This is a genomic window from Pseudomonas sp. EYE_354 (assembly GCF_023148575.1).
Classification (GTDB): Bacteria; Pseudomonadota; Gammaproteobacteria; order Pseudomonadales; family Pseudomonadaceae; genus Aquipseudomonas.
The window spans coordinates 113,050-195,966 of sequence record NZ_JAHXNQ010000012.1 but is presented as its reverse complement, the minus strand read 5'-3'; the positions used below and the strand labels follow the sequence as shown (position 1 = coordinate 195,966).

Sequence of the window (82,917 nt, the reverse complement as noted above, 5' to 3'; positions counted from 1 at the left end):
CCAGCTTCATTGGTCACACCTCAACCTGGCTTGGCGTGAGCGCAATGGTGATGGAAAAACACCTGACTAACTTGCGCGACACACTCCAGGCCATCGAGCGTTTGCATCAGGAAAGCTATCGTCAGCACGGACACCTTAAATCGCCGCAGTTCTTTGCTGAACGACAACGGCTGCTAGCCAAACTGGATGCACACCTGCTGAACTCGACACGTTTGCGCGGCCAAACAAGCCTAGGCGACCATCCCAAGTTAAAAACGGCCCTTGGCATCTCCAGTCGTAGCCTCGTACATCACTGGCACAATGCGGGTGGACCGGGTGCCATCCCGGGGTATGCCACCCATGTGGACGCGATCAGTCGTGCGGCCAAATACATGAAAACAGGCGGTTATATTGGCATCGGTATTGGCGGTGTGTCGTCGTTGCTGTCTATTCAGCAGGTGTGTAACGGAGGTTCTGGGGAGGCCTGTGAGAAGATCAAATTTACTGAAGGGGGGAAATTCACCGGGTCTACCATTGGCAGTGGTGCAGGTGGAGCAGTAGCGAGTTATGCAAGTAGTTCGATCTGCGTGGCGCTTGGTGTCACTACAGGAATAGGAGGGGTTGTTTGCGTCGCGGCCTTAGTGGGGGCTGGCACGTGGGTGGGTACAACCTACGGTGGTAGGGGGGGTGAGTACATAGGTGGAAAAATCTACGAGGTCACACAACCTTGACCAATATCGATAGTTGGAATCCTTGGGTAGCTATTGGTTTTTTGTCCACGCCATTTCTGCTCGCCGTTACCGCTATCGCATATAGCGTGTATTTGAGCCGCTGTCAGTTGGACGCCATAAAGGAGGCGTTAAAGAACAGCCGGTATATCTACATATGGGGAAATAGCTTGGGGAAACGGGGTTTAATTTGGTCCGTCTTTGAAATATCAAAAATCGCAGGGATGGTAGTGTGGCCAAGGGCTTCTATTATTATTGGAGAGGTAAACCCTGCAGATCTTGAAAAATTCCCACCTTATCTGAAACGTTATTTAATCGTTAATATGACGCTGATGATTACTTCCCTCGCTTGGATAATCGCTCAATCCATTCTGCTGGAATTCGGATAAGGGCAACCCGGCGCTGGTGATCTGGTTTCAGGGGTTGACCAAGTATTTGAAGCCGAAGAAAAACAAGCCGGCCTGACAGAGAGCCAGGCGATGGGGCATGCCCGCTTACCACAAGCCCAGCTAGCCCCGGCAGTGTGTCAGGGTTGGGTGAACTGCGACGCCAGTTCACGCAACAGCACTTCGGCGTCGAGTACCTTGCCTACCACTTCTTCGGCCTTTTCACGGCTCAAGCCCAGGCGCTCCAGCAGTACGTCCGGAATCGCTTCATCCGGCCCGGAGCCGATACCGCGGCTGCGCAGCAGGCGCACGGCCAGGCACACCAGATTCGGGTATTCGGCGTATTGGCCGTCGTAGGTCGGGTCGTGCTGGAAGCGCAGGGCAGTGGACAGTTCGTCCGGCATGTCCCAGTAGCGCATCAGCCAGGCACCGATCTGTTCGCGGCTGATCCCCAGCAGGTGCTGTTCCACGTAGCTGTGGCACAGGTGCGGGTTGACCTCCAGGTGGCGGCAGATCAGTGAAAAGTGCGGAGGGAACACGTGGGCCAGCAGCAGGTAGCCGAAGTTGTGCAGCAGGCCGGCCAGGTAGGTCAGGCCGGCTTCCGGACGCTGGGCACGGGGCATGGCACGGGTCAGGCCTTCGATTACGGCCGCCGTGTAGATCGACTGATGCCAGTACGGCGTGGCCTGGTGCGGGTGGTCCTTGGGCAGGCTCAACGTCTTGCCCAGGGCAAGGCCCAGCGCCAGGTTGATCACCAGATCAAAGCCCAGCACACGCACGATGGCGTCTTCGACCGAGCGGATTTTGCCCGGTGACGCGTAGTACGGCGATGCCGCCCAACTCACTACTTGCGCTGCCAGGGCTGGGTCGGTTTCGACTACGCCGGTGATGTCGTCGATGGTCGCATTGGGGTCGACCCGCAGCTTGATGATCTTCTGCGCGGTGTCGGCCAGCGGTGGGATCTCGATCGTCGCTTCCAGGCGCTGCTGGATACGACGGGCGGTGAACGCCTGCATCGCCTGGGTGATTTCCTCGCGGTCATCGTTGGGGCGGTCGAGGTTGGGACGAATGTTACTCAGCGGCTCGCCAAACTGCGCGGCACTGGCCTTGGTGAGCATGGTCTTGAAGGCATCGCTGGAGATTTCCAGCAACAACCCGGCTTCGCCCGAATGTACCAGCAGACTCGGCTCGTTGAGCAGGCTGCCTTCATACAGGCATGGCGAACTGGTGAGTGCCGGCAGGCCCGGCAGCAGGCTCAGGTCGTGCTTGGCCAGCATGCGCTCGATACGGTCGGGCGATACGGAGGTGAGGCGGCGGCCGGTAAGTTCGGCGAGGCGGTTGAGGTCCAGTAACTGGTTCTGAGGGAACAGCACCATGAGTGCCCCCACCGCATCTTCCAGCAACACGGCCTGGACCTTTCGCGCAGGATTCAGGCCAGGTTGTTCGACCACTTCCGTGTAGCTGATGGCTAGCTTGGCGAGCAGGGTCCGAATGACCGGCGGTGCGGTCAGCGGGGCTGTGGCGAGGGCGACTTCTGACATGGCCTGATCCAAATTCGTACAGTCACCGAAGTATAACCAGCTTGGTACAGGTGTAGGTCGCTTAAGTGAGTTCGACGTCACACTTGGCCGTATTGCTGCCCATGGCGCAGCCAGCGATCCAGCAGCGGGCTCACGTGATCCGGCCAGCGCTCCAGCAAGGCCTGGGCCGCGTCGCGCACGGCCGGCAGCAGGTCGGCGTCGCGCATCAGGTCGGCGACCTTGAATTGCAACAGACCGGTCTGGCGGGTGCCGAGCATTTCACCGGGGCCGCGCAGTTCGAGGTCTTTTTCGGCGATGACAAAACCGTCGTTGGTCTCGCGCATGATGCCCAGGCGCTGGCGGCCGATCTGCGACAGCGGCGGGTGATAAAGCAACACGCAGTGGCTGGCGGCGCTGCCCCGACCCACGCGGCCGCGCAATTGGTGCAGTTGCGCCAGGCCCAGGCGCTCGGGGTTCTCGATGATCATCAGGCTGGCGTTGGGCACGTCCACGCCGACTTCAATCACCGTGGTGGCCACCAGCAGTTGCAGGTTGCCGGCCTTGAATTCGGCCATCACCGCGGCTTTTTCGGCGGGCTTCATGCGCCCGTGGATCAGCCCGACCTTGAGTTCGCCCAGGGCACTGGTGAGGTCCTCAAAGGTGGTTTCGGCGGCCTGGCAGGTCAGCTCTTCGGACTCTTCGATCAGGGTGCACACCCAGTAGGCCTGTCGCCCCTCGGCGCAGGCCCCGCGTACCCGCTCGATGACTTCCACGCGCCGGGTGTCGGTGACCAGCACGGTGTTGACGGGCGTACGACCGGGCGGCAGTTCGTCGAGGATCGAGGTGTCGAGGTCGGCGTAGGCGCTCATGGCCAGGGTGCGCGGGATCGGCGTGGCGGTCATGATCAACTGGTGCGGGTTCATGCGCCCGCCGACGCCTTTCTGGCGCAGCGCCAGGCGCTGTTGCACGCCGAAGCGGTGCTGTTCGTCGATGATCACCAGGGCCAGGTTCTTGAACTGCACCTCGTCCTGGAACAAGGCGTGGGTGCCCACCACCATCGGTGCGCCAGCGGCGATCTGTTCCAGCGCCGCTGCACGGGTCTTGCCCTTGAGCTTGCCGGCCAGCCACGCCACTTCCAGGCCCAGGGGCTCGAGCCAGCGTTTGAAGGTGATGAAGTGCTGTTCGGCAAGGATCTCGGTGGGCGCCATCAGCGCCACTTGGTAACCGGCTTCCAGGGCCTGCAGGGCGGCGAGGGCGGCGACTACGGTTTTGCCCGCGCCCACGTCACCCTGGATCAGTCGCAGCATCGGCTCCTGCTGGCTGAGGTCATAGGCGATTTCGTTGCCTACGCGCTGCTGGGCGCCGGTAGGGGCAAAGCCGAGGTTGGCCAGGTACTGCGCCGGCAGGCGCGTGGCTTTGGGCATCGCCGGTGCGCGCAGGGAACGCATGCTTTCGCGCAGGCGTTGCTGGGACAGTTGATGGGTCAGCAGTTCTTCGAACGCCAGGCGGTGCTGGGCCCAATGATGACCCAGGGCCAGTTCGTCGACATCGGCGTCGGCTGGCGGGTTGTGCAGGTAGCGGATCGCATCGTCCAGCGGCGCCAGTTGGTAGTCGCGGGCCAGTTCCAGCGGCAGCCAGTCGGGCAGGCTTTTTGGGCCGAGCAGGCTCAGGGTCTGCATGCACAACTGGCGCAGGCGTTGCTGGGTCAGGCCTTCGGTGAGCGGGTAGATGGGCGTGAGGGTGGTGTCCACCGGCGGCGGTTCGTCACCGGTGATTGCCCGGTATTCGGGGTGGTAGATTTCCAGGCCGGATGCACCTGGGCGTGCTTCGCCATAGCAGCGCACGCGGGTGCCGCGCTTTAGGCCATCCTTTTGCGCGTTGCTGAAGTGGTAGAAGCGCAGGCTCAGCCCGCCGGTGCCGTCCTGCAGGCGCACCACCAGGCTGCGGCGCTTGCCCATTACTACGTCGGCACCGCTGACGGTGCCTTCGACCACCGCGTCCTGCCCAGGCCGCAACTGGCCGATGGGCACCACGCGGGTGCGGTCCTGATAACGCAGGGGCAGGTGGAAGAGCACGTCCTGAAGATTTTCCAGGCCGACCTTGGCCAGTTTCTCGGCCATGGCTTCACCGACACCCTTGAGGGCCGTGACCGACACCTGCGACAGCTCGCTCATACGGTTGATCAGCTCGCGGCAGTAGCCGGCGGCTTGGCCACCGAGCACAGGCGGATCGAGTCGGCGAGGATCTCAATTGCCTTGGGCCGAGGGAAGCTGGCGCGCCAGGCGATCGCCACGGTGCGGAACGGCACTGGCGGTGTGAGGGGGCGCACTTCGATCACGCCGGGGGCGTAGTGATGGCTGTCCACTGCCGACAGCGGCAGGATCGAGATGCCCAGGCCAGAGGCGACCATATGGCGAATGGTTTCCAGGGAACTGGACTCCACGGTGGTGTGTTTGGCGCCGTCGTTGCCCTTGGTCAGCGTCGGGCAGGCTTCCAGCACCTGGTCGCGGAAGCAGTGGCCTTCGCCCAGCAGCAGCAGGCTCTTGTCATTGAGCAGGCCGGCGTCGATGGTGGTTTTTTGCGTCCACGGGTGAGAGGCCGGCATCAGCACCTGGAACGGCTCATCGTAGAGCTGCAGGGTGAGTACGTCCGCCTCGTTGAACGGCAGGGCGATGATGATCGCGTCCAGCTCGCCATTGCGCAGTTTGTCGCGCAGCACGTGGGTGAAGTTTTCTTCGATATACAGCGGCATCTGCGGCGCGACGCGGTGCAGTTGCGGGATCAGGTGCGGGAACAGGTAAGGGCCGACGGTGTAGATGGCGCCGACTTTCAGCGGGGCGGTCAGTTGGTTCTTGCCGGCCTGGGCCAGCTCGCGAATGCTCTGCGCCTGTTCCAGGACTTTTTGGGCCTGGGCCACGATGCCTTCGCCTACCGGGGTGAGGCGCACGGCGCTCTTGCTGCGCTCGAAAATCAGCACACCGAGTTCGTCTTCAAGCTTTTTCACGCCCACCGAGAGGGTCGGTTGGCTGACGTGGCAACGCTCGGCCGCATGGCCGAAGTGTTGCTCTTGGGCGAGGGTAACGATGTAGCGTAATTCTGTAAGAGTCATAGCGGGCGTCCATGAGGTTGCGGGCCAAGCATACCGGCTGCAATCGATAGACGCACGTTATCAGAACTTTGTTGGGGATTGAGCGGGGAATGTGAATTTTTGCGGGGTTGAAATCAACTGTGGGAGCGGGCTTTCCCGCTCCCCTCAGTTTAGCGGCGACGCTTCTCGATGTTGTACACGAACGGTGCAACGATCTCGATACTGCCACTTTTCACCATGTCGGCCGGTGGCTTGGGCAACGGCTGGGCACGACGGATCATGTCCAGGGTGGCACGGTCCAGGTCGGCATTGCCGGAACGTCCCACCAGCTCGTAGGAAAGCACATTGCCTTCTGCATCGACCACGAAGCGCAAGCGGTTCAGTCCCTCTTTGCCACGGGCCTGGGCGCCTGGCGGGTACTTCTTGTACTTCTGCAAGTGCGCCAGCAGGGTGCCTTCCCAGGACGCTTTGGCCGCGATCTGCTGCGGCGACGGGCCTGGAGCCGGCTGGGCGGATTTTTCAGCCGGTGCCTTGGTCGGCGGCGCATCGCTCGGTGGCTCCTCGGAGGGTTTCTCCTTGGGCGGCTCGATCTTTTTCTCCACCGGCTTTGGCGGCTGAGGTTTGGGCTTGGGCTTGACCGGCTTGGGCACCTGGATCGTTGGCTTGGGTGCCTCGGCCAGTTTTGGCAAAGGCAACTCTTCCACCGGAGCAGGCGGTTGCGGCGGCGTCACCACTTTCGGCGGTGCCGGCGGCGGTGGCGCTGGCATCGGCGCCAGGTCAATGACCATGGCGGCCGGCGGCAACTGCACCGTGCGTGGGGCTGACCAATGGAGCGCGATGGCGATCGCGACGGCATGCACGCCCAGCACGACGGCGAGGCTGGTGCCATAACGCGTCAGTTTGTGGCGCGTCGTGATCATTTCTTGGCTGCCGTCTCAAGTCCGACCAGGCCTACCTTGAGGTAGCCGGCTGCCCGCAGGGCATCCATCACGCTCATCAGGTCGCCGTAGTCCACGCCCTTGTCGGCCTGGAAGAAGATCGTCGTGTCTTTCTTGCCCTGGGTCTTGGCGTCGAGCACCTGCCCCAGAGTTTCAGCTTTGACTTCTTCTTCGCCCAGGAACAGACGTTGGTCCGCCTTGACGCTGAGGAACACCGGTTTCTCGGGTCGCGGCGCCGGTTTGGCGCTGGACGCGGGCAGGTCGACCTTGATGTCCACGGTCGCCAGCGGTGCCGCCACCATGAAGATGATCAGCAGTACCAGCATCACATCGATAAACGGGGTGACGTTGATTTCGTGGTTCTCGACGAGTTCGTCGTCGCCTTGATTCAAATGCAGGCCCATGGCCGATTACCCCACTTTCACCATGTGCGGTTGCGAGCTGCGCTCGGAAGGCAGGTGATCGAGGTCGCGGCTGACCAGCAGCAGGACTTCTGCCGACGCGTCGGATACCTGGGCTTTGTAGCCGGCAATCGAGCGGGCGAAGACGTTGTAGATCACGACCGCAGGGATCGCAGCAACCAGGCCCAGGGCGGTGGCCAGCAGGGCTTCGGCGATGCCTGGGGCAACGACGGCGAGGTTGGTGGTCTGGGTTTTGGCGATGCCGATAAAGCTGTTCATGATGCCCCACACGGTACCGAACAGACCGACAAACGGTGCGGTGGAACCGATGGTCGCCAGCACGCCGGTGCCGCTGCTCATGTTACGGCCGCAGGCCGCCACAAGGCGCTCGAGGCGGAAGCTGACACGCTCCTTGATGCCTTCTTTTTCGCGGGTGTTGGCAGACAGGCGCATTTCTTCCAGGGCGTCATGCACCAGCAGATTGGCCAGGGTGCCCTTCCTGGTTGCGGTTTCGCTCGCTTCCTTGAGGGTGGTGGCCTTTTTCAGGTGAACGATTTCAGCACGCAGACGACGCTTGGCGCCCAGCAGCTCGAAGCCCTTGGCGATCCAGATGGTCCAGGTGATGATCGAGGCGATGGCCAGGCCGATCATTACGGCTTTTACCACCACGTCAGCGTTTTGGTACATGCCCCACGGAGACAGGTCATGGGCCATGCCCAGGGTGTTGTCTTCTTCCAATACCACGCCGGTTTCATCGGCGGCGGCTGCAGCGGGGTCAGTTGCGACCGGCGCGGCGACGGGCGCGGCCGGTGTGGCTGCATTTTGCTCGGCGGCCGCTGGGGTAGCCGGGGCGGTGGCATCAGCGAATGCGGCGGTCGGCGCCAGCAGTACGCTGAACAGCATCGCAGCAATCGCACGCCAGGCGCGGGATGGGCTGTGAAGCTTGGTTGGCGAAGCGGGGGTTGTATTACGTGTCATGCTGGCCGGACCTGAGAAGAAAAAATGAGTGATCGTCCTACCAGACCTTAAACGGCCGAGGACAAATGGGCGGTCATTATTGCAAGTAATTCTTGTTAACAAAAGTAATACAGTAACTTTATTTGCCCTTTTTCTGGCCGACGGTCTGCTGTGAGGGCTAACCTAGACCTTTGAGAATGGAGTTTTGTGATGTCTGTGCCTTCTGTGGTGATTGCCGGATGCGGCGATGTGGGTAGTCGGCTGGCTAGCCAATTGCTGGCCTCGGGATGGGAGGTTCATGGCCTGCGCCGCGATATTTCGCGCCTGCCCGAAGGCGTCATTGGTATTGCCGGCGACCTGTTCAACAAGGATTGTCCCGAGACCTGGCCGATCGGCGGGGTGGATTACCTGGTGTATTGCGCCGCCGCCACCGATCACGATGAGGCAGGCTATCGCGCCGCCTACGTTCAAGGTTTGCAGCATGTGTTGGAGTGGTTGAAGGATTACGGTCAGGAGCCCAAGCACCTGCTGTTTGTATCCAGCAGCAGCGTGTTCGGGCAGCAGAACGGCGAGTGGGTCGACGAGACCTCAGAAACCCAGGCCAAGGGCTATTCCGGGCAGGTCATGTTGGAAGCCGAGCAGGTCGCACTCAACAGTGGCATCCCCGCCAGTATCGTGCGCTTGACCGGTATTTACGGCCCAGGTCGCGAATGGCTGCTTACGCAGGTGCGCAAGGGTTACCGGGTGGCGCTTGATCCACCTTTATATGGCAACCGCATCCACGCCGATGACGCGGCGGGGTTGTTGGCGTTTTTGCTGCGTCATGTGGAGCAGGGTGGGTCGCTGGACAAGGTCTATATCGGTGTCGATGATGCGCCGGCGCCGTTGGCTGAAGTGGTGGCCTGGTTACGTGACTACTTGGGCGTCACAGAGTGGTCCGAGGACGCCAGTGTGCGGCGGGCGGGTAGCAAGCAATGCAGCAATGCCAGGATCAAGGCGCTCGGGTGGACGCCCAAGTATCCGACCTATCGCGAAGGGTATGCTGCGATTCTTGAAGGAAGGTGCTAAAGCAAAAAGGAGCCTGTGAGGGCTCCTTTTTATTTACTGTTTTTCCAGCAGCCACTGACGCGGGCCAGGGGTAAACGAAGGCACTTCGTCGGTCTGCGCGGTATTGATCGCCTGGAAAATTTCCAGCTGCTTGCCTTTGCGTATGAAGATCCAGGGGTTGCCCTGGCCATTGAGTTGCAGCCAGATACTGTCGTAGCCGCCGCTCATGGAGGCGCAGTCGCCCGCCAGGCACAACGAGTACCGATCAACATTGGGCAGACCGGCGACTTTGCCGTTTGCCTGGAACTGTACGATGGCGCCGCTGCCGAAACCGTCGCTGATCTTCCAGTCGCCGCCCATATAGGCTGCGTAGAGCGCACGCTCGAAGTTGGCACCCAGCGGTGCGCCCTCCGGTGCGGGCTCTTTCGCGCGGGCAAACAGCTGTTCAGGCTCGTTATCGTTGGCCACTTGCAACAGTTGTTTGCCTTTGCGCTTGAGTTCGGTGGCCGAGCTGCCGTAGAAGTCCACGCTCCAGGCGCCGGATTTTTCACCGAGCAACTTGCCTTCCGCGACTTCAAAGCCGTTGTAATAGCGCGCCTGGGAGGCCTTGGTATTCACCTCCCACTCAAGGTTTGGACCATAGCTCTGCAGCGCTTCACGCAAAGGGCCGCCCTTGGCTGCCGCATCGATGGCGACCTGGTTGATCCAGGTGCCGCTCACATCCAGGTCGGCGGGGTTGCTGGCGCAGCCGCCGAGCATCAGGGCGAGCAACGAAGTGGCTACAAGCGCTTTGCGCATCATGAAATCCTTTTAAAACGAAGTCGGCGCAGCCTGTTGGAGGCTGCGCCGGGTTTTTACTCGATGACCAGAATCGCGTCCATCTCAACCTGTGCGCCCTTTGGCAGGGCTGCAACGCCGATGGCGGCACGGGCTGGGTAAGGCTGTTCGAAGTACTTGCCCATGATCTCGTTGACCTTGGCGAAGTGGCTCAGGTCGGTGAGGAAGATGTTCAGTTTGACGATGTCTTTGAACGAGCCGCCAGCCGCTTCGGCCACGGACTTAAGGTTCTCGAAAACCTGTACGGTCTGCGCTTCGAAGCCTTCCACCAGCTCCATGGTCTTTGGGTCCAGCGGGATCTGGCCGGACATGTAGACAGTGTTGCCTGCCTTGATCGCCTGGGAATAAGTACCGATGGCGGCGGGGGCTTTGTCGCTGGTGATAACGGTCTTGGTCATGAATGACTCCTTATAAGCGTTGGGTTAAGCACGCATACGGGTGATGCGGATGACCCCGGTCAAGGCGCGCAGTTTCTTGATCACGCGGGCCAGGTGCACGCGGTCGTGCACGCTGACCACCAGCTGGACCACGCTGATGCGACCATCGCGCTCGTCCATGCTGATTTTTTCGATATTGCCGTCGGCGGCGTTGACGCTGCTGGCCAGCAGGGCGATCAGGCCGCGCTGGTGTTCCAGCTCCACCCGCAGCTCGACGTTGAATTCGCCGGTCACATCCTTGGCCCAGGAAAGCTGGATGCATTTTTCCGGGTTGTGACGGATTTCGGTGATGTTGCGGCAGTTATCCAGGTGCACCACCATGCCTTTGCCGGCAGACAGGTGCCCTACAATCGGGTCGCCCGGAATCGGCGTGCAGCATTTGGCGTAGCTGAGCACCAGGCCTTCGGTGCCGCGAATCGCCAGCGGACCTTCCGGGCTTGGCAGCTGTTCGCCTTCGCCGAGCAGGCGGCGGGCGACCACATAGGCCATGCGGTTGCCCAGGCCGATATCTTCGAGCAGGTCTTCGATGGTCTCCTGGCGATATTCATGGAGCATCGCTTGCACGCGTTCCTGCGCAATCTTGTCCAGGGCGCTGTCGAAGCCGTTGAGCACCTTGTTCAGCAAGCGTTCGCCGAGGCTGATGGACTCGGAACGGCGTTGCAGTTTCAACGCGTGACGGATGTGCGTGCGTGCTTTGCCGGTGACCACGAAATTGAGCCACGCCGGGTTCGGGCGCGCGCCCGGTGCGCTGACGATCTCTACCGTGGAGCCGCTTTGCAGCGGTTCCGACAGCGGGGCCAGGCGCCGGTTGATGCGGCAGGCGATGCAGCTGTTGCCCACGTCTGTGTGCACGGCGTAGGCAAAGTCGACCGCGGTGGAGCCTTTTGGCAGCTCCATGATCCGACCCTTGGGCGTGAACACGTAGACCTCGTCCGGGAACAGGTCGATCTTCACGCTTTCGATGAATTCCAGGGAGTTGCCCGCACGCTGCTGCATTTCCAGCACGCCTTTTACCCACTGGCGGGCGCGGGCGTGGGTGCCTTTGGGCTGCTCGTCGCCGCTGGATTTGTACAGCCAATGGGCAGCGATGCCGTTGTTGGCCATCTCTTCCATTTCGCGAGTGCGGATCTGGATCTCAATCGGCACCCCGTGCATGCCGAACAGCGTGGTATGCAGCGATTGATAGCCGTTGGCCTTGGGAATCGCGATGTAATCCTTGAAGCGGCCCGGCAGGGGTTTGTACAAATTATGCACAGCGCCCAGCACGCGGTAGCAGGTGTCGACCTTGTCGACGATGATCCGGAACGCGTATACGTCCATGATCTCGTTGAAGGCCCGGCGCTTGCCGCGCATCTTCTTGTAGATGCCGTAGATGTGCTTCTGCCGGCCGCTGACTTCGCCTTCAATCTCGTCGATTGCCAGGCAATGGCTCAGCGACTCTTCGATCTTATTGACGATTTCCTTGCGGTTGCCCCTGGCGCGTTTGACCGCCTGGTAGATGCGCGCCGAGCGCATCGGGTGCATGGCCTTGAAACCGAGGTCTTCGAATTCGATACGAATGGCGTGCATGCCCAGCCGGTTGGCGATGGGCGCGTAGATTTCCAGGGTTTCCTTGGCAATACGCCGGCGTTTTTCGCCTGACAGCACTTCCAGCGTGCGCATGTTGTGCAGACGGTCGGCCAGCTTGACCAGAATCACCCGGATGTCACGGGCCATGGCCATGGCCATCTTTTGGAAGTTTTCCGCCTGGGCCTCGGCCTTGGTTTCGAAGTTCATCTGGGTCAGCTTGCTGACGCCATCGACCAGTTCGGCCACGGTTTCGCCAAATTGCGCACTGAGCGCTTCCTTGGCAATACCGGTGTCTTCGATCACGTCATGCAGCATCGCGGCCATCAGGCTCTGATGGTCCATGTGCATGTCGGCCAGGATATTTGCCACCGCAAGAGGATGGGTGACATACGCCTCACCGCTACGGCGGCGTTGGCCGTCGTGGGCTTGTTCGGCGTAGAAATACGCTCGGCGGACCAGGTTGACCTGGTCGGGGCCGAGGTAGGTCGATAAGCGATCGGCGAGGGCGTCTATGCTCGGCAAAGTGTGAACTCCTGCCGAAGGCTGTGACTCCGCGCCGTGCTACGTCGACCAGGCATAGGCTTAGACGGCCTCGTTGGACTCGTCCTCGAACGCTGCAAACAGCGGTTCGTCTTCAACGATCTCGGCGTTGGCGATGAACTCGTAGCTCATCAGGCCTTCAGCGATTTCACGCAGGGCTACAACGGTAGGCTTGTCGTTTTCCCACTGGACCAGGGGCTCTTTGCCGCCAGTGGCCAGTTGACGGGCACGCTTGGTAGAGAGCATGACCAGCTCAAAGCGGTTATCCACGTGTTCTAGGCAGTCTTCAACGGTTACGCGGGCCATGGTATTCCTCGGAGCGAATGCAAGATGCGCGCTGCCCGGTTGGGCGAGCGGACTGAACAGTTTAAAAAATCACCAGCGTTTAGGGAAGCGCTGATTTTTCGCAGGCCATCGCAAAACCGCTGCAAGCGCCAATGTAAAGCCCTTGCAGCGGTTTTGGGAAGAGCCAATCAACCCAGCAGTTCGGCCAGTAATTTGCCGAAACGCTGCTGTTGACGCTTTTGCTGGAGCTGATTGGTGCGAAAAATCGCCTTCAGGTCATCCAGTGCGTGGGAAAAATCGTCATTGATGATCAGGTAGTCGTAGTCGACGTAGTGGCTCATTTCGCTGACGGCTTCACGCATGCGACCTTCGATGATTTCGTCACTGTCCTGGCCACGGTTGGTCAGGCGCTGGTGCAAGGCGTGGAGCGACGGCGGCAGGATGAAGATCGAGCGCGCCTGAGGCATCAGCTTGCGCACTTGCTCGGCGCCCTGCCAATCGATTTCCAGGATCAGGTCGTGGCCTTCGTCGAGGGTCTGCTGCAAATGGCTTTGCGAGGTGCCGTAGAGATTGCCGAACACTTCGGCGCGCTCCAGAAAGTCACCGTGTTCGATCATCTTCACGAACTCGGTGCGTTCGACGAAGTGATAGTGCACGCCGTTCACCTCACCCGGGCGCATGGCGCGGGTGGTGTGGGAGACCGAAATGCGGATCTGATCGTTAGTGTCGGTCAGCGCCTTGACCAGGCTGCTCTTGCCCGCGCCCGAGGGAGCGGAAATGATGTAAAGGGTACCGGTGCTATGGGTCATGGAGGTTGCCTTACTCAATATTCTGTACTTGTTCGCGCATCTGTTCGATCAACACTTTGAGGTTGACCGCAGCCGTGGTGCTGCGCGGGTCAAAAGCCTTGGAGCCCAGTGTATTGGCTTCGCGGTTGAGTTCCTGCATCAGGAAGTCCAGGCGCCGACCGGCGGCGCCACCGGATTTGAGCACGCGGCGCACTTCAATAATGTGGGTGCTCAGGCGGTCGAGCTCTTCGGCGACGTCGCTCTTCTGTGCCAGCAGCACCATTTCCTGCTCCAGGCGCACGGGGTCGAGGTCGGCCTTCATGTCGGTGAAGCGGTCGAGGACCTTCTGGCGCTGGGTGGCGAGCATCTGCGGCACCAATTCGCGCAGGATCACCACGTCTTCTTCGATCGAGGTCAGGCGCTCGTTGATCAAGCGCGCCAGTTCGGCGCCTTCGCGCTCGCGGCCGGCCTTGAGTTCCTTCAGGCCTTGAGTGAACAGGGCGAGGGCTTCGGCGTTGAGGGCTTGCGGGTCGGAGGCGTCGGCCACCAGTACGCCAGGCCAGGCCAGCACTTCCAGCGGGTTCAACGGGGCCGGTTGCTTGATCAGGCTGGCGATGGTTTCGGCGGCGGCCACCAGTTGCGCGGCGCGGTCGCGGTCGACCTGCAGCGGCTTGCCGGTGGTTTCCTCGGTAAACCGCAGGGTGCACTCCAGCTTGCCGCGGGAAATGCCCTGGCGCAGCGCCTCGCGCACGGCGCCCTCGAGATCACGAAACGATTCCGGCAGACGCAGGTGCGGTTCCAGGTAGCGGCTGTTGACCGAGCGCAGTTCCCAGCTCAGGGTGCCTTGGACGCCGGCTTTTTCGACGCGGGCGAAGGCGGTCATGCTGTGCACCATGGAGGTACCTCGCGTTGCAGTCCCGCAAACACGGGCTGATGGGTAAATTGAAGCCGACAGGCTGCGAAGGCGCAGGATTGTAGCGCAGTGGCGCGAGCACGCCCAAACAATGGGCGATCGGCTGAGCATTCGTAAGCAAATTTTTAGAAGTGCCCCGAATCGGCTCGCGGCTCTATAATGCTCGGCAGTTTTTCGTCCTCCGTACAGGTATCCCCTATGAAACGTCCAAGTGGTCGCGCTGCCGATCAGCTCCGCTCGATCCGCATCACCCGCAACTACACCAAACACGCCGAGGGATCCGTACTGGTCGAGTTTGGCGATACCAAGGTGATCTGCACCGTCAGCGTCGAAAATGGCGTGCCGCGCTTCCTCAAGGGCCAAGGCCAGGGGTGGTTGACCGCTGAGTACGGCATGCTGCCGCGCGCCACCGGCGAACGTAACCAGCGTGAAGCCAGCCGTGGCAAGCAAGGCGGGCGCACCCTCGAAATCCAGCGCCTGATCGGTCGCTCGCTGCGCGCAGCGCTGGACATGTCGAAGCTGGGCGACGTGACCCTGTACGTCGACTGTGATGTGATCCAGGCCGACGGCGGTACGCGCACGGCGTCCATCACCGGTGCCATGGTGGCGTTGGTCGACGCACTCAAAGTGATCAAGAAACGCGGTGGCCTGAAGGGTGGTGACCCGCTCAAGCAGATGATCGCCGCTGTATCGGTTGGCATGTATCAGGGCGAGCCGGTGCTGGACCTGGATTACCTGGAAGACTCGGCCGCCGAGACCGACCTGAACGTGGTAATGACCAGCACCGGTGGCTTCATCGAAGTGCAGGGTACCGCCGAAGGCGCGCCATTCCAGCCGGCCGACCTGAATGCGATGCTCGCCCTTGCGCAGAAAGGCATGACCGAAATTTTCGAGCTGCAGAACGCTGCGTTGGCTGACTGAAACCACTTTAAGGAGAAATGCCGTGAATGACAGCCAGATGCCGGTACCTACGCCTTCCTACGAGGTGCGTCAGGGGGCAATGTTGTGCCATCTTGCGGCGTTTCTGGGGTTTGTATTCCCCTTCGGCAGCGTCGTGGGGCCGTTGATCCTGTGGCAGATGAAAAAAGAAGTGGACCCGTTTATTGATGATCAGGGCAAGGAGGCTCTGAATTTCCAGATCACCGTGGCCATCGCCTGGATCGTTTGCATCGTGCTGGCTTTTGCGGTAATCGGGTTTTTCCTGATGACGGCGTTGGTAATCGCCAGCGTGGCGCTGACGGTCATTGGTGCGATCAAGGCCAACAAAGGGATCGCCTATCGCTATCCCTTGACCTGGCGGCTGATCAAATAATGAACACCCACAAAAAAACCGACAGCGATGTCGGTTTTTTTGTGCCTGGATAATGACCTTAGATGGTCAGCGTCCAGTCGTAGTCCACGATCAGCGGCGCGTGCTGCGAGAAGCGCGGCTGGCGCGGCAAGCGTGCGCTGCGTACAAACCGGCGCAGGCCCGGGGTCAGCAGCTGGTAGTCGAAACGCCAGCCCAGGTTGAGCATCTCAGCCTGTTCGTTGTCTGGCCACCAGCTGTATTGGTCGCCTTCACGGCTGACTTCACGCAGGGCATCCACATAGCCCATGTTGCCGACAATCTCGTCCATCCAGGCCCGTTCCGGCGCCAGGAAGCCAGGTGATTGCTGGCTGTCGCGCCAGTTTTTGATATCCAGCTTCTGTTGCGCCACGTACAACGAGCCACAATAAATGTACTCACGACGTTTGCGCCGCTGTTTATCCAAGTAACGGGCGAAGTCGTCCATTAGCTTGAATTTCTGGTTCAAATCTTCATCGCCGTTCTGCCCCGAAGGAAGCAGCAAGGTCGCGATGCTGACCTTATCGAAATCGGCTTGCAGGTAGCGCCCGTAGCGGTCGGCTGTCTCGAAGCCGAGGCCGCTGATGACCGCCTTGGGTTGCAACCGCGAATACAAAGCCACGCCACCTTGGGTGGGCACTTCGGCATCGCAGGCATAAAGGAAGTAGCCATCCAGTTGGAAGGCTGGGTCGTCCAGTTCAAAGGCGGAGGCGCGGGTATCCTGCAGGCAGATGACGTCGGCATTCTGGGCTTGCAGCCAACTGAGCAAACCACGCTCGACTGCAGCCTGAATACCATTAACGTTCACACTGATGATCCGCATAAATGGCCCCAAAAATCGCGTGCGTGTATGATACACGCCGTCTACCTAATTAGCTAAATCCGTGGTATCTGAGGCTTTTTTCATGCAGGCGTATCAACGCGATTTCATTCGTTTTGCCATCGATCGCGGCGTTTTGCGCTTCGGTGAGTTCACCCTCAAGTCCGGGCGTACCAGCCCTTACTTCTTCAATGCGGGCTTGTTCAACTCGGGTTCGGCCCTGGCTCAGTTGGGTCGTTTCTATGCAGCGGCCATCGTCGAAAGCGGTATTTCTTTCGATGTGCTGTTTGGTCCGGCTTACAAAGGTATCCCGCTGGCCGCCGCTACCGCAGTGGCGCTGGCTGAACATCATGGGCGGGACCTGCCGTGGTGTTTCAACCGCAAGGAAGCCAAGGCGCATGGCGAAGGCGGTAGCTTGGTGGGCGCACCGCTCACTGGCGATGTACTGATCATTGACGATGTCATCACCGCAGGTACTGCGATCCGCGAAGTGATGCAGATCATCGCTTCCCAGGAGGGTGCCAAAGCTGCCGGCGTGCTGATCGCGCTGAACCGCCAGGAGCGCGGCAACGGCGAGTTGTCGGCGATCCAGGAAGTGGAACGCGATTTTGGTATTCCGGTGGTGAGCATCGTGTCGTTGAACCAGGTGTTACAGTTCCTGGAAGATGACCCGCAGCTCAAGCAGCATTTGCCGGCAGTACGTGCATACCGCGAGCAGTTTGGCGTCTGATTTGGGGCTGCGGCGCAGTCCCGCGGGAGCAAAAAAGCCCCCATTCAATTGAATTGAATGGGGGCTTTTTGTTTTTTAGCGGTTACGGACGCTTGCGGTTACTAATCAGCGTGCCAACACCGGTATCGGTGAAGATTTCCAGCAGGATCGCATTCGGTACACGGCCATCCAGGATCAGAGAGCTGCCAACGCCGCCCTGCACCGCTTCCAGTGCGCAGCGGATTTTCGGCAGCATGCCGCCATAGATGGTGCCGTCGGCGATCAGTTCGTCCACCTGTTGCGTGGTCAAGCCGGTCAGCACCTTGCCTTGCTTGTCCATCAGGCCGGCAATGTTGGTCAGCAGCATCAGCTTTTCAGCCTTCAGTGCCTCGGCAACCTTACCTGCCACCAGGTCGGCGTTGATGTTGTAGGACTCGCCATTGGCACCCACGCCGATTGGTGCGATGACCGGGATGAAGTCACCCTTGACCAGCAGGTTCAGCAAGTCGGTGTTGATGCCGATCACTTCGCCCACTTGGCCGATGTCGATGATTTCCGGCTGGGTCATTTCCGGGGTCTGACGGGTTACGGTCAGTTTTTTCGCGCGGATCAGCTCCGCGTCCTTGCCGGTCAGGCCGATGGCGCTGCCGCCGTGGCGGTTGATCAGGTTGACGATGTCTTTGTTCACCTGGCCGCCGAGGACCATCTCCACCACGTCCATGGTTTGGGCGTCAGTGACGCGCATGCCATCGATGAAGTGACTCTCGATCGACAAGCGCTTGAGCAGGTCGCCGATTTGCGGGCCTCCACCATGCACGACCACCGGGTTGATCCCCACGGCTTTCATCAACACGATGTCGCGGGCAAAGCCGGTTTTCAGCTCCTCGCTCTCCATGGCATTGCCGCCGTATTTGATCACCAGCGTCTTGCCGACGTAGCGTCGAATGTAAGGCAACGCTTCGGACAGGACCTTGGCGGTGTTGGCAGCGGCTTCGCGTTCGAGGGTCATTCAGGGCTCCGGTGTAAAAAATCAGAACGGTAGTTGGAGATCGGGGGCAACACGTTTCAACTGGGCGTGGAACACGTCCTTGATGCGCTGCAACTCAGCCTCGGTATCCGCCTCGAAACGCAGCACCAGCACCGGCGTGGTGTTGGAGGCGCGGACCAGGCCCCAGCCTTTGGCGTAATCGACCCGCACACCATCAATGGTGGTCAGGTGGGCACCTTCGCCCCATTGCGCATCGTGCAGTGCGTCAATGATGCTGAATTTGCTCTCCTCGGTCACATGGATATTGATCTCTGGCGTAGAAATATCGTTGGGGAAGGTCTGAAACAGCTCCTGCGCCGTGGATTTTTCCTTGCTGAGGATCTCCAGCAGGCGAGCGGCGCTGTAAATACCGTCGTCAAAACCGAACCAGCGTTCCTTGAAGAACACGTGGCCGCTCATTTCGCCGGCCAACAGGGCGCCGGTTTCCTTCATTTTCTTTTTGATCAACGAGTGACCGGTCTTCCACATTAGCGGGCGACCGCCATACTCCTTGATCAACGGGGTCAGGCGGCGGGTGCATTTCACGTCGAAAATGATTTCGGCACCTGGGTTGCGAGCCACCACATCACGGGCGAACAGCATCAAGAGGCGGTCTGCGAATACGTTTTCGCCGGTGTTTGTCACCACGCCCACGCGGTCACCGTCGCCGTCGAAAGCCAGGCCTACGTCGGCGCCGGTTTCCTTGACCTTGGCGATCAGGTCTATCAGGTTTTCAGGTTTGCCCGGGTCCGGGTGGTGGTTGGGGAAGTTGCCATCCACCTCGCAAAACAGCGGGATCACTTCGCAGTTCAGGGCTTCGAGCAGTTGTGGAGCAATCACCCCAGCCGCCCCGTTGCCGCAGTCCACCACCACTTTCAGGCGGCGCGCGAGCTTCACGTCGCCCGTGATTTCATCAGCGTAGCGCTGAAGAATGTCGACTTTTGTGACGCTGCCCTCGCCGCTGGTCAGGTCATTGTTCTTGAGGCGCTCGTGCAGGGCCTGGATCTGTTCGTTGGCCAGAGTGTCGCCAGCGATGACGATCTTGAAACCGTTGTAGTCCCGTGGGTTATGGCTGCCGGTGAGCATGACCCCGGTTTTGCCGGCCAGGACATTGGCTGCGTAGTACAGCGCAGGCGTTGGCACCAGGCCCACATCGCTGACATGGCAACCACTGTCTGCCAGGCCCTGGATCAGTTGTTCAACCAATTCCGGGCCGGACAGGCGGCCGTCACGGCCCACCGAAACGTTGGGCTCATGCTGGGCCAGGCTTTGGGCGCCGATGGCGCGACCAATCCAGTAAGCGGTTTCGGTGGTCAGGGTCTTGGGCACCACGCCACGGATGTCATAGGCGCGAAAGATACTGTCGGGGAAGGTCGGGACTACTTGTTGGGCTGCGGTACTCATCGCGGGGGCAAACTCCATCTGAAGGGGGCAAGGCTGGTCTTAATGTGGCTGACCGGCAGGCTCAAACTGAAGGGTATGACGGTGTTTTCGGCAGAGAGTTCGTGGTGTAAAAGTGCCATCGGAGCTTTTGCTCCGCGTTTTTATTTGCGTAGTGCATTGATTTAAAAGGGTAAATATCGCCGACAAGGTCTGTGCATTGTTCATTCTGAAAGCCTTGCGGTGGCGTCCGGCCGGACGAAAAGGGACCGGCCGGATTCATCTTGGTCAGTGACTGCCGGAATGCCCAAACCCGCCTGCGCCGCGTTGGGTTTCGTCAAATTCCTGCACCAGTTCGAAGTGTGCCTGCACGACCGGTACCAGCACCAGTTGCGCAATACGCTCGCCGACAGCAATGTTGAAAGCGGTCTGGCCACGGTTCCAGCACGACACCATCAGTTCGCCCTGGTAGTCGGAGTCAATCAGTCCCACGAGGTTGCCCAGCACGATGCCGTGTTTGTGGCCCAGGCCGGAGCGCGGCAGGATCAGGGCCGCCAGGCCTGGGTCGCCTACGTAGATTGACAGGCCGGTCGGGATCAGAAGGGTCTGGCCCGGTTCGAGGACGGTGTCTTCCTTGAGCATGGCGCGCAGGTCCAGACCGGCAGAGCCTGGGGTGGCGTAGGCCGGCAGTGGGAATTCGGTGCCGATGCGGGGGTCGAGGATCTTGGCTTGCAAAGCGTGCATGGAAATTAAACCTGGTTCAGCCGTTGGGCGATAAAAGAGATCAGTTGGCGGGCAATCTTGCCCTTGCTGGTCTGGGCGAAAAGGGTGGCGTGCAGATCGCGGTCAATCACGCTGCAGGCGTTTTCCTCGCTGTTGAAGCCGATGCTGGGGTTGGCGACATCATTGGCAACGATCAGGTCGAGGTTTTTGTCTTTCAATTTGCGCGCGGCGTAATCCAGCAGGTGCTCGGTCTCGGCGGCGAAGCCAACACTGAACGGGCGGTCCGGGCGGGTGGCGATAGTGGCCAGGATGTCCGGGTTGCGCACCATTTGCAGGAGCAGGCCTTCGCCGCTTGTAGGGTCTTTCTTGAGCTTTTGCGGGGCAACGACTTCCGGACGGTAATCCGCGACCGCTGCCGAAGCGATAAACACGTCGCAGGGAATGGCCGCTTCGCACGCCGCCAGCATGTCCCGTGCGCTGACTACGTCGATTCTCGTGACGCGATCGGGGGTCGGCAAGTGCACGGGACCGGTGATCAGCGTGACACGTGCGCCTGCCTCGACCGCAGCTTCGGCCAGCGCAAAGCCCATTTTTCCTGAGCTATGGTTGGTGATGTAACGCACCGGGTCGATATTTTCCTGCGTGGGGCCGGCGGTGATCAGCACATGTTTGCCGGTGAGGGCCAGGTGCTGGAAGCATTCGGCGGCACACAGTGCCAGGTCGTCGGCTTCGAGCATGCGGCCCATGCCGACGTCACCACAGGCCTGGCTGCCGGAGGCTGGGCCGAACACCTTGAGGCCGCGGCTTTGCAGGAGCTGGGTATTGGCCTGGGTGGCCGGGTCTCGCCACATGGCCTGGTTCATGGCCGGGGCGATGGCGACGGTGGCATCGGTAGCCAATACCAGGGTGGTCAGCAGGTCATCGGCGATGCCTTGGGCCAGGCGCGCGATCAAGTCGGCGGTGGCCGGTGCGATCAGCACCAGGTCGGCCCATTTGGCCAGTTCGATATGGCCCATGGCGGCTTCTGCCGCAGGGTCCAGCAGGTCAAGGTGAACCGGGTGGCCGGACAAGGCCTGCATGGTCAGCGGCGTGATGAACTCACTGCCGCCACGGGTCATGACCACGCGCACTTCGGCACCTTGGTCAAGGAGCCTGCGAACCAACTCTGCGCTCTTGTAGGCGGCAATGCCGCCGCCGACGCCGAGAACGATGCGTTTCCGATACAGACGCTGCATTGGTTTGCCTTTCCAGTTCAGTGAAGCCAGTTCAGTGACGCCTGCGATCTCCCCTCCCCAGGTGAAATCGCATGCAAAAAAGAGGGCCTACGATAACACAGCGTCCGCGCGGCAACAGCGGCGTACATGGCGCACAGGGACAAGGAGGTGGGATGAGCATTCGTGATTGGCCAGCGGCAGAGCGTCCGCGGGAAAAGCTATTGGAGTGGGGCGCCGCGAGTTTGTCGGACGCCGAGTTGTTAGCGATTTTCCTGCGCACTGGGGTCTGCGGGAAAAGCGCAGTGGACCTGGCGCGCCATCTGTTGGCGAAATTTGGCGGCTTGCGCCCACTGCTGGATGCCAGCCAGGCAGTGTTCAACCAGCAATTGGGCTTGGGGCCGGCCAAGTTTGCTCAGTTGCAGGCGGTGCTCGAAATGGCCCGGCGACACATGGCCGAACAGTTGCGCAGTGAATCGGTATTGGAAAGCCCGGAGGCCGTACGCGATTACCTCAAAGCGCTGTTGCGGCATGAGCCACACGAGATTTTTGGCTGCCTGTTTCTCGATTCAAAGCACCGGGTGTTGGGTTTTGAGGCGCTCTTCCAGGGCACCATTGATGCTGCGGTGGTTTACCCCCGGCAAGTGGTTAAACGCGCATTGGCCTACAACGCGGCAGCATTGATCCTGTGCCATAACCACCCTTCCGGGAGTGTGGAACCCAGTGCGGCTGATCGTAAATTAACCAAAATTCTGCAAAAAGCCCTGGAAGTGGTGGATGTGCGGGTGCTCGATCACATCATCGTGGGAGATGGGGATCCGTTGTCGATGGCCGAATATGGGTGGATGTGACCCCGCCCGGTGAGGGCGGGGAGGGCGCTCAGGGCTTGATGCTGACTTTCGAGAAGTCCTGGCGGCCGAATGGGCTCACCTGGTATCCCTCGACATGCTTGCGTGCCAGAGCGAACGCGGTCGGATGTGCCAGTGGCAACCATAGCGCCTGTTGCTGGATCTGCGCCTGGGCCTGTTGATACAGCTTGCTGCGCACGCCTTGCTCGCTGGTGGTCTTGCCGGCACTGATCAGCTTGTCGAGCGCAGGGTCGCAGTAACGCGCGAAATTGGTGCCAGACTTAACGGCCGCGCAGGAAAACTGCGGGGTCAGAAAATTATCCGGGTCACCGTTATCGCCGGCCCAACCCATAAACAGCAGGTCGTGTTCGCCCGCCTTGGCACGACGAATCAGCTCGCCCCATTCGATTACGCGGATCTCGGCCTGGATACCGACCTTGGCCAGGTCCGCCTGCAGCAGTTGCGCGCCCAGATTTGGATTGGGGTTCAGCAGGCTGCCGGTGGGGCGAGTCCAGATCGTGGTCTTGAAACCGTCCTTGAGTCCGGCGCGGTCCAGCAGTGCCTTGGCCTTGGCGAGGTCCTGTGGATAACCCGGCAGATCCTTGGCATAGCTCCACGTGTTGGGCGGGTAAGGGCCATTAGCGGCTTCGGCAGTACCTTCGAACACAGCCTTGAGGTAGCTGGCCTTGTCGAAGGCAAGGTTGATCGCCTGGCGCACTTCGGGCTTGTCCAGCGGAGGGTGTTGGCTGTTGATAGCCACAAAGGCAGTCATGAACGCGGCGGTTTTTTCTACTTTGAGCGCAGGGTCTTTCTCGGCTTCGCCCACATCCAGCGGCTTGGGCGACAGCGCGATCTGGCATTCATCGCGGTGCAGCTTCTGCAGGCGCACGTTGGCGTCCGGTGTGATGGCGAAGATCAAGTTATCCACAGCCGGTTTGCCGGCGAAGTAGTTCGGGTTGGCTTTGAAGCGAACCACGGCATCTTTCTGAAAGCGGCTGAAGACAAATGGCCCGGTGCCGATCGGCTGGCTGTTGAGCTTTTCGGGCGTGCCGGCCTTAAGCAGTTTGTCAGCGTATTCGGCCGGGTAGATCGACGCAAAGCCCATGCTCAGCGCTGCCAGGAAGGTGGAGTCAGCATGATCCAGGGTGAAGCGCACGGTCAGCGGATCGAGGGCGTCGATCTTTTTGACCAGCGTAGGCAATTGCAGGGACTGGGCGTGGGGGAAGCCGCTCTGGGCAATCTTGTGCCACGGGTTGGCCGGGTCGAGCATGCGTTCGAAGCTGAACCGCACGTCTTCTGCGGTCAGGCTGCGGCTTGGTGTGAAGTACTCGGTGCGATGGAACTTCACGTCCGGGTGCAGCTTGAAGGTGTAAGTCAGGCCGTCCGGCGACACTTCCCAGCTGTCCGCCAGGCTTGGCACCAGCTTGCCGCTTGTCGCGTCGTAGTCGACGAGGCGGTTCATCAGCACGTCGGCCGACGCGTTAGTGGTGGTCAGCGAGTTGTACTGCACCACATCGAACCCTTCGGGGCTGGCCTCGGTGCAAACGCTCAAGTTGGTGGCGGCAGAGGCCAGCGGCGCGATAAAGAGAGGGGCAAGCAACAGGGGTAGGGCAGCGAGGCGCATGGTCGGTTTCCTTTGCAGATCGGAGGCCCATCTGCGAGTGCAGTCTGGAAAAGTCCTACCGTAGTGGTCTGATTGATAAATGACTAGCCCATTTTTGCCTGTGCTTTTGGTCAAAATGCTGTTTTGATGGCGCCTCAGATTGTTTCGCCGTGCGCTTTGAGGCGCACGCGGGCGCTGAAAATCATTCTGTGCGACGAGCGGTCGGCTCTGGTAGCGGCCCCTCCTGGCAACGGTTCAGGCGTCAACGGCCGAGATTTACTCCGGTAAAAACACACTCGCTGTTGTTGCACCAAGGTCTTTCTGGTATAAAGCAGCGCTCTTTTCTAGGGGCCCGGTTCCTTCGCTTATAGGTGTAGCCGGTAAGACCCTAAAGAAACGCGGCGCCTGGCGCCAAATGACTGAGAGATTAAGCGGCCAACCCATGCCGGGTTGGGCATGTGGTTTTAGAGGGCTGAGGCATGTCGAGAGTCTGTCAAGTTACCGGTAAGGGTCCGGTGACTGGGAATAACATTTCCCACGCAAATAACAAAACCCGTCGTCGTTTCCTGCCGAACCTGCAGCATCACCGCTTCTGGGTTGAAGAAGAGAAACGTTTTGTTCGCCTGCGTGTATCTGCCAAAGGCATGCGCATTATCGACAAGCGTGGCATCACTGTCGTGCTGGCCGAAATCCGCGCCGCCGGCAAGATCTAAGGAGCTCTATCATGCGTGAATTGATTCGAATGATCTCTAGCGCCGGTACTGGTCACTTCTACACTACCGACAAGAACAAGCGTACTACTCCGGACAAGCTCGAAAAGAAAATGTTCGACCCGCGCGTTCGCAAGCACGTGATCTACAAAGAAGGCAAAATCAAGTAATTGATTTTCTTCCTTGTGAAAAAAACCCGTATCTCACGATGCGGGTTTTTTTTGCCTGGCGTCTGGTGATCAGGCTTTCTGTTCGAACACTACGTAAATCTTGCGGCAGGCTTCCAGCACTTCCCAGGTGCCGGTGAACCCGGCCGGGATCACGAAGCGGTCGCCCGCCCGCAAAGTCTTGGCGTTGCCGTCGGCATCGCGCAGTACCGAGACGCCCTGCACAATTTCACAGTATTCGTGCTCGGTGTAGTTGACCGTCCATTGGCCTGCTTCACCTTCCCAGACTCCGGCGTTCATCTGGCCGCAGGGACTGTTGTAGTGGTTGTAGACCGTTTGCTCGGGATCGCCCTTGAGGACTTTTTCTGCGGCGGGGCGATAGCGTTCGGGGGCGGTGTTGGCTTGGCTGAAGTCGACGATGTCCTGGATGCTCATGTGCGTGTCCCGTCTGGCCTGCGGTTGGAGAGCTCAAAGTCTATGTTTATTAAAATGAACATCGCAAGGGCGTTTACCGGCGTTATGTCAAATATATTGAAACATCCCCAGCCGCTGGTTTAGGGTGGCAGCTGCCTTGCGCCGAACAATTGGCGGGCGGGCAAGCATTCTTTGAGGCTGCCGGGGCACATCGCCTGGCCCTTATATTCAATAAGAGGAGGACACTCGCATGACCACCCTGACCCGTGCCGACTGGGAACAACGCGCCAAGGACCTGAAGATCGAAGGCCGCGCCTACATCAACGGCGAATACACCGCCGCTGTTTCCGGTGACACCTTCGAATGCATCAGCCCGGTCGACGGCCGCTTGCTGGCCACCGTTGCCAGCTGTGACGCCGACGACGCCCAGCGCGCCGTGGAAAACGCCCGTGCTGTGTTCAACTCCGGTGTCTGGTCGCGCCTGGCGCCGGCCAAACGCAAGGCCACCATGATCCGTTTCGCCGCGCTGCTCAAGGCCAATGCCGAAGAGCTGGCACTGCTCGAAACCCTGGATATGGGCAAGCCGATCAGTGACTCCCTGAATATCGACGTCCCCGGCGCGGCGAATGCGCTGAGCTGGAGCGGTGAGGCCATCGATAAAATCTACGATGAAGTCGCCGCTACACCGCATGATCAGTTGGGTCTGGTAACCCGCGAGCCGGTTGGCGTGGTAGGTGCCATCGTGCCGTGGAACTTCCCGTTGATGATGGCCTGCTGGAAGCTGGGCCCGGCGCTGTCCACCGGCAACTCGGTGATCCTCAAGCCGTCCGAAAAATCGCCGCTGACCGCCATCCGCATCGCGGCCCTGGCCGTTGAAGCGGGTATTCCAAAAGGCGTGTTCAACGTGCTGCCGGGCTACGGCCACACCGTCGGCAACGCCCTGGCGCTGCACATGGACGTCGATACGCTGGTGTTCACCGGCTCTACCAAGATTGCCAAGCAACTGTTGATCCGCTCCGGCGAGTCGAACATGAAGCGTGTGTGGCTGGAAGCGGGTGGCAAGAGCCCGAACATCGTATTCGCTGACGCCCCTGACCTGCAGGCCGCCGCTGAATCCGCCGCCGGCGCCATCGCCTTCAACCAGGGCGAAGTCTGCACCGCCGGTTCGCGTCTGCTGGTGGAGCGCTCCATCAAGGATAAATTCCTGCCGTTGGTGATTGAAGCCCTCAAAGGCTGGAAGCCTGGCAACCCGCTCGATCCCGCGACCAACGTGGGCGCACTGGTGGACACCCAGCAGATGAACACCGTGCTGTCTTACATTGAAGCCGGGCATGCCGATGGCGCCAAGCTGGTGGCTGGCGGCAAGCGCACGCTGGAAGAAACCGGCGGTACGTATGTCGAGCCAACGATTTTCGACGGTGTGACCAACGCCATGAGAATTGCCCAGGAAGAGATCTTCGGCCCGGTTCTGTCGGTTATCACCTTCGACAGCGCCGAAGAGGCGGTCAAGATCGCCAACGATACCGTTTATGGCCTGGCCGCCGCCGTGTGGACTGCCGATATCTCCAAGGCGCATCTGACCGCCAAGGCCCTGCGTGCCGGTAGCGTTTGGGTGAACCAGTACGATGGCGGTGACATGACTGCGCCGTTTGGTGGTTTCAAACAGTCGGGCAATGGTCGTGACAAGTCACTGCATGCGTTCGACAAGTACACCGAGCTGAAGTCGACCTGGATCAAGCTGTAAGCACTACAGTCGTCCACCTGTGGGAGCGCGGTTGCTCGCGAACGCGGTATGACAGTCGCAGTTGTGACTGACACGCCGTTGTTGCGAGCAACCCCGCTCCCGCATTGTTTTGTGTGATCTCAAAAGTTATCCACAGGAGCATGGCAATGCGTTGGGCGACTTACTTCGCCGTGCTGAGTTCAGTGCTCAGCGTTGGCCTGGCCTTGGGCGTGAGCATGCCGTTGGTGTCCCTGCGGCTTGAGAGCTGGGGCTACGGCAGCTTTGCCATTGGTGTAATGGCGGCCATGCCGGCGTTCGGCGTATTGCTCGGCGCCAAGGTTGCCAGCCAACTGGCCGCCTGGCTTGGCACTGCCAACCTGATGCGCCTGTGCCTTTGGGGCGGCGCCGTGTCCATCGGCTTGCTGGCTATCCTGCCCAGTTACCCGGTATGGCTGGTATTGCGCCTGATGATCGGGGTGATCCTGACCATCGTATTTATTCTCGGCGAAAGCTGGATCAACCAACTGGTAGTGGAGCAGTGGCGTGGCCGCTTGGTGGCGCTGTATGGCTGCAGTTATGCCTTGAGCCAGCTCTCGGGCCCATTGCTGCTGGGGGTGATCGGCACGGGCCACGATTACGGTTTCTGGGTCGGTGTCGGCCTGTTGGTGGTGGCCCCGTTGGCCTTGCTGGGGCGCTCGGGTGCGCCGGGCGCCGAGTCGTTCGGCGTGACCTTCGCCGACCTGTGGCGCTTTTGCCTGGGCTTGCCCGCGATTGCCTGGGCCGTGGCGCTGTTCGCCGCGTTCGAGGCGATGATCCTGACGCTGCTGCCGGTGTATTGCCTGCAGCAGGGTTTTACCGCCGAGATCGCCCTGGCGATGGTCAGCACGGTGGTGGTCGGCGATGCGCTGTTGCAACTGCCGATCGGCGCGCTGGCGGATTACCTGCCGCGCCGCACGTTGTTCCTGAGTTGTGCGCTGTTGTTGCTGGCATCGAGTCTGGCGGTTCCATGGTTGATGCACACGCTGTTGATCTGGCCGATATGGGTGCTGTTTGGCGCCAGTGCGGGTGGCTTGTTCACGTTGTCACTGATCCTGATCGGTGAACGCTACCGTGACGATGCGTTGGTGCGTGCCAATGCCCACGTCGCGCAGTTGTGGGGCATCGGTTGCCTGATCGGTCCACTGGTGGCCGGCGCCGGCAGCCAGTGGATCAGCGGGCATGCGCTGCCGTTGTTGATGGCGGCCGGCGCATTGGGTTTGGTGCTGTTGCTGCTGCGCCAAGGGGCGTTCGGCGCAGCGCCAACCGCCTAAAGCATGCGTTCCAGGCCCACGCTGGTGGCGAACCAGGCATTGAACCGGCGCCACCAACTGCCGGGCTCGCGGGTCAGGGTATGCAGTTGGCCGTTATCTTCGGTCACCCACACCACCTGGCCGTCCTGGAGCGTCGCCTCGTAGCTCAAGGCTGGCGCCATGCCTTGCAGCGCCAGGTTGCGTACGTGTTCCGCCAGCTCAGGACTGTCCACCAGTACGCCGACTTCGGTGTTCCATAGCACGGAGCGCGGGTCGAAGTTGAAAGAGCCGATAAACGATTTCTGCCGATCAAAAATCATCGCCTTGCTGTGCAGGCTTGAGTCCGAGCCGCGGTACGCGCCGCGTCGGAACAAATGCGGGCCGCTGCCGCCACCGTCGCCCGGTTGGCGGCGCAGCTCATAGAGCTTTACCCCGTGCTCCAGCAACGCTTTGCGGTACGGCGCGTAGCCGCCATGCACGGCCGGCACGTCGGTGGCTTCCAGCGAGTTGGTGAGCAGGCTCACCGACACGCCGGCGTCGGCGCGTCCCGTCAGGTACACCAACCCAGGCTGGCCCGGCACGAAATAGGCCGAGATCATCATCAGCTCATGATCGACACCCTCAAGTTCCGGTGCCAATTGAGTGGTCAACAGCAGGCGTGGGTCGGGGTCGGCTTTGGCCAGCACCTTGCTCGGTGCATCCCACAGCGCCTGGTTCCAGGCCCAGATCAACTCGCGTCGCCAGATGTCCATGCGCGGTTGGGTCTGGTAGGTACGCAAGCGGTTGTACAGTGCGTGATTTTGCTGGCGCGATTCGGCCAGCGAGGCTTCCAGGCGCGCGCGTGCGGTGGCCAGGTCGCCTTTGGAAGGGCGACTTGAGACAAAGTCATCAATGGGTTTGCTCAGGGCACTGTTCCAGTACTGATCGAAACTGTGCCCGAGTTGCTCGGCGACCGGCCCGACACTGAGCATGTCGATGTCAGTGAAGTTCAGGTTGGGCTCGGCGTCGAAATACTCATCCCCCAGATTACGCCCGCCGACGATGGCCACACTGTTGTCCGCCAGCCACAGCTTGTTGTGCATGCGCCGATGTTGCAGCGACAGGTTGAACAAGCGGCCCATGGCGCGTGTAACACCGGTGCTGCGCCCCAAGTGCAGGGGGTTGAACAGGCGAATCTCGATCTTGGGGTGCGCGGCAAGGGTCGCGATGATCTGGTCGAGGCCGTCGCTGGTGGTGTCGTCCAGTAGAATGCGCACGCGTACGCCACGGTCGGCGGCCTTGAGCAGTTCATCCACCAACATGCGCGTGCTGATGCCGTCATGGACGATGTAGTACTGCAGATCGAGGCTGGTCTGGGCGTTGCGGATCAGCTCGGCGCGAGCCATGAAGGCTTCGCTGCTGTTGGGCAGCAGGCGAAAGCCCGAGCGGCCCTGGTAAGGCGCGGCCTGGGCCTGGATCGAGCGGCCGAATGAAGACTGGGTCGCCGGCAGCGCGTCGCTGGGGATGCGCGCAGTGCTCACGGTGGTGCAGCCGCCCAGGGTCAGGGCTCCCAACAGGCAAAACGGTAAAAGCCGTCGAATCATCAAGGGAGTCGCTTCCAGATCAGGGCGGTTGTCGGCATATGACGGCGATTTCTCGCGAAAGGTCAGTCCGTCGTCTCAGCCAGCATCTTGATCGCGGCCGCCCCGACCTTGCGCACGGCCTCTTCAATCTGCGGGGTCGGCTTGGCGCTGTAGTTCATGCGCAGGCAATTGCGGTACTTGCCCGACGCAGAAAAAATACTGCCCACCGCCACCTGTACGCCCTGTTCAATCAATGTCCGGTTGAGCTTGAGGGTGTCGAAGCCGTCTGGCAGTTCGATCCACAGCATAAAGCTGCCCTGAGGACGGCTGGCGCGGGTGCCGGCCGGGAAGTAGCGGCTGACCCAATCAAGCATCAAGTCGCGATTACGCTGGTATTGGCTGCGCATCCGTCGCAAATGCGGCTCAAAATGGCCGCCCTTGAGGAATTCGGCAATCGCGACCTGCGGCTGCGTGGCGGTGGAGCCAGTGCTGATGTATTTCATGTGCAGCACCCTTTCCAAATAGCGTCCAGGTGCAACCCAACCAATGCGCAGGCCGGGCGCCAGTGTCTTGGAGAATGAACTGCACAGCAGCACACGGCCGTCTTCGTCGAAGGATTTGATGGTGCGGGGGCGCGGGTAGCTGTAGGCCAATTCGCCATACACATCGTCTTCGATGATCGCCACGTCAAAGCGCTGGGCCAGGTTCAACAGCGCACGTTTGCGCGCCTCGGGCATGATGTAGCCCAGGGGGTTGTTGCAGTTGGGGGTCAGTTGGATGACCTTGATCGGCCACTGTTCCAGGGCCAGTTCCAGGGCTTCGAGGCTGATGCCGGTGATGGGGTCGGTGGGGATTTCCAGGGCTTTCATGCCCAGGCCCTTGAGGGTCTGCATGGCGCCGTGGAAGCTGGGCGAGTCCACCGCGACGATGTCGCCAGGCTCGCAGATAGCGCGGATGCTGGCGGACAGCGCCTCATGGCAACCCGTGGTGATCACGATGTCTTCGGCGGTCAATTGGCAGCCTGAATCCAGTGACAGTCGTGCGATCTGCTCGCGCAATTCCATACAGCCAAGGATGTTGTCGTAATACAGCCCCGGCAGGTCCTGGCGCCGACTCACACGGGCCAGGCTGCGCAGCAGGGGCTTGAGGGTGGGCGACAATACATCCGGCATGCCACGACCCATCTGTATGACGTCTTTGCGCGGTACCGCGCGAATCAGTTCCAGCACCTGGTCCCACTGGGAAATTTCGACCGGACGTTGTGCCGGCCGACCGACTTCCGGAAGCGCCGGCAGTTCGCGGCCAACCGGCACGAAATAACCGGACTTTGGCTTGGGCATTGCCAGGCCATTGTCTTCCAGCAATCGATAGGCCTGCTGCACGGTGCTCAGGCTGACCCCGTGCTCCACGCTCAAGGCGCGCACCGACGGCAGTCGATCCCCTGGACGATAGAAGCCCTGTTCGATGCGCGTGCCCAATAATTCGGCGAGGTTGACGTAGAGGGTCATGGGGAGCGCTCCAAAGGGACCAGTACAGATACGGAGAAAATACAGGATTCAACCGTGAACAGGCAGTGTCTGTATGGATTTAATAAAGATAGGTTGAATCTGTAATGGTTTTGGCCGCTCGCGCATTCTAGTCACTCAAGGCAACACGCGACTGAGGGGCTGCAAAATGAATGGCATGAGCGATGTGAGGCTGGCGTTACACAGTCAGGAACTGGAAGCAGGGCAGACGCAGGCACTGTTTACGTCTTGTGGCAGCCGCTGGAGTCTGTATTGGCACCGGCGTCACACGCGCAGGGCCTTGCTGACGTTGACCTCCGAGCAATTGCGCGATGTCGGGCTGAGCGCCGAACAGGCGCGCCAGGAAGGCTTGAAACCCTTCTGGCGCGGCTGATTCACACCAGCTCTTTGAGACGATGCCAGAGCATCCCCAGCGCCAGGAGCGGCGAGCGCAGGTGCTTGCCGCCGGGGAAGGTGATGTGCGGCACCTGAGCGAACAGATCGAAACGTCCCTGTTGCTGGCCGCTGATGGCTTCGGCCAGCAGCTTGCCTGCCAGGTGCGTGGCATTGAGGCCATGACCCGCGTAGGCCTGGGCGTAGTACACGTTGGGGTGATCTGCCAGCCGCCCGATCTGAGGCAGGCGGTTGGCGCCGATACCGATCATGCCGCCCCACTGATAATCGATTTTCACGTTGGCCAATTGCGCAAAGACGTGGAGCATTTTCGGTCGCATATAGGCGCCGATGTCCTGAGGGTCGCGGCCGGAATAGTGGCAGGCACCGCCAAACAACAGACGGCGGTCGGCGGACAGGCGGAAGTAGTCCACGGTCACTCGCTGATCACACACGGCCATGTTCTGCGGCAGCAGGCTGGCTGCTTGCGCTTCACTCAACGGCTCGGTGGCGATGATGTAACTGCCGGCCGGCAGTACTTTGCCGCTCAGGTGCGGGTTGAGGCCGTTGAGGTAGGCGTTACAGGCCAGCACCAGGGTCTTGGCGTGCACCTGGCCCTGGGCGGTATGCACCTTGACCTGTGGCCCGTAGTCGATACGCGTGACCTCGGATTGCTCAAACAGCTGCACGCCCAATTGCTGCGCGGCAGCCGCTTCGCCGAGGGCCAGGTTCAGCGGGTGCAGGTGGCCGGAGCCCATGTCGATCATGCCGCCTGCGTAGCGTTCGGAGCCGATCACGCTGCTCATCTCGTCCGCTTGCAGCAGGCGCACTTCGTGGCGATATCCAAGGCTGCGCAATTCTTCGGCGTCTTCGGCCAGGCCTTGCAGGTCGCGGGGCTTGTTGGCGAGGTCGCAGTAGCCCCAGGTGAGGTCGCAAGGGATCTGGAAGCGTCCGACACGCTCACGCACGATTTCCACTGCTTCCAGGCCCATCAGCTTCATCTGACGCACGCCGTCGCTGCCGATCACGTTGGCGAATTGGTCCAGGCCGTGGCCGACGCCGCGAATCAATTGCCCGCCATTTCGACCGCTGGCGCCCCAGGCAATTTTGCGGGCTTCCAGCAACACCACGTTGAAACCGCGCTCGGCCAGCTCCAGGGCGGTGTTGAGCCCGGAGAAGCCCCCGCCGATCACGCACACGTCGGCAGTCACGGTGCCGGTCAAAGCCGGGTGATCTGGCTGCGGCTGGCTGCTGGCGGCGTAGTAGGAAGTGGTGTGCCGGGCGCTGGCGGTCATGGGGAGCATCCCTGTTTGGAAAATTTGACGCAGGATACAGCGGTCGGACGAAGCTGTCTGCGCAGGGCGTTTTGCGTCAGAATCCACGCCTATTCGCCGTTTGGTAGCTGCTTCGATGAGTTGCAACAGTCAGAAAGTCAGCGCATTGCGCCGCCAGATTCCTTCGTTCGAGTGTGTGCCCGGTTGCCACGATTGCTGTGGGCCAGTGACGACGTCGCCCGAAGAAATGTCGCGTCTGCCACGTAAGACCGCTGCCGAGCAGGACGCGGCCATGGACGAGCTTAATTGTGTCCACCTGGGGCCCAAAGGCTGCACGGTGTATGACGAGCGCCCGCTGATCTGCCGGCTGTTTGGCACCACCAAGACCTTGCCGTGCCCCAATGGGCGTCGGCCGGTGGAGCTGATTCACCCTCGGGTGGAAAAGCAGATCCACGACTATATGGCCAGCACCCGGCAGGTATTGGTTTAGTCCGGAATCGGCAGGTTCAGGCTCTCTTTCACCTCTTCCATCACGATATAGCTCTTGGATTCGCGCACGTGGGGCAGCTTGAGCAGGATATCGCCCAGCAGTTTGCGGTACGAGGCCATCTCGGAAATCCGCGCCTTCACCAGGTAGTCGAAGTCCCCTGACACCAGGTGGCACTCCAGCACATGGGGCAGTTTGAGCACGGCGCGGCGAAACTCCTCAAAGGTGTCGCCGGACTTGTAATCGAGGCTGATCTCGACAAATACCAGCAAACTGCCTTTCAAATGCTGAGGGTTTAGCCGCGCGTTGTAGCCCATGATGATCCCTTCGCGCTCCAGCCTACGGACCCGTTCTGTGCATGGCGTGGTCGACAAACCGACTTTTTCCCCCAGCTCCGTGAACGAGATGCGCCCGTCGGCTTGCAGGATGCGCAGGATGTTACGGTCGATCTTGTCCAGCTCCCGCTTGGTCTGGGTGTTGGTACGCATAGGGGATACGCCTCTGTCAAAAGGGTTTTTGCCGAGAATTGTCGCCAAATATAGGCATTTATATAGTGAAATGCACTGGTGATTGCTTTTTATACTGCGCTCATCATTGCTCGAACAACACACGTCAGCGGCCCCGCCGTGATGAGGATATAAAAATGCGCGTTCTGGTCTTGGGTAGCGGCGTCATTGGTGTGACCAGTGCCTACTATTTGGCTCGTGCCGGTTTCGAGGTGGTCGTGGTCGACCGTCAGCCCGCCGCCGCCATGGAGACCAGCTTCGCCAACGCCGGCCAAGTCTCCCCTGGCTACGCCTCGCCCTGGGCTGCACCGGGTGTTCCGCTCAAAGCCATCAAGTGGCTGCTGCAACGCCATGCGCCGCTGGCGATCAAGGCCACTGCCGATATCGACCAATACCTGTGGATGGCGCAGATGCTGCGCAACTGCACCGCCAGCCGCTATGCGGTGAACAAGGAGCGCATGGTGCGTCTGTCCGAGTACAGCCGCGACTGCCTTGACGAACTGCGCGCCGAGACCGGTATTGCCTACGAAGGGCGCAGCTTGGGGACTACCCAACTGTTCCGCACCCAGGCCCAGTTGGACGGTGCGGCCAAAGACATCGCGGTGTTGAAAGAGTCCGGCGTGCCCTTCGAGCTGCTTGACCGCGCCGGCATTGCCCGCGTTGAACCGGCCCTGGCCAGCGTCACCGACATCCTCGCGGGAGCCTTGCGCCTGCCGAACGACCAGACCGGCGACTGCCAGATGTTCACCACGCGCCTGGCCGAAATGTGCAAACAGCTCGGTGTGGAGTTCCGCTTCGAACAGGATATCCAGCACCTTGACCAGGCCGGTGATCGCATCAACGGCGTGTGGATCGACGGCAAGCTCGAAACCGCTGACCGCTACGTGCTGGCGCTCGGCAGTTACTCGCCGAAGTTGCTCAAGCCGCTGGGGATCAAAGCGCCGGTGTACCCGCTCAAGGGTTACTCGCTGACCGTGCCGATCACCAACCCGGCGATGGCGCCGACCTCGACCATCCTCGACGAGACCTACAAGGTCGCGATTACCCGTTTCGATAACCGCATTCGCGTGGGTGGCATGGCTGAAATAGCCGGTTTTGACCTGTCGCTTAACCCACGTCGGCGCGAAACCCTGGAGATGATCGTCAACGACCTTTATCCTCAGGGCGGCGATCTGGCCACCGCCGAGTTCTGGACCGGCCTGCGCCCGACCACACCCGACGGCACACCGATTGTCGGCGCCACGCCGTTCAAGAACCTGTTCCTGAACACCGGCCACGGCACCCTCGGTTGGACCATGGCGTGCGGTTCCGGTCGCTTGCTGGCCGACCTGATGGCCAGGAAAACCCCGCAGATCAGCGCCGCGGGCCTCGATATTTCCCGTTACGGCAACCACCAGGAGTCCGCAAAACATGTCAATCCAGCGCCAGCTCACCAATGAGCGCATGAGCCAGATCGTTGTCCACAGCGGTACCGTGTATCTGGCAGGGCAGGTCGGCGACGACATGAGCGCCGGGATTGAACAGCAAACCCGTGAGACCCTGGCCAACATCGAGCGTTTGCTGGATTTGGCCGGTACGGACAAGACCAAGTTGCTGTCGGTAACGATCTACCTGAAAGACATCGACGCTGATTTCGCCGGCATGAATGCGGTGTGGGACACATGGCTGCCGAAAGGCGTCGCCCCGGCCCGTGCCACGCTTGAAGCCAAATTGTGCGAACCGGACATCCTGGTAGAGCTGTCCGTCGTGGCGGCGCTGCCTTAAACACGATCCCTCTCCCGGTGCCGACGTTGTCTGTCGGCGCCGGTTTTTTCTTCACTCTGCTGCCTAGAAGCCTGCCGCCATGCGCCCAGCCCGTGCCCTGATCGACCTTCAAGCCCTGCGCCACAACTACCAATTGGCCCGTGAAGTCACCGGGGCCAAGGCCCTTGCCGTGATCAAGGCCGATGCCTACGGCCATGGCGCCGTGCGCGTGGCCCAGGCCCTGGAAGCCGAGGCCGACGGGTTCGCAGTGGCGTGCATCGAGGAAGCATTGGAGTTGCGTGCCGCCGGCATTCGCGCACCGGTGCTGCTGCTGGAAGGCTTTTTCGAAGCGGATGAGTTGGCGCTGATCATCGAGCATGACTTCTGGTGTGTGGTGCATTCGCTGTGGCAACTGGAGGCGATCGAGCAGGCCGCGCTTAGCAAGCCGCTGACCGTCTGGCTCAAGCTGGACTCGGGCATGCACCGTGTCGGCCTGCACCCCAAGGATTATCACGAGGCGTATCAGCGCCTGCTGGCCTGCGGCAAAGTGGCAAAGATCGTACTGATGAGCCATTTTGCCCGCGCCGACGAACTCGATTGCCCCAGTAGCGATCAACAAGTGGCGGTATTTGATGCGGCGCGCCAAGGCCTGGTGGCCGAGGTCAGCTTGCGTAATTCGCCATCGGTGCTGGGCTGGCCAAACGTTTCCAGCGACTGGGTGCGCCCGGGGATCATGCTCTACGGCGCCACGCCGTTCGGCGAAGACCAGGCCATCGCCGCGCGGTTGCAGCCGGTGATGACACTGGAGTCGAAAGTAATTTGCGTGCGCGAACTGCCCGCCGGCGAGCCGGTGGGCTACGGCGCCAAGTTCGTGACACCCAAACCGATGCGCATCGGCGTGGTAGCCATGGGCTATGCCGATGGCTACCCCCGTCATGCGCCGACCGGTACCCCGGTGCTGGTTGCCGGCCAGCGCAGCCAATTGCTGGGGCGTGTCTCCATGGACATGCTGTGTGTCGACCTCACGGACGTGCCTGAGGCTGGCCTTGGTTCTACGGTGGAGTTGTGGGGCAAACATATCCTTGCCAGTGAAGTCGCCGCCGCCGCAGAGACCATCCCCTACCAGATCTTCTGCAATCTGCGTCGCGTGCCAAGGCTCTATTGCGGGGCTTGATCGCCGCGTACGAACGCAGCGGTCCGGGATTTAGGTCCAAGTGTTGTAAATACTGAACGCTGTCGCCATGATAACGCTCAATTACAACAAAGCCTGAATCCTAGGAGGCTCCCGCATTGGACGTCGGCGAACGACTGCAATCCATCCGTAAGCTGAAGGGTCTTTCCCAGCGTGAGCTCGCCAAGCGCGCTGGTGTCACCAACAGCACCATTTCAATGATCGAAAAAAACAGTGTCAGCCCCTCGATCAGCTCCTTGCGCAAGGTGCTGGGCGGCATCCCCATGTCCATGGTCGAGTTCTTTTCCGAGGAGATCCTCCAGGAAATACCGACGCAGATCGTCTATAAAGCCAATGAGCTGATCGACATCTCCGACGGCGCCGTGACCATGAAGCTGGTCGGCCGTGCGCACCCGAGTCGCGCCATCGCGTTTCTCAACGAAATCTACCCACCGGGCGCCGACACCGGCGAAGAAATGCTCACCCACGAAGGTGAAGAAACCGGGATTCTGGTGGAAGGTCGTCTGGAGTTGGTGGTCGGTCTTGAAACTTTTGTGCTCGAAGCCGGCGATAGCTACTACTTTGAAAGTACCAAGCCCCATCGTTTTCGCAATCCGTTCGATGTGCCTGCGCGACTAATCAGCGCAGCCACACCCGCGAACTTTTAACAATAGAGGCGTCCTGCCAGCGTTGCAGAGGCTCCCGCAGCTGTATTCCGTGAGGTCGAATCTCCCTTTATTTAATAGGGTTGTTTCGGCCAGGCGGGCTAACCGTTATACTTTCGCCGCCTGCGAAACCGTGGCCGCAGGCGTGAATAGCCACCATTGAGGGTGAACGCGTGAACCTAATTATGAAAATGCTGGCTGCACCAGCAACCGTACTGGCCCTTTGGGCTGTCAGCGCTCAAGCTGCGACCAATGATGACATTGCCAAGCGCCTGGAGCCTGTCGGCCAGGTTTGCGTTCAGGGCCAGGAGTGCAAGGGCATGGAGGTCGCCGTTGCAGCGGGCGGTGGCGGCGGAGCAAAAACGCCGGATGAGGTCATCGCCAAACACTGCAACGCGTGCCATGGTACGGGTCTGCTGAACGCGCCGAAAATCGGTGATACCGCCGCCTGGAAAGAACGCGCCGATCACCAGGGCGGCCTCGATGGCATCCTGGCCAAAGCCATTACCGGTATCAACGCAATGCCGCCAAAGGGCACCTGTGCGGATTGCTCGGATGATGAGCTTAAAGGCGCTATTAAGAAGATGTCTGGCCTTTAATCGATCGATCTTCGCCAAAAATGCCGCTTACGAGCGGCTTTTTTGTGTCTGCAATTTGTGTTTCGTACTGTTCATTGCAGCAAAGACCCGGCAAGCTCGGTCCAACCCCTAATCATGGAATGTTCAGGAGGGTCGGATGGTGCAGTTGTGTTCAATCGAGCAAGCAGTTGACGACGTACTGGCGCGCTTGCCGGCGCATATCCACATGGGCATGCCGCTGGGGCTGGGTAAGCCCAACCTGTTCGTCAACGCGCTGTACCGGCGAATTGCCCAACTGCCGGAGCGCGCGCTTACGATTTACACCGCCCTGAGCCTTGGCCGGCCGACCTTGGGTGACGGGTTGCAGAAGCGCTTTCTCGAACCCTTCATCGAGCGGGTATTCGGTGACTATCCCGAGTTGGATTTCCTTGCCGACCTGCATAAAGACAGTCTTCCGAAAAACATCCATGTGCAGCAGTTTTTCATGCAGCCCGGCAGCCTGTTGCACAGCGAATCGGCCCAGCAGGACTACGTGAGCAGCAACTATAGCCACGCCGCCCGTGATATCAACGGCGCCGGCCTGAACCTGGTGGCGCAACTGGTCGCGAGCAGCGCGGAACACCCGGACCGCCTGAGCCTGAGCTGCAACCCCGATATCACCCTCGACCTATTGCCAATGATCGCCAAGCGCCGTGACGCCGGTGAAACCATCTTGATCGTGGGTCAGGTTCATACCGATTTACCCTACATGCCGGGAGATTCCGAGCTGGGCATGGACGCGTTCGACTACCTGATCGACGCAAAGGACAGCACCACGCTGTTCTCCACGCCGAATATGCCGGTAGGGTTCCAGGATCATTTTATTGGCCTGCATGCCAGCACCCTGGTGCGTGACGGTGGCACCCTGCAGATCGGCATTGGCTCGATGGGCGATGCGCTGACTGCCGCCTTGCTGGCGCGCCAGGCCGATAACGAAGCCTATCGACTGTTGCTCACGGACCTGGACGTCTATCAATGGGCGCCCCTGATCAGCCGTGAAGGCGGCGTTGACCCTTTTGCCCGTGGCTTGTACGGCTGCAGCGAAATGTTCGTCAACGGCCTGCTGGTACTGGCGGATGCCGGGATTATACGGCGCAAGGTGTACCCCGATGTGGCGACGCAGGAACAGGCCAACGCCGGTTTGCTGGACGATGCGGCCCAGCCCGATGGCGTATCGATCCATGGTGGCTTCTTTCTGGGGCCACGTAGTTTTTACCAGCGCTTGCAGGAAATTAGCCATGCCAAACGCCTGCAATTCAACATGACCCGCATCAGCTACATCAACGAACTGTACGGGCAGGAAGAACTCAAGCGTTTGCAGCGCCAGGATGCGCGGTTTATCAACAGCGCGATCATGGTGACGTTGCTCGGCGCGGGCGTGGCGGATCAATTGGAAGACGGCCGTGTACTCAGTGGCGTGGGCGGTCAATACAACTTCGTTGCCCAAGGCCATGCGCTGCAAGGCGCGCGTTCCATCCTGATTTTGCGCAGTTGGCGCGAGTCGGCCGGGGAGGTCAGTTCCAATATTGTCTGGGACTACGGCCACTGCACCATTCCCCGACACTTGCGCGATATCGTCATCACCGAGTATGGAATCGCCGACTTGCGCGGGCAGACGGATGCGAAGGTGATTGAGGCGCTGCTCAATATCACCGACTCGCGCTTCCAGGCCGATTTGATCGAACAGGCGCAAAAGGCCGGCAAGTTACCCAAAAACTTCCAGCTGGATCCGCGATTCGCCGACAACACGCCGGAGCGGCTCCAGGGCATTCAGGCGCGGCATAAACGGCTGTTTCCGGAATATCCTCTGGGCAGCGACTTCACCGATGAAGAGCGTGACTTGTTACGCGCGTTGAACTGGCTCAAGAGCAAATTCAAGCTGACGGAGGTTCTGGAGTTGGGCAAGGCGGCGCTGGATGCACCGGAGCCGGAGGCATTTGCGACGCATTTGGAGCGGATGCGCTTGGATAAGCCGCAGGGACTTAAGGAAGACCTGTATCAACGTCTGCTGCTCGCTGGTTTGCAGGCGACTGCCCACTGACAGCCATCACAGATCGATGTGAGAGCGGGCAGGCCCGCTCTCACATTTTTTACCGCAGTCAGGCCGCGATTATTCGATGAAGGTGACGACCCCGCCCGCCAGCGACTTCACCCGCGCCAGCGACTCAACCCGATAACCCTGGGCATCCAGCTCCGCACGGCCGCCCTGGAACGACTTCTCGATCACGATGCCCAAGCCGGCTACGGTAGCGCCGGCCTGTTTGATGATCGAGATCAGCGCCTGGGACGCCTTGCCATTGGCCAGGAAGTCATCGATCACCAGCACGCGGTCGCTGCTGGTGAGGTGGCGCGGCGAGATGGCCACGGTGCTCTCGGTTTTTTTGGTGAAGGAATACACCGTTGCCGACAGCAGGTTTTCGGTCAGGGTCAGGGACTGTTGCTTGCGCGCGAAGATCACCGGCACACCGAGATTCAGGCCGGTCATGATCGCCGGTGCAATGCCTGAAGCCTCGATGGTGACGATCTTGGTGATACCCGAGTCCTTGAACAGCGCGGCGAATTCGTCGCCGATCAGTTTCATCAGTGCCGGGTCGATCTGGTGGTTCAGAAAGGCGTCGACCTTGAGTACCTGATCGGAAAGCACGATGCCTTCTTCGCGAATTTTCTTGTGCAGTGCTTCCACGGAACGCTTCCTCTAATGGCGCGATGTGCGCCGAAAGTAGATTAAAAAGTAGTCGATTCTAGCGCTTTAACATCGCGCGTATGTCCGCCAGCGCGGTATTGCCGCGAACGGCCTTTACCTCGGTCGGTGTGTCGTCATTGCCTTCCCAGGCCAAGTCATCCGGCGGCAGTTCATCGAGGAACCGGCTGGGGGCACAATCGATGATCTCGCCGTATTGCTTGCGCTTGGCGGCAAAGGTGAAGGCCAGGGTCTGACGTGCACGGGTAATGCCCACGTAGGCCAGGCGCCGTTCTTCTTCGATGGTGTCGGCTTCGATGCTGGAGCGATGTGGGAGAATTTCCTCTTCCATGCCCATGATGAACACGTACGGAAACTCCAGGCCCTTGGAGGCATGCAAGGTCATCATCTGTACACCTTCGGCGCCGTCCTCTTCTTCCTGCTGGCGCTCGAGCATGTCGCGCAGCACCAGCTTGCCGATGGCGTCTTCGACGGTCATTTCGCCGTCTTCGTCTTTTTCCAGGGTGTTCTTCAGGGCTTCGATCAGGAACCAGACGTTGCCCATGCGGTAATCCGCGGCCTTGTCGCTGGAACTGTTGGTGCGCAGCCAGTTTTCATAGTCGATGTCCATGACCATGCTGCGCAGCGCACTGATCGGGTCTTCGCCGGCGCATTGTTCGCGCACCTTATCCATGAAGCGCTTGAAGCGCGACAGGCGATCGGTGAAGCGCGTGTCCAAGTGTTCACCCAGGCCGATTTCGTCGGTGGCGGCGTACATCGAGATCTTGCGTTCGGTGGCGTAGTTACCGAGTTTTTCCAGGGTCGTCGAACCGATTTCCCGGCGTGGCACGTTGATCACGCGCAGGAAGGCGTTGTCGTCATCGGGGTTCACGATCAAGCGGAAGTAGGCCATCAGGTCTTTTACTTCCTGGCGTCCGAAAAAGCTGTTGCCGCCTGACAGGCGATACGGCACCTGGTGGTGCTGCAGTTTCAACTCGATCAGCTTGGCCTGGTAGTTACCGCGATACAGGATCGCGAAGTCGCTGTAGGGGCGGTCGGTGCGCAGGTGCAGGCTGAGAATTTCCACGGCCACGCGCTCGGCTTCGGCGTCTTCGTTGCGGCAGCGGATCACGCGGATCTCATCGCCATGGCCCATCTCGCTCCACAGCTGTTTTTCAAACTCGTGGGGGTTGTTGGAGATCAGCACGTTGGCGCAGCGCAGGATGCGGCTGGTGGAGCGGTAGTTCTGCTCCAACATCACCACTTTCAAGGACGGGTAGTCGACCTTGAGCAGCATCAGGTTTTCCGGACGAGCGCCGCGCCAGGCGTAGATCGATTGGTCATCGTCGCCCACCACGGTGAACTGGTTGCGCGTGCCAATCAGCAGCTTCACCAGCAAATACTGGCTGGCGTTGGTGTCCTGGTACTCGTCCACCAGCAGGTAACGCACCTTGTTCTGCCATTTTTCGAGGATGTCGGCGTGTTCCTGGAACAGCTTGACCGGCTGCAGGATCAGATCATCGAAATCCACCGCGTTGAACGCCTTGAGCGTGCGCTGGTAGTGGGTATAGACGATGGCGGCGGTCTGTTCCTTGGGGTTGCGCGCAGCTTCCAAGGCTTGAGCGGGCAGCACCAGGTCGTTCTTCCAGGCGCCGATCATATTCTTGATCTCGTCGACGCCGTCGTCGCCTGCGTATTCCTTCTGCATGATGTCGGTCATCAGGGCTTTGACGTCGGCCTCGTCGAAGATCGAGAAGCCCGGCTTGTAGCCCAGTCGCGCATGCTCCTTGCGGATGATGTTCAGCCCGAGGTTGTGGAAGGTGCACACCGTGAGACCACGGCCCTCGCCACCCTTGAGCAGGGTGCCGACACGCTCTTTCATCTCGCGCGCCGCCTTGTTGGTAAAGGTCATGGCGACGATGTACTGAGCGCGGATGCCACAGTTCTGGATCAGGTGCGCGATCTTGCGCGTGATCACGCTGGTCTTGCCGGAGCCTGCGCCGGCGAGCACCAATAGAGGGCCGCCGACGTAGTTCACGGCTTCTTGCTGCCGGGGATTGAGTCGGGACATACAGAGTTCAGGGAGTCGTTGTTCAAAAGGGCGGGCATTTTAACAGGCTGGCAAGATTCTGCTGCTCTGGATCGACGGTGTGACGTACCACTCGATCTAAATTTGCCGCTTTTGATACTTTGCCGCAGGATGTCGAGGCTTTTGGTTAACCTGAGACAAATGATTACAGCCTGCGTGTTTGATAACCCCTATCATTGGTGATTATCAGGCCGCACGTCATAATGCCCGCCGCCAACGAATTTTGCAGAGTCTAGGGAGCTAGCTTGTCTACGCCTGTCGAACCCTTGCGTTTGCTGCTATTGGCCGATGCGCCTGAGTGGGCAGCGTTATTGCGCGAGTGCCTGGCGCCGATGGGCGATGGGGCTGTGCTGATCAGCGCGCCCAATTGGGACTCGGTGAGTCGTCTGTTCGATGACGACCAAAGCGCCGTGCTATTGACCACGCCCAACCTGCAACCCGGCCCTGGTCGGTGCAGTTTGCCGTGCGTATTGCTGTTGGAGCAGGAACCGTTGGTTTCGCCGCTGGGCGTCAGCGACTGGCTGATCCGCGATGCTTTGGGCACCGATACCTTGCGCCGCTGCCTGCGCCATGTGCGCGAGCGCGGCGTGTTGGAAAACACCCTGCAACGCCTTGCCGAGCAAGACCCGCTGACCGGCATCGCCAACCGCCAGGGTTTCCAGACCTTGCTGGCCGCGCGACTGGCCGAGAATGAAGGCCGCGGCCTGGCCCTCGGTCACCTCGACCTCGACAATTTCCGTCACGCCAACGACGCCCTTGGCCATCAGGCCGGCGACCGGTTGATCCTGCAGGTTGTCTCGCGGCTCAAGAGCCAGCTCGAAGCCGGCGACCAACTGGCCCGTCTGGGCAGCGACGAATTCGCCTTGTTGATCGATACCCGCCGTGCGCCCCAGCGCGCCGAGTGGATGGCCGAGCGCATCACCGAAGCCATGGCCGAACCTTACTGGGTGGATGGCGAAAGCCTGCTGATCGGTTGCAGCCTGGGTGTGGCGCATGCGCGTGCGCGGGCCGGTGCCGACCCGCTGATGTGGCACGCCCACATCGCCATGCAGCAAGCCAAAAGCACTCAGGGCTGTACCTTTCATATCTTCAACGAACGCATCAACCGTAACGCGCGCAGCCTGGCCGACCTGGAAAGTGAATTGCGCCGTGCCTTGCGTCGGGATGAACTGGAGCTGCATTACCAACCGCGCCTGGACCTGGACGATGGGCATATTGTTGGCCTGGAAGCGCTGGTGCGCTGGCGCCATGGCGAACGCGGCCTGCTGCCGCCCAGCGAATTCGTGCCGTTGGCTGAACAGAGCGGCCTGATCGTGCCGCTGGGATACTGGGTGATCTCCCGGGCCCTGCGCGACATGCAAGACCTGCGTGAACGCGGCCTGCCGCCGTTGCACATGGCGGTCAACCTGTCATTTCGCCAGTTCCAGGACAGCCAGCTGCTCTCCACCCTCAGCCGGCTGATTGCCGAGCGTGGTGTGGAGGCGCAGTGGCTGGAGTTCGAGTTGACCGAAACCGCCGTTATGCGCCGCAGTGACCTGGTCAAGCAGACCATGGACGCCCTCGGTCGCCTGGGTGTGCGGTTCTCCCTGGACGACTTCGGCACCGGTTTCTCATCGTTCGTGCACCTCAACAGCCTGCCGATCGCCTTGCTGAAGATCGACAAGAGCTTCGTCGGCGGCATGGAGGAGCGCGAAGAGAACCGCAAACTGGTGCACGCCATGATCAACCTGGCGCACAACCTCAACCTGGAAGTGGTGGCCGAAGGGGTGGAAACCCCTGAGCAACTGGCGCTGCTGAGGTTGTTCGGCTGTGACCAGGCTCAGGGTTATCTGATCAGCAAACCGTTGCCGTTGCCTGAACTGGTGGACTACCTGACATTCGGCAGGGGCCGGCAGGCACACGTAGGCGAAGGGCTTTAATCCGCTTGTGCGGCCTGAAACCCCTGGCGGGTTTCGGGCGCTGCGCCTTCCTGGCGAATCATGCGCTTCATCTTTGCCTCGAATGCCCAGGTCAGGCTGACGGCCGCACACGCCAAACCCAGCGCCAAGCCCCACCACACGCCGGTCGGTCCCCAGCCCAGGATGAACGCCATCAGCCAGGCGGCAGGCGCGCCAATCAACCAATAGCAGCCCGCACCAATCAAAAAGGTGGTCTTGGCATCTTTAAGCCCACGAATGCACCCCATAGCAATGGTTTGCACGCCGTCAAACAGTTCGAACCAGGCGGCAACGGCGAGCAGGCTGACGGCCATGACAATGACGTCATGGAACGCCGGGTTGTTGTGATCGATGAGCAAGCCGATCAGTGGATCGGAAAACAGCCATAGCACCACGGCAAAACCCAGCATCACCGCGGCGCCAAAAGTGATGCCGACCCGACCCGCCATGCGCGCCTGCAGTAACTGCCCGGCACCATAATGCTGACCGATGCGCATGGTCACGGCGTAGGACATGCCCGCCGGCACCATGAACGCGACCGAGACGATTTGCAGGGCGACCTGATGCGCCGCCAACTGTGTGCTGCCCATGGTGCCGATGCACAGCGCGGCAAAGGCAAACAGCCCAACCTCCACCGCATAGGTGCCGCCAATCGGCAGGCCCAGGCGCCACAGTTCGCGCAGGTACCGCGTGTTGAGGCGCAGCAGGCCGCTGCCCAATGGATAGGCGGCATAGTCGCGGTTGCTGCGGATGTACCACATCAGCGCCAGCGCCATGCCGTTGGCGACGATGGCGGTGACCAGGCCGATGCCCATCAGCCCGAGTTTCGGCAGGCCGAACATGCCTTCGATCAAGGCGTGGTTGAGCAGGTAATTGAGTACCGTGCCGCCAAGGCTGATCACCATCACGGGAGTTGCCTTGCCGATGGCGCTGGTGAAGCCGCGCAAGGCCATGAAACTCAGGTAGCCGGGCAGGGCGAATGGCAGCACCGTCAGAAACTGCCCGGCCGATTGCACGTTGCTTTCGGTCTGGCCGAACATCAGCAGCACCGGCTTGAGGTTCCACAACAGCAACGCTGCCGCCAGGGCCATCAACCAGGCGAGCCAAAGCCCCGCCTGGGTCAGGCGGGTGGCGCCGTCGATATCACCGGCACCGTGACGGATCGCCACCAGTGTGCCCACGGCGGCAATCACGCCGATGCAGAAGATCGACACGAACGAATAGGTCGCCGCGCCCAGGCCACCACCGGCCAGGGCTTCGGGGCTCAGGCGCGCCATCATCAGGGTGTCGGTCAGCACCATCAGCATGTGCGCCAACTGTGAGGCGATCAGCGGCCCTGACAGCCGCAGAATGGCCCAGAGTTCAGTACGTGCCGGATGCTGCATGATCATCACGCTCAAAAAGTCAGACGTTTGGGGAGGGGTTGATTCTCGGCGCTCTCAGGCCATTGCACAAAGGGATAAATGCGATCGTTTGCATGATTAAAACTCATGCCTTATGGATTCTGGTAGGGTTCCGGCATTGCGCTGTCGGAGCTTTCTTTATGTCTCGTCGTCTCCCTCCTCTTTACGCCTTGCGTGCTTTTGAAGCGGCCTCCCGGCATAACTCCTTTACCCGTGCCGCCGAAGAACTGTCGATTACCCAAAGTGCGGTGAGCCGGCATATCCGCACGCTGGAAGAGCATTTCGCCTGCCGTCTGTTCCAGCGCAGCGGCCGCAATCTGCAGCTCACCGAAGCGGCGCGCCTGCTGTTGCCTGGGGTGCGTGAGGGGTTCGCGGCGCTGGAGCGGGCCTGCCATACCCTGAACGCCGAAGATGACATCCTGCGCATGAAGGCGCCGTCGACCCTGACCATGCGGTGGCTGTTGGCGCGGCTCAGTCGCTTCCGGGCATTACAGCCGGGCAATGAGGTGCAACTCACCAGCGCCTGGATGAACGTGGACGAAGTGGACTTCAACCAGGAGCCTTTCGATTGCGCGGTGTTATTGAGCTACGGGCACTTTCCGGCAGATTGGGAAGCCAGTTACCTGTTCCCCGAGTTCCTGATCCCCGTCGGCGCGCCGAACCTGCTCAAGGACGGCCCTTGGGACGTCAACCGCCTGGCGGGCACCGAGTTGCTGCATCCCACGCCAGACCGTCGCGACTGGCGCAATTGGCTGGAGCGCATGGGGTTGTCGTCCCAAGTTTCGCTCAAGGGCGGCCAAGTGTTCGATACGCTGGAGCTGGGCATGATCGCGGCGGCACGGGGTTACGGGGTGTCCATGGGCGACCTGCTGATGGTGGCCGAAGATGTGGCACAAGAGCGTTTGAGCCTGCCATGGCCAACGGCGGTGGCGAGTGGGGAAAGTTACTATCTGGTATGGCCCAAGACCCGCCCCGGCGGCGAGCGTTTGCGGCGTCTGGCGGATTTTCTCCAGGGCGAAGTGCAGGCCATGGCTTTGCCTGCGGTCGAACGTCTCGATTGAATGGGGGCGCCCCATACGCAACCGTTTGCGCGATGCCCTTGGGATTCGCTCAAGTATTGCCACACGCCGCCGAAGTAGGTGTGTTGGAACAATCGTGCGCCAACGTTTCCCATTAGATAATTTGCCGAGCAGCGCTATGAGATCAGGATGATCCTGGCCTCGGTCAGGAGCCGTCATGTCTCAACCTCGCGCGCGGATCGCCTCCCAGTTAGGCATCGCATTAGCTGTGATTTTGGCTGTCGCCATCGGCGGCAGTACTGTTTTCGCCTTGCGTTCCCTCGACTCCGCCAACCTCGATACCCGCGAGGAGCACCTGGCCAGCGAAGCGCGTTTGCTCGCCGACCAACTCAATACCTTCCACAGCACGTTACGCGAGAGCACCCAGCGCCTGACGGGGTTGTTCGAGAAACGCTTCAGCGCCGGGTTGACGGTGAAGGCCGATCAACCGGTCGCGGTGGCCGGGGTTCAGACACCGAGCCTCTTGCTGGGCGGCGAAGTGCTCAACAACAACTTCACCGAAGTGGATGAGTTCAAGCAGATGTCCGGCGGCGTGGCCACCGTGTTTGTGCGCAGCGGTGACGACTTTATCCGTGTCAGCACCTCCCTGACCAAGCAGGACGGCAGCCGTGCGATCGGCACTGTGCTTGATCGCCAGGGTCCGGCCTACCAGCGAGTGCTAGGTGGCCAGGCCTATATCGGACGTGCGGTGTTGTTCGACCGTTCCTACATGACCCAATACAGCCCTGTACGCGACCCCAGCGGCAAAGTGATCGCTGTGTTGTTCATCGGGTTTGACTACACCGACGCGCAGGCCGCCCAGTTCGAAAACCTCAAGCGCTTCCGCATCGGCCAGACCGGTTCCCTGGCGTTGCTCGATGAGCAGAAGCGCTGGCTGGTGCCCCCGGCGGGCGTGCAGGCTCTGGATCAGGCGGTTCCGGTGATGCTGGACCTGGCCAAGACCCCAGGCAAAGGTCACTTCTGGAGCGACAGGAACGAAGATTTCTACAGCGTGTCGGTGCCCTTCGAAGGTGGCCCATGGGCCGTGGTCGCGAGCATGCCGAAAGCGGAAATCCGTGCGGTGACCTGGGCCGTCGGCATTCGTCTGGTGATCGGCAGCGTGCTGGCGATGTTACTGGCGGTGGGCGCCACGGTCTGGCTGTTGCGCAGCAAACTGCAACCGTTGAGTGATCTGGTGCGTCAGGCCGAAGCCTTGGGTGCTGGCGACTTGAGCGCACGGCTTAACGTGTCCAGCCATGACGAAATTGGCCAACTGGCGCGCAGTTTCAACCAGATGGGTGAAGCGCTGTCGACCATGGTTTCCCATATCCGCAAGGCGGCCGAAGAGGTCAATAGCCGTGCTCAGGCGTTGTCGGGTTTGTCGGGCGGCGCTTATGACGGCATGGAGCAGCAGTCCGGCGAAATCACCAGCATGGCCGGCGCGGTGGAAGAATTCAGCGCCACCTCGCTGAACATCGCCGACAACATGGGCAACACTGAGCGTCTCGCCCAGGAAAATGCCCAACAAACCCGCATCGGCCGAAACTCGATGCAAGAGGCTTCCACCTCCTTGGAGCATATCGCTACCGCCCTGAACAGCACGGCCACGGTGATTAATACCTTGGGTCAGCGTTCTCAGGAAATCGGCGGGATTGTGGGTGTGATCACCTCCATCGCCGAGCAGACCAACCTGCTGGCGCTCAACGCTGCCATTGAAGCCGCGCGGGCTGGTGAACAGGGCCGCGGTTTTGCGGTGGTGGCTGACGAAGTGCGTAACCTGGCGTCGCGGACACGCGAAGCCACCGATGAAATTTCCGGGATGATCCAAAGCATCCAGAAAGAAACCGGCAACGCCATCAGCACCATGGAACACGGCAATGTGTTGATGCAGGAAGGCCTGTCGCGCAATGCCGATGTGGCCTCGGCACTGGCGCGTATCGATGAGCAAAGCCGCTCGGCGGGTCAGCAGTTCGCGGCGATTACCACGGCGACGCAGGAACAGAGCAGCACCGCGACCTTGCTCAGCAGCAACTTGCAAAGCATCGCGCTGGCCAACAGTGAGCAGCGTGAAGTGGTATCGAACCTGGCGATTACTGCCAAAGAGTTGGAGACCCTGGCGGCGGGCCTGCGTCAAGAAGTGGATCGCTTCCGCTGAAATGCCGTCTATCACCGGGTGGGCTAAGTGATCGCTGCCGGACGGTATTGCAGGGCCTCTTTGAGATGATCGCGGGTGATGGCATCCGCCTGATCCAAGTCCGCCAGGGTGCGCGCCACCTTGAGCAATCGGTGTGCTGCGCGTAGCGACAACGTGAGCCGCTCGCAGGCGCTTTCCAGCCAGCCTTCATCGTCTTTCGCCAACCGGCAGTGCTCGCGCAGTCCCGGCAGATCAAGGAAGGCGTTGGCGCAACCCTGGCGTTGTTGCTGGCGTTCCCGAGCTTGCGCCACGTGAGCAGAGGCCGTAGCCGTAGTGTCGCCGGCCTGCGGGGCAGGGTTCAGAGCGGTGGTTTCACGTGCCACGGTGAGATGAAGGTCGATGCGGTCGAGCAACGGTCCGGACAGCTTGTTGCGGTAGCGCTGGATCTGCTCCGGTGTGCAGCGACAACGCCCACTGGGCTCTCCCATGTAGCCACAGGGGCACGGGTTCATCGCGGCGACCAGTTGAAAGCGCGCAGGGAAACTGACGCGGTCGCGGGCGCGGGAAATCACGATATGCCCCGACTCCAGCGGCTCACGTAGTACCTCCAGCACTTTGCGATCAAACTCCGGTAACTCGTCCAGAAACAGCACACCGTGATGGGCCAGGGTAATTTCCCCAGGTTGCGGTTTTGAGCCGCCACCCACCAATGCCGGGCCTGAGGCCGAATGGTGCGGCTGGCGAAAGGGTCGGTGCGGCCAATGGCTCAACGGCGCCAGGCTGACCACGGACTGGATCGCCGCCACTTCCAATGCCTCTTGTTCGCTCAATGGCGGCAGCAAGCCGGGCAGTCGGCTGGCGAGCAGGGTCTTGCCGGTACCTGGCGGCCCGCTGAGCAACAGGTTGTGTGCCCCGGCTGCTGCGATCAGCAACGCACGCTTGGCTGACAGTTGGCCCTGCACCTCACTTAAATCTGGATAGGGCTTGTTCAGGTACTGCAACCCATCGGATTTGTAGGGCTCGATTGGCGCCTGCCCATTCAGGTGCGCCACCACTTGCAGCAAGTGGTCCACTGCAATCACTTTCAGCCCGGACGCCAGGCACGCTTCTTCGGCATTCGCCCGCGGCACTATCACGGTGCGCCCGGCCTTGCGCGCGGCCAGTGCAGCCGGCAACACGCCTTTGACCGCGCGTACTGCGCCGGATAGCGCCAACTCACCCAGGCATTCCACGTCATCGAGCATCACGGTCGGCACCTGCACGCTGGCGGCGAGGATCCCCAAGGCAATCGCCAGATCAAAACGCCCGCCGTCCTTTGGCAGGTCGGCGGGCGCGAGGTTGAGGGTGATACGGCGTGCGGGGTATTGCAGAGCGGAGTTGAGAATCGCACTGCGCACGCGGTCCTTGCTTTCTTTCACGGCGGTTTCGGGCAGGCCCACCAGCGTGAGGGACGGCAAACCATTGGCCATATGCACTTCGACGGTGACGGCAGGGGCTTCGACGCCGACTTGGGCGCGACTGTGGACAATGGCGAGGGACATGCTCGTTCCTTGAAATGGGAGGCCGCTTCCTGCGGTTTTTCAAGGGTAGACGAGGTGGGGAAGAGCACTGCGGGGGAGGTTTTACAGAACGTATCCAGCGCGAGTGTGGGAGCCAGTACTCCCACACTCGCCGTGTTTATTCAGCCGGTGGTGTCAGCTTGGCTTCCAGTTCAGCCACTTTAGCCTCCAGGCTCTCCAGTCGCGCGCGCGTGCGGGCGAGCACGACCATCTGACTGTCGAATTCTTCCCGGCTCACCAGGTCGAGCTTGCTGAAGCCGCTTTGCAGCAGGGCCTTGAACTGGCTTTCGATTTCATTGCGGGGCAGCGGAGTGTCGCCGCTGAACAGGCGAGAGGCGTGGCCGCTCAGGGCGTCGAGGAGGTCTTTAGGCGCAAGCATGGGAAGTATTCCGGAAAAACTGTCGGCGGGCAGTGTATCACGCAGCGTCTATAGTCTTTCCACGGCCTGCGGCGCACGCTTTTCGCGCATCAGGTCGGGCGGTGTCGCACCGTTTTTGTGCGCATTATGGTCGCCGAATAGCCCCGCAGGTGGGCTTGAGTGGGCAAAGGACTGATTTCAGTGATTTTTACGGAGCTGGCAAGGTTTCTGCTTAGACGATCATGACCCATGCACTGATGCAGTCGCTGTGACGAATGCAGTGCGCCGACGGATCAGGGGTACAGGTTTCGTCACCAGTGGTTAGCTGGCGTCGCAATAGCAATTGCGCTTGCGACGATGCGTTACAAAGCCAGGCACTGCGCTTAGACTTGAGACGGGTTTGTTTTCCTGGGGCAAGTCCACCAATTCGGGAGAGAGTTTTCATGAAGCTAGTCACTGCCATCATCAAGCCGTTCAAGTTGGACGATGTACGCGAGTCATTGTCCGAAATCGGCGTGCAGGGCATTACCGTTACTGAGGTCAAAGGCTTCGGTCGGCAGAAGGGTCACACCGAGCTGTATCGCGGCGCGGAATACGTAGTCGATTTCTTGCCGAAGGTGAAGATTGATGTCGCCATTGACGACAAGGATCTTGACCGGGTTATCGAGGCGATAACCAAGGCCGCCAACACCGGCAAGATCGGTGACGGCAAGATCTTCGTGGTCAATCTGGAACAGGCTATTCGCATCCGTACCGGCGAAACCGATACCGACGCAATCTAAGCCGCCAAACCCCAACGCCCCAGGAGAAAACAATATGACTCTGCGTAAATTCGCAGGGCTCGGAGCCCTGTTGTCCATCGTAATGCCAAGCCTGGCCATGGCGGCAGACGAAGTGGCTGCTCCAGTCCTCAACTCCGGCGACACCGCCTGGATGCTGACCGCCACCGCGCTGGTGCTGTTCATGACCATCCCGGGCCTGGCGCTGTTCTACGGCGGCATGGTCCGCTCCAAGAATATTCTGTCGGTGATGATGCAGTGTTTCGCCATCACCGGCCTGATCAGCATCCTGTGGGTCATCTACGGCTACAGCATCGCGTTCGATACCACCGGTATGGAACAGGGCGTGGTCAACTTCAACTCCTTCTTCGGCGGCATGGGCAAGGCGTTCCTGGCGGGTGTCACTCCGGCCAGCATCACCGGGCCAGCGGCGTTGTTCCCGGAAGCCGTGTTCATCACCTTCCAGATGACCTTCGCCATCATCACGCCGGCGCTGATCGTCGGTGCTTTTGCTGAGCGTATGAAGTTCTCCGCGATGCTGATCTTCATGGGCATCTGGTTCACCCTGGTCTACGCGCCGATCGCACACATGGTGTGGAGCGGCAACGGCGGCCTGATGTGGGACTGGGGCGTGCTGGACTTCGCCGGCGGCACTGTGGTGCACATCAACGCCGGTGTGGCGGGCCTGGTAGCGTGCCTGGTACTCGGCAAGCGTAAGGGCTTCCCGACCACTCCAATGGCACCGCACAACCTCGGTTACACCCTGATCGGTGCGGCCATGCTGTGGATCGGTTGGTTCGGCTTCAACGCCGGCTCCGCTGTCGCGGCCAACGGCACTGCGGGCATGGCGATGCTGGTCACTCAGATCGCAACTGCTGCGGCGGCGCTGGGCTGGATGTTCGCCGAGTGGATCACTCACGGCAAGCCAAGCGCACTGGGCATCGCCTCGGGTGTGGTGGCGGGTCTGGTCGCAATCACGCCGGCCGCTGGCACCGTGGGCCCGATGGGCGCACTGATCATCGGTCTGGCGGCGGGTGTGGTGTGCTTCTTCTGCGCCACTACCCTCAAGCGCAAGCTGGGCTATGACGACTCCCTGGACGCCTTCGGCGTACACGGTATTGGCGGTATCCTCGGCGCGATTCTTACCGGTGTGTTCGCGGCCCCTTCGCTGGGCGGTTTCGGCACCGTGACTGATATCGCGGCTCAAGTCTGGATCCAGTGCAAAGGCGTCGGTTTCACCGTGATCTACACGGCCATCGTGACCTACATCATCCTCAAGGTGCTGGACATGGTCATGGGGCTGCGTGTTACCGAAGAGGAAGAGGCGGTCGGCCTCGACCTGGCGCAACACAACGAACGCGGCTACAACTTGTAAGTACGCGAAAAAAAGATGCCCGGCTTGCCGGGCATTTTTTTGTCTGGTGTTTGTCAGCTATCACACGCTGTGCCGGTTTTTACGCCAAGTTTGTGACCAGACACACGCGGCACTTTTGAGCGTGCGAATGTCTTACAGGCATGTAGGCGTATTCGACACTTTGTTTTTTCCCAAGGCGCGCTAGAATGCGCGCCGATGGGCGGAGAACTGTATGTGGCAACAGACCCTGATTACCCTGCGGGCCAAGCCTCGGGGCTTTCACCTGGTAACCGACGAGTTGCTTGCCGGCTTGCCTGAACTGAAGGCGTGTCGTGTCGGCCTGTTGCACCTGTGGTTGCAGCACACTTCGGCCTCGTTGACCGTCAACGAGAATGCCGACCCGGCGGTTCGCCGTGACTTCGAACGGTTTTTCAACTCGCTTGTGCCGCAAGGCCGTGCAGGGTTTGAACACAACGACGAGGGGCCGGATGATCTGCCGGCGCATTTCAAGGCCAGTCTCCTGGGCTGCCAGCTGAGTTTGCCGGTGAAGGCCGGCCGCTTGGCGATGGGGACCTGGCAAGGTGTTTACCTGGGCGAGCACCGTGATCATGGTGGTGCTCGTAAAGTCCTCGCCACCTTGCACGGTGATGGGGCATAAGCCACTGGTTATCCGGTGGCTACTGATTTTTTTCCAGCAAACTCGACAGAGGGTGAAGCTGGGCTATAACTAATCTGCTTTTCGCAAGTCATGAGGTAGAACATGAGCGACGATGATCTGGAAAACGACGAACTCGAAGTAGGTGATGACGACGAGGCTGAAGACGGTCTTGACGCGGCAGCGGTTGACGACGTGGCCGACGACGCCGATGACAGTGTTGGCGATGACGCCGCGCCCAAGGCCAAAGGCAAGGCCAAGGCCGCTGTTTCGGTAGATGAGCTGCCGAGCGTTGAAGCCAAGAATAAAGAGCGCGACGCCCTGGCCCGTGCGATGGAAGAGTTTCTCGCCAAAGGCGGCAAAGTGGTCGAGGTCGAGCCGAATGTGGTAGCGGACCCGCCCAAGAAGCCTGATAACAAGTACGGTAGCCGGCCTATCTGAGTCGCGACCTGCTTGTAAGAAAAAGCCCGCCGTCGCTGCGGGCTTTTTCATGCCTGATGATTTATTCGAGCCGTGTGGTGGGTCGCACGCGGGAGGGCACTCGTCCCGCCCGCCGCTTGATCACTGGCATCAGTTCCAGCGACGGAGCAGCTCGGGCAACTCCGCCAGGCTGCGAATCTGCGCGTCCGGGTGCTTGTCCGCTTCCCATTCCTTGCCCGTGGGGTTGAACCACACTGCGCGAAGCCCGGCCTGTTGCGCGCCGGCGATGTCGTCCCCTGGGTGATCACCGATGTGCACCGCTGCGCTGGCCGGTACCCCGCCACGTTGCAACGCTTCCTGAAACAGGCGTGCGTCCGGCTTGGCGATGCCGATGTCTTCTGCACGCAGTGCAAAGTGGAAGTAGTCCGCCAGCCCTACCCGCTGCACATCGGCATTGCCGTTAGTGATCACGCCCAGCAGGAAATGCTGGCGCAGCGCCTTGAGCATGGGCTCCGCTTCGGGAAAGGGGGTGAGCTGATGGCGCGCGTGAATGAACGCCTCGAAGCACACATCGGCCATGTCGGTGGCTTCGGGCTGTGGATAACCCGCCTCCTCAAAGGCGTGTATCAATACGCGATGACGCAGCAGGCTGATGCGGTTTTTCAGTTCTGGGTGACGTTGCAGCACCTGCTGGCGCAGGGTGGCGAAGTGCTCCAAAGGCAAGTCGCCGACCTTGGAGGCGTTAATCGCCAGCCATTCGCGCATCGACGCTTCGGCGCTGATGATGACGGGTACGTTGTCCCAGAGCGTGTCGTCCAGGTCGAAGGTGATCAGCTTGATACTCATGAGTCGCCGCCCTTGATGCGTTTGGCCCGTGGATGGGCGCTGTCGTACACCGTTGCCAGGTGTTGGAAGTCCAGATGGGTATAGATCTGCGTGGTCTTGATGTCGGAGTGGCCGAGCAACTCCTGCACGGCGCGCAGGTCCTGGGAGGATTCCAGCAAGTGGCTGGCAAAGGAGTGTCGCAGCATATGGGGATGCAGGTTCTGGCCCAGCTCGCGCGCGCCGGCGGCCTTGACGCGTACCTGAATCGCCCGCGGCCCCAGGCGTCGGCCTTGCTGGCTGATAAACACGGCGTCGTCCACAGGGTTTGCCAGCGCCCGCAACGGCAGCCACTGTTGCAACGCCTCGCGGGCCTTTCTGCCGACGGGCAGCACGCGGGTCTTGCTGCCCTTGCCGAGCACTTGCACCAGGCCGTCCGCCAGGTCCAGTTGGTCCAGGTTCAGGCCGGTCAGCTCCGACAGGCGCAGGCCCGAGGAATAGAACAGCTCAAGGATCGCCTGGTCGCGGTGGGCGAGAAAGTCATCTTCCACGGCGCCGTCGAGCAGTTGCAGGGCGCGGTCGGTGTCCAGGGTCTTGGGCAGGCGCCGCTCGCCTTTGGGCGGCGACAGGCCGTTGGCCGGGTCGTGGTCGCACAGGCCTTCGCGGTTTAGGTAGTGATACAGCCCGCGCACCGCCGAGAGCAGACGCGACAAACTGCGTGAAGACTGGCCTTGCTGGTGCAGACGCGCGATCAGGCTGCGCAGGCTTTGAATATCCAGGGCTTTCCAGCTGGTGACCTGCTGCTTTTCGCAGTAGGCCAGTACCTTGTTCAAGTCGCGCCGATAGGCTTCCAGCGTATGGGGCGACACCTGGCGCTCATTGCGCAGGTGAGCGCAGTAAGCGTCCAGTTGCCGTTCCATGGTTAGCGCACCGCGCGCAGGGCGGTGGTGAAGCGCGGGAGAACGCGACCCAGCACTTCGGCGATATAGGTCAAAAACAGCGTGCCCACCGAGCTTTTGTAGTGCGCAGGATCACGGCTGGCGATGGCCAGCACGCCATGCAGACCTTGATGGCTGAGAGCGACCACGGCGGTGGAGCCGATCTGCTTGCGCTGTTCGGCGCCGAACAGGAAATCCAGCTCGTGCTCACGCAGGGTCCCGCTGATGGTCTTGCCTTCGGACAGCAGGCCGCCAATCGCGGTCTGCGCGTCGCTGCCACTGACCCAGCGACCCACCGGCATCGGGTTGTCGCTGAACAGGATCAGGCTCACGAACGGCACCTGGAAATCCTGGCGCAGGCTGTCTTCCACAGCCATGACCGTTTCTTCCAGGCTGGTGGCGTCCATCAGGCTGAGAATCAGACGGCGGGTCTTGTCGAAGAGGCGGTCGTTATCGCGGGCAACGTCCATCAGGTGCGAGAGCTTGTGGCGCATTTCAATGTTGCGCTCGCGCAGGATCTTCATCTGCCGCTCCACCAGCGACACAGTATCGCCGCGTTGGTGGGGGATGCGCAGCGCCGGCAGCAGCTCGTCGTGTTCGACGAAGAAGTCCGGATTGGCCTCAAGGTACGCCGCGACAGCAGCGGCCTCCAGACTTTCGCTTGGGGTTGCTTGGGCGGGTACTTGAGGCTTATCGGTCATTGGTTTGGCTCACTCATAGACGGACCTGTCCTTCGTATACACGCGAGGCCGGCCCGGTCATCAGCACCGGGTGGCCCGGGCCTGCCCATTCGATGGACAAGCGCCCACCGGGCAGGTCGATCAGCAGCGGTGAATCCATCCACCCTTGGCTGATCGCGGCCACGGCAGCGGCGCAAGCGCCTGTACCACAGGCCTGGGTTTCGCCGGCACCGCGTTCCCATACACGTAATTGCGCGCGGGAACGGTCGATCACCTGCAGGAAGCCCACATTGACCCGCGCCGGAAAGCGCGGGTGGTGTTCGATTTTCGGCCCCAGTTCATGCACCGGGGCATTGTTGATGTCGTTGACCCGCAGCACGGCATGGGGGTTGCCCATGGACACGGCGGCGATGTCGATCGACTGACCCTCTACGTCCAGCGCGTAACTGACGGCCTGCTCGGCAGCCTGGAACGGAATGTCCGCCGGCACCAGGCGTGGCGCGCCCATGTTGACGCTGATCTGGCCGTCGTTGCGGATGTCCAGCTCGATCACGCCGCTTTTGGTCTCGACGCGAATCTGCCGCTTGGCGGTCAGGCGCTTGTCCAGCACAAAGCGCGCGAAGCAGCGGGCGCCGTTACCGCACTGTTCCACTTCGGAGCCGTCGGAGTTGAATATCCGGTAACGGAAATCCACCTCCGGGTTGCTGGGTGCTTCGACAAGCAGCAGTTGGTCGAAACCAATACCGGTATGGCGATCGCCCCATTGTTTAGCGTGCTTGGGCAGAATGTGCGCGTGCTGGCTGACCAGGTCGAGGACCATGAAATCATTGCCCAGCCCGTGCATCTTGGTAAAACGCAGCAGCATGGCTTACTCCGGCAGCAGGCTTTCGCCAGCATACAACTCGGCTACCGTCTCGCGGCGACGCACTTCAAACGCTTGATCACCGTCCACCAGCACCTCGGCGGTACGCCCGCGGGTGTTGTAGTTGGAACTCATGACAAACCCGTAGGCACCGGCCGAATGCACGGCCAGCAGATCGCCCTCTTCCAGGGCCAGTTGACGATCCTTGGCCAGGAAGTCGCCGGTTTCACAGATCGGGCCGACGATGTCGTAGGTGCGGGCGACGCTGGCGCGAGGCGTCACCGCCGTGACGTTCATCCAGGCCTGGTACAGCGCCGGACGGATCAGGTCGTTCATCGCCGCGTCGACGATGGCGAAATCCTTGTGTTCGGTGTGCTTGAGGTACTCGACCTGAGTCAGCAGTACACCGGCGTTGGCGACGATATAGCGGCCGGGCTCGAACATCAGCGTCAGGTCGCGGCCTTCGAGGCGCTCGCGCACTGCGGCGATGTAGTCGGCAATCAGCGGCGGCTCTTCATCGCGATAACGCACGCCCACGCCACCACCGAGGTCGATGTGGTGCAGGTAGATCCCGCATTCGCCGAGGCGATCGACCAGCGCCAACAGGCGGTCGAGGGCATCGAGGAAAGGTGGCAGGCTGGTCAGTTGCGAGCCGATATGGCAGTCGACACCCAGCACTTCCAGGTTCGGCAGTTGGGCGGCACGGATGTACACGTCCTCGGCGTCGGCAATGGCGATGCCGAACTTGTTCTCTTTGAGACCGGTGGAGATGTAGGGGTGAGTACCAGCATCGACATCCGGGTTGACGCGCAGGGAGATCGGCGCGCGAACGCCCATCTCGGCGGCCACGACTTGCAGGCGCTCCAGCTCGTCGGTGGACTCGATGTTGAAGCAATGCACACCGACTTCCAGAGCGCGGCGCATGTCTTCGCGGGTCTTGCCGACGCCGGAGAATACGATTTTGTCGGCCTGGCCGCCGGCGGCCAATACGCGTTCCAGCTCGCCACGGGACACGATGTCGAAACCGGCGCCCAGACGCGCCAGGACATTGAGTACGCCGAGGTTGGAGTTGGCCTTGACCGCGTAGCACACCAGGTGCGGTACGCCGTTCAGCGCCTCGGTGAACGAGCGGTATTGCGCTTCGATGTGCGCACGGGAATACACATAGGTCGGGGTGCCAAAGCGCTGGGCAATCGCGGACAGCGCCACGCCTTCCGCGAACAGCTCGCCGTCCCGGTAGTTAAAAGCGTCCATGAGGTTCCCTTAGTAGGTGTCGTGCTTATGCGCTTTTGCCGGTTTTTGCGACGACTGCGCCTGTTCATTCGGGTCTTTGCTGTCATCGGGCAGGTACAGCGGACCTTTTTGACCACAGGCACTAACGAGGCAAGCGACCGCGACGAGCGCAGCAAGGGAAGAGATCAGGCGCTTCATGGCGAAATCCTTGAATATGCATTAATTGCGCCCGAGTATACCGACCACCCGCCAGCTTGCCTATGCGCTGAAATACCCGTCCGGCGGGGGTTTGCCGAGATAGGCGGGAAGCAGACTACGCTGGCGGGGGATATTTCATACCGCCAATCGCGATGGAATCGGTATCCTTTGCAATCGGCGAAGCTCGCCCGTATGGTGCGGCGCTTGAGCAAAACCAGACACTTTTGAGGTTGCCACAATGAGTTTGACCGAAGCCCGTTTTCACGACCTGGTGGATGCCACCCAGGAGAAGCTGGAAGATATTTTCGACGACAGCGGCCTGGACGTGGACCTGGAAAACTCGGCCGGTGTGCTGACCGTCAAGTTCGAGAGTGGTCCGCAACTGATCTTCAGTCGTCAGGAACCGCTGCGTCAGCTGTGGTTGGCGGCGCGCTCTGGTGGCGTTCACTTCGACTACGACGAAGAAAGCGGCAAATGGCAGTGCGACAAGAGCGAAGAGCTGTTGGGCGAGATGCTTGCGCGCCTGGTCCAGGAATATACCGGCGCCGAGCTGGACTTCGACGAGATCTGATTGTGAGCGAGCCTGCACCCGTACGCCCGCCCAAGCCGCTATTTAGCAATGTCAGCCCGGCGGTGCCGTCACCTTGTATCAGTTTGTGTCGCCTGGACGAGCAAAAAGTCTGCCTCGGCTGCTTCCGGCATGTCGAAGACATCCGTGAATGGCGCTCCGCCGACGATGCCCGCCGCCGCGTGATCTGCGCGCAAGCCGAGCAGCGCAAGGCCCACGCCTGAGGCTGGCTTGTTTATTTGCGACGCTGTGGTAGTGTCCGGTTACGCCTCAACTCATCGAGGCCTGTGAGAACCCCGCCTTTTCCTGGCGGGGTTTTGCTTTTTTGTGCAGAAAAAAGGAGTCTGCCTGAATCATGACCACCGCACCGTCCATCATCCTCACCCGCCTTGACGTGCAGCGTCTGGAGCAATTGATCGACCGCCTGGGCGACGAGTTTCCCGGCGTCGAAGCGTTGCAAGCCGAACTCGACCGCGCCGAAGACGTGGTTGGCCACGATGAAGTGCCTGCGGGTGTCGTGACCATGAACTCCAGCGTGCATTGCCGTGAACAAGGCAGCGGCAAGGACTATCACCTGACCCTGGTCTACCCGAAGCATGCGAATGCCGACGAAGGCAAGATCTCAATCATGGCGCCCGTGGGCAGTGCGTTGCTTGGCCTGCAAGTGGGTCAGCACATCGACTGGCCGGCACCGGGCGGCAAGACCCTCAAGCTTGAATTGCTCAGTGTTGAAGGCCAACCCAAAGATGGCGGCGCTTTCCCGCTTTAAACCTGATTCAACGCCTCATTGAGTGACAGCTCCAACTCGGCTTTGTAGCGCAGGTACAGGTTGCTCGGACTTTGCACGTCTCCCAGCAGGCCCGACAGGTCCAAATCAGTGATGTAGCAGCGGTAGCGCTCGGTTTCCCGGCGCTGCCCGATGATCTCCTGGGCGACCACCGCAAACAGCTGGTCGCCAAACTCCAGTTCGCAATACTCCCGCTGATTGCAGTACAGGGTAATGCCCACCTGGCCCGGTGCTGCTTTGCCGATAATTGCCTGCACGTCGTAGAAGGGTTTGTTCGCCGGGTTTTGTGGCGCCGGCCGAGGCTCGATGATGCGCGCGCGATTGTTGCCGGACGGCAACAGTTGGTAAAACAGGGTCTGCACCGCGCTTGTCGGCTGTTGCGGGTCCAGTGTCGACAGCGCTTCCCGACGGTAGATGATCGACTGAAGGAAGCGCTGCAGCGGCGCCAACAGGCTTTGCTCGTCATGAAACGGCAAGCGCTGCTGCCAGAGCGCGTTGAACTCATCCAGCACATACAACTGCGCAAAATCCTCATGGACGCGGTAGAACACCTGCACGCAATCGGCCGTGCCCATGGGCAGCAGCAGTGCCAGGTCATGGTCCTCCAGGGCCATGGCGTCCAGGTGCAGCGGGCTGTAGCTGGCCAGCTCTTCGCTGAGGTAGGCGATCAAGGCGTCCTGGGTCGGCAGTGACACATGGGTCGCCTGGCGCGGCGTTAACTCCATTACGTGATAGTGCTGTTGCACCTGCAGCAAATAACGGTGGTTGGACTGGCCCAGCAGCAGGTTCTGTGCGGTATCGAAAATATCTTCCACACGCTGGGCAATGAACTGCGCACGGTTGTGGCAGAAGCAGCGCACCCGCAGGCGCGGCAGGTGCGTTGGCGGCAGTTGGTTGAGGTAGTCGCGCAGGCAATCGAGCAACGCGTGCGGGCCGTCGTAACGGCTCACCATTACTTCGTTCCAGCTGTTGAGCGTGACCTGGTCCAGCGTGAGCACCAGGTTATCGCGCACGCCTGCATAACTCAGGGAGTCAGTGCGCTCGGTGGTCATCAGGATGTTGAGGTCACGGTGATGCTTGAGCGGATCGACGCCGACGTTGATCAGCAGCAGCACCTCTTCAGGCACGGCCGAGCGCAGGAGGCTGACCTCATCGACGGTGGTCAGGGGCAACGCAATGGTTTGTTGCAGGCTACCCAGCAGGTTGAACAGCTCGAATTCGGTCATGTCACTGGTGCCGGGGTGCAGCGCCAAACGCGTGCTGCTGTCGATCACGCCGTTGCGATGGCACCAAGTGAGCATTTCCAGCAGGTCGCGGCTGCGCTTGATCGGCGCGAAGTGCTCCCATTCCAGGGCAGTGAGGTTACCGTTGTACAGGCCCCAGTGATACTGGCCGGGTTCTTTGCGGTTGGGCGATTGCACCAGGGTCAGGGTGTCTTCGGCCAGGTCCGGGGCGATGCCGGGGTTGATGAACTCGACCTTGCCGGCCTTGCGTTCAAACGCCGCATACAGGCGTCGGCCCAGCACATTGAGGTCGCGTTTGTTGATCAGGCTGACGGTCTGTTCGGTACGGGCGAACTGGGTCAGGAACCGATAGCTGTAATTCAATTCGTTCACCAGCGCCCGGCGCTCGGCGGCCACCTGGCGTACTTTCCATTGGCTGCGGCTGTCCAGCAACGCCAGTTGGCGCTGGTCCCAGCCCCATTCGTGGGCAAGTCGCTCCAGTAACAGGCGCTGCCAGCTGGCCGTGCGCTGGCCCGCGGTGAGCTTTCGATTGACCTTCAGGTAGAGCGCGCGCCGCACCAGCTCCAGGCGTTCCGGCTCGTTGCGGGCGTTAAGGTATTCCTCGATACGGCGGTACACCACGATGTACGGGTCCAGCTCATCCAAGTCCATCTGGTTGGCGAACACCGCCTGCTTGAAGCGCAGGCTCAGGCACTGCACGTTCGGGTGTTCGCTGGCGTAGACCTCGGTGAGCAGCAGTTTGAGCACCGACTTGTAGGGCGATTCGATGCCCTTGAACAGTTGCCACAGCCCGGCGCCAATGAACTCCCCTGGGGGGATACGTGCCAAGTGGCCGAGGTCGAGGGTTTCATCGGCGCGGATAAAGCGCTTGGAGATCAACGTGTGGGTAAATTCGGCGTAACGGGTTTCTTCATACACCGGCACCAGCCACCAGATCGGCGTGCGACCCGCCAGCCAGATGGCCGTGCGGTAAAACTCATCCAGCAGCAGGTAATGCTGGGTGGTACCGCAGTCGTCGGAGCTCAGTTGGGTATCGCGTTCGCCCAGCACAAAGCGTGTCGGCTCGATCAGGAAGAAGTGCGCCTCGGCACCCATGCTCAGGGCCCAAGCTTCCAGCAACTGGCATTTTTTGCGCAATTCGGCCTGTTCGCCCTCACCCAGCTCGGGCGCGTGGCACACCCACACGTCCATGTCGCTTTGGTCAGCCTGGGCCAGGGTGCCGAGGCTGCCCATCAAGAACAGGCCATGGATCGGTTTGGGCTGATTGACTGGTCGTGGTTTGTAAGAGAAGGAGCGAGTCAGGCGCTGGGCTTCGGTGAGGGCTTGGGCGTCGGGCTCGAAGTTTGACAGCCCGGCCGGCGTGCTGCCGGACACATAGCCTGGCAACAGCGGGTGGTTGACGTGGAAAAACAGCGGCAGCAGGGTCAGCACGCTTTGCTGGCGCGGCGTCAGGCCTTCGATGGCACGGGCCATGCGGCCTTCATTGAGGGCCATGAACCGCGCGCGCAATTGGGCGAGCACCTTGCGGTCGATGCCTTCGTCCAGGTCGGGGCGGATTTCATGGGTGCGGGTCATGTCGAACTCGGTGGCTCGCAGGGCCCGACGTGGGCGGCCATGTAGGAGTTTACAGTCAGTAGCGTAGGAGGTTTAGAGGGAAATGGTTTTTGACGTCAGAATTTCGTGCTGTGCACGGCAACGCCCTCGGAATCCGCAGTGGGCGGACTCCATGGGCGGTATCCGGTATCAGGCGGCTTCTTTGGTGCTGGCGGTGGTCAGAATGGTCAGCAGGGTTTGGGCCTGCTCAGCAGCGTCGCGGCCGAGGCTTGTGAGGTAACCGCCGTCCGGCTGGTCGATCAACCCTTTGGCGTGAAGGCGTTTGGCGGCGGCAATGGCGGTGGGCGCGGCGGTCTGGTGGACTTTCAGACCTTCCTTGGTGCTGTCCAAGGGGAAGAGTACAAGGATTTCCAGTTCGGCAACCAACTCAGGGGTATACGACATAAGGACTCCAGACTTTCTAAAATTTATTAGAGGCTAGCAGGCCATAAGGTGAACGCACTTTGCCGAACTGTCCAGCGTGTTGCTGCGTGCCGGGATTATTCCTTTCCAGGCTTTAGCTCAGGCGGTAGCTCAGGCAGTGCTCGGAGCGCCGTTTCATACCATTGGGTATTGAAGGCGCGGTCTTCGTCCAGCATTGCATCGATCTCGAACGCCAGCACGTGTGCCATCAGATTCAATATCTCTTCGCGCTCGTAACCCACCAACGTCAATTTGTTAAAGGTGGCTTTGGCAGCGGGTGGGTTGTCGCTTTCGATCTGGTTTTCTATTGCTTCGATCAGTGTGTTTTCGGTGAATTCTTCTTCGTCGTTATCGATATCGGTCGGCTCGCTCATGGCAGGCTCCTCAAGGAAAGTGCGCCAGTTTAACCCCATTCAGGCGGGTGATGCTGCTGGTCAGGCGAGGCTTGAGGATCTATAAAGCTTGCAGCCAACCCCGCACACGGCCTGGAGGCTTTGCGATGCTCAAGCTTTACGGATTTTCGGTCAGCAATTACTACAACATGGTGAAACTGGCGCTGCTGGAGAAAGGGCTGTCGTTCGAAGAGGTGCCGTTTTATGCCGCGCAAACGCCAGAAGCCTTGGCAATAAGCCCTCGTGGCAAAGTGCCGGCGCTGGGCGTGAAACAGGGCTTTATCAACGAAACCAGCGTGATCCTCGAATACATCGAACAGACCCAGGAAGGGCCTGCTCTGCTTCCGGCCGAGCCGTTCCAGCGAGCTCAGGTGCTGGCCTTGTGCAGGGAAATCGAGCTGTACATCGAGTTGCCTGCGCGGGCGTGTTTCGGCGAGGCATTTTTTGGCATGCCGGTGCCGGAGGCGATCAAGGAAAAATCCAAGACAGAGTTGTTGCTGGGGATCGGTGCGCTAGGTCGGCATGGCAAGTTCGCGCCGTTTGTGGCGGGAGAAAGCTTTACCCTTGCGGATCTGTATTTCATGTACAGCTTGAACCTGGCCTGTGGCGTAGGCGAGAAGCTGTTCGGGTTGGACTTGTTGGCTGAATTGCCGGAGGCGAAGGCGCTGTTGGGGCGTCTGAATGACATGCCTAACGCGCGCAAAGTGGAGGCGGACAGGCAGGCGGCGATGCCTGGGTTCATGGCGATGGTGGCTGCCAAAAAGTGATCAAGTGTGGGAGGGGCGTTGCCCCTCCCACATTTTTCAGCGGCTGGCGAGCAAGGCCTGGCCGCGCACTACGGCTGCCTTCACCTGCGCCGGCGCAGTGCCGCCCATGTGGTTACGGGCGTTTACCGAGCCTTCCAGGGTCAGCACGGCGAACACGTCCTGCTCGATCTGGTCGCTGAACTGGCGCAGCTCTTCCAGGCTCATTTCCGCCAGGTCCTTGCCGGTGTCCACGCCGTATTTCACGGCATGGCCGACGATTTCGTGGCAGTCACGGAATGGCAGGCCACGGCGTACCAGGTAGTCCGCCAGGTCGGTCGCCGTGGAGAAACCGCGCAGCGCCGCTTCGCGCATGATGGCGTGCTTGGGCTTGATCGCCGGGATCATGTCGGCAAAGGCGCGCAGCGAGTCGCGCAGCGTGTCGGCGGCGTCGAACAGCGGCTCCTTGTCTTCCTGGTTGTCCTTGTTGTAGGCCAGCGGCTGGCCTTTCATCAGGGTCAGCAGGCCCATCAGCGCGCCGAATACACGGCCGCTCTTGCCGCGTACCAGTTCCGGCACGTCGGGGTTTTTCTTTTGCGGCATGATTGAGCTGCCGGTGCAGAAGCGGTCCGGCAGGTCGATGAATTGGAATTGCGCGCTGGTCCACAGCACCAGCTCTTCGGAGAATCGCGACAAGTGCATCATCGCAATGCTGGCGGCGGCGCAGAATTCGATGGCGAAGTCACGGTCAGACACGCCATCCAGGGAGTTGCCGCCCACAGCGTCGAAGCCCAGCAGTTGAGCGGTGTACTCACGGTCGATCGGGTAGGTGGTGCCGGCCAGCGCAGCGCTGCCCAACGGCATGCGGTTGGCGCGCTTGCGGCAATCGACCAGGCGCTCGTAGTCGCGGCTGAGCATTTCGAACCAGGCCAACAAATGATGGCCGAAGGTGACCGGCTGCGCGGTCTGCAGGTGCGTGAAGCCGGGCATGATGGTGTCCGACTCGCGCTCTGCCTGCTCCAGCAGGCCTTTTTGCAACCGGGTGATTTCGGCGAGGATCAGGTCGATTTCATCCCGCAGCCACAGGCGGATATCGGTAGCCACCTGGTCGTTACGGCTACGACCGGTGTGCAGTTTTTTGCCGGTCACACCGATACGGTCGGTGAGGCGAGCCTCGATATTCATGTGCACGTCTTCCAGGTCGACGCGCCAGTCGAACGTACCGGCTTCGATCTCACCACGGATGGTGGTCAGGCCGTCGATGATGCTGTCGCGCTCGGCGTCGGTCAGCACGCCGACCTTGGCCAGCATCTTCGCGTGGGCGATCGAGCCCATGATGTCGTGGCGATACAGGCGCTGGTCGAAGGTGACGGAGGCGGTGAAGCGGGCGACGAAGGCGTCGACGGGTTCACTGAAGCGGCCGCCCCAGGACTGGTTGGTCTTGTCGGTGCTCATGGATTCGCTCGTGGTCTGCTTAATAAAAGAGGCATGGAAGTCTGCCCGCGATAATAACAGGGTTGCCCGCAGAGGCGGTGTTGCGGGTGGGCGGCATTTTTATTTGTGCAAAGGATGGCTAAGTGCCTTGCCGTTGATCGCGTCCGGGACGAGACTGGAGCGAGGTTCTTATTGAAACGATATTTGACGATTGAGCAATATCGTCGCAGTGAGCGTCTACAGTTGGACTGATAGTGTGTGAATGCACCAAAGTCGGGTCCTGCGGTCAGAACCTGACTATCCATTTAAAAGGGGGGTATTCGGATTGTGTATCAGCAAACCCTATGACGATGCCCGACGGCAGCAGGTCTTGGGCGCTATTGAACAGGTCCGGGTAAATTTGGGTGCCGCTGTCAGGGCACTTTTTGCCGCTCGCGCTAGTCTTAGCGTGGATCGCTGTGACGCAAGTCACCGCACCTGTCTACGCTATCCTTGTGCGAGACTCACGCAGGAATCCAGCGCAATATGAATGTCCTGATCGTTGATGACGAACCCCAAGCCCGCGAGCGACTGAGCCGTTTGGTCAGCGAACTCGAGGGTTATACAGTCCTTGAACCGAGCGCCACCACGGGTGAGGAGGCGTTGACGTTGATCGACAGTCTCAAGCCGGATGTGGTGTTGCTCGATATCCGCATGCCGGGCCTCGATGGTCTGCAAGTTGCCGCCCGCCTGAGTGAGCGCGAATCGCCACCTGCGGTAGTGCTGTGCGCCGCTCAAGAAGAGTTTGCCGAACAGACGCTGGACGCCAGTGGCGTCAGTTTTGTGGCCAAGCCCGTGACCGCCGAAGCCTTGCTCAAAGCCTTGAAAAAAGCCGAGCGCCCCAATCGCGCCCAGCTCGCCGCCTTGACCCAGCCTGCCGCCCAAAGCGGTAACGGGCCGCGCAGCCATATCAGTGCCCGCACGCGCAAAGGCATAGAACTGATCCCTCTGGATCAGGTGGTGTACTTCATTGCCGATCACAAGTACGTGACTCTGCGACATGAAGCTGGCGAAGTGTTGCTCGATGAGCCGCTCAAGGCGCTTGAGGATGAATTCGGCGACCGCTTCGTGCGTATCCACCGCAACGCGTTGGTGGCCCGCGAGCGTATCGAGCGCCTGCAGCGCACGCCCCTTGGACACTTTCAGCTGTTTCTCAAGGGGCTCAATGGCGACGCCTTGATTGTCAGCCGGCGGCACGTCGCCGGCGTCCGCAAAATGATGCAGCAGCTTTAGCTTCAGTGCTGTGGCAATGCCTGCATTCCCTATCTCGGTGCGTCGCGGCCAGGGAGGCCCCGCACTTGCTGATTCAAATCAAGGCGTATTTGCCTGAGCTGTTATTATCTCCCGTATCTATTCAGTACGGATTGATCCATGTCCTCTCGCGAAATTCGCATCGCCACCCGTAAAAGTGCGCTGGCCTTATGGCAGGCCGAATACGTCAAAGCACGCTTGGAGCAGGCCCATCCTGGCCTCAAGGTGTCCCTGGTGCCCATGGTCAGTCGCGGCGACAAGCTGCTCGACTCGCCGCTCTCGAAGATCGGTGGCAAGGGCCTGTTCGTCAAGGAACTGGAAACCGCACTGCTGGAAAACGAAGCCGACATCGCCGTGCATTCCATGAAAGACGTGCCGATGGACTTCCCCGAAGGCCTGGGCCTGTTTTGCATCTGCGAGCGTGAAGATCCGCGTGATGCTTTTGTTTCCAATACTTACAAATCCCTGGATGAACTGCCGCTGGGCAGCATCGTCGGCACCTCCAGCCTGCGTCGCCAAGCCCAATTGCTGACCCGCCGTCCGGACCTGCAGATCCGCTTTCTGCGCGGCAACGTCAACACGCGGCTGGCCAAGCTCGATGCAGGTGAGTACGACGCGATCATCCTCGCGGCAGCCGGTTTGATCCGCCTGGGCTTCGAAGACCGCATCACCTCCGCCATCAGCGTTGAAGACAGTTTGCCCGCAGGTGGGCAGGGCGCCGTGGGGATCGAATGCCGTACCGCCGACAGCGAAATCCATGCATTGCTCAAGCCGCTTGATCACCACGACACCGAAGTGCGCGTCACCGCCGAGCGCGCCCTGAACAAACACCTCAATGGTGGCTGCCAAGTGCCTATCGCGTGCTATGCCGTGCTCGAAGGTGAAAACCTATGGCTTCGTGGCCTGGTGGGTGACCCCGATGGCGGCACTCTGCTGACTGCCCACGCGCGTGGCCCGCAGCGGGATGCCGCAGCGCTGGGGGTCCAGGTGGCAGAAGCGCTGCTGGATAAGGGCGCTGGGGCGATTCTGCAAAAAGTCTACGGCGAGGCCGGCCCGCAATGACCGACTGGCGAGTGCTGCTGACGCGGCCTGCCGAGGAGTCGATGGCCCTGGCGGCGTCGCTGTCCGACGCCGGAATCTTCAGCAGCAGCTTGCCCTTGCTGGATATCGAGCCTCTACCCGTCACCCCTGAGCAGCAGGCGGTCTTCCAAGACCTTGGCCGCTACTGCGCGGTCATCGTGGTCAGCAAGCCGGCCGCGCGCCTGGCCCTGAAACAGTTGACCCAGCGGTGGCCAACGTTGCCGTGGTTCAGCGTGGGCGCCGCAACCGCTCAAGTGCTGACCGATCACGCAATCCACGTTCATTACCCGCAAACCGGAGACGACAGCGAGGCCTTGCTTGAACTGCCTGCGTTGCGCGAGGCTATCGCATGCCCCGACGCCCATGTGCTGATCCTGCGGGGCGAGGGTGGACGCGAGCTGCTGGCGGAGCGTTTGCGCGAGAGAGGTGCTAGTGTCGACTACTTGGAGTTGTATCGCCGGTTCCTCCCGACCTACGACGCTGGTGTATTGGTGCAGCGCATCCAGTTGGAACGCTTGAACGGGTTGGTGGTCAGCAGTGGGCAGGGTTTTTTGCACCTGCAAACCCTGGCAGGCACTGATTGGCCGAGGGTGGCACAGCTGCCGTTGTTCGTGCCCAGCCCGCGAGTTGCCGAAATGGCGCGGGCGGCCGGCGCAGAAAAAGTGGTGGATTGTCGCGGTGCGAGCGCCGCGGCTTTGTTAGTGGCGTTGCGTGGTACTGCCCTCTGAGGCGGGCTGCCCCCACTCTCTGATACGCAAAGGACGGATACGTGAGCGAAACAGCCTTGCCTAAAGATGAAGCCCAACCCGCACTTGATGCGCCGGTTGAGTCAACGGTCCCCGCGCCGCGCCGTGGCAACGGCCTCGCAATTGTCGCCCTGTTACTAGGTGCTGCCGGCGTTGCCGTCGGCGGTTGGGGGGTCTGGCAGGTCCGCGCCTTGCAGGCCAGCAGCCAGCAACAGCTGGGACAGGTGCAGACGCTGGACGATCAAGCCCAGTCCCTCAAGCAAAGTCAGCAGCAGCTGGCCGCGCGCCTGGCCCAGTTGCCGGCTGCGGACGAGCTGGAAGAACGCCGTCGCCTGGTGGCCCAATTGCAGGGCGATCAGCAGCGCTTGAGCCAACGTTTGGAAACCGTGCTGGGTGCCAGTCGGCAGGATTGGCGTCTGGCCGAGGCCGAGCACCTTATCCGTCTGGCGAGCTTGCGCTTGTCCGCCTTGCAAGATATCAACAGCGCCCAGGCGTTGGTCCAGGGCGCCGATGAGATTCTGCGCGAGCAGAGCGACCCAGGCTCCTATGCTGCCCGTGAGCAATTGGCCAAGAGCCTGGCCGCGCTGCGCAGCACCGAGCAGCCGGACCGCACCGGGCTGTATCTGCAATTGGCGGCCCTGCGTGACCAAGTGGTGCAGTTGGCGGCCATTGCCCCTGAATATCAGCTGACTGAACCTGCCTCTCAGGAGCTCTCGAGTGCCGACACGGACAATCGCTGGAGCCAGTGGTGGCAACAGATTTCGCGTTACTTCCGCATCGACTTCAACCCGGATGACAATATCCGCCCATTGCTGGCAGGCCAAGGTTTGAACCAGGTGCGCCTGGCCCTGAGCCTGGCCCTGGAGCAGGCGCAATGGGCGGCGCTCAATGGTGAGTCGGCGGTGTACAGCCGCTCCCTGGGCGAGGCGCGCAGCGTGTTGCAGGACAACTTCAACCAGGACAACCCACAGAGCAAGGCGATGCTGGCGCGCGTCGCCGAACTTGAGCCCAAGGCTGTCTCGGTCGTCACGCCGGACTTGGCCGCGAGCCTGGCGGCGGTGCAGGCCTATCTTGAACGTCGCCATTTGTCTGCCGACGAAGCCAAGGCGGCGGCCAAGCCTGCCGCTACGTCGGCGAAGCAGGAGTAGAGCCGATGAAGCGTTTCTACGTGATCCTGGTCCTGACCATTGCAATCGCCCTGGCGCTGGCAGTCGGCATTTCGAAACACACCGGCTACGTGCTGATTACCTATCCTCACGTACTGCATTACGAATCGAGCCTGTGGGCGACCTTGGTGGCGGTGTGTGCCATCGGCCTGGCGATCTACCTGATTCGTGTATTGCTAAGCCTGGTCACTACGTCCGGTGGCGTGATCAATCCGTGGTCGCGGCGCAACCGCAGCCGCCGCGTGCAGATCGCCATCGAACAGGGCCAGATGGACCTGGCCGAAGGTCGCTGGGCCAGTGCCGAACGTCACCTGCACCGCGCCGCAGAGGCTGAGCGCCAACCCTTGCTGTATTACCTCGGCGCGGCCCGGGCGGCAAATGAGCAGGGGCGCTATGAAGAGTCGGACGGTTTGCTGGAGCGTGCCCTGGAGCGTCAGCCCCAGGCCGAACTGGCGGTCGCTTTGAGCCATGCGCAGCTGCAACTGGACCGTGGCGACACGGACGGCGCGCTGACCACCCTGCAGGCAATGCACGAGCGTCATCCCCATAACGCCCAACTATTGCGTCAGTTGCAACGCCTGCATCAGCAGCGGGGCGATTGGTCTGCGGTGATCCGCCTGCTGCCCGAGTTGCGCAAAGATAAAGTGCTGCCTGCCGGCGAACTGGCGGAGCTTGAGCGGCGCGCCTGGGGTGAAAACCTGACGTTGGCGGCTCAGCGCGAAGAGCAGGGAGAAGCCGGTTTGCAGTCCCTGGAGCGCGCCTGGCAGCAACTCACATCCGCTCAGCGCCAGGAGCCGCAGTTAGTCCTGGCCTATGCCGAGCAGCTGCGCCAACTGTGTGCCGATGCGAAGGCGGAGGAGGTGCTGCGCGGCGCGCTCAAGCGCGGTTATGACAGTCATCTGATCCGGCTTTACGGTCTCTTGCGTGGCGGTGATCCGGCGCGGCAGTTGAAATTTGCCGAAGGTTGGCTCAAGGACCATCCCGGCGATGCCAGTCTGTTACTGACGTTGGGCCGTTTGTGTCTGCAAAACAGCCTGTGGGGTAAAGCGCGGGACTATTTGGAAAGCAGCCTTCAGGTTCAGCGCAATCCAGAGGCCTGTGCCGAGCTGGCGCGGTTGCTTGCGCAGTTGGGTGATACCGAGCGCAGCAATCAGTTGTTCCAGGAAGGCCTGGGGCTATTGGATAACCGCTTGCTGGCATCTCCGCTGCCAGTTCCTGCCCGCGTTTGATGTAGGAAAGGGTCGAGGGTTGGCTCAGATTCATCTGAGAGCCGGCCCTCGAATGCACCGTGGATAGGGCGTTTGAGGCATGTCGCGGCAAATTCCTACGCTCTGTTTCCAGGAATCTTCTATCTTGTGGCGGGATTTCCCTACGCTTTCACGGAATTGCCTGCTCCATCACGTATTGAAACGGGTCAGGCGTTTCCTCTACCGTAACGACCCATCTCCTGCGGTGCGGATAAAGCATGTCTTTGGCCCCTTCACGCTCCTTGTTTTTCCTTGCATTCATGGCGGGTGCGCTGACGTTGGGCGCGTCCTTTTACCTTGAGTTCGGTGCGTCGTTACGCCCGTGTTTCCTTTGTCAAATGCAGCGGGCGTTCCTCGCCGCATTCACGCTGATCAATCTGGTCGCTGCCCTTCACAACCCTAAACGCTTTGCCATCTACCTGTATGGCCTGGCGAGCATGGCGTGCGCGTTACTGGGCGCCATTACCGCGGTGCGCCAAGTGCTGCTGCAAAATGCCGCACCGGAGCAGGCTGCGGACTGCTGGCCCAGCCTGAGCCACATGCTCGAAAATCTATCGCTCTGGCAGGCGTTGCAACTGACGGTCAAGGGCACGGTGGACTGTGTGGAAATCAGCTGGACACTGTTTGACCTGAGCCTGCCGGAGTGGAGCCTGCTGTTCTTTATCGGCATGCTGATCCTGGGTGTCATGCAGTTTTCACGGTTGTTTTCCAGTCGGCGCTTAAGCCCGGCCCGGCATTGAATCGAGTTCGTAGTTCGTAGGATGGGATTAAACACTTGTATGAACTTTCTCTCCTGCGTACCTTGAAGCCATAGTCATGCGGGCATAATCTGGCCCGCACGTGTTATCGAAACCGTTTGTCAGAGTCGGCCTCGTCCCGCAGTTGTTTCATCTTTGAAGTGTTGTGCGGGCATCAGGCGGCAGCGCCCCTATTAGGGAAGAGAGATCATCATGCTGGAAAGTTGTCAGAATGCTCAGGAACGCTGGGGTGGGGTGCACAAGCTGATCGATAGCTGGTTGAAGGCACGTCATGAACTGGTTCGGGCTTTTGATGCTCTCGGCGCAAAGCCCGAAGCATTGGCCGAGAATCGCGAACCGCTGCAGGATTTCTGTGGTGTTTTGGTGGACTACGTGTCAGCCGGGCATTTCGGTGTGTACGAGCAGTTGACGAAAGAGGCAGAAGCTTTCGACGATCAGCGTGGTCTGGACCTGGCCGATACGATTTACGCGCGCATTGATGTCATCACTGAGAAGCTGCTGGCCTTCAACGACCTGTGTGATCAAGGTAAGTGTGTTGCTGAGAAATTCAAGGAGCTAGGTGGTCTGCTTCATGAGCGTTTCGAGCTGGAAGACTGCCTGATCGAAGTCCTGCATAACGCCCACAAGGAAGAGCCTGCCACTCAGGCTTGAACCTTGGCGATGAACTCAAAAACGGTGCGCACAAGGCACCGTTTTTTATTGGGTCAATGACGAGTACCGAGCAATTCGATCTCGAATACCAAAGGCGTATAAGGCGCAATCAGCTCTCCGGCACCGTCGGCACCATAAGCCTGTGCCGACGGAATCACCAGGCGCCATTTCGCACCCACCGGCATTTGCTGCAGCGCGCTGCTCCAACCGCTGATGACACTGTCCAGGCGAAACCATTGGGGCTGTGTGCTCTGGTCGAACACCGTGCCATCAGGCAGGCGACCTACGTACTTCACTTGAACCTGATCATTCGGCCCCGGCTTATCGCCACTACCTGGCGCAAGCTCGGTGAGCAAGATGCCATCCGCCAATTCGCGTACGCCCTTCGCCGACTTTTCCTGGGTCAAAAATTGCTGTTCGGTCGCCAGTGCTCTTTCGCTCTGAGGCGCCTGCGCGTCGGCTTCATTTTTCGCTTCGTGCTGGGCAAGAATCTGCTTGATGCGTGCGTTATCCAACGCCAGCGGTTTACCTTGATAGGCTTGCTTGAGGCCTTCGATCAATGCCTGGATCTGCAGGTCAGGGACTTCCTCACGCAGACGTTCACCGAGGCTTGCGCCGAGGCTGTACGCGAGGTCGTGCTGGTCCTGTTCGGTCGTCTTCGCAGGCGATTGTCCGCTCGCATTGGCAACGGAGATCGCCAAGCCGAGCACAAGTAAAAGGTAACGCGACATGGGTATTCTCCCGCCGAAAGTGCGACGGATTATGCCAGTGTGAATGGGTAAAAAGTGCCGCGCATTTTGGTTATCTGAATAAGAATGCTCGTACGTTGCAACGCAAGCCAAACGATACTGTCAACATGCCCTAGCGGCGGTAAGAGCAGAGGGCTAGTATGAGCCGCACCCACGTCAGCCAGGAGGTAAACCATGTCGGCCAAACAGAAGCCTGTTAATACCCCGTTGCACTTACTCCAACAACTCTCGGGCAGCCTGCTCGAACACCTGGAAAGCGCTTGTTCCCAAGCCTTGGCCGACGCAGAAAAACTGCTCGCCAAACTTGAAAAACAGCGCGGTAAAGCGCAAGAAAAGCTGCACAAATCCCGCACCAAATTGCAAGACGCCGCCACCGCCGGCAAGGCCAAGGCGCAAGCCAAAGCCAAAGACGCCGTCAAAGAACTTGAAGAGTTGCTGGACGCTCTCAAGGATCGCCAGGCTGAAACACGCAACTACATTTCCCAACTCAAAAAAGATGCCCAGGAAAGCCTGAAACTGGCGCAGGGCGTTGGTCGTGTGAAAGAAGCTGTAGCCAAGGTGCTGGGTGCGCGTGCACCTGCAAAAGCTGCCGCGGCGAGCGCTGCGAAAAAGCCGGCTACCAAAGCTGCCGTTGCGAAACCAGCCGGTAAGCCACGTGCTAAAACGGCTGCCGTGAAACCAGCCGCCAAGCCAGCGACTAAAATCGCTGCCGCGAAACCAGCCGCCAAGCCAGTTGCTAAAACGGCTGCTGCGAAACCGGCCGCCAAGCCAGCGGCTAAAACCGCTGCCGCGAAACCAGCCGCCAAGCCAGCGGCTAAAACGGCTGCCGCGAAACCAGCCGCCAAGCCAGTTGCTAAAACGGCTGCTGCGAAACCAGCCGCCAAGCCAGTTGCTAAAACGGCTGCTGCGAAACCAGCCGCCAAGCCAGCGGCTAAAACGGCTGCCGCGAAACCCGCTGCCAAGCCAGTTGCTAAAACTGCTGCTGCGAAACCGGCTGCCAAACCAGCCGCTAAAACGGCTGCTGCGAAACCAGCCGTCAAGCCAGTTGCTAAAACGGCTGCTGCGAAACCAGCCGCCAAGCCAGCCGCCAAGCCAGCCGCCAAACCCGCTGCTGCGAAACCAGCTGCCAAGCCAGCAGCCAAACCCGCTGCTGCAAAACCAGCGCCAGCCAAACCAGCGACTCCGGCTACCCCTGCGGCCACCGCTCCAACTGCATCGGCCAGCAGCACGCCTGCACCGGTCGCGCCAAGCACCACCCCAACCAGCGCTTCCTAAGTGCTGGTGACCACGACGCGCAGCTGCTGCAGCGCGTCGCGGTCAAGGTTGGCGGCATCCTCAGTCGCCAGTCCTTCCAACCACCCCTGTTGAGCGGCGCCCTCGCTCGATGGCCAAGCCTTTGCCAGCGCCTCAAGGCGCATCAGCAATTGTCGTTCCGCATCCAGCTCCAGAGCTTTGATCCTTTCACGTAGCGCCGCTAACGGCTCATCCTGTTGCGCGATGACCCGCCATTGCACACGCACCTGCCGCAATGGCTCGATGACCTGCGCCTGCCAAGGCCTGGCGATCTGTTTGAGCGCCTGCATGCGTTCGGCTGTCAGCGCCACCCCTCGTTGGTCAAGCCAGGCCCCGCACAGCAGCAGGCACACATCCGCGCCTTGTTCCTGCAAGCGCAGGCAAGCGGTTTCGACGCCCGGGCGGGCGTAAGTCGAGATGGCAAAGCTCCACAGGTCAGCGCACATATTCACACCCAAGCCAGCGGCCAACGAAGCTGGTAGACTCCGCCGCCATTATGATCCGACTTCAAAGCCTAACATTACAGCGTGGCCCGCAACGTCTTCTTGAAGACGCCGAGCTGACCCTGCACGCCGGTCACAAAGCCGGCCTGATCGGTGCCAACGGCGCCGGCAAATCCACGTTGTTTGCCCTGTTGCTGGGTGAGCTGACCCCGGATTCCGGGGACTGCCTGCTGCCGGCCGACTGGCGCATCGCCCACATGCGCCAGGAGATCGACACCCTGGACCGCATCGCGATCGACTACGTGCTCGATGGCGACTTGCGCCTGCGTCAGGTGCAACATGACCTGGCCGAGGCCGAGAAAGCCCAGGACGGCGCCGCCCAGGCCCGCCTGCACTCAGAGCTGGACAGCGCCGACGGTTATACCGCCGACGCCCGCGCCCGCAAGATGCTGGCCGGCCTTGGTTTTACCAATGAGCAGATGGATCGCCCGGTCGCTGACTTCTCCGGCGGCTGGCGCATGCGCCTGAACCTGGCCCAGGCACTGATGTGCCCCTCGGACCTGTTGCTGCTGGACGAACCGACCAACCACCTGGACCTCGATGCGATCCTTTGGCTGGAAGATTTCCTCAAGAGCTACCAGGGCACCTTGTTGCTGATTTCCCACGACCGGGATTTCCTCGACGCCGTGGTCGACAACATCGCCCACGTCGAACAGAAGAAAATCACCCTTTACCGTGGCGGCTACACCGCGTTCGAACGCGCACGTGCCGAGCGTCTGGCCCAGCAGCAACAGGCCTTCGAGAAGCAACAGGCGCAGCGTGCGCACATGGAAAGCTACATCGCCCGGTTCAAGGCCCAGGCCACCAAGGCCCGTCAGGCCCAGAGCCGGATCAAGGCATTGGAGCGCATGGAAGAGCTGTCGGCGGCCCACGTCGATTCGCCATTCGACTTTGTGTTCCGCGAGTCGGTGAAGATCTCCAGCCCCTTGCTGGACCTGTCCGATGCTCGCCTGGGTTACGGCGACAAGACCATCCTGGAGAAGGTCAAGCTGCAGCTCACGCCGGGCGCGCGTATCGGCCTGCTGGGGCCGAACGGCGCGGGTAAATCCACGCTGATCAAAAACCTGTCGGGCGAGCTCGAACCGCTGGCTGGCCGTTTGACCCGTGGCGAGAACACCGTGGTGGGCTACTTCGCTCAACATCAGTTGGACTCCCTGGACGCCAAGGCCAGCCCGTTGCTGCACCTGCAGCGCCTGGCGCCGACCGAGCGCGAACAAACCCTGCGCGACTTCCTTGGCGGCTTCGACTTCCGTGGCGCGCGCATTGATGAGCCGGTGCTGAACTTCTCCGGTGGCGAAAAAGCCCGTCTGGCTCTGGCACTCATTGCCTGGGACCGGCCGAACCTGCTGCTGCTCGACGAACCGACCAACCACCTGGACCTGGAAATGCGCCTGGCGCTGACCATGGCTCTGCAGGAGTTCAGCGGTGCAGTATTGGTGGTGTCTCACGATCGCCACTTGCTCAAGAGCACCACCGATAACTTCCTGCTGGTGGCCGATGGCAAAGTCGAAGAGTTCGATGGCGACCTGGACGACTACGCGCGCTGGCTGACGGATTACCGTCTGCGCAACGCGCCGGCCAGTAACACCCCGGTCAACCCGGACAAGACCGACAAGAAAGCTCAGCGTCAGGCGGCCGCCGCGTTGCGTCAGCAATTGGCGCCGCACAAGCGTGAAGCCGACAAACTGGAAGCCGAGTTGGGCAAGGTGCACGAGCGCCTGGCCAAGATCGAAGCCAGCCTGGGCGACAGCGCCGTCTACGAGGCCGCGCGCAAGGACGAGTTGCGTGACCTGTTGGCCGAACAGGCCAAGCTCAAGGTGCGCGAAGGACAATTGGAGGAAACCTGGATGGAAGCCCTCGAGGTGCTCGAAACCTTGCAAGCGGAGCTGGAGGCGCTGTCCTGATGGAAGCGTTGCAGCTGCCGCTACCGGCGCAATGGATCGAACCTGTTTGGATCGGTGTGCAAATCCTGCTGATCCTGCTGGCCGGTTACCTCGCCCAGCGCTTCGTCGCCAAGGGCCTGACTCGCCTGGGTGAACGCTATCCGTTCCCGCCGCAGTTATTGATGCCACTGCGTGGCGGTCTGCGCTGGCTGATCATGGGCAGTGCGCTGATTTTTGTGCTGGGCCGCCTGGGTGTGTCCGCGACGGTGCTGTGGACGGCGCTGTCGGGGTTTGTCGCGGTAGCGGCCGTGGCGTTCTTTGCCATGTGGTCGGTGTTATCCAACCTGCTCTGCGCGATTTTAATCTTCACCGTCGGGCCGTTTCGCCTGGGCGATATCGTCGAGCTGGTGGACACCGTCGACAAGCCCGGCGTAAAAGGCCGGGTCGTGGCGATCAACCTGCTTTACACCACACTGATCGAAGTGGAAGAGGCGGGCACCGACAGCGCCATCGTACAGGTGCCCAACAGCCTGTTCTTCCAGCGCTCGGTACGGCGTTGGCCCGGCACCCATGTGTTTCCGGGTGATCGCTAGTATTCACATCTTGTAAAAAACTATAGCCAGCCCTCGGTCGGCGGAGTTAGCTTAAGGCCACAACAGCAAACTCCCTTCCGAGGTGTGCAATGGCACTCGATACGTGGCTGGCCTTCTTCCTGGCCAGTTGGATCATCTCTCTGTCCCCTGGTGCCGGTGCCATCGCTTCGATGTCCAGCGGCCTGCAATACGGTTTCGTGCGCGGCTACTGGAACGCCATCGGCCTGCAACTGGGCCTGGCGATGCAGATTGCTGTGGTGGCCTGCGGACTGGGTGCCATTCTGGCGGCATCGTCTACCGCGTTTTATGCGATCAAATGGTTTGGCGTGGCGTACCTGGTGTACCTGGCCATCAAGCAATGGCGTGCATTGCCCATGGACATGACCGACGACGCGACCCCTCGTCCGGTCGGCAAGCCAATGGCGATGATGTTCCGTGGTTTTCTGGTCAACGCCAGTAACCCCAAGGCCCTGGTGTTCATGCTGGCGGTGCTGCCGCAGTTTGTGAACCCGCAGGCGCCGCTGCTGATCCAGTACCTGATCCTGGGTGCGACCATGATCGCTGTCGATATGATCGTGATGGCGGGGTACACCGGGCTGGCGTCGAAGGTGTTGCGTCTGTTGCGCACGCCGAAGCAGCAAAAACGCGTGAATCGCACGTTTGCCGGGTTGTTTGTTGGCGCTGCGGGCTTCCTCGCCAGCTTGCATCGCGCAACGGCGTAAAGGACCAAAACGAATCAAACCGTGGGAGCTGGCGTGCCTGCGACGAGGCTGTCGCGGGCAAGCCAGCTCCCACATTGGTATTGCGTGAAGAATGAAATCGCGGCCTAGCGCAGAATCTTCGGCGCTTCATCCCGTGGCAGATTGTTGCGCAACATTGGCTGGCCGGGGTCCTGGTAGCCGCCGCCCAACTGCTCTGCCAGCTGCCGCGCCACGTCCTCACCCAAGGCTTTCGACACTTCCTTCACCACCCGCGGGCGATTGAGGCTCACGCGTACGTCGCGGCTGTTCACCAGTTTCGTGTCCTGGCCTTCGCCCATGGCGGTAAACGCCGAGGTGATTTCGAAGGTGCGCGTGTTGATCAGGCTGAAATCCGCCACCAGGGTCAGGCCCAGCACCGCCGAGTAGCTGTTGGTGTGGTCCAGGGCGTTGATGTCCTGAGTGAAGTCTATGTCCGACAGCGTGCCGAACAGCACGTAGTCCGCGCCCTTGAAGTTGCCGGCCTTGATGCGTTTGATCACGTCATAGACGTCACCCTTTGCATCGGCGGTGTAGGGCGTGCCCTGCACCAGCTGGAACTGGCGTGACTTGAGGATCTCGCCCTTGATATCACCGCTGAACTTGCGTAGCTCGGTCTGCTCGATGTAGCTGGTACGGCTTTCGTACTCGCTGTAGTTCGAGGCACCGCTTGCGTGGTAGGCGCTGGCCTGGAAATTGTTGCTGGCCGAGACCTGGTGAATGTATTCCTCGACCCGCGCCTCGTAGGCCAGGTCGGTCACTGCGATCTTCGGTGCGGCCGACACGCCGAAGGCGCACAGCAGACCGATCATGCCAATCCATGCACGCATTGCTTAGCGCTCCGTGGTTTTGCGGATTTCTTTTTCGTCCATCCATTCGGCCAGGCCGCTCTCGACGTCGATCAGCTGCAGGCTGAACTTGTAGAACACGTCCTTGTAGTCCGAACTGCGTTTGACGATGGAGCTGATGGAGCCTTCCAGGCGGTACTTGGCCGCGACCATGTTGCCGGTCTTGTTCACGGTGGACTTCTTGTACAGGCCGCTCTGGTTCTGCAGCTTGAGCTGGTCGACCTGGCTTTGCATGTCGGTGTTGTCACTGGCGAAGCGCGCGGTGCCGGTCTTCATCAGTTGGGTTTTGATCGAGGTAGTGATCTCGCGGGTGTCGATGTACTCGCTGGTCTTGTTCTTCACGTCATACACCTGGACCACCGGGCGGCCTTGCAGGATGCCGGACTGGGCCAGGGAGCGGGTCATGCTTTCGGCGATCATCTGCAGGTCGGTGGAACCGAACTCGTTGGTCACTGTTTCCACGGCCTTGGTGTCACCGTAGTTAATGTTCTTGCTGCCCAGTACCGGCGAGGTATTGGCGCAACCGCTGGCCAGGACGGCGACGACGGCGAGGATCGAGAAGCGTGCAAACATGGGGAAATCTCTCTGGCGCTTAAGTGGGGGACGGCTCAAGGGGTTTTGACTTCAAGGCGGAAGTCCGCCGCCTGCGGCAAATTGGCGATGGCCGGCAGGAACGTCGCTTGGTTGGCGTACAGGTTCAGCACTTTCCAGGTGTCCTCGTCGCCTACCGGGAAGCCGTCGGCGCCCAGCCAGGCGAAGCGGTAATACAGCGTCTGGTTGCTGCTGGTGATGTTGCTCAATTGCACCTTGGCCGTGAGGAAGCCGTTCTCGCGCGCAACGCGGATGGCGCCGACGGCGATGCCTTTGAACTTGCCCATCACCACGATTTTGCTGGCGGCACTGCCAGGCTCCGGTGGCGGCGGGGTGGCACAGCCGGCGAGCAGAACCAGCGCCAGGGCGCCGAGGATGAAATGACGCATAGCGCGCTCCTTAAGGTTGTTTGAGGGTGGCGATGGCCTGTGGCGTGGTGCTCGGCACCACATGGGCTGCCAGGCCGCCGGTGAATACTTGGTTGCCGACCACGCGCAGGGTGATCACTTGGTAGCGCTGGTCGGCCTTGACCGTCACCAGCGTGCCGCCCAAGGCGTTGGGCAGGCTGACCTGATGCTCGCCGTGCTTGAGGCGCAGGCGGGTCACTTGGGTCATGTCCGGCAGGGTGCGCCAGGTACGGGTGTCGGCGCCTTCGGTCACGGCCGAGGCGATCCCCAGCACCAGGCCGGCCATAGGGTTGGTTTTGTTCAGGTTGTTCTGCGCCACGCCACGGGTGACCGCACGCACAGTGGTGCGCAGGATGATCCCCGGCATGTCATCGCGCAGGGCGCGGCGCGACATGGCCGTGGTGCTGTTGAGGGCGGTGAGGTTCTGCTGCTGACCGTCAATGCCGATCTGGGCGAAGCTGGCGGTGGAGGTGTCGGCCTTGATTACCGGGAACGACAGCGGGGTGATCACCAGGTTGCCGTTGATCGGGATCGGGATCGGCAGGCGGATCGAGTCGCGGGCCGGCGCCAGGCCGCTCTGCACCACGATCAGCACCTCGGTTTCATTGGCGCCGACCTTGGATTTGTCCAGGTCCCGCAGGGCCTTTTCCAGCAACGGTGTATTGGGGCGCAGCTCAGCGGCCTTGCGATAGCCGGGGGCGGCCAGGTCTTTTTCGCCCAAGGCTTCGTAGACGAAGCCAGCCAGGTAATGGCTGAACGCACTTTGGTAGCTGTTTTTGAGGCCAACCACTTCCGGCGCGTTGAGGGCTTCGACCGGGTAGCCGCTCAGGTCTTTCATCTGAGTGGTGACGCCTTCGCGCTGGGCTTCATCCTCGCGCTTGAGGTATTCCTTGTCGCGCAGGTCGGCGATCACGGCCTCGCGTTCATGGGTCTTCTTGATCTCGGTGCGTGCGCCGTCGAAGTCATTCAAGGCCAGCAGGTTCAAGGCCATCTGCGTGGTCAACATGACTTTTTCGTAGTCGTAGCCTTCGTAGCGGCGCACCTTGTCGTTGGCCAGGAAGCTGCCGAACTGGGCGAGGTACTTTGCGCTATCGAACTTGACCGACTCTTCCCATTTGTAGACTTGCAGGTCGGCGCTACGCCAGGCGGTCTGGCTGCCGGTCAGGTCGCCCTTGGCCCGCAGCAACTCGCCCTTTTCGAAGAAATACAGCAGGTCTTTGTCTTCGCCGGTGTTGTTCTTTTCCAGCAGGGTCAGGGCGGCGTCGACATTGCCGGTGGCCAGTTGCTGGTTGGTGGCTTGCAGCTCGGTGTCGTAGCTGCGGAACATCGAACAGCCGGAGAGCAACGTCACCGCTGCGAGCGCGAGCGGAGTTAAGGCGCGAAATGCCATGTGACTTCTTCCCTGAAAGTGGTCAACCGTTATGTTGATTCCTCATGAACGCGAGGAACGAAATTCCCTTTCGCACTAACAGGGCGCAGCATTATAGGCGCCGTTGCTGGCTAAACAATGGCTTTTTGCTGTGATGTGATTGGCAAAAGTGCCATTACCTGGTCTGCAAGCTCTGCGCTTTTAAACCCGCCAACTCACTTACGCCTTGAGTCAAAGTCGTTAAACCTCAACAATGTGTTACTTCTTGTTTCCCTTTGAGATTCATTCATGACTGCCCCCTTCCGTTTTCTCGCCTGGCTGATATTGCCGGCGATGATGTCGTGCAGCGTCAACCTGATGGCCGCAACTGCCGAGG

At 60.8% G+C, this 82,917-nt stretch carries 84 protein-coding genes and 3 pseudogenes (1 of these 87 only partly in view); 43 read left to right on the top strand and 44 right to left on the bottom strand.

The window, feature by feature from the left end; genetic code table 11:
• The 3 genes and pseudogenes from KZX66_RS18155 to KZX66_RS18145 form a co-directional block, all read left to right on the top strand.
• Positions 1–710: pseudogene (locus KZX66_RS18155) on the top strand (PAAR domain-containing protein); the annotation flags it as partial.
• A complete protein-coding gene (locus tag KZX66_RS18150; protein ID WP_248081834.1) occupies positions 707–1,096 on the top strand; it encodes a hypothetical protein in 390 nt (129 codons plus the stop codon). The pseudogene KZX66_RS18155 and the gene KZX66_RS18150, both read left to right, overlap by 4 nt.
• A pseudogene (locus KZX66_RS18145) lies at positions 1,095–1,172 on the top strand (helicase); the annotation flags it as partial. The gene KZX66_RS18150 and the pseudogene KZX66_RS18145, both read left to right, overlap by 2 nt.
• Before the next feature lie 61 nt (positions 1,173–1,233).
• Here the strand turns inward: KZX66_RS18145 and KZX66_RS18140 are convergent.
• The 6 genes from KZX66_RS18140 to exbB form a co-directional block, all read right to left on the bottom strand.
• Positions 1,234–2,634, bottom strand: coding sequence for an aminoacyl-tRNA deacylase and HDOD domain-containing protein (locus tag KZX66_RS18140; RefSeq protein WP_248081833.1), 1,401 nt, complete (start codon positions 2,632–2,634; stop codon positions 1,234–1,236).
• A 77-nt stretch (positions 2,635–2,711) separates the two neighbouring features.
• A complete protein-coding gene (gene recG / locus KZX66_RS18135; RefSeq protein WP_248081841.1) occupies positions 2,712–4,787 on the bottom strand; it encodes an ATP-dependent DNA helicase RecG in 2,076 nt (691 codons plus the stop codon).
• 8 nt (positions 4,788–4,795) lie between these two features.
• Complete coding sequence (locus KZX66_RS18130; RefSeq protein ID WP_248081832.1) at positions 4,796–5,722, bottom strand: hydrogen peroxide-inducible genes activator; 927 nt, start codon at positions 5,720–5,722, stop codon at positions 4,796–4,798.
• 149 nt (positions 5,723–5,871) lie between these two features.
• Positions 5,872–6,621, bottom strand: a complete 750-nt coding sequence (locus KZX66_RS18125) for an energy transducer TonB (RefSeq protein ID WP_248081831.1) — start codon at positions 6,619–6,621, stop codon at positions 5,872–5,874.
• Positions 6,618–7,043: a TonB system transport protein ExbD gene (gene exbD, locus KZX66_RS18120; RefSeq protein WP_032884416.1), complete on the bottom strand. Its 426-nt coding sequence runs from the start codon at positions 7,041–7,043 to the stop codon at positions 6,618–6,620. Before exbD ends, KZX66_RS18125 begins: the two co-directional genes overlap by 4 nt.
• 6 nt (positions 7,044–7,049) lie before the next feature.
• A complete protein-coding gene (gene exbB / locus KZX66_RS18115; RefSeq protein WP_248081830.1) occupies positions 7,050–8,018 on the bottom strand; it encodes a tonB-system energizer ExbB in 969 nt (322 codons plus the stop codon).
• A 189-nt stretch (positions 8,019–8,207) separates the two neighbouring features.
• Between exbB and KZX66_RS18110 the strand changes: the two genes are divergently transcribed.
• A complete protein-coding gene (locus tag KZX66_RS18110; protein ID WP_248081829.1) occupies positions 8,208–9,065 on the top strand; it encodes an SDR family oxidoreductase in 858 nt (285 codons plus the stop codon).
• Positions 9,066–9,098: 33 nt separating this feature from the next.
• Here KZX66_RS18110 and KZX66_RS18105 read toward each other — a convergent pair whose 3' ends face one another.
• The 6 genes from KZX66_RS18105 to KZX66_RS18080 all read right to left on the bottom strand — a co-directional run bounded on the left by KZX66_RS18105 (position 9,099) and on the right by KZX66_RS18080 (position 14,395).
• Entirely contained in the window at positions 9,099–9,842 is a 744-nt protein-coding gene (locus tag KZX66_RS18105) for a hypothetical protein (RefSeq protein ID WP_248081828.1), read from the bottom strand.
• 56 nt (positions 9,843–9,898) lie between these two features.
• Complete coding sequence (locus tag KZX66_RS18100) at positions 9,899–10,279, bottom strand: RidA family protein (RefSeq protein WP_003176922.1); 381 nt, start codon at positions 10,277–10,279, stop codon at positions 9,899–9,901.
• A 24-nt stretch (positions 10,280–10,303) separates the two neighbouring features.
• Positions 10,304–12,409 (bottom strand): bifunctional GTP diphosphokinase/guanosine-3',5'-bis pyrophosphate 3'-pyrophosphohydrolase, encoded by a 2,106-nt coding sequence (gene spoT, locus KZX66_RS18095; protein ID WP_034116421.1) that lies wholly within the window; start codon positions 12,407–12,409, stop codon positions 10,304–10,306.
• A 60-nt stretch (positions 12,410–12,469) separates the two neighbouring features.
• On the bottom strand, positions 12,470–12,733 hold the full coding sequence (rpoZ, locus tag KZX66_RS18090; protein WP_003176920.1) for a DNA-directed RNA polymerase subunit omega: 264 nt from the start codon (positions 12,731–12,733) through the stop codon (positions 12,470–12,472).
• 167 nt (positions 12,734–12,900) lie between these two features.
• A complete protein-coding gene (gene gmk / locus KZX66_RS18085; RefSeq protein ID WP_248081827.1) occupies positions 12,901–13,521 on the bottom strand; it encodes a guanylate kinase in 621 nt (206 codons plus the stop codon).
• A 10-nt stretch (positions 13,522–13,531) separates the two neighbouring features.
• A complete protein-coding gene (locus KZX66_RS18080) occupies positions 13,532–14,395 on the bottom strand; it encodes a YicC/YloC family endoribonuclease (RefSeq protein ID WP_248081826.1) in 864 nt (287 codons plus the stop codon).
• 216 nt (positions 14,396–14,611) lie between these two features.
• Between KZX66_RS18080 and rph the strand changes: the two genes are divergently transcribed.
• Positions 14,612–15,334 (top strand): ribonuclease PH, encoded by a 723-nt coding sequence (gene rph / locus KZX66_RS18075; protein WP_003213280.1) that lies wholly within the window; start codon positions 14,612–14,614, stop codon positions 15,332–15,334.
• Between the two features lie 22 nt (positions 15,335–15,356).
• On the top strand, positions 15,357–15,725 hold the full coding sequence (locus tag KZX66_RS18070; protein ID WP_248081825.1) for a DUF4870 domain-containing protein: 369 nt from the start codon (positions 15,357–15,359) through the stop codon (positions 15,723–15,725).
• Between the two features lie 58 nt (positions 15,726–15,783).
• Here KZX66_RS18070 and KZX66_RS18065 read toward each other — a convergent pair whose 3' ends face one another.
• Positions 15,784–16,563: an exodeoxyribonuclease III gene (locus KZX66_RS18065; protein WP_003195493.1), complete on the bottom strand. Its 780-nt coding sequence runs from the start codon at positions 16,561–16,563 to the stop codon at positions 15,784–15,786.
• An 82-nt stretch (positions 16,564–16,645) separates the two neighbouring features.
• Between KZX66_RS18065 and pyrE the strand changes: the two genes are divergently transcribed.
• Positions 16,646–17,290: an orotate phosphoribosyltransferase gene (gene pyrE, locus KZX66_RS18060; protein WP_017526814.1), complete on the top strand. Its 645-nt coding sequence runs from the start codon at positions 16,646–16,648 to the stop codon at positions 17,288–17,290.
• Positions 17,291–17,372: 82 nt separating this feature from the next.
• Here the strand turns inward: pyrE and argB are convergent, their stop codons facing one another.
• The 4 genes and pseudogenes from argB to coaBC all read right to left on the bottom strand — a co-directional run bounded on the left by argB (position 17,373) and on the right by coaBC (position 21,634).
• A complete protein-coding gene (argB, locus tag KZX66_RS18055) occupies positions 17,373–18,278 on the bottom strand; it encodes an acetylglutamate kinase (protein WP_248081823.1) in 906 nt (301 codons plus the stop codon).
• 21 nt (positions 18,279–18,299) lie between these two features.
• A pseudogene (locus KZX66_RS18050) lies at positions 18,300–19,673 on the bottom strand (phosphomannomutase/phosphoglucomutase); the annotation flags it as partial.
• 291 nt (positions 19,674–19,964) lie between these two features.
• Entirely contained in the window at positions 19,965–20,420 is a 456-nt protein-coding gene (gene dut / locus KZX66_RS18045) for a dUTP diphosphatase (RefSeq protein WP_003176911.1), read from the bottom strand.
• Between the two features lie 5 nt (positions 20,421–20,425).
• Positions 20,426–21,634 carry a bifunctional phosphopantothenoylcysteine decarboxylase/phosphopantothenate--cysteine ligase CoaBC gene (coaBC, locus tag KZX66_RS18040; RefSeq protein ID WP_248081821.1) on the bottom strand — a complete coding sequence of 403 codons (1,209 nt, stop codon included), beginning with the start codon at positions 21,632–21,634 and terminating at the stop codon, positions 20,426–20,428.
• Between the two features lie 152 nt (positions 21,635–21,786).
• On the opposite strand from coaBC, the gene radC reads away from it, so the two are divergent.
• The gene (gene radC, locus KZX66_RS18035; RefSeq protein ID WP_248081819.1) at positions 21,787–22,461 is read left to right on the top strand and encodes a DNA repair protein RadC; all 675 of its coding nucleotides are present in this window, start codon (positions 21,787–21,789) and stop codon (positions 22,459–22,461) included.
• A 28-nt stretch (positions 22,462–22,489) separates the two neighbouring features.
• Here radC and KZX66_RS18030 read toward each other — a convergent pair whose 3' ends face one another.
• Positions 22,490–24,082, bottom strand: coding sequence for an ABC transporter substrate-binding protein (locus KZX66_RS18030; RefSeq protein ID WP_248081817.1), 1,593 nt, complete (start codon positions 24,080–24,082; stop codon positions 22,490–22,492).
• Positions 24,083–24,540: 458 nt separating this feature from the next.
• Between KZX66_RS18030 and rpmB the strand changes: the two genes are divergently transcribed.
• A complete protein-coding gene (gene rpmB, locus KZX66_RS18025) occupies positions 24,541–24,774 on the top strand; it encodes a 50S ribosomal protein L28 (protein ID WP_003176907.1) in 234 nt (77 codons plus the stop codon).
• Between the two features lie 11 nt (positions 24,775–24,785).
• Positions 24,786–24,941 carry a 50S ribosomal protein L33 gene (gene rpmG, locus KZX66_RS18020; protein WP_003176906.1) on the top strand — a complete coding sequence of 52 codons (156 nt, stop codon included), beginning with the start codon at positions 24,786–24,788 and terminating at the stop codon, positions 24,939–24,941.
• A 69-nt stretch (positions 24,942–25,010) separates the two neighbouring features.
• Here the strand turns inward: rpmG and KZX66_RS18015 are convergent, their stop codons facing one another.
• Complete coding sequence (locus KZX66_RS18015) at positions 25,011–25,373, bottom strand: cupin domain-containing protein (RefSeq protein ID WP_248081815.1); 363 nt, start codon at positions 25,371–25,373, stop codon at positions 25,011–25,013.
• Between the two features lie 229 nt (positions 25,374–25,602).
• Between KZX66_RS18015 and KZX66_RS18010 the strand changes: the two genes are divergently transcribed.
• Complete coding sequence (locus KZX66_RS18010) at positions 25,603–27,096, top strand: aldehyde dehydrogenase (protein ID WP_248081813.1); 1,494 nt, start codon at positions 25,603–25,605, stop codon at positions 27,094–27,096.
• Between the two features lie 146 nt (positions 27,097–27,242).
• Positions 27,243–28,385 carry an MFS transporter gene (locus KZX66_RS18005; protein WP_248081811.1) on the top strand — a complete coding sequence of 381 codons (1,143 nt, stop codon included), beginning with the start codon at positions 27,243–27,245 and terminating at the stop codon, positions 28,383–28,385.
• Here the strand turns inward: KZX66_RS18005 and KZX66_RS18000 are convergent.
• A complete protein-coding gene (locus KZX66_RS18000) occupies positions 28,382–29,947 on the bottom strand; it encodes a phospholipase D family protein (RefSeq protein ID WP_248081809.1) in 1,566 nt (521 codons plus the stop codon). The genes KZX66_RS18005 and KZX66_RS18000 overlap by 4 nt on opposite strands.
• A 62-nt stretch (positions 29,948–30,009) precedes the next feature.
• Positions 30,010–31,434, bottom strand: a complete 1,425-nt coding sequence (locus KZX66_RS17995; protein WP_248081807.1) for a PLP-dependent aminotransferase family protein — start codon at positions 31,432–31,434, stop codon at positions 30,010–30,012.
• Positions 31,435–31,600: 166 nt separating this feature from the next.
• Here KZX66_RS17995 and KZX66_RS17990 point away from each other — a divergent pair, with 166 nt between their 5' ends.
• A complete protein-coding gene (locus KZX66_RS17990) occupies positions 31,601–31,825 on the top strand; it encodes a DUF1127 domain-containing protein (protein ID WP_248081805.1) in 225 nt (74 codons plus the stop codon).
• Between the two features lies 1 nt (position 31,826).
• On the opposite strand, the gene KZX66_RS17985 is transcribed toward KZX66_RS17990, so the two are convergent.
• Complete coding sequence (locus KZX66_RS17985) at positions 31,827–33,119, bottom strand: FAD-binding oxidoreductase (protein WP_248081803.1); 1,293 nt, start codon at positions 33,117–33,119, stop codon at positions 31,827–31,829.
• Positions 33,120–33,234: 115 nt separating this feature from the next.
• Here KZX66_RS17985 and KZX66_RS17980 point away from each other — a divergent pair, with 115 nt between their 5' ends.
• Entirely contained in the window at positions 33,235–33,588 is a 354-nt protein-coding gene (locus KZX66_RS17980; RefSeq protein WP_248081801.1) for a YkgJ family cysteine cluster protein, read from the top strand.
• Here the strand turns inward: KZX66_RS17980 and KZX66_RS17975 are convergent.
• A complete protein-coding gene (locus KZX66_RS17975) occupies positions 33,585–34,073 on the bottom strand; it encodes an Lrp/AsnC ligand binding domain-containing protein (RefSeq protein WP_003206849.1) in 489 nt (162 codons plus the stop codon). The two genes, KZX66_RS17980 and KZX66_RS17975, sit on opposite strands and share 4 nt — an antisense overlap.
• Before the next feature lie 155 nt (positions 34,074–34,228).
• On the opposite strand from KZX66_RS17975, the gene dadA reads away from it, so the two are divergent.
• The 6 genes from dadA (at position 34,229) to KZX66_RS17945 (ending at position 40,328) form a co-directional block, all read left to right on the top strand.
• Positions 34,229–35,530, top strand: a complete 1,302-nt coding sequence (gene dadA / locus KZX66_RS17970) for a D-amino acid dehydrogenase (RefSeq protein WP_248081799.1) — start codon at positions 34,229–34,231, stop codon at positions 35,528–35,530.
• On the top strand, positions 35,502–35,855 hold the full coding sequence (locus tag KZX66_RS17965) for a RidA family protein (protein WP_248081797.1): 354 nt from the start codon (positions 35,502–35,504) through the stop codon (positions 35,853–35,855). Before dadA ends, KZX66_RS17965 begins: the two co-directional genes overlap by 29 nt.
• Positions 35,856–35,934: 79 nt before the next feature.
• Entirely contained in the window at positions 35,935–37,008 is a 1,074-nt protein-coding gene (gene alr / locus KZX66_RS17960; protein ID WP_248081795.1) for an alanine racemase, read from the top strand.
• A 116-nt stretch (positions 37,009–37,124) separates the two neighbouring features.
• Positions 37,125–37,673 carry a cupin domain-containing protein gene (locus KZX66_RS17955; protein ID WP_003176893.1) on the top strand — a complete coding sequence of 183 codons (549 nt, stop codon included), beginning with the start codon at positions 37,125–37,127 and terminating at the stop codon, positions 37,671–37,673.
• Between the two features lie 182 nt (positions 37,674–37,855).
• Positions 37,856–38,269 (top strand): c-type cytochrome, encoded by a 414-nt coding sequence (locus tag KZX66_RS17950; RefSeq protein ID WP_090401453.1) that lies wholly within the window; start codon positions 37,856–37,858, stop codon positions 38,267–38,269.
• A gap of 136 nt (positions 38,270–38,405) precedes the next feature.
• Positions 38,406–40,328 carry an acetyl-CoA hydrolase/transferase C-terminal domain-containing protein gene (locus tag KZX66_RS17945; RefSeq protein WP_248081793.1) on the top strand — a complete coding sequence of 641 codons (1,923 nt, stop codon included), beginning with the start codon at positions 38,406–38,408 and terminating at the stop codon, positions 40,326–40,328.
• 69 nt (positions 40,329–40,397) lie between these two features.
• Here the strand turns inward: KZX66_RS17945 and KZX66_RS17940 are convergent, their stop codons facing one another.
• Together KZX66_RS17940 and rep are read right to left on the bottom strand one after the other, a co-directional pair.
• Positions 40,398–40,970, bottom strand: coding sequence for a xanthine phosphoribosyltransferase (locus tag KZX66_RS17940; RefSeq protein ID WP_003195447.1), 573 nt, complete (start codon positions 40,968–40,970; stop codon positions 40,398–40,400).
• A gap of 58 nt (positions 40,971–41,028) precedes the next feature.
• Positions 41,029–43,038: a DNA helicase Rep gene (rep, locus tag KZX66_RS17935; RefSeq protein ID WP_248081791.1), complete on the bottom strand. Its 2,010-nt coding sequence runs from the start codon at positions 43,036–43,038 to the stop codon at positions 41,029–41,031.
• Between the two features lie 263 nt (positions 43,039–43,301).
• On the opposite strand from rep, the gene KZX66_RS17930 reads away from it, so the two are divergent.
• Positions 43,302–44,975, top strand: a complete 1,674-nt coding sequence (locus tag KZX66_RS17930) for a bifunctional diguanylate cyclase/phosphodiesterase (RefSeq protein WP_248081789.1) — start codon at positions 43,302–43,304, stop codon at positions 44,973–44,975.
• Here KZX66_RS17930 and KZX66_RS17925 read toward each other — a convergent pair.
• Complete coding sequence (locus KZX66_RS17925; RefSeq protein WP_248081840.1) at positions 44,972–46,384, bottom strand: NorM family multidrug efflux MATE transporter; 1,413 nt, start codon at positions 46,382–46,384, stop codon at positions 44,972–44,974. The genes KZX66_RS17930 and KZX66_RS17925 overlap by 4 nt on opposite strands.
• Positions 46,385–46,536: 152 nt before the next feature.
• Between KZX66_RS17925 and KZX66_RS17920 the strand changes: the two genes are divergently transcribed.
• Positions 46,537–47,457: a LysR substrate-binding domain-containing protein gene (locus tag KZX66_RS17920; RefSeq protein ID WP_248081788.1), complete on the top strand. Its 921-nt coding sequence runs from the start codon at positions 46,537–46,539 to the stop codon at positions 47,455–47,457.
• A 175-nt stretch (positions 47,458–47,632) separates the two neighbouring features.
• A complete protein-coding gene (locus KZX66_RS17915) occupies positions 47,633–49,609 on the top strand; it encodes a methyl-accepting chemotaxis protein (protein ID WP_248081787.1) in 1,977 nt (658 codons plus the stop codon).
• 23 nt (positions 49,610–49,632) lie between these two features.
• Here KZX66_RS17915 and KZX66_RS17910 read toward each other — a convergent pair whose 3' ends face one another.
• Together KZX66_RS17910 and KZX66_RS17905 are read right to left on the bottom strand one after the other, a co-directional pair.
• A complete protein-coding gene (locus KZX66_RS17910) occupies positions 49,633–51,129 on the bottom strand; it encodes a YifB family Mg chelatase-like AAA ATPase (RefSeq protein ID WP_248081786.1) in 1,497 nt (498 codons plus the stop codon).
• A 136-nt stretch (positions 51,130–51,265) separates the two neighbouring features.
• Positions 51,266–51,526 (bottom strand): accessory factor UbiK family protein, encoded by a 261-nt coding sequence (locus KZX66_RS17905; protein ID WP_038843546.1) that lies wholly within the window; start codon positions 51,524–51,526, stop codon positions 51,266–51,268.
• A gap of 422 nt (positions 51,527–51,948) precedes the next feature.
• Between KZX66_RS17905 and glnK the strand changes: the two genes are divergently transcribed.
• The 4 genes from glnK (at position 51,949) to sutA (ending at position 54,734) form a co-directional block, all read left to right on the top strand.
• Positions 51,949–52,287, top strand: a complete 339-nt coding sequence (gene glnK, locus KZX66_RS17900; RefSeq protein ID WP_002555808.1) for a P-II family nitrogen regulator — start codon at positions 51,949–51,951, stop codon at positions 52,285–52,287.
• Positions 52,288–52,321: 34 nt separating this feature from the next.
• Complete coding sequence (locus KZX66_RS17895; RefSeq protein ID WP_248081785.1) at positions 52,322–53,659, top strand: ammonium transporter; 1,338 nt, start codon at positions 52,322–52,324, stop codon at positions 53,657–53,659.
• 211 nt (positions 53,660–53,870) lie between these two features.
• Positions 53,871–54,296 (top strand): secondary thiamine-phosphate synthase enzyme YjbQ, encoded by a 426-nt coding sequence (locus tag KZX66_RS17890; protein ID WP_071485166.1) that lies wholly within the window; start codon positions 53,871–53,873, stop codon positions 54,294–54,296.
• A gap of 102 nt (positions 54,297–54,398) precedes the next feature.
• On the top strand, positions 54,399–54,734 hold the full coding sequence (sutA, locus tag KZX66_RS17885) for a transcriptional regulator SutA (protein WP_248081784.1): 336 nt from the start codon (positions 54,399–54,401) through the stop codon (positions 54,732–54,734).
• 129 nt (positions 54,735–54,863) lie between these two features.
• Here the strand turns inward: sutA and KZX66_RS17880 are convergent, their stop codons facing one another.
• From KZX66_RS17880 to KZX66_RS17855, 6 genes are read right to left on the bottom strand one after another with little or no spacing between them, the layout of a single operon-like run.
• Entirely contained in the window at positions 54,864–55,559 is a 696-nt protein-coding gene (locus KZX66_RS17880) for an HAD family hydrolase (protein ID WP_248081783.1), read from the bottom strand.
• A complete protein-coding gene (gene xerC, locus KZX66_RS17875) occupies positions 55,556–56,455 on the bottom strand; it encodes a tyrosine recombinase XerC (protein ID WP_248081782.1) in 900 nt (299 codons plus the stop codon). The genes KZX66_RS17880 and xerC overlap by 4 nt, the downstream gene beginning before the upstream one ends.
• Before the next feature lie 2 nt (positions 56,456–56,457).
• Positions 56,458–57,174 (bottom strand): DUF484 family protein, encoded by a 717-nt coding sequence (locus KZX66_RS17870; protein WP_248081781.1) that lies wholly within the window; start codon positions 57,172–57,174, stop codon positions 56,458–56,460.
• A 13-nt stretch (positions 57,175–57,187) separates the two neighbouring features.
• The gene (dapF, locus tag KZX66_RS17865; protein ID WP_248081779.1) at positions 57,188–58,018 is read right to left on the bottom strand and encodes a diaminopimelate epimerase; all 831 of its coding nucleotides are present in this window, start codon (positions 58,016–58,018) and stop codon (positions 57,188–57,190) included.
• Between the two features lie 3 nt (positions 58,019–58,021).
• Positions 58,022–59,269, bottom strand: coding sequence for a diaminopimelate decarboxylase (lysA, locus tag KZX66_RS17860; RefSeq protein WP_248081777.1), 1,248 nt, complete (start codon positions 59,267–59,269; stop codon positions 58,022–58,024).
• Between the two features lie 9 nt (positions 59,270–59,278).
• Positions 59,279–59,446, bottom strand: coding sequence for a lipoprotein (locus tag KZX66_RS17855; protein ID WP_017845169.1), 168 nt, complete (start codon positions 59,444–59,446; stop codon positions 59,279–59,281).
• Between the two features lie 238 nt (positions 59,447–59,684).
• Here KZX66_RS17855 and cyaY point away from each other — a divergent pair, with 238 nt between their 5' ends.
• The 3 genes from cyaY (at position 59,685) to rnk (ending at position 60,783) form a co-directional block, all read left to right on the top strand.
• Entirely contained in the window at positions 59,685–60,017 is a 333-nt protein-coding gene (cyaY, locus tag KZX66_RS17850) for an iron donor protein CyaY (RefSeq protein ID WP_248081775.1), read from the top strand.
• A gap of 2 nt (positions 60,018–60,019) precedes the next feature.
• A complete protein-coding gene (locus KZX66_RS17845; protein ID WP_248081773.1) occupies positions 60,020–60,238 on the top strand; it encodes a DUF1289 domain-containing protein in 219 nt (72 codons plus the stop codon).
• 131 nt (positions 60,239–60,369) lie between these two features.
• On the top strand, positions 60,370–60,783 hold the full coding sequence (gene rnk / locus KZX66_RS17840; RefSeq protein ID WP_159937784.1) for a nucleoside diphosphate kinase regulator: 414 nt from the start codon (positions 60,370–60,372) through the stop codon (positions 60,781–60,783).
• Here the strand turns inward: rnk and KZX66_RS17835 are convergent.
• The 3 genes from KZX66_RS17835 to KZX66_RS17825 form a co-directional block, all read right to left on the bottom strand.
• Positions 60,780–63,620 (bottom strand): class I adenylate cyclase, encoded by a 2,841-nt coding sequence (locus KZX66_RS17835; protein ID WP_248081771.1) that lies wholly within the window; start codon positions 63,618–63,620, stop codon positions 60,780–60,782. The two genes, rnk and KZX66_RS17835, sit on opposite strands and share 4 nt — an antisense overlap.
• A gap of 168 nt (positions 63,621–63,788) precedes the next feature.
• Positions 63,789–64,043, bottom strand: a complete 255-nt coding sequence (locus KZX66_RS17830) for a TIGR02647 family protein (RefSeq protein ID WP_003195403.1) — start codon at positions 64,041–64,043, stop codon at positions 63,789–63,791.
• A gap of 95 nt (positions 64,044–64,138) precedes the next feature.
• Complete coding sequence (locus tag KZX66_RS17825; RefSeq protein WP_248081769.1) at positions 64,139–64,435, bottom strand: hypothetical protein; 297 nt, start codon at positions 64,433–64,435, stop codon at positions 64,139–64,141.
• 125 nt (positions 64,436–64,560) lie between these two features.
• On the opposite strand from KZX66_RS17825, the gene KZX66_RS17820 reads away from it, so the two are divergent.
• Positions 64,561–65,220, top strand: coding sequence for a glutathione S-transferase (locus tag KZX66_RS17820; RefSeq protein WP_248081767.1), 660 nt, complete (start codon positions 64,561–64,563; stop codon positions 65,218–65,220).
• A 36-nt stretch (positions 65,221–65,256) separates the two neighbouring features.
• Here KZX66_RS17820 and argH read toward each other — a convergent pair whose 3' ends face one another.
• Positions 65,257–66,651, bottom strand: a complete 1,395-nt coding sequence (gene argH / locus KZX66_RS17815; protein WP_248081765.1) for an argininosuccinate lyase — start codon at positions 66,649–66,651, stop codon at positions 65,257–65,259.
• 504 nt (positions 66,652–67,155) lie between these two features.
• Between argH and KZX66_RS17810 the strand changes: the two genes are divergently transcribed.
• The 7 genes from KZX66_RS17810 (at position 67,156) to rsd (ending at position 73,568) form a co-directional block, all read left to right on the top strand.
• Positions 67,156–67,902 carry a LytTR family DNA-binding domain-containing protein gene (locus tag KZX66_RS17810; protein WP_248081763.1) on the top strand — a complete coding sequence of 249 codons (747 nt, stop codon included), beginning with the start codon at positions 67,156–67,158 and terminating at the stop codon, positions 67,900–67,902.
• Between the two features lie 138 nt (positions 67,903–68,040).
• Positions 68,041–68,982 (top strand): hydroxymethylbilane synthase, encoded by a 942-nt coding sequence (hemC, locus tag KZX66_RS17805; RefSeq protein WP_248081761.1) that lies wholly within the window; start codon positions 68,041–68,043, stop codon positions 68,980–68,982.
• Entirely contained in the window at positions 68,979–69,728 is a 750-nt protein-coding gene (locus KZX66_RS17800; RefSeq protein WP_248081759.1) for a uroporphyrinogen-III synthase, read from the top strand. The genes hemC and KZX66_RS17800 overlap by 4 nt, the downstream gene beginning before the upstream one ends.
• Before the next feature lie 41 nt (positions 69,729–69,769).
• Positions 69,770–70,894 carry a uroporphyrinogen-III C-methyltransferase gene (locus tag KZX66_RS17795; RefSeq protein WP_248081758.1) on the top strand — a complete coding sequence of 375 codons (1,125 nt, stop codon included), beginning with the start codon at positions 69,770–69,772 and terminating at the stop codon, positions 70,892–70,894.
• A 5-nt stretch (positions 70,895–70,899) separates the two neighbouring features.
• The gene (locus tag KZX66_RS17790; RefSeq protein ID WP_248081757.1) at positions 70,900–72,141 is read left to right on the top strand and encodes a heme biosynthesis protein HemY; all 1,242 of its coding nucleotides are present in this window, start codon (positions 70,900–70,902) and stop codon (positions 72,139–72,141) included.
• Between the two features lie 236 nt (positions 72,142–72,377).
• Positions 72,378–72,899: a disulfide bond formation protein B gene (locus KZX66_RS17785; RefSeq protein WP_248081756.1), complete on the top strand. Its 522-nt coding sequence runs from the start codon at positions 72,378–72,380 to the stop codon at positions 72,897–72,899.
• Positions 72,900–73,109: 210 nt separating this feature from the next.
• Complete coding sequence (gene rsd, locus KZX66_RS17780; RefSeq protein WP_248081755.1) at positions 73,110–73,568, top strand: sigma D regulator; 459 nt, start codon at positions 73,110–73,112, stop codon at positions 73,566–73,568.
• Between the two features lie 53 nt (positions 73,569–73,621).
• Here the strand turns inward: rsd and KZX66_RS17775 are convergent, their stop codons facing one another.
• Entirely contained in the window at positions 73,622–74,299 is a 678-nt protein-coding gene (locus tag KZX66_RS17775) for an FKBP-type peptidyl-prolyl cis-trans isomerase (protein WP_248081754.1), read from the bottom strand.
• Positions 74,300–74,491: 192 nt separating this feature from the next.
• Between KZX66_RS17775 and KZX66_RS17770 the strand changes: the two genes are divergently transcribed.
• A complete protein-coding gene (locus KZX66_RS17770; protein ID WP_248081753.1) occupies positions 74,492–75,592 on the top strand; it encodes an AlgP family protein in 1,101 nt (366 codons plus the stop codon).
• Here KZX66_RS17770 and KZX66_RS17765 read toward each other — a convergent pair.
• On the bottom strand, positions 75,589–76,056 hold the full coding sequence (locus KZX66_RS17765) for a TIGR02444 family protein (RefSeq protein WP_248081752.1): 468 nt from the start codon (positions 76,054–76,056) through the stop codon (positions 75,589–75,591). The genes KZX66_RS17770 and KZX66_RS17765 overlap by 4 nt on opposite strands.
• Positions 76,057–76,106: 50 nt before the next feature.
• Here KZX66_RS17765 and KZX66_RS17760 point away from each other — a divergent pair, with 50 nt between their 5' ends.
• From KZX66_RS17760 to KZX66_RS17750, 3 genes are all read left to right on the top strand, one after another.
• Positions 76,107–78,017 (top strand): ATP-binding cassette domain-containing protein, encoded by a 1,911-nt coding sequence (locus KZX66_RS17760; RefSeq protein ID WP_248081750.1) that lies wholly within the window; start codon positions 76,107–76,109, stop codon positions 78,015–78,017.
• Positions 78,017–78,589, top strand: a complete 573-nt coding sequence (locus KZX66_RS17755; RefSeq protein WP_248081748.1) for a mechanosensitive ion channel family protein — start codon at positions 78,017–78,019, stop codon at positions 78,587–78,589. The genes KZX66_RS17760 and KZX66_RS17755 overlap by 1 nt, the downstream gene beginning before the upstream one ends.
• Positions 78,590–78,678: 89 nt before the next feature.
• Complete coding sequence (locus KZX66_RS17750; RefSeq protein WP_248081746.1) at positions 78,679–79,311, top strand: LysE family transporter; 633 nt, start codon at positions 78,679–78,681, stop codon at positions 79,309–79,311.
• Positions 79,312–79,415: 104 nt separating this feature from the next.
• Here KZX66_RS17750 and KZX66_RS17745 read toward each other — a convergent pair whose 3' ends face one another.
• The 4 genes from KZX66_RS17745 to KZX66_RS17730 are packed head-to-tail and all read right to left on the bottom strand — an operon-like array spanning position 79,416 to position 82,562.
• Positions 79,416–80,156, bottom strand: a complete 741-nt coding sequence (locus tag KZX66_RS17745) for a penicillin-binding protein activator LpoB (protein ID WP_248081744.1) — start codon at positions 80,154–80,156, stop codon at positions 79,416–79,418.
• Between the two features lie 3 nt (positions 80,157–80,159).
• Positions 80,160–80,747: a penicillin-binding protein activator LpoB gene (gene lpoB, locus KZX66_RS17740; RefSeq protein ID WP_248081742.1), complete on the bottom strand. Its 588-nt coding sequence runs from the start codon at positions 80,745–80,747 to the stop codon at positions 80,160–80,162.
• A 35-nt stretch (positions 80,748–80,782) separates the two neighbouring features.
• Positions 80,783–81,154 carry a YcfL family protein gene (locus KZX66_RS17735; protein WP_003176846.1) on the bottom strand — a complete coding sequence of 124 codons (372 nt, stop codon included), beginning with the start codon at positions 81,152–81,154 and terminating at the stop codon, positions 80,783–80,785.
• A 10-nt stretch (positions 81,155–81,164) separates the two neighbouring features.
• Positions 81,165–82,562 (bottom strand): hypothetical protein, encoded by a 1,398-nt coding sequence (locus KZX66_RS17730; protein WP_248081740.1) that lies wholly within the window; start codon positions 82,560–82,562, stop codon positions 81,165–81,167.
• A 267-nt stretch (positions 82,563–82,829) separates the two neighbouring features.
• On the opposite strand from KZX66_RS17730, the gene KZX66_RS17725 reads away from it, so the two are divergent.
• Positions 82,830–82,917: the start of a cytochrome c/FTR1 family iron permease gene (locus KZX66_RS17725; protein WP_248081738.1), read on the top strand. Its footprint extends 1,808 nt past the window's final position; only the first 88 of its 1,896 coding nucleotides appear in the window; it begins with the start codon at positions 82,830–82,832; its stop codon lies off the right edge, out of view.

Coding starts and splice junctions, on each gene's coding strand:
- KZX66_RS18140 (WP_248081833.1), bottom strand. CDS start 2,634: ATGTCAGAAGTCGCCCTCGCCACAGCCCCGCTGACCGCACCGCCGGTC.
- recG (WP_248081841.1), bottom strand. CDS start 4,787: ATGAGCGAGCTGTCGCAGGTGTCGGTCACGGCCCTCAAGGGTGTCGGT.
- KZX66_RS18130 (WP_248081832.1), bottom strand. CDS start 5,722: ATGACTCTTACAGAATTACGCTACATCGTTACCCTCGCCCAAGAGCAA.
- KZX66_RS18125 (WP_248081831.1), bottom strand. CDS start 6,621: ATGATCACGACGCGCCACAAACTGACGCGTTATGGCACCAGCCTCGCC.
- exbD (WP_032884416.1), bottom strand. CDS start 7,043: ATGGGCCTGCATTTGAATCAAGGCGACGACGAACTCGTCGAGAACCAC.
- exbB (WP_248081830.1), bottom strand. CDS start 8,018: ATGACACGTAATACAACCCCCGCTTCGCCAACCAAGCTTCACAGCCCA.
- KZX66_RS18110 (WP_248081829.1), top strand. CDS start 8,208: ATGTCTGTGCCTTCTGTGGTGATTGCCGGATGCGGCGATGTGGGTAGT.
- KZX66_RS18105 (WP_248081828.1), bottom strand. CDS start 9,842: ATGCGCAAAGCGCTTGTAGCCACTTCGTTGCTCGCCCTGATGCTCGGC.
- KZX66_RS18100 (WP_003176922.1), bottom strand. CDS start 10,279: ATGACCAAGACCGTTATCACCAGCGACAAAGCCCCCGCCGCCATCGGT.
- rpoZ (WP_003176920.1), bottom strand. CDS start 12,733: ATGGCCCGCGTAACCGTTGAAGACTGCCTAGAACACGTGGATAACCGC.
- gmk (WP_248081827.1), bottom strand. CDS start 13,521: ATGACCCATAGCACCGGTACCCTTTACATCATTTCCGCTCCCTCGGGC.
- KZX66_RS18080 (WP_248081826.1), bottom strand. CDS start 14,395: ATGGTGCACAGCATGACCGCCTTCGCCCGCGTCGAAAAAGCCGGCGTC.
- rph (WP_003213280.1), top strand. CDS start 14,612: ATGAAACGTCCAAGTGGTCGCGCTGCCGATCAGCTCCGCTCGATCCGC.
- KZX66_RS18065 (WP_003195493.1), bottom strand. CDS start 16,563: ATGCGGATCATCAGTGTGAACGTTAATGGTATTCAGGCTGCAGTCGAG.
- pyrE (WP_017526814.1), top strand. CDS start 16,646: ATGCAGGCGTATCAACGCGATTTCATTCGTTTTGCCATCGATCGCGGC.
- argB (WP_248081823.1), bottom strand. CDS start 18,278: ATGACCCTCGAACGCGAAGCCGCTGCCAACACCGCCAAGGTCCTGTCC.
- dut (WP_003176911.1), bottom strand. CDS start 20,420: ATGCACGCTTTGCAAGCCAAGATCCTCGACCCCCGCATCGGCACCGAA.
- coaBC (WP_248081821.1), bottom strand. CDS start 21,634: ATGCAGCGTCTGTATCGGAAACGCATCGTTCTCGGCGTCGGCGGCGGC.
- radC (WP_248081819.1), top strand. CDS start 21,787: ATGAGCATTCGTGATTGGCCAGCGGCAGAGCGTCCGCGGGAAAAGCTA.
- KZX66_RS18030 (WP_248081817.1), bottom strand. CDS start 24,082: ATGCGCCTCGCTGCCCTACCCCTGTTGCTTGCCCCTCTCTTTATCGCG.
- rpmB (WP_003176907.1), top strand. CDS start 24,541: ATGTCGAGAGTCTGTCAAGTTACCGGTAAGGGTCCGGTGACTGGGAAT.
- rpmG (WP_003176906.1), top strand. CDS start 24,786: ATGCGTGAATTGATTCGAATGATCTCTAGCGCCGGTACTGGTCACTTC.
- KZX66_RS18015 (WP_248081815.1), bottom strand. CDS start 25,373: ATGAGCATCCAGGACATCGTCGACTTCAGCCAAGCCAACACCGCCCCC.
- KZX66_RS18010 (WP_248081813.1), top strand. CDS start 25,603: ATGACCACCCTGACCCGTGCCGACTGGGAACAACGCGCCAAGGACCTG.
- KZX66_RS18005 (WP_248081811.1), top strand. CDS start 27,243: ATGCGTTGGGCGACTTACTTCGCCGTGCTGAGTTCAGTGCTCAGCGTT.
- KZX66_RS18000 (WP_248081809.1), bottom strand. CDS start 29,947: ATGATTCGACGGCTTTTACCGTTTTGCCTGTTGGGAGCCCTGACCCTG.
- KZX66_RS17995 (WP_248081807.1), bottom strand. CDS start 31,434: ATGACCCTCTACGTCAACCTCGCCGAATTATTGGGCACGCGCATCGAA.
- KZX66_RS17990 (WP_248081805.1), top strand. CDS start 31,601: ATGAATGGCATGAGCGATGTGAGGCTGGCGTTACACAGTCAGGAACTG.
- KZX66_RS17985 (WP_248081803.1), bottom strand. CDS start 33,119: ATGACCGCCAGCGCCCGGCACACCACTTCCTACTACGCCGCCAGCAGC.
- KZX66_RS17980 (WP_248081801.1), top strand. CDS start 33,235: ATGAGTTGCAACAGTCAGAAAGTCAGCGCATTGCGCCGCCAGATTCCT.
- KZX66_RS17975 (WP_003206849.1), bottom strand. CDS start 34,073: ATGCGTACCAACACCCAGACCAAGCGGGAGCTGGACAAGATCGACCGT.
- dadA (WP_248081799.1), top strand. CDS start 34,229: ATGCGCGTTCTGGTCTTGGGTAGCGGCGTCATTGGTGTGACCAGTGCC.
- KZX66_RS17965 (WP_248081797.1), top strand. CDS start 35,502: ATGTCAATCCAGCGCCAGCTCACCAATGAGCGCATGAGCCAGATCGTT.
- alr (WP_248081795.1), top strand. CDS start 35,935: ATGCGCCCAGCCCGTGCCCTGATCGACCTTCAAGCCCTGCGCCACAAC.
- KZX66_RS17950 (WP_090401453.1), top strand. CDS start 37,856: ATGAAAATGCTGGCTGCACCAGCAACCGTACTGGCCCTTTGGGCTGTC.
- KZX66_RS17945 (WP_248081793.1), top strand. CDS start 38,406: ATGGTGCAGTTGTGTTCAATCGAGCAAGCAGTTGACGACGTACTGGCG.
- rep (WP_248081791.1), bottom strand. CDS start 43,038: ATGTCCCGACTCAATCCCCGGCAGCAAGAAGCCGTGAACTACGTCGGC.
- KZX66_RS17925 (WP_248081840.1), bottom strand. CDS start 46,384: ATGATCATGCAGCATCCGGCACGTACTGAACTCTGGGCCATTCTGCGG.
- KZX66_RS17920 (WP_248081788.1), top strand. CDS start 46,537: ATGTCTCGTCGTCTCCCTCCTCTTTACGCCTTGCGTGCTTTTGAAGCG.
- KZX66_RS17915 (WP_248081787.1), top strand. CDS start 47,633: ATGTCTCAACCTCGCGCGCGGATCGCCTCCCAGTTAGGCATCGCATTA.
- KZX66_RS17910 (WP_248081786.1), bottom strand. CDS start 51,129: ATGTCCCTCGCCATTGTCCACAGTCGCGCCCAAGTCGGCGTCGAAGCC.
- KZX66_RS17905 (WP_038843546.1), bottom strand. CDS start 51,526: ATGCTTGCGCCTAAAGACCTCCTCGACGCCCTGAGCGGCCACGCCTCT.
- glnK (WP_002555808.1), top strand. CDS start 51,949: ATGAAGCTAGTCACTGCCATCATCAAGCCGTTCAAGTTGGACGATGTA.
- KZX66_RS17895 (WP_248081785.1), top strand. CDS start 52,322: ATGACTCTGCGTAAATTCGCAGGGCTCGGAGCCCTGTTGTCCATCGTA.
- KZX66_RS17890 (WP_071485166.1), top strand. CDS start 53,871: ATGTGGCAACAGACCCTGATTACCCTGCGGGCCAAGCCTCGGGGCTTT.
- sutA (WP_248081784.1), top strand. CDS start 54,399: ATGAGCGACGATGATCTGGAAAACGACGAACTCGAAGTAGGTGATGAC.
- KZX66_RS17880 (WP_248081783.1), bottom strand. CDS start 55,559: ATGAGTATCAAGCTGATCACCTTCGACCTGGACGACACGCTCTGGGAC.
- xerC (WP_248081782.1), bottom strand. CDS start 56,455: ATGGAACGGCAACTGGACGCTTACTGCGCTCACCTGCGCAATGAGCGC.
- KZX66_RS17870 (WP_248081781.1), bottom strand. CDS start 57,174: ATGACCGATAAGCCTCAAGTACCCGCCCAAGCAACCCCAAGCGAAAGT.
- dapF (WP_248081779.1), bottom strand. CDS start 58,018: ATGCTGCTGCGTTTTACCAAGATGCACGGGCTGGGCAATGATTTCATG.
- lysA (WP_248081777.1), bottom strand. CDS start 59,269: ATGGACGCTTTTAACTACCGGGACGGCGAGCTGTTCGCGGAAGGCGTG.
- KZX66_RS17855 (WP_017845169.1), bottom strand. CDS start 59,446: ATGAAGCGCCTGATCTCTTCCCTTGCTGCGCTCGTCGCGGTCGCTTGC.
- cyaY (WP_248081775.1), top strand. CDS start 59,685: ATGAGTTTGACCGAAGCCCGTTTTCACGACCTGGTGGATGCCACCCAG.
- rnk (WP_159937784.1), top strand. CDS start 60,370: ATGACCACCGCACCGTCCATCATCCTCACCCGCCTTGACGTGCAGCGT.
- KZX66_RS17835 (WP_248081771.1), bottom strand. CDS start 63,620: ATGACCCGCACCCATGAAATCCGCCCCGACCTGGACGAAGGCATCGAC.
- KZX66_RS17830 (WP_003195403.1), bottom strand. CDS start 64,043: ATGTCGTATACCCCTGAGTTGGTTGCCGAACTGGAAATCCTTGTACTC.
- KZX66_RS17825 (WP_248081769.1), bottom strand. CDS start 64,435: ATGAGCGAGCCGACCGATATCGATAACGACGAAGAAGAATTCACCGAA.
- KZX66_RS17820 (WP_248081767.1), top strand. CDS start 64,561: ATGCTCAAGCTTTACGGATTTTCGGTCAGCAATTACTACAACATGGTG.
- argH (WP_248081765.1), bottom strand. CDS start 66,651: ATGAGCACCGACAAGACCAACCAGTCCTGGGGCGGCCGCTTCAGTGAA.
- KZX66_RS17810 (WP_248081763.1), top strand. CDS start 67,156: ATGAATGTCCTGATCGTTGATGACGAACCCCAAGCCCGCGAGCGACTG.
- hemC (WP_248081761.1), top strand. CDS start 68,041: ATGTCCTCTCGCGAAATTCGCATCGCCACCCGTAAAAGTGCGCTGGCC.
- KZX66_RS17800 (WP_248081759.1), top strand. CDS start 68,979: ATGACCGACTGGCGAGTGCTGCTGACGCGGCCTGCCGAGGAGTCGATG.
- KZX66_RS17790 (WP_248081757.1), top strand. CDS start 70,900: ATGAAGCGTTTCTACGTGATCCTGGTCCTGACCATTGCAATCGCCCTG.
- KZX66_RS17785 (WP_248081756.1), top strand. CDS start 72,378: ATGTCTTTGGCCCCTTCACGCTCCTTGTTTTTCCTTGCATTCATGGCG.
- rsd (WP_248081755.1), top strand. CDS start 73,110: ATGCTGGAAAGTTGTCAGAATGCTCAGGAACGCTGGGGTGGGGTGCAC.
- KZX66_RS17775 (WP_248081754.1), bottom strand. CDS start 74,299: ATGTCGCGTTACCTTTTACTTGTGCTCGGCTTGGCGATCTCCGTTGCC.
- KZX66_RS17770 (WP_248081753.1), top strand. CDS start 74,492: ATGTCGGCCAAACAGAAGCCTGTTAATACCCCGTTGCACTTACTCCAA.
- KZX66_RS17765 (WP_248081752.1), bottom strand. CDS start 76,056: ATGTGCGCTGACCTGTGGAGCTTTGCCATCTCGACTTACGCCCGCCCG.
- KZX66_RS17760 (WP_248081750.1), top strand. CDS start 76,107: ATGATCCGACTTCAAAGCCTAACATTACAGCGTGGCCCGCAACGTCTT.
- KZX66_RS17755 (WP_248081748.1), top strand. CDS start 78,017: ATGGAAGCGTTGCAGCTGCCGCTACCGGCGCAATGGATCGAACCTGTT.
- KZX66_RS17750 (WP_248081746.1), top strand. CDS start 78,679: ATGGCACTCGATACGTGGCTGGCCTTCTTCCTGGCCAGTTGGATCATC.
- KZX66_RS17745 (WP_248081744.1), bottom strand. CDS start 80,156: ATGCGTGCATGGATTGGCATGATCGGTCTGCTGTGCGCCTTCGGCGTG.
- lpoB (WP_248081742.1), bottom strand. CDS start 80,747: ATGTTTGCACGCTTCTCGATCCTCGCCGTCGTCGCCGTCCTGGCCAGC.
- KZX66_RS17735 (WP_003176846.1), bottom strand. CDS start 81,154: ATGCGTCATTTCATCCTCGGCGCCCTGGCGCTGGTTCTGCTCGCCGGC.
- KZX66_RS17730 (WP_248081740.1), bottom strand. CDS start 82,562: ATGGCATTTCGCGCCTTAACTCCGCTCGCGCTCGCAGCGGTGACGTTG.